This is a genomic window from Clostridium pacaense, assembly GCF_020709765.2.
GTDB lineage: Bacteria > Bacillota > Clostridia > Lachnospirales > Lachnospiraceae > Enterocloster > Enterocloster hominis.
Window position 1 is genome coordinate 230,685 of the sequence record NZ_JAJFEB020000005.1, and the last position, 85,492, is coordinate 316,176.

General features: G+C 50.5%; 89 protein-coding genes, 2 tRNA genes and 1 pseudogene. 18 read left to right on the top strand and 74 right to left on the bottom strand.

Annotation, left to right across the window (positions count from 1 at the left end; translation table 11 throughout):
- Positions 1-296: 296 nt before the first annotated feature.
- The 8 genes from LK536_RS40970 to LK536_RS41005 form a co-directional block, all read right to left on the bottom strand.
- A complete protein-coding gene (locus LK536_RS40970) occupies positions 297-533 on the bottom strand; it encodes a hypothetical protein (RefSeq protein WP_506092130.1) in 237 nt (78 codons plus the stop codon).
- Positions 534-628: 95 nt separating this feature from the next.
- Positions 629-790 (bottom strand): hypothetical protein, encoded by a 162-nt coding sequence (locus tag LK536_RS40975; protein ID WP_506092131.1) that lies wholly within the window; start codon positions 788-790, stop codon positions 629-631.
- Between the two features lie 111 nt (positions 791-901).
- Positions 902-988: transfer RNA gene (locus LK536_RS40980), tRNA-Ser, on the bottom strand.
- Positions 989-1,037: 49 nt separating this feature from the next.
- Positions 1,038-1,125, bottom strand: a tRNA-Tyr gene (locus LK536_RS40985).
- Between the two features lie 89 nt (positions 1,126-1,214).
- Complete coding sequence (locus LK536_RS40990) at positions 1,215-1,619, bottom strand: DUF2500 domain-containing protein (protein ID WP_331472178.1); 405 nt, start codon at positions 1,617-1,619, stop codon at positions 1,215-1,217.
- A gap of 112 nt (positions 1,620-1,731) precedes the next feature.
- Complete coding sequence (locus tag LK536_RS40995) at positions 1,732-2,226, bottom strand: NADH-quinone oxidoreductase subunit NuoE family protein (RefSeq protein WP_227795934.1); 495 nt, start codon at positions 2,224-2,226, stop codon at positions 1,732-1,734.
- A gap of 173 nt (positions 2,227-2,399) precedes the next feature.
- On the bottom strand, positions 2,400-3,308 hold the full coding sequence (locus LK536_RS41000; protein WP_040379555.1) for an Rpn family recombination-promoting nuclease/putative transposase: 909 nt from the start codon (positions 3,306-3,308) through the stop codon (positions 2,400-2,402).
- A gap of 472 nt (positions 3,309-3,780) precedes the next feature.
- Complete coding sequence (locus tag LK536_RS41005; RefSeq protein ID WP_506092132.1) at positions 3,781-4,344, bottom strand: hypothetical protein; 564 nt, start codon at positions 4,342-4,344, stop codon at positions 3,781-3,783.
- A gap of 7 nt (positions 4,345-4,351) precedes the next feature.
- Here LK536_RS41005 and LK536_RS41010 point away from each other — a divergent pair, with 7 nt between their 5' ends.
- Entirely contained in the window at positions 4,352-4,612 is a 261-nt protein-coding gene (locus LK536_RS41010) for a DUF4397 domain-containing protein (protein ID WP_506092133.1), read from the top strand.
- A gap of 71 nt (positions 4,613-4,683) precedes the next feature.
- Here LK536_RS41010 and LK536_RS41015 read toward each other — a convergent pair whose 3' ends face one another.
- From LK536_RS41015 to LK536_RS41050, 8 genes are all read right to left on the bottom strand, one after another.
- On the bottom strand, positions 4,684-6,273 hold the full coding sequence (locus LK536_RS41015) for a response regulator transcription factor (protein ID WP_008717028.1): 1,590 nt from the start codon (positions 6,271-6,273) through the stop codon (positions 4,684-4,686).
- Positions 6,274-6,314: 41 nt separating this feature from the next.
- The gene (locus LK536_RS41020; RefSeq protein ID WP_025486892.1) at positions 6,315-8,114 is read right to left on the bottom strand and encodes a sensor histidine kinase; all 1,800 of its coding nucleotides are present in this window, start codon (positions 8,112-8,114) and stop codon (positions 6,315-6,317) included.
- Between the two features lies 1 nt (position 8,115).
- Positions 8,116-9,279, bottom strand: coding sequence for an oligogalacturonate lyase family protein (locus LK536_RS41025; protein WP_227795932.1), 1,164 nt, complete (start codon positions 9,277-9,279; stop codon positions 8,116-8,118).
- Positions 9,280-9,306: 27 nt separating this feature from the next.
- Entirely contained in the window at positions 9,307-10,320 is a 1,014-nt protein-coding gene (locus LK536_RS41030) for an aldo/keto reductase (protein ID WP_227795931.1), read from the bottom strand.
- On the bottom strand, positions 10,307-11,494 hold the full coding sequence (locus tag LK536_RS41035) for an MGH1-like glycoside hydrolase domain-containing protein (protein ID WP_227795930.1): 1,188 nt from the start codon (positions 11,492-11,494) through the stop codon (positions 10,307-10,309). Before LK536_RS41035 ends, LK536_RS41030 begins: the two co-directional genes overlap by 14 nt.
- 75 nt (positions 11,495-11,569) lie before the next feature.
- Positions 11,570-12,973, bottom strand: coding sequence for an ABC transporter substrate-binding protein (locus tag LK536_RS41040; protein WP_227795929.1), 1,404 nt, complete (start codon positions 12,971-12,973; stop codon positions 11,570-11,572).
- Positions 12,974-12,984: 11 nt separating this feature from the next.
- Positions 12,985-13,821, bottom strand: coding sequence for a carbohydrate ABC transporter permease (locus LK536_RS41045; RefSeq protein ID WP_227795928.1), 837 nt, complete (start codon positions 13,819-13,821; stop codon positions 12,985-12,987).
- On the bottom strand, positions 13,818-14,711 hold the full coding sequence (locus tag LK536_RS41050; RefSeq protein ID WP_008717036.1) for a carbohydrate ABC transporter permease: 894 nt from the start codon (positions 14,709-14,711) through the stop codon (positions 13,818-13,820). The genes LK536_RS41045 and LK536_RS41050 overlap by 4 nt, the downstream gene beginning before the upstream one ends.
- 287 nt (positions 14,712-14,998) lie before the next feature.
- On the opposite strand from LK536_RS41050, the gene LK536_RS41055 reads away from it, so the two are divergent.
- Both LK536_RS41055 and LK536_RS41060 read left to right on the top strand, forming a co-directional pair.
- Positions 14,999-15,763 carry an alpha/beta fold hydrolase gene (locus LK536_RS41055; RefSeq protein WP_120057894.1) on the top strand — a complete coding sequence of 255 codons (765 nt, stop codon included), beginning with the start codon at positions 14,999-15,001 and terminating at the stop codon, positions 15,761-15,763.
- Positions 15,764-15,816: 53 nt separating this feature from the next.
- Entirely contained in the window at positions 15,817-15,921 is a 105-nt protein-coding gene (locus LK536_RS41060; RefSeq protein WP_506092136.1) for a DUF6783 domain-containing protein, read from the top strand.
- Here the strand turns inward: LK536_RS41060 and LK536_RS41065 are convergent.
- Positions 15,877-15,978 (bottom strand): annotated as a pseudogene (locus LK536_RS41065) (DUF6783 domain-containing protein); the annotation flags it as partial. The gene LK536_RS41060 and the pseudogene LK536_RS41065 sit on opposite strands and share 45 nt — an antisense overlap.
- Between LK536_RS41065 and LK536_RS41070 the strand changes: the two are divergent.
- On the top strand, positions 15,952-16,026 hold the full coding sequence (locus LK536_RS41070; RefSeq protein WP_506092137.1) for a hypothetical protein: 75 nt from the start codon (positions 15,952-15,954) through the stop codon (positions 16,024-16,026). The pseudogene LK536_RS41065 and the gene LK536_RS41070 overlap by 27 nt on opposite strands.
- 121 nt (positions 16,027-16,147) lie before the next feature.
- Here LK536_RS41070 and LK536_RS41075 read toward each other — a convergent pair whose 3' ends face one another.
- From LK536_RS41075 to LK536_RS41090, 4 genes are all read right to left on the bottom strand, one after another.
- Positions 16,148-17,758: a DUF4454 domain-containing protein gene (locus tag LK536_RS41075; protein WP_227795927.1), complete on the bottom strand. Its 1,611-nt coding sequence runs from the start codon at positions 17,756-17,758 to the stop codon at positions 16,148-16,150.
- 242 nt (positions 17,759-18,000) lie between these two features.
- A complete protein-coding gene (locus tag LK536_RS41080) occupies positions 18,001-18,510 on the bottom strand; it encodes a hypothetical protein (RefSeq protein ID WP_008717041.1) in 510 nt (169 codons plus the stop codon).
- Complete coding sequence (locus tag LK536_RS41085) at positions 18,503-19,984, bottom strand: DUF1700 domain-containing protein (RefSeq protein WP_227795926.1); 1,482 nt, start codon at positions 19,982-19,984, stop codon at positions 18,503-18,505. The genes LK536_RS41080 and LK536_RS41085 overlap by 8 nt, the downstream gene beginning before the upstream one ends.
- Entirely contained in the window at positions 19,977-20,297 is a 321-nt protein-coding gene (locus tag LK536_RS41090; RefSeq protein WP_008717044.1) for a PadR family transcriptional regulator, read from the bottom strand. The genes LK536_RS41085 and LK536_RS41090 overlap by 8 nt, the downstream gene beginning before the upstream one ends.
- Before the next feature lie 166 nt (positions 20,298-20,463).
- On the opposite strand from LK536_RS41090, the gene LK536_RS41095 reads away from it, so the two are divergent.
- Complete coding sequence (locus tag LK536_RS41095; RefSeq protein WP_227795925.1) at positions 20,464-20,925, top strand: GNAT family N-acetyltransferase; 462 nt, start codon at positions 20,464-20,466, stop codon at positions 20,923-20,925.
- 36 nt (positions 20,926-20,961) lie between these two features.
- Here LK536_RS41095 and LK536_RS41100 read toward each other — a convergent pair whose 3' ends face one another.
- The 7 genes from LK536_RS41100 to LK536_RS41130 form a co-directional block, all read right to left on the bottom strand.
- Positions 20,962-21,537, bottom strand: coding sequence for an NUDIX hydrolase (locus LK536_RS41100; RefSeq protein ID WP_334301445.1), 576 nt, complete (start codon positions 21,535-21,537; stop codon positions 20,962-20,964).
- Positions 21,537-22,793: a 3-isopropylmalate dehydratase large subunit gene (locus LK536_RS41105; RefSeq protein ID WP_008717050.1), complete on the bottom strand. Its 1,257-nt coding sequence runs from the start codon at positions 22,791-22,793 to the stop codon at positions 21,537-21,539. Before LK536_RS41105 ends, LK536_RS41100 begins: the two co-directional genes overlap by 1 nt.
- Before the next feature lie 19 nt (positions 22,794-22,812).
- A complete protein-coding gene (locus tag LK536_RS41110; protein ID WP_227795923.1) occupies positions 22,813-23,304 on the bottom strand; it encodes a LeuD/DmdB family oxidoreductase small subunit in 492 nt (163 codons plus the stop codon).
- A gap of 138 nt (positions 23,305-23,442) precedes the next feature.
- On the bottom strand, positions 23,443-24,690 hold the full coding sequence (locus tag LK536_RS41115) for a 3-isopropylmalate dehydratase large subunit (protein ID WP_227795922.1): 1,248 nt from the start codon (positions 24,688-24,690) through the stop codon (positions 23,443-23,445).
- Positions 24,691-24,692: 2 nt separating this feature from the next.
- The gene (locus tag LK536_RS41120) at positions 24,693-25,175 is read right to left on the bottom strand and encodes a LeuD/DmdB family oxidoreductase small subunit (RefSeq protein WP_008717055.1); all 483 of its coding nucleotides are present in this window, start codon (positions 25,173-25,175) and stop codon (positions 24,693-24,695) included.
- Positions 25,176-25,381: 206 nt separating this feature from the next.
- Positions 25,382-26,992 (bottom strand): sensor domain-containing diguanylate cyclase, encoded by a 1,611-nt coding sequence (locus LK536_RS41125; protein WP_227795921.1) that lies wholly within the window; start codon positions 26,990-26,992, stop codon positions 25,382-25,384.
- 45 nt (positions 26,993-27,037) lie between these two features.
- Entirely contained in the window at positions 27,038-28,696 is a 1,659-nt protein-coding gene (locus LK536_RS41130; RefSeq protein WP_025486877.1) for a bifunctional diguanylate cyclase/phosphodiesterase, read from the bottom strand.
- A gap of 169 nt (positions 28,697-28,865) precedes the next feature.
- On the opposite strand from LK536_RS41130, the gene LK536_RS41135 reads away from it, so the two are divergent.
- The 3 genes from LK536_RS41135 (at position 28,866) to LK536_RS41145 (ending at position 31,158) form a co-directional block, all read left to right on the top strand.
- Positions 28,866-29,171, top strand: coding sequence for a hypothetical protein (locus tag LK536_RS41135; protein WP_227795920.1), 306 nt, complete (start codon positions 28,866-28,868; stop codon positions 29,169-29,171).
- On the top strand, positions 29,168-30,646 hold the full coding sequence (locus LK536_RS41140; protein ID WP_227795919.1) for a DUF2079 domain-containing protein: 1,479 nt from the start codon (positions 29,168-29,170) through the stop codon (positions 30,644-30,646). Before LK536_RS41135 ends, LK536_RS41140 begins: the two co-directional genes overlap by 4 nt.
- A 356-nt stretch (positions 30,647-31,002) precedes the next feature.
- Complete coding sequence (locus LK536_RS41145; protein WP_227795918.1) at positions 31,003-31,158, top strand: hypothetical protein; 156 nt, start codon at positions 31,003-31,005, stop codon at positions 31,156-31,158.
- Positions 31,159-31,160: 2 nt separating this feature from the next.
- On the opposite strand, the gene LK536_RS41150 is transcribed toward LK536_RS41145, so the two are convergent.
- The 4 genes from LK536_RS41150 to LK536_RS41165 all read right to left on the bottom strand — a co-directional run bounded on the left by LK536_RS41150 (position 31,161) and on the right by LK536_RS41165 (position 34,315).
- Complete coding sequence (locus tag LK536_RS41150) at positions 31,161-31,490, bottom strand: YolD-like family protein (RefSeq protein ID WP_008717070.1); 330 nt, start codon at positions 31,488-31,490, stop codon at positions 31,161-31,163.
- Complete coding sequence (locus LK536_RS41155) at positions 31,480-32,745, bottom strand: Y-family DNA polymerase (protein WP_227795917.1); 1,266 nt, start codon at positions 32,743-32,745, stop codon at positions 31,480-31,482. The genes LK536_RS41150 and LK536_RS41155 overlap by 11 nt, the downstream gene beginning before the upstream one ends.
- A 105-nt stretch (positions 32,746-32,850) precedes the next feature.
- Positions 32,851-33,366, bottom strand: coding sequence for a DsbA family oxidoreductase (locus tag LK536_RS41160; protein WP_227795916.1), 516 nt, complete (start codon positions 33,364-33,366; stop codon positions 32,851-32,853).
- On the bottom strand, positions 33,344-34,315 hold the full coding sequence (locus tag LK536_RS41165; RefSeq protein ID WP_008717073.1) for a helix-turn-helix domain-containing protein: 972 nt from the start codon (positions 34,313-34,315) through the stop codon (positions 33,344-33,346). Before LK536_RS41165 ends, LK536_RS41160 begins: the two co-directional genes overlap by 23 nt.
- Before the next feature lie 268 nt (positions 34,316-34,583).
- On the opposite strand from LK536_RS41165, the gene LK536_RS41170 reads away from it, so the two are divergent.
- Positions 34,584-34,985 carry a VOC family protein gene (locus tag LK536_RS41170; RefSeq protein ID WP_506092134.1) on the top strand — a complete coding sequence of 134 codons (402 nt, stop codon included), beginning with the start codon at positions 34,584-34,586 and terminating at the stop codon, positions 34,983-34,985.
- A gap of 168 nt (positions 34,986-35,153) precedes the next feature.
- On the opposite strand, the gene LK536_RS41175 is transcribed toward LK536_RS41170, so the two are convergent.
- The 29 genes from LK536_RS41175 to LK536_RS41315 form a co-directional block, all read right to left on the bottom strand.
- Positions 35,154-35,837 (bottom strand): hypothetical protein, encoded by a 684-nt coding sequence (locus LK536_RS41175; protein WP_227795915.1) that lies wholly within the window; start codon positions 35,835-35,837, stop codon positions 35,154-35,156.
- 381 nt (positions 35,838-36,218) lie between these two features.
- On the bottom strand, positions 36,219-37,109 hold the full coding sequence (locus LK536_RS41180) for a MerR family transcriptional regulator (protein WP_227795914.1): 891 nt from the start codon (positions 37,107-37,109) through the stop codon (positions 36,219-36,221).
- Positions 37,110-37,181: 72 nt separating this feature from the next.
- Positions 37,182-38,567, bottom strand: a complete 1,386-nt coding sequence (locus tag LK536_RS41185; protein WP_227795913.1) for an MATE family efflux transporter — start codon at positions 38,565-38,567, stop codon at positions 37,182-37,184.
- 254 nt (positions 38,568-38,821) lie between these two features.
- On the bottom strand, positions 38,822-39,076 hold the full coding sequence (locus LK536_RS41190) for a hypothetical protein (RefSeq protein ID WP_227795912.1): 255 nt from the start codon (positions 39,074-39,076) through the stop codon (positions 38,822-38,824).
- A gap of 161 nt (positions 39,077-39,237) precedes the next feature.
- Positions 39,238-39,648, bottom strand: coding sequence for a DUF3788 domain-containing protein (locus LK536_RS41195; RefSeq protein ID WP_227795911.1), 411 nt, complete (start codon positions 39,646-39,648; stop codon positions 39,238-39,240).
- A 133-nt stretch (positions 39,649-39,781) separates the two neighbouring features.
- Positions 39,782-40,165, bottom strand: a complete 384-nt coding sequence (locus LK536_RS41200) for a DUF3795 domain-containing protein (protein WP_227795910.1) — start codon at positions 40,163-40,165, stop codon at positions 39,782-39,784.
- Positions 40,166-40,372: 207 nt separating this feature from the next.
- A complete protein-coding gene (gene eutM, locus LK536_RS41205) occupies positions 40,373-40,660 on the bottom strand; it encodes an ethanolamine utilization microcompartment protein EutM (protein WP_008717088.1) in 288 nt (95 codons plus the stop codon).
- A gap of 38 nt (positions 40,661-40,698) precedes the next feature.
- Positions 40,699-41,337: a phosphate propanoyltransferase gene (locus tag LK536_RS41210; RefSeq protein ID WP_227795909.1), complete on the bottom strand. Its 639-nt coding sequence runs from the start codon at positions 41,335-41,337 to the stop codon at positions 40,699-40,701.
- Positions 41,338-41,351: 14 nt separating this feature from the next.
- Complete coding sequence (locus LK536_RS41215; protein WP_227795908.1) at positions 41,352-42,974, bottom strand: acetaldehyde dehydrogenase (acetylating); 1,623 nt, start codon at positions 42,972-42,974, stop codon at positions 41,352-41,354.
- Positions 42,975-43,028: 54 nt separating this feature from the next.
- The gene (locus tag LK536_RS41220) at positions 43,029-43,667 is read right to left on the bottom strand and encodes a EutQ-related cupin domain-containing protein (RefSeq protein WP_227795907.1); all 639 of its coding nucleotides are present in this window, start codon (positions 43,665-43,667) and stop codon (positions 43,029-43,031) included.
- 4 nt (positions 43,668-43,671) lie between these two features.
- Positions 43,672-43,803: a hypothetical protein gene (locus tag LK536_RS41225; RefSeq protein ID WP_268886859.1), complete on the bottom strand. Its 132-nt coding sequence runs from the start codon at positions 43,801-43,803 to the stop codon at positions 43,672-43,674.
- Between the two features lie 22 nt (positions 43,804-43,825).
- Positions 43,826-44,101 (bottom strand): EutN/CcmL family microcompartment protein, encoded by a 276-nt coding sequence (locus LK536_RS41230; RefSeq protein WP_008717097.1) that lies wholly within the window; start codon positions 44,099-44,101, stop codon positions 43,826-43,828.
- Positions 44,095-44,400, bottom strand: coding sequence for a BMC domain-containing protein (locus tag LK536_RS41235; protein ID WP_008717099.1), 306 nt, complete (start codon positions 44,398-44,400; stop codon positions 44,095-44,097). Before LK536_RS41235 ends, LK536_RS41230 begins: the two co-directional genes overlap by 7 nt.
- A 64-nt stretch (positions 44,401-44,464) precedes the next feature.
- The gene (eutJ, locus tag LK536_RS41240) at positions 44,465-45,304 is read right to left on the bottom strand and encodes an ethanolamine utilization protein EutJ (protein WP_025486861.1); all 840 of its coding nucleotides are present in this window, start codon (positions 45,302-45,304) and stop codon (positions 44,465-44,467) included.
- The gene (locus LK536_RS41245) at positions 45,286-45,915 is read right to left on the bottom strand and encodes a hypothetical protein (protein ID WP_227795906.1); all 630 of its coding nucleotides are present in this window, start codon (positions 45,913-45,915) and stop codon (positions 45,286-45,288) included. The genes eutJ and LK536_RS41245 overlap by 19 nt, the downstream gene beginning before the upstream one ends.
- A complete protein-coding gene (locus LK536_RS41250) occupies positions 45,912-47,054 on the bottom strand; it encodes a 1-propanol dehydrogenase PduQ (RefSeq protein WP_227795905.1) in 1,143 nt (380 codons plus the stop codon). The genes LK536_RS41245 and LK536_RS41250 overlap by 4 nt, the downstream gene beginning before the upstream one ends.
- Positions 47,055-47,080: 26 nt before the next feature.
- Entirely contained in the window at positions 47,081-47,710 is a 630-nt protein-coding gene (locus tag LK536_RS41255; protein WP_227795904.1) for a EutP/PduV family microcompartment system protein, read from the bottom strand.
- On the bottom strand, positions 47,707-48,060 hold the full coding sequence (locus LK536_RS41260; protein WP_227795903.1) for a BMC domain-containing protein: 354 nt from the start codon (positions 48,058-48,060) through the stop codon (positions 47,707-47,709). The genes LK536_RS41255 and LK536_RS41260 overlap by 4 nt, the downstream gene beginning before the upstream one ends.
- 46 nt (positions 48,061-48,106) lie before the next feature.
- A complete protein-coding gene (gene cutD / locus LK536_RS41265; protein WP_040379571.1) occupies positions 48,107-49,060 on the bottom strand; it encodes a choline TMA-lyase-activating enzyme in 954 nt (317 codons plus the stop codon).
- A gap of 30 nt (positions 49,061-49,090) precedes the next feature.
- Entirely contained in the window at positions 49,091-51,664 is a 2,574-nt protein-coding gene (cutC, locus tag LK536_RS41270) for a choline trimethylamine-lyase (RefSeq protein ID WP_227795902.1), read from the bottom strand.
- Positions 51,665-51,752: 88 nt separating this feature from the next.
- On the bottom strand, positions 51,753-53,279 hold the full coding sequence (locus LK536_RS41275; protein WP_227795901.1) for an aldehyde dehydrogenase family protein: 1,527 nt from the start codon (positions 53,277-53,279) through the stop codon (positions 51,753-51,755).
- 18 nt (positions 53,280-53,297) lie between these two features.
- On the bottom strand, positions 53,298-53,606 hold the full coding sequence (locus tag LK536_RS41280) for a BMC domain-containing protein (RefSeq protein ID WP_025486853.1): 309 nt from the start codon (positions 53,604-53,606) through the stop codon (positions 53,298-53,300).
- A 257-nt stretch (positions 53,607-53,863) separates the two neighbouring features.
- Positions 53,864-54,160: a BMC domain-containing protein gene (locus LK536_RS41285; protein ID WP_008717115.1), complete on the bottom strand. Its 297-nt coding sequence runs from the start codon at positions 54,158-54,160 to the stop codon at positions 53,864-53,866.
- Between the two features lie 15 nt (positions 54,161-54,175).
- The gene (locus LK536_RS41290; RefSeq protein ID WP_025486851.1) at positions 54,176-54,463 is read right to left on the bottom strand and encodes a hypothetical protein; all 288 of its coding nucleotides are present in this window, start codon (positions 54,461-54,463) and stop codon (positions 54,176-54,178) included.
- A 4-nt stretch (positions 54,464-54,467) separates the two neighbouring features.
- A complete protein-coding gene (locus LK536_RS41295) occupies positions 54,468-55,487 on the bottom strand; it encodes a DMT family transporter (protein WP_120057874.1) in 1,020 nt (339 codons plus the stop codon).
- Positions 55,488-55,509: 22 nt separating this feature from the next.
- Positions 55,510-55,800 carry a BMC domain-containing protein gene (locus LK536_RS41300; protein ID WP_008717118.1) on the bottom strand — a complete coding sequence of 97 codons (291 nt, stop codon included), beginning with the start codon at positions 55,798-55,800 and terminating at the stop codon, positions 55,510-55,512.
- 465 nt (positions 55,801-56,265) lie between these two features.
- Positions 56,266-57,102, bottom strand: coding sequence for a MerR family transcriptional regulator (locus tag LK536_RS41305; RefSeq protein WP_227795900.1), 837 nt, complete (start codon positions 57,100-57,102; stop codon positions 56,266-56,268).
- A 286-nt stretch (positions 57,103-57,388) separates the two neighbouring features.
- Positions 57,389-58,228 (bottom strand): MerR family transcriptional regulator, encoded by an 840-nt coding sequence (locus tag LK536_RS41310; protein ID WP_025486849.1) that lies wholly within the window; start codon positions 58,226-58,228, stop codon positions 57,389-57,391.
- On the bottom strand, positions 58,218-58,964 hold the full coding sequence (locus LK536_RS41315; RefSeq protein WP_227795899.1) for an EFR1 family ferrodoxin: 747 nt from the start codon (positions 58,962-58,964) through the stop codon (positions 58,218-58,220). The genes LK536_RS41310 and LK536_RS41315 overlap by 11 nt, the downstream gene beginning before the upstream one ends.
- Before the next feature lie 314 nt (positions 58,965-59,278).
- Here LK536_RS41315 and LK536_RS41320 point away from each other — a divergent pair, with 314 nt between their 5' ends.
- Positions 59,279-60,655 carry an MATE family efflux transporter gene (locus LK536_RS41320; protein ID WP_227796031.1) on the top strand — a complete coding sequence of 459 codons (1,377 nt, stop codon included), beginning with the start codon at positions 59,279-59,281 and terminating at the stop codon, positions 60,653-60,655.
- Between the two features lie 115 nt (positions 60,656-60,770).
- Here the strand turns inward: LK536_RS41320 and LK536_RS41325 are convergent, their stop codons facing one another.
- The 4 genes from LK536_RS41325 to LK536_RS41340 form a co-directional block, all read right to left on the bottom strand.
- Positions 60,771-62,066 carry a hypothetical protein gene (locus tag LK536_RS41325; RefSeq protein ID WP_227795898.1) on the bottom strand — a complete coding sequence of 432 codons (1,296 nt, stop codon included), beginning with the start codon at positions 62,064-62,066 and terminating at the stop codon, positions 60,771-60,773.
- 115 nt (positions 62,067-62,181) lie between these two features.
- Entirely contained in the window at positions 62,182-62,775 is a 594-nt protein-coding gene (locus tag LK536_RS41330; protein WP_050927224.1) for a hypothetical protein, read from the bottom strand.
- A gap of 119 nt (positions 62,776-62,894) precedes the next feature.
- Complete coding sequence (locus tag LK536_RS41335; protein ID WP_227795897.1) at positions 62,895-65,153, bottom strand: bifunctional diguanylate cyclase/phosphodiesterase; 2,259 nt, start codon at positions 65,151-65,153, stop codon at positions 62,895-62,897.
- A gap of 65 nt (positions 65,154-65,218) precedes the next feature.
- Positions 65,219-65,557 carry a hypothetical protein gene (locus tag LK536_RS41340; RefSeq protein WP_227795896.1) on the bottom strand — a complete coding sequence of 113 codons (339 nt, stop codon included), beginning with the start codon at positions 65,555-65,557 and terminating at the stop codon, positions 65,219-65,221.
- Here LK536_RS41340 and LK536_RS41345 point away from each other — a divergent pair.
- The 3 genes from LK536_RS41345 (at position 65,546) to LK536_RS41355 (ending at position 68,167) form a co-directional block, all read left to right on the top strand.
- A complete protein-coding gene (locus LK536_RS41345; protein WP_227796030.1) occupies positions 65,546-65,686 on the top strand; it encodes a helix-turn-helix transcriptional regulator in 141 nt (46 codons plus the stop codon). The genes LK536_RS41340 and LK536_RS41345 overlap by 12 nt on opposite strands.
- Positions 65,687-65,890: 204 nt before the next feature.
- Complete coding sequence (gene tdh / locus LK536_RS41350) at positions 65,891-66,943, top strand: L-threonine 3-dehydrogenase (protein WP_008717142.1); 1,053 nt, start codon at positions 65,891-65,893, stop codon at positions 66,941-66,943.
- A 24-nt stretch (positions 66,944-66,967) separates the two neighbouring features.
- Positions 66,968-68,167 (top strand): glycine C-acetyltransferase, encoded by a 1,200-nt coding sequence (locus LK536_RS41355; protein WP_025486842.1) that lies wholly within the window; start codon positions 66,968-66,970, stop codon positions 68,165-68,167.
- A gap of 257 nt (positions 68,168-68,424) precedes the next feature.
- Here the strand turns inward: LK536_RS41355 and LK536_RS41360 are convergent, their stop codons facing one another.
- Positions 68,425-68,733, bottom strand: a complete 309-nt coding sequence (locus LK536_RS41360; RefSeq protein ID WP_227795895.1) for a hypothetical protein — start codon at positions 68,731-68,733, stop codon at positions 68,425-68,427.
- Positions 68,734-68,976: 243 nt separating this feature from the next.
- Here LK536_RS41360 and LK536_RS41365 point away from each other — a divergent pair, with 243 nt between their 5' ends.
- A complete protein-coding gene (locus tag LK536_RS41365; RefSeq protein WP_227795894.1) occupies positions 68,977-69,876 on the top strand; it encodes a LysR family transcriptional regulator in 900 nt (299 codons plus the stop codon).
- 24 nt (positions 69,877-69,900) lie between these two features.
- Here the strand turns inward: LK536_RS41365 and garD are convergent, their stop codons facing one another.
- From garD to LK536_RS41380, 3 genes are all read right to left on the bottom strand, one after another.
- Positions 69,901-71,418, bottom strand: a complete 1,518-nt coding sequence (garD, locus tag LK536_RS41370) for a galactarate dehydratase (protein ID WP_025486830.1) — start codon at positions 71,416-71,418, stop codon at positions 69,901-69,903.
- A gap of 117 nt (positions 71,419-71,535) precedes the next feature.
- Entirely contained in the window at positions 71,536-73,416 is a 1,881-nt protein-coding gene (locus tag LK536_RS41375) for a CE1 family esterase (RefSeq protein WP_227795893.1), read from the bottom strand.
- Positions 73,417-73,478: 62 nt separating this feature from the next.
- Positions 73,479-74,774: an SLC13 family permease gene (locus LK536_RS41380; RefSeq protein WP_051400707.1), complete on the bottom strand. Its 1,296-nt coding sequence runs from the start codon at positions 74,772-74,774 to the stop codon at positions 73,479-73,481.
- A 200-nt stretch (positions 74,775-74,974) separates the two neighbouring features.
- Here LK536_RS41380 and LK536_RS41385 point away from each other — a divergent pair, with 200 nt between their 5' ends.
- The 4 genes from LK536_RS41385 (at position 74,975) to LK536_RS41400 (ending at position 79,717) form a co-directional block, all read left to right on the top strand.
- On the top strand, positions 74,975-75,964 hold the full coding sequence (locus LK536_RS41385; protein WP_227795892.1) for a LysR family transcriptional regulator: 990 nt from the start codon (positions 74,975-74,977) through the stop codon (positions 75,962-75,964).
- A complete protein-coding gene (locus tag LK536_RS41390; RefSeq protein ID WP_227795891.1) occupies positions 75,945-76,856 on the top strand; it encodes a LysR family transcriptional regulator in 912 nt (303 codons plus the stop codon). Before LK536_RS41385 ends, LK536_RS41390 begins: the two co-directional genes overlap by 20 nt.
- 145 nt (positions 76,857-77,001) lie before the next feature.
- Positions 77,002-78,510, top strand: a complete 1,509-nt coding sequence (gene pdxR, locus LK536_RS41395; RefSeq protein ID WP_227795890.1) for a MocR-like pyridoxine biosynthesis transcription factor PdxR — start codon at positions 77,002-77,004, stop codon at positions 78,508-78,510.
- Positions 78,511-78,538: 28 nt separating this feature from the next.
- On the top strand, positions 78,539-79,717 hold the full coding sequence (locus LK536_RS41400) for an aminotransferase-like domain-containing protein (RefSeq protein ID WP_227795889.1): 1,179 nt from the start codon (positions 78,539-78,541) through the stop codon (positions 79,715-79,717).
- Positions 79,718-80,476: 759 nt separating this feature from the next.
- Here LK536_RS41400 and LK536_RS41405 read toward each other — a convergent pair.
- From LK536_RS41405 to LK536_RS41425, 5 genes are all read right to left on the bottom strand, one after another.
- Complete coding sequence (locus LK536_RS41405) at positions 80,477-82,471, bottom strand: AAA family ATPase (RefSeq protein WP_227795888.1); 1,995 nt, start codon at positions 82,469-82,471, stop codon at positions 80,477-80,479.
- A gap of 1 nt (position 82,472) precedes the next feature.
- Positions 82,473-83,177, bottom strand: a complete 705-nt coding sequence (locus LK536_RS41410; protein WP_227795887.1) for an RloB family protein — start codon at positions 83,175-83,177, stop codon at positions 82,473-82,475.
- Entirely contained in the window at positions 83,170-84,396 is a 1,227-nt protein-coding gene (locus LK536_RS41415; RefSeq protein ID WP_227795886.1) for an AAA family ATPase, read from the bottom strand. The genes LK536_RS41410 and LK536_RS41415 overlap by 8 nt, the downstream gene beginning before the upstream one ends.
- Positions 84,397-84,736: 340 nt before the next feature.
- A complete protein-coding gene (locus tag LK536_RS41420; RefSeq protein WP_227795885.1) occupies positions 84,737-85,099 on the bottom strand; it encodes a peptidoglycan binding domain-containing protein in 363 nt (120 codons plus the stop codon).
- Between the two features lie 35 nt (positions 85,100-85,134).
- On the bottom strand, positions 85,135-85,317 hold the full coding sequence (locus LK536_RS41425) for a hypothetical protein (protein WP_040379589.1): 183 nt from the start codon (positions 85,315-85,317) through the stop codon (positions 85,135-85,137).
- Positions 85,318-85,492: the final 175 nt, after the last annotated feature.

The window sequence follows — 85,492 nt, forward strand, 5'->3', positions numbered from 1 at the left end:
GTTAAAATTATAACAGGCTTTTTCCCATGGATATGTTGGAGCTCCAACACTTATGAAAATTTTATAATTTCTTACCATCTTTTTTATATAAGAAGGACATTAATACAGGTATCCGGCGGCATCGGTTCGTCAAACCAATGTCAATACTTCTATTATATGTTTTATTATCCAGTTCTAATTGTGCATAATTAACCACTGTTTTTCATAAGAAAAGGACTCCCCACATCCGGCCGGATGCCTGGGAGCCCTTCCTATATCACGTTCGCTTGTCTTTATATCATTTGATTGTCTATTTTTCAACGTTCCAGGCAGAACATCTTCTTGCCATCCGTCCCGCACTGCACCACATGGAAATTAAACAGATTCCCCTCTGTCCAGAACTCCATTGCATCCAGGATCCGCATGACAGTGGAACGGTTCACCACGTTATCCCTTTCCATTGCAAACGGGGCAAATTCCCGGTTAATGAAATCCGTAATTTCTGTGATGGTTAAGGGATGGTCCTTTGTGGCATGGTTTTCAAGTATATTCATTACTAATAATGGAAACATGGTCTGATGCACAATAATCTTCCTCTCTTTCTGCATCAAAAAGGGCCTGCTGTGAGGCCCCATATTTCCATTCTGTATTAATGGGCGCCCTGGCAGTCCTGGTTCTCTGTTACGCCAATACGTCCGCTGCCGTAGTGATACTGATAACTACTGACACCGGACTGCCCATAACTCAATTCCCTGTTGATGTTCCTGACTGCCATGATCCACTCATTTCCTTTCCACGATTCTTTATACACTTTGCCGGGGCGTATATAAAAATCCATTCCCTGTGCACGTTTAGCAACGCACGGTAAACCCCTACATTTCACAGTTACAGTATATACATAGTCCTTTTTCCATGTCAAGTACGCAAATGGAAGGATTCGAACCTTCGGGCCGGTTACCCGGCCAACTCCTTAGCGGGGAGCCGCATTCAGCCACTCTGCCACATTTGCCCGGACGGTGCATTTGAAAAAAAGGATACCCGATTCCCAAATACACGCATGCGCCGGGTTGGATTTGAACCAACAATGTTTACCACCAGGGTCACGGTTTTACAGACCGCTTGCTTCAGCCGTTTGCATACCGGCGCGTGTTATCGGTTACTTACGTTTCCGATGAATGTACTATAACACGGTAACCTGTGCAGATATGCATTATTTTGCTGTTTTATGCAGATTTTCATATCCCGGCCTTCACATTCAGCCTCTCAAACCCAAGATACCTGGTTCCCTGGAAGCTCAGCTTCCCTGTGTCCCCCTCTGAAAGCATCCCGTATTCCCTGCCTGTCACGGACAGTTCCATCCTGTCTCCGCTCTCCACCTGGAATGTCACATAATAACTGGTGGACGAGGTGGAGTGGAATCCATGTGCGCCGGTCATGTCCCCGGCATTGGCATGCCTATGATGGCTCACATTGGTACGCTTTGCAGTTACCGATGCGGGCACGGTCAGCCTTGGCGACTGGTTATTCTTATTCCACTGTCCAATCCCCTTTACTGCCACTACCACAAACATCCCAATTACAATTACAAACATCAGGGAAAAAATTACCTCAAAACCGCCTCCCCAGAAAAACGAATCCATAAACAAATGTACATCCCTCCTGTTCCGGTTTATTTCCAGAATTTTATATTTACATAGTAGCACATCGGCATGGGGGTCTGTTTTACATTTTGTTTAATATAATCTGACTATTTTATATATGCATGCCATGGCCCGTGACCATGGAAACAATCTCCTTTACACTCTTTCCACTGTATATCTTCCCATCTACCATGATATTAGGGGCTGTCCTGCACTGTTTCAGGCATGCCCTTGTTTTCATATATATCCTCCCATCCTGGGAGATACCGTCACCGCCTATCTTAAGCCGCTGCCTCAACTCCTGCAGCAGCTTAAGGTTATCCCTGGATGCACAGTTTTGGCCTGTGCAGACAATGATTTCATGGACATATGGTGATTTCTTCAGGCTGGGATACCGTTTCATTATGATTTCTATAAGGGATTCCTTTACCCCGGCCGTCTGTGCCGCCTCCTCCAGAACAGAGGGTCCAATCCATCCGCATACGTCCTGAAGTTCCCTCAGCATGCTTACAATGACCTCCTGCGAACCGCGTTCCGGAAGTTCTTTGTAATAATCCAGTATTTCCCTTACTTCTGTATCTGTCTTTTCATTATCACCTGACTGCATGTATACTCCTTCTCCATAATAATGTGTACCATGATATAATGCGTACCATAACACCGGAATTTCCCACCATATCCTTTTATTTCTCATCTATATCTTCTGATGTTCCGGATTGTTCTATTCATTGTATCATGAAGACAGGGGTTCGTGCATTCCAAAAAGCGTCTTTCCCCCCTTTATCTGGAAACTTTCAACGTCTCATATATCCTGGTGTCATCCCAGTCCGGGTTTGCTTTAATCATGTCATAAATTTTTTCAATAAGGTAAACTTCCTCTTCCAGCATATCCGCACACGCCTCTGCCGTAACGCCCTTTGCCGCCTTCTTCCTTACCTGTTTGATTAGCTTCACGGACTCACCGGCTGCCTCGCCTTCTGCCCTGGCTTCCTGTTGCAGATATATCCTCTCTTCCCACTCCTGCATATACTTCACTCCAATCTCTTCACTGGCTTTTAGCTGACTGACCCGTCCGTGCAGTTCTTTGATACGCTGGCTGGTGCTATGGGATGCCGACTGGTCTGTAGTATGCTCCATATAATGGAGCAACTCTATCAGTTCCGTGCCCACTCCCTCCCCATTCGTCCCATGGGTATTTAAAAATATCCTGCTTGCCCCATCCTCTAAAAGCAATCCTTCCTGCTCCTGACAGGTCATCCTGAAGGTATACTTATACCTCCCATATCCCCATAAATCAAAGGGCATGATGGATATCAGATACGAGGGCTGCATCTCATTAAAATCAATCTCCCCCGGCATTAGAAGGGAGCCGTCAATCAGCGCCTGGTAAAACCTGCTTCTCTTAACCAGGTTCCCCGTATTGATTTTCTGCACTTCGGTTGAATAGACGCGCCGTTCCTCATCCGTCGTATACACATCCAGTCGGATGGAGCGCAGCCAGGGCGCTGTCCTCAATTCCTTCTCCACCTGTGGCTGTCCTTTTAATTCCAGCTCTTTTCCCAGGATAATTGAAAGTATTAACTGAAGGTTCCTTTTGTCCTCCATGGTTTCCGCAAATAAAAAGCGGTCCAACAGGGTCAGTTCTTTAAGCCGCTTGACGGTCTGCCTGTTTTTCACAGCTATATCCATATGTATCTCCTTTTATTATAATCAATCTTTCCATCTGTTGCAAGAAAATACAGCTTTACACATCCATGAAACCACCACCTGACCATTGAACCATATTCTTTTATCACACATTGGGAATCACAGGGAGAATATCCCTTAAAGATTGTCATTAGCAGAACGCCATTGAGAACCATATCTATAAAATATCACTGAACCACCGTTACGTCAAGACTTGTAAAATAGTCCTGAAACTTATTTGAACCGCATAGCCAACTCACCAATCCAATTCCGCCGCATAAGATATGACAAAGCGTATTATGAAAGGTTACTGTATGTATTACGACGACTACTATCCTTCCGTGCCGGAAGACCTCTATCCTTACCCTGCAGCAGGTTCTGAATTACAGCCTGATGACCTGCAGATGGATGAATCCATGCCTGATGACCTGCAGGCGGATGAATTGCTGCCTGATGATTTGCAATCTGATATGGACTATTCAGAAGACTGGGTTAATTCACAGGAGTATGACCCAATCATCCCATATACAGACAGCCCGGAGGAGGACCAGGTTTTTGGCGCCCCTATGTCCGGACGCACTGCCCAGCCCATGCAGGCACAGCCTATGATGGCCCAACCCATGCAGACCCAGCCCATGATGGCACAGCCTGCAATGCCTATGCCGGACAGACCGGTTGCTCCTTTACCAGACCGGCCGGTTCCTCCTATTCCGGACAGACCGAATCCTCCGGTAAGACCTGACAGGCCCAACCCTCCGGCAAGGCCCGACAGGCCCAACCCTCCGGTAAGACCTGACAGGCCTAACCCTCCGGTAAGGCCCGACAGGCCCACACCACCGGTAAGACCCGACAGACCCACACCACCTAGGCCCATTCCTCCAAGACCTGTTCCCCCAAGGCCCATCCCCCCAAGGCCCATTCCTCCAAGGCCTGTTCCCCCAAGACCTGTTCCTCCAAGGCCTATTCCTCCTGTGGTGAACCCTGACTGGTCATGGAACTGGGGTGTGATCCTCCCAGGCACGGTTTTCCCGGTTTCCATTGCACGGGTGCGGTTTTACAATGCAGCGGTCCGAGGCCCAATCCAGATTTACGTGAATAACAGGCTGGTTGTATCTAACTTAAACTTCCTGGATTTCACCCGGTTCTATAATGTGGCACCAGGCCGCTACCGCATAACCATCTACAGGGGTAACAACATGCGTACGCCAATCGTGGATACCTGGATGTCTTTCCAGCGCAACACATCCACAACCGTTACCCTGGCCGGTTCAGGCTCTAACTTCTGGCTCCAGACAACGGTACAGTAATAGGCGCATCTGCCCTAAAAGGGACACCGGGCTAAGCCTGGTGTCCCTTGCAGTTTTAACTTCCATTCCCGTCATATAACCCCCTTCTGTTTCCTATACTCCGACACCGACACATGATACCGCCGTTTAAACAGGCAGGAGAAATAATTGGCATTGACATAGCCCACCCGTTCCCCAATCTCATATGTCTTAAGGCTGGTGTGCTCCACCAGTTCCCTGGCAGCTTCCATCCGGATTTCTGACAGGAAGTCGGAAAATGTAACCTGCTTTATCTTCTTAAACAGGATGGACAGGTAGACCGGGCTTACGTGGAGTTCTTCCGCCACATCATTCAGGGACAGCTCACTGTCCGGATAATTATTCCTTATATACGTTTCCGCCTTGTGGGCCAGGACTGTTTTGGAGTCTGCCTGTGTCTCGTTAACCCCTGCGCAGATATCCCGGATCAGGTCCGCCACAATCCCGAATATCCGGGACAGGTCTGAACTGGCGCATATCCTGTCACAGTATTCATAGTAATCATGGCTTCCTTCCAGGCGGCTCCAGTTCCCTGTTTCCTGCAGCAGATGGGCGATTAGGCCGATGCACCACATGCGGAGGTTCCCAAGGGTGATTCCCTCCTTCAGGACCCTGGCCCTGCACTGCTCTAAAAGCCCCAGGGCCTGCTCACGGCTGCCCAGCAGGACTTTCTGGATAAGCAGCTTATTTCCCTCGCCCAGCTCTGCCCTTTTCCCGGATTCCCAGGTCACGGCTTCATGAAATACGGAGTAACCCTCCCGCTCTGATAAATGTCTGTATTTTAAGGCTGTGAACGCTTCCTGTATGGAGTCCTCCAGCCGTTCCAGGCCAGAATACCGGTTTCCGATTCCCAGCGCCGTCTCCACGTCCAGCACCTCCAGTATGGTCCCACGGATTTTCCCTGCAAATCCTGTCCCTTGTTCCTCCAGGCCGCATCCCCCGTCCTGGCTGGACAGGATGATATACACATGGTCTGCATTTCCCTGAAAGACTTCTACCGCACAGCCATCCACGGACTGGCTCAGCTCCTGGACACAGTTATAGACCGCATATTTAAGAAGCTCCCCCCACAGATCCCTGGTCCTGTCATAATAGTCCACAATCAGCAGGTCCAGGGCAATCAGGTTCTCCTTGTATATCTTCAGCCCTAATTCCTGTATGGCTTCTTCTATCCTGGCCTTGCCATAATAACCCGCCATCAGGTCATTGATGAACTGGCGGCTTAAAAGCGGTATGCTTTTATTCTTCCGGTGGGTATCCCTCATACGGCTTTCAAACTGCTTCTTTGTGTTCAGGACCGATTCCAAAAGTTCCTCCCTGGCCAACGGCTTCAGGAGATAATCGCATGCCTTATGCTTAATTGCCTCCTTTGCATACTCAAAATCCTCATATGCAGTCAGAAGGATGACCTGGATATCCGGATAAAGAATGCGGGCCTCCTTCATAAGCTCAATCCCGGACATCTGAGGCATCTTAATATCAGTCAGCAGCAGATGGGGAGCAAGCTCCTTTAGCATGGAAAGGGCTTCCTGTCCGTCACATGCAACCCCCACGATTTCCATTCCATAGCTTTCCCAGTCAATTGTTTTTTTAAGTCCCCTGCGGATGATGGCGTCATCATCCGCAATCAATACACGGTACATAAAACCTCCTTTTTCAACAGCCGGAATCTGTTCCAGGGATTTCAGGTCACAGGGATATACACCTTTATGACCGTTCCCCGCCCCTGTACGCTCTCAATCTCCAGCCCGGCTTCCCCGTCATAATAAAGCATAAGCCTGGAATACACATTCCTCAGCCCAAAGCTTACCTGGCTGTATCCCTCTTCCTGATTCATGCTTTTTCGGACCTGCTCCAGCCGTTCACTGGCCATTCCAGCTCCTGTATCCCTTACCTCAAACAGGATACGCCCGCCCTCACGCTTCCCGGTAATGGTAATCATACCTTTTCCGGCCTGATTCTGTATGCCGTGGTGCAGCGCGTTCTCCACAAGGGGCTGCAGCGTCAGCTTCAGGATACGGCAGTCCCGTATATCCGGGGCTATCTCTATTTCATATTCAAATTTATCCCCATATTTCATGTGCTGAATCACAAGATAATTTTTTACATGGTTGATTTCCGTGTCTATGGTTATGACATCTTCCCCCCGGCTTAATCCGGTCCTGAAAAAATTGGACAGGGCCAGGACCATGGCGCTGGCCTCCTTTGATTCATCCAGTTCACAGAGCTGCTGTACGGAATACAGCGTATTATACAGAAAATGCGGGTTAATCTGTTCCTGCATCAGGGAGAGTTCTGCCTCCCGCTTTTTCTCCTGCTCCTCTTTTACCTGTTCAATCAGCTGCCTTACCCTGGACAGCAGTTCATTGATTTTGTCGCTGAGGATCTGTATCTCCCTGGCGCCGCCTGAGGAGACATTGGCGATTGAAGTGACGTCCTCAACGGATACGGTGTCGGTCAGCCGTTTGATGGGCAGCACGATCAGGCGGCTCAGCACCACACAGGCCAGCACGCTGCACACAATCACTGCAATCATGGTAAAATGAATGGAGTTCTGCATCGTGCGCACATCGTGGAACATTTCATTGGTTGGCAGTAATGCGGCCACAAGCCAGCCATTTGTCTTCAGATGCCTTGTATATACCATCATTTCCTGCCCGGAGACGCTCTTAACCTTGATTCCGGCGGATACATCCGCCATCTGCTGGAGACGGCGCAGGGACTGTGCCGACAGCGTATAAGACTCATCCACATCCTTATAGCGTATAAGGCTGCCGTCATGGATTAGTGCCACATATCCATTTTCACTGATATCCGGTATGGTCAGCATATCCCGGAACATGGATTCCCGGATATTAAACACAATCCCGCCCCGTCCGGGCTGCCCCGGCTTGCCGTACAGCCTGTACAGGGAGAACACCCGGTTGTTCTTACGGTTGTTTTCCGCATCCGTCACCTGGAAAATGGTATCGTCGTGAAGAAAGCTCCAGTTATAGATGGACTGGTTGCGTCCATACCATGCGTCGTAGTTAAAATCAATCTTTACCGGTATATCCTCACACCGGTACATCCGGAACCGGCTGTCATTAAAATCAATGATTACGGAATCCAGGAAGGAACCGGATGACACAAACTGGTCGTCAATGCTTTTCCTCAGGTTGATATAATACTGTCCCTTGGCCCTGTCCACATTTTCCTGTGACATCACAAGGGCAAGGGACAGCATGTCACTGCTGTTCTCAATGTACTGGAACCGCTCCATCAGATCCGCCATACGGCTGTCAAGCACGCTGGTTGACTGGGTCAGCGAATTAAGCATGTTGGCCCTTGAGCTTTCCGTCACCTGGTTATATGACATGCGCTGGAACGTAGTGCCCATAATAAGGATTGTCACCACCATCACGGGCACGAACACAATCACTAAAAGCCACATAACCGGTATATGCTTCATTGCCGTTTTCCGGCCGGTGTCAAATCCTTTCATCTCATTCCTGCTCCCAATCCTCAATTAAAAACAGATTACAGTGTCCTTCATCCGTATCAGCCGCATACAGGATCTTACGGCCGTCCCAGCTGAACGTCGGGTGGCAGTGGGAGTGCTGGTACAGCCATGTGGTATTATGGTTTGCCAGCACCCGGAGGGTTGGTTTCCCATCCGTCCCCATACGAATCAATACGATATCATCCGTTCCATCCCCCACGAACTCATCCTTTACCGGATTGGCCATATAATGGTTACAGTAAAAAGGCATGGGGACCGTCCTTTGTACCTGCCCGGTTTTATCCGCAATACCGAAATAGGGCTGCCTGCCTCCTGAGGAAGGCGGCGTGAATACCTGGGTCCTGTCCGAGGAAATGGTGCCGTCATGGCCGGCTCCCCGGTTGTCGAACACAATCATCCCATCCCCTGTCCAGAACTCATGTCCCACGCAGTCGTCCTCCCCCTGCCGGAAACAGGGCCACACATCCCCATTGTCCATGTTGATAAGCCATATCCTCTGGTTCACGCAGTTCCACGGCCCTTCATGGCAGAACATGGCAATGGAAGGATTGTCCGGGGAAAACTGGAAATGCGACAGCCAGTTGGTATCCCTCCACACATCATGGAAACCCGTGCCATCCATGTTGACCACGGAAATCCGGCTGTCCTTGATTGCATACATTTTATCCTTAAATCCCGAATAATTAGGGCCGCCGTCCTGCCTGGCCCCCACATCCTCATTGCGTATGAACCCAATCCGCTTCCTGTCGCTGCTGACCGAGAAATTCTGTACCAGCATGTCATGGTCCTCATATACCACCTTCACGGTCTTTTCCCGCGTATCCATCACCTTTAAACGGTATCCGGACCAGTACACAAGATACCGGCTGTCCCTTGTCTTGGTGGCCGTGCTCAGCCAGACCCCCTCCGGCTCATCCGTTACCTGGGTCATCACGCCTGTATCCAGCTCCATATGGAACAGGTTATAAATACCCCTGCCATTACAGCGGTCCGAGAAAAAGTATATGGAGTTACTATCCCCATCAAAGGAATTATCTGTAAAATACATATGGAAATTCACATGTCTGTCCGTCAGCTGTTTTATGCGCAGCCCGCTTTTTGGGTCCGTATACTCTTTTATTTCTGACGGAAACCTGTCTCCTGTCATGGCTGTCCCCTTTCTATACCATTTATATCACATTTTTTCCCTTACATCCAGAAGTTCCGGTATCTGCAGGTCCATGGATGCAAATGCATCCCGTATCCGCGCCGCCTTGCTGCACCCAAGGATCAGGAAGGTCTCAAATTCCCTGGTCAGCACATACTGTATGACCAGGGATGATACATCAATCCCTGTCCGCAGGCTGGCTTCCCTAATTCTCCTGGCCCTTGCCATATTTTCCTCTGTCAGATATTTTTTCCTTGTGTCTTCATTCAGTGCATCCTCCCCCTGTTCCAGATACAAGCTGAAAAAGCCCTGGGCCTGGGCGGAATAGGCGTACAGAGGAATGTCTGCCGTCCTGTACCATTCATAGGATACAGGATTCATGCAGATAACGGATTCATCCCCCCATGCCTCAGGTGTGCAGACGCCCAATCCAAACTGTATCTGGCTCATGGAGAACCCCTGTTTCCCCGCTGCCCCAGCATAGGCATTGGCTGCCTGGATCCGCTCCGTGATCCAGTTGGATGCGCCCACATAGCGGACCAGCCCCTGGCGGACCAATGCATCACAGGTATCCACAATCTCCTCTACCGGGCGCTCCCTCTCATCCCTGTGAAGCCAGAACACATCCACGTATCCTGTTCCCAGGGCATCCAGGCTTTTATGGAGTTCTTCCTCCAGATGGGAACAGGACAGACAGCCCCGGTCCCTGTTATATCCTCTTGGCATCAGTCCGCCTTTGGTTCCGATAAAAAGCGTTTCCCTCTTCCCGTGTTCCTTCAGCCACATGCCGATGGCCTGCTCGCTTGTACCGTCCCGGCCATCCAGCCAGCTGGCATAGCTCCTGGCCGTGTCAATCTGGTTCCCGCCCAGGGACGTATATACCTGGAGCAGCTTAGCTGACTCTGTCCTGCTTATCCTGCTGCCAAAATACATGGTCCCCAGCGCTATGGTGCTGACGGGGGAACCATCCGCACAGCAGAACCTGGAACTGTATCTCCGGTCATTGCCCGCCTGTCCGCGGATTCCTTTATCGCTTCGCATGCCTGCACTCCTCCCAAAGCCCGGCCATGTAATGCAATGGATTATGGCCCAGATAATCCCTGCAGGGCATGTTAAACCCGGTCTGCGGTTTCCTTTGTACCTGTTCCGGCCGTCCTCCAAGGGAATCATAGAATTCCCAGATGCAGCCGGTCTGGGAATAAATCCGGGAAGTCCCGTCAAGGGCGGCTTCCAGCAGGCGCCCTGCCTCCTCATATCTGCCATACCTCATACAGCCCCTGGCAGCCCACATGGTCATGGAATTCCAGGCAGGGCCTCTCCACATCCGTTTCTCATACAGGGAATCCTGCAGGGAGACGGTAGGGACAGGGTGCCGTGACAGGAATTCCTGTTCATTCATCATATGGCGCTCAATGATATATCCGGCCTGTTCAGGATCCGCGGCCCCCACAATCACCGGCCAGAAGCCTTCCAGGCACAGGTGCCTGTATTTGGGACAGTCCACGGACCAACTGTCATAAAAGAAACCTGTTTCCCTGTCATACAGGACATTCCTTATATACTGTCCCAGGCCATCCCTTTTTTCCTCAAGGGTCCTGTCCCTGATACCGTACAGTTCCTGCTGCCATGCCAGAAGGCGGTCATACATGAGATATACGTGGGAACAGGCATCCACACAGGACTTTTCCCCTTCCAGGACCTCCATGAACCGGATTCCCTCATCCACGCCGCTTTCCCAGAGATGGTTTTTAATATCCGTATAATAAAAGCCTCCGTCCATTGCCCTGCGGCTGTGTTCAAACCAGGACACCTGGCGTTCAAGGGCATCCGCACAGGTTTTCAGCCATGCCTTATCCCTGTTTCTCCCATATATCAGATCTGCCGCAGATACCCATACCGGGGGATGGGTCTGGTCCGGCGCCCAGTCCGCAGGGGCGTCCTCCCTCATCCATATGATACTTGGAATCATGCCGTCCTCCTGCTGAAGGCTTATCAGGTTGTCAATCTGATACCTGGCCTGGGCCGGATCATCCTCAAGAAGGTCCAGGGCGATGTGCACTGCATCCCAATGTCCAAATGCCGGGCCGTAGCAGTAGCCAGGGCCGATATCCTCCCATGGATAAGGCAGCACGCCCTGGGGCTGGAACTGGCTTTTTCCGTGAAGCATTTTCACATAGTCAAGCACTGGCCCCCATTCACTTTTACCGTAATTCATGACTTTCCTCCTCTTATCTTACATGGACAGGAAGGGATACGGATTCCTGTCATCCGTATCCCTTCCTGCCGCCTGTTATTTCTTAATCAGCTGCGTATATTCTGCCTCCGCACCTGTCATGGCATCTGCCCATTCTGTCAGGAACTCCTCCGAGGATTTCTGTCCTGCCAGCACTGCCTGGAATCCCGGCGCTGCAATGGAATCCTGGATGGACTGGTAATCCGGCAGATACAGAGGATACGGGAAAGCAATCGTATTGTCATCAGACTGCATCTTCATTGCCTCATTGATGTGCTGTGTGTTTACGACCCAGTCTTCATTGGTCAGGTCCGTGTGGGTAGGCACCTGGCCAATATTCTGGTTCCAGTAACTCTGTGGCTCCGCGGAGCACAGGAAGCTGATGAACCTCCACGCCTCATCCTTGACCTGGGACTGCTTGAACATGACATAGCCATTGACCGGATAGCCGCCGGAAATCACACGTTTCCCCGTGGCTGATACAGGCGGTGCGAATGCAAAGAATTTACCTTCTCCCAGGGTCTTGCTGTGCTCGCCGAAGGAACCCAGGTTATGCTGTATCATTGCCGCGCTTCCAGTGTCAAAGGCAGCTACCATTTCCTTATATCCGTTGGAAATATCGCTCTCCGGTGTGTACTTGTTATAGATATCCTTAAGCCGGTCCAGGGCCTCCACGTTCTTCGGGTCATTGAGCGTGGATTTCCCATCCTCCGTAAATGGCTGCGTGATGCCGGAATATGCGTACAGGTATTCCTGAAGCTGCATGGGGCCGCCTGCCCCGCCGCGGATGCTGAACCCGTAGGTGCCCGCATCGCTGTCCGTAAACAGTTCAACCAGATCATAGAAGTCATCCCAAGTCCCGGGCGCCTCCACCCCTTTCTCCTCAAACCAGTCCTTCCTTCCCCAGAACATCGGGTTAAAGGTGGATGTGTTAGGTATACAGTACAGTTTGTCATCCACGGACAAGGTGCGCAGGGATTGGACGATGGACTGGTTAATCTTGTCATGTTCCTCCCATGAATCAAAGTACGCATCAAGCGGCTCCAGGGCGTCATTTAAGATGAATCCCGCCTGCCACTGGGGCGGCATGCCGCACACGTCCGGGGCAGCGTTTCCGGTTACCGCAACCTCAATCTTGTTCTTCGCATCACTGTTGGGAAGGCCCACATACTCAATCTTGATATCCGGGTTCTGCTCCTCAAACCGTTTAATCAGCTCCTCATAATACGGCGTCCGGTTGGGACCTGCATTCTCATCCCAGAAAACAACGGTCTTAACCTCCCCGGAAGCAGCCTTTCCATTATCCGCTTTTCCGGTATCCCCCTTTCCATCCGCGCTTTCAAGAGCCTCCGTGGCCTGTCCGGCCGGGGCAGCCGGCGCATCCTCCTTGGAACCGCATCCGTACAGCATGGAACCTGCCATACACACCCCCAGTGTTACTGCTAATAATTTCTTCCTCATAATGAACCTCCTTATCCTTTTACAGCTCCGGCCGTCAAACCTCCGACCAGATACTTCTGCACATATATGAACATCAGAATCGCCGGGGCCAGCGCAATCATGCTTCCTGCTGCCAGCGCCCCATAGTTAATATCAAATTGTCCCTGCATGAACGAAAGACCTACCGGTATGGTGAATTTCTTTGTATTATTCACAAACATCAGTGCAAACAGGAATTCATTCCAACAGGATATAAAGGAAAATGACGCGCACGCCACCACTCCCGGCGTCAGCACGGGCAGCACCACCTTGACCAGGGCCTGGAACCTGGAGCATCCGTCCACATAGGCGGCTTCCTCCAGATGATATGGTATCTTCTCCACGAACCCCTTCATCATGATGGATGAAAATGGAATCTGGAATGTGGTGTAAACCAGGATCAGGGACCAGTGGTTGTTAATCAGGTGCAGCTTTGAGAATGTAATGAACAGCGGTATGATCAACATGGCACTGGGTATGAACTGGGTACATAAAAGCACCAGCATGAACGGCTGTTTCCCTTTAAACTTAAATCTGGACAGGGCATATCCCACCAGCAGCGCGCTGGCCACCGTCATGAGGCAGGCCACGGCAGATACCAGGAGGCTGTTAAGGAAATACTGGGAAAAGCCCACATCCCTCCAGGCCGTAACATAGTTCATGGCAGTCGCCGGGTCAGGCAGGTAGCGCACAGGCCGCTTGATGATGTCCCCCTCCACCTTCAGGGACGTGACCAATGTCCAGTAAAAGGGGAAACAGATGAAACCCACAAACGCGGTCAGCGGCACCAGACGGTATATGATTAAATCCTTCCATTTCCTGGCTTTCATGCCTTCTCCTCCTCTCCGAATCCTGTCAGCTTAATATAGGCTGCTGCGAACACCGCCAGGATGACAAATGAAATCACTGCAATGGCGGATCCGTATCCAAAGTTACTGTCCCTGATGGCTGTCTGGGTTATATACATGGTCAGGGTCATGGTACGGTTCACCGGCCCGCCTCCCGTCAGGTTGTAGATCACATCCACATTGTTGAACTCCCACACAGCCCTTAAAAGGGTGGACAATACAATGGTTTCCTTAAGATGCGGCAAGGTAATGTAGAGGAATTTGCTCCATCTGGTCCCTCCGTCAACCGAGCACGCTTCATACTCCTCATCCGGTATGCTCTGAAGGCCCGCCAGAAGCATGATGGCAAAAAACGGGATACCGCGCCACAGTTCCGCAACCGTCAAGGCTGCAAAGGATGTGCCGTAACCGGAAATCCATGCAATCCCCTTCTTAATGATACCCATTTTCATGAGAAGGTCATTGACCACGCCCATATTCTCATTGTACATTAACGACCACATCATGGATGTCAGCACGCCTGACACGGCCCACGGCGCGAACACAATGGCCCTTAAGATGCCACGGCCCCTAAACCTCTGGTTCAGGACCAGGGCAATCATAAGCCCGAATACCAGCTGAAGCCCCACCTGGACAACCACCCATTTAACAGAGACAAGGAGGCTGGCCCTGAAGGTCTTATCCTCTGTCAGGATTTTTATGATATTGCCAGGCCCCACAAATCCTCTCAGATAAGGCTTGTTGGTGGCATAGTTCTGAAGGCTGTAATAAAACACGTTCAGGATCGGGTATGCCATGAACAGCAGCAAAAACACGATTGCCGGCGTCAAAAAACAATATGGCAGGTACCTGCTTCCAATCTTCTTACTCATATCCTCATTCCCCTCTTCTGTTCCAGGTCATATCTGAACTGTAACATTATAGTACCGGATAAAAGGAAAATTTGATATGAAATAATTTATACAAAAATCTATAATATTTTTATGTGTGTGTTCCGCTATTGCTGCCGGGACTTCCGATTGTTTATCTGAATCCGGTATGCTAGAATATAATCAGATGAAACAGAAAGGGGTGGGAAGATGAGGATTGCAGCTTCCAGGTAACAGTGCAGGGTTCCTGTCAGGGGCCTTGCTGATTGACATCAGATTAGGAGGCCAATATGTCATATTTTAAATATCAGGGAAAAAATATCCATTACGAAGAAACAGGCAGCGGCAGGCCATTATTCCTGCTTCACGGCAACACGGCATCATCCAACATGTTTTATGAGATAGCCGGCAGATATGCAGGGCATCACAAAGTAGTCCTCATTGATTTCCTGGGACACGGAAAGTCGGACAGGCTGACAGAGTTCCCGGCAGACTTATGGTTTGATGAGGCCATGCAGGTCATCGGACTTATGAAGACCAGGCAGTATGGCAAAGCAGATATCATCGGCAGCAGCGGAGGCGCCCTGGCCGCAATCAACGTGGCCCTGGAGGCGCCGGAACTGGTTGGGAAAGTCATTGCCGACAGCTTTGAAGGCGAGACTCCGCTGAAGGCATTCACCCAGAACATCGAACAGGACCGCGAGGCATCCAAGAAGGATGAAAATGCCAGGATGTTCTACTATTATATGAACGGGGATGACTGGGAACATGTGGTGGATTGCGACACCTCCGCCATCCGCCGGCATGATAGTACCATCGGTAAATTCTTCCATAAACCCCTGGAGGGCTTCCAGCCGGATATCCTGCTGACCGGAAGCAGGGAGGATGAATTTATCTGTTCCCTTGAAACAGACTACTTTGAACGGGTCTATGGGGAGATGATCAGGAAAATCGGCCATGGGAAAATCCATCTGTTTGACACAGGCGGCCATCCGGCCATGCTGTCCAACCAGCAGGGATTCCTTGAGATAAGCCGCGGTTTCTTAGAGGAATAAACAGCAGGGGCCAGAGGAGCAATCCTCTGGCCCTGTCTGAATTTCCTTTATGATTGTTTCCTAGAGCGTGTTTGAAAATTGCTTTCCGTCGGCTGTGCGTCCCACTTTGTGGGAGATTTGGTCCCGATGATGGAGGCGTAGCGGGCTACGCTGACTGAATCGGGGCCAAATATACCGCGAAGTGGGGCGTGCAGACGGCGGGAATGAATTTTCAAACACGCTCTAGTGCTCCATCCAGCCAGAAACTGTACTGCCAGTGCTGAATATTTTGTCGGCCTGCAAGGCGGAGGAAGGAAGCGGAGTGGGTCCTCCGCTGACTAACGACAACGCGGCAGATGGCAAAATAGGCAGTGCTGGAAGTACAGTTTCTGGATGGATGGAGCACTAATCCCCCAAAGAATATACTGCTGTAAAATGCCCTCTCTGGTTATAGCTGAGACAGTTTCCCCCCAGCATATCCTGCACGCCGTCCATTCCCTGCCCCCTGTCAGAAGGCAGTATCTCCTGCTGGGATCTGGATGCCATGGCAACACCTGTATAAGAGCCTTCGACCGCGCCCTTCAGGATATAGATATCCCCCTCATAGATGGTCTTCATCACCGTATCCGCGCTTGTCTGCCACAGTTCATAGGTACCGGAACCGTAATCCAGGGTAAGTCCTGTCTCTTCTCCACTCCCGGACGGATTACCGCCTTCTTCATACAGTACATATCCGTAAGCGGTTTCCTGCCCTTTTGTTCCCGGGTCCAGCGCCAGCATCCTGTGCTCACCGGTCCGTTCATTCAGCACAACCTGAACTTCCCCTCCATCCGCCATAAGCTTTACCTGCTCCGCCGTAATGGCCGCAGGTATGGAAATGCTTCCCTGTACAACATAATACGCCCCCATATCCCTGGCGGTCGATAAATCCGCATACAGTCCCGTTTCAGGATGATTACCCAGCAGGGATAGATAAGGTGCAAAGGGAAGGTCTTCCAGTCCATACTGGTTCTGCCCGTCCAGACGGTTCCTGTCCGGATTCCCCTCCATCTCTTTTATGAAAGCAATATTATTCTTTTCCACATCGGATAGAAGGGATTCGGAAAATGCATCCGGCTCCATGATTCCCCTGTACCACATCTTACCGGAATAGTATTGGTTCAGTACATCGGATTTGAACTTCCTGCCATGGGCCGCATAAATCTCATTCCTGAGCAGCATCAGGTCCTCCGTAGGCCACAGGCATAAATCAGCTTTGCAGAGATTTCTGGTAAAGACATCCGGAAATGTGAAGCTTCCCTCCCATGGATAGTAATCCCCTGCAAAAGCGCCGTTTCCCTCCACAGAGATATGCCTGTCGGTCAGATCCGGGGTTAAGTGGAAGGTTACCGTATAGGATGGATTCCCTGCTTCCGTTTCCGCGCCTGCAAGATATTCCTGAGGCTGTACCTCATATGAAAGTCTCCCTTCCTCCGTCAGGAATTCCGTACTGTCCATAACAGAGAAAGCATCGGCATAATTCTCATCCTGAATCAAGAAACTGCATTCCAGCCATTCTGTTTCCATGCCGCCCTTTGCCGGACGGAGGGAAATGCGCCGCCGGATATCCCCTGCCTGAAAGAAAGTACCTGTAAATATGGTATTATCCGTCCCCAGGTTCTGGGCAGCTTTGCTGATGACATATTGATTTTGGGTGATTGGCCGGCCCTGGCCTGAATCTGCTTCCCGGCTGCCTGGCTGGCCCTGGCCTGCCTGCTGGTCATTGCCCCGGCTCTGGTCTATATTCCGGCCGCTTCCCTGGCTCTGGTCTGCATCCTTCCCGGCATGACCCGTGCCATCTTCCCATTCTTCCTGCCTTGGCTTCAGGGACTGTTCCGTCTGCTGTCCCCCACCCGCCGTAACATCCAAACCAGATTCTTTTCCCTGGCAGGAAACCAGTACCATACCGGCTGCCAGCATGTAACCCAATACAATCTTTCTTTTCATCCAATCAACACCTGCCTGTCTTTTCCCCATAGGAAAGCATCCTCTGTCTGCATCCCTTTCCACTGTTATGCACATATGAACGTCAAAACACACTTAAATCTTCCAGGAAGGCAGATTTTCAATTGCGTCAGCAGTCTTTCCGCTTTCCATCGTCACTTAAAAGTATACTACAGACATCAGAAAAGGACTATTAATTTTCCCTTGCAGAATTCTTAGGGTGTGTTTGAAAATTGCTTTCTGTCAGCCGTGCGTCCGCGTACCTGACAGCAGGGTTACCTTATAAACTCAACCCGGTCCACGGTTGCCGGATTAACCAGCACCTTAAACTCCTTAACCGTAGGCGTATGGTAAGAACTTATCTTCCTCTCCTTCAGCTCCTTCATGATCTGGTCCTTACAGTCCATGAACGTCACAAAATCATCGGAGATATAATAATAGTCAACCCAGGCAGTATCCCCCTCCCCGCATTCCAGATACGGTCTTATGGCCTTGGAATTATAGGTAAGCTGGAACCTCACTGTATTCTCCGGCACATCCGGGTCCTGGACCAGTTCCTTTTCGGATTGGGATTCCCCATAGTAATAGCCGATTCGAAACTTTTCTTCTTCCTTTGGTTCAAACGCATACTCAAAGGATTCCGTCTTCATCTCCACCGGACCTGCTTCCTTTTCCCCCATGTAAGCAAAGGTGGAGGCTTCATAGGCCGCGACTCCGGTTCCCAGTCCGGTAAGAAAAACACCACCGCAGAAAATACCTATCATGACTTTCTGTAAATTACGCATGCCTTACCTCCTTGGAAATCTTATTCATGCAGGTTTCTTCCTGATATCCACGCAATGATGCCTGCGGTCTATCTTCCGGCACGGGCGGTTCCTGCGGTCCTGCCTCCTCTTCCGGTTCAGGGTGCTCCTGCCGCCCGGCTTTTTCTTCCGAATCAGGGTGCTCCTGCCGCCCTGCTTTCCCTTCCGGCCCCAGGCGCTCCTGCGGTCCTGCCTTCCATTCCGGCTTAGGGCACTCCTGCCGCCCGGCCTTTTCTTCCGGCTCAGGGTGCTCCTGCCCGGCCTTTTCTTCCGGCCCCAAGCACTCCTGCCGCCCGGCCTTCTCTTCCAGTTCAGGCCACTCCCGCAGCCCGGCCTTCTTTTCCGGCTCAGGCCACTTCCGCAGCCCAACTTTCTCATCCGGCACCAGACGCTCCCGCCGCCTGGCCTCCTCTTCCGGTTCAGGCCGCTCTTGCCGCCCGTCTTTCCCTTCCGGCACCAGACGCCCCTTCCGCCCGGCCCTCTCTTCCGGTTCAGGCCACTCCCGCCGTCCGGCCTTTTTTTCCGCCCCAGTCCGCACCTGCTCCCCGTCCTGCATCCTTATCCGCCCTGGCCTGGCCTGTTCCCAACAGCATTCCCGCCCTGTCCTCAGCCGCAACAGGCTGAAACACAGATATGTAACTGAACCAAAACATAAGATCGTTCCCAGACTGATTAACGTAATACCCAGCAGCGGATAACCATGAAACAGCCATACCACGGATGCGCCAAAGATAAATATCATGCACAGGGTGAAGGAGCCTCCAAGAAGCCCCAGGAATATCATGCAGATATTAAAACACCAGCGGATACACCACAGCGCCATCCAGACCAGAAACCGGAAACAGTGTCCTATGAATGAACCAATGCCCTGTCCCACACCTCTGATACAGGTTCCGATTCCCGGCCTTAACAGGCCTCTGCCCCGGTCCGATCTGCAAACACCCATGTCCCTGTCAGCCTGTGTCCTTCTGACAAAACGTTTTATACCGCTCCCCTGGAGACGTCCGCCTTCCGGACGTGTATCCTCATCCTGTTTCCGGCTCCATATCCTGTTTCTCCATGGCGCGGACAGGAACATCCATATGCGTCCCGCGCCCTGCCTGACTGTTCCGGCACAGATGCAGAAAAACCTTTTTACCCTCGTGCCGGTCCTTCCAAAAAAGCCGGACGCTGCCGCCCATGCCTGTTTCCCTTTTGCAGCAGCTGCTTGCGTATCTACCTTCCTCTTAACAGACGTTTGGCCCTGATATTCCGGATTCACATGGTATGCCTCAAGTATCCCACATGCAAGTTCCCGGATATCGCCAAAGTCCCGGATTGCCTCTTCTTCACTTAATCCATTTTCAATCTTCATGTCAATATGCTGGGTGTATTCCTCCAATATATCCTGCTGTTCCTTATCTTCAAGAATGGCAAGATATGTCCCCAGTTCCTCTAAAAATCCCTTCTTATTCATCCTTCTGCTCCTTTAAAAACCTGCACACCTGTTTCTGAAATTCATCCCATTCCTGCTCCAGCCGGTCCCTGTACAAGATTCCTGCCGCCGTGATATGATAATACTTCCTGGGCGGACCCTCGGTTGATTCCCGCAGATATGTCTCAAAATACCGTTCATTGGTCAGACGCTTAAGCAGCGGGTAAATGGTACCCTCGTTCACATCAATGACCTTGGACACCTCCTCTACCAGCTCGTACCCATACATGTCCTTCTTCCTGACAGATTCCAGTACCACCAGCTCAAGGACTCCTTTTTTAAACTGTGGATTCATGGCCGTCCTCCTTTAGATACTATATTATACACACTACTATGTAATGTCAAGTACTATAAAAAACAAAATACTTAATTTTTCATTACGCCTGAGATAACTGCCATGGCTTGATTTCCATCCCTGCTTCTGTTATGATAAACCGCATGAAAGAATAGGTGATTACAATATGGATCTGCATTTTCAACCAATAACAGACAAGAACAGGGAAACCGCGCTTAAGCTGCGCATTTCCCCAAAACAGAAAGGCTATGTGGAGACGGTGGAGGAATGCCTGACGGAGGCCGCACATAACAGGAACTGGCGGCCTGTTGGGATATATGACGGCAACGTCATGGTAGGTTTTGCCATGTACGGATTCTTCTGGTGGCCATACCTCCCCTTTGGGCGCCTGTGGCTGGACCGCCTTCTCATTGATGAAACCTTCCAGGGAAAGGGGTATGGAAGTGCCGCCCTCTCCGGCCTCCTGAACCGCCTGAAGCAGGAATACCGATGCTCCAGGATCTATCTGAGCGTCATCAGGGAAAATACCACCGCCATCACCATGTATGAAAAGTCCGGCTTCCGTTTTAACGGCGAACGGGACATACACGGGGAACATGTGATGGTATACCAAGTAAAAAAACAATGAGCAGGCAGCCCGCCGGGTCACCTGCTCCATCTATAATCATAGATTGATTCTTTCATTCCGATTGATTTTTTCATTCAGCTTTCTGTAAACCCGTTCACGCATCCACGGTTCCGTTGAAGCGAGGACGGCATCCCCAGGTAAGAACCATGCGACGCCGCTGTTCTCATCCTCTTTTATATGCAGTCCTTCCCCCTCCTCCGCCTCCAGCAGATAGGTCACATTCAGATGCAGATGGGAGGGCACATAAGCTCCCTTTTTCACATGACCGTCCACCGTCAGGATTTCCAGCGAGTAAACCGCATCCGAAACAGGCCGCACCTGCTTAAGCCCGCTTTCCTCCTTCACTTCCCGGACAGCCACCTGTAAAAGGTCCTGCTCCCCGTCCGCATGGCCTCCCAGCCAGGACCAGGACTGATAGATATTATGGTATGCCATCAGCACCTTGGTGCGCTCACGGTTAACAACCCAGGCCGACGCGGTCATATGCGCCATGGCATTGTCCCGCGTGAAGATATCCTTTTCTTCCTTCAGGCATCTGATAATGATGTTCCTGTCCCTTTCCTCCTGCTCATTAAAAGGACGGTATTCCTCTAATTGCCTTAACAGATCCATCATAGTCCCTCCAGCGGACCCACGATTTTCCCGGCCGCTGCACAGGCCGCGGCGGTTCTGGGTGACGCCAGGTAAATCTCCACCTTGGAGGTCCCCATGCGCCCCAGGAAATTGCGGTTATTGGTGGCAATGACCCGCTCCCCATCGCTGAGGATACCTCCGGTCCGCCCGCAGCACAGACCGCAGCCAGGATGTGTGATGATTGCGCCTGCCTCCGCCAGGGTGTCGATTGCCCCGCAGGCAATGGCCTCGTTATAAACCTTCCTGCTGGCCGGCGTCACTATCAGCTTCACATAGTCCGCCACCTGCCTGCCCTTTAATACCTCAGCCGCAGCCACCAAATCCTCCAGGCGCCCATTGGTGCATGAACCGATGAACACCTGGTCGATGGGCGTGCCCATAAGCTCACTGACCGGCTTGATTTTGTCCACCTGGGACGGACATGCCATCACAGGAACAAAGTCCTCTGCCCGATACACCATTGTCTTCATGTACACGGCATCCGCATCGCCGGTCAGGCTCTTCTGGTAATCGTCCAGTTTCACTTCACAGTATTCTTCCGTCTTGGCATCCGGTGTGAACAATGCGCATTTGGCTCCGGCTTCAATGGCCATGTTGGCAATGGTCATACGGCTGGCAATGCTCATCTCCTCCACCGTTGTCCCGCTAAACTCCAGGGCACGGTAGGTTGCCCCGTCAGCCCCCAGGTCGCCGATCAGGCGCAGGATGATGTCCTTTGACATGACGCCCTCAGGCAGTTTTCCGTCTATGACCACCTTGATGGTCTCCGGAACCTTAATCCACATGGTACCGGTGCCCAGGATACTTGCCATCTCCGTATAACCGATACCAGAGGAAAATGCACCCACACATCCATAAGTGGTGGTATGGCTGTCCGTGCCGAACACCACGTCCCCCGGTTTCACATAACCGGCTTCCGTCATCAGCTGGTGGCAGATGCCATCGCTTCTATGCACATGCTTCATCCCGTATCTGGCCGCAAACGCATCCCCTACACGGAAATGCCTGGTATCATCCAGCTGGCTGGCCGGGACCAGATGGTCATAGATAAGGACCACCCTGTCCGGGTCCCAAAGCTTCTTAAATCCCATCTCTTCAAACTTATCCGCCACAAACGGAATGAAGATATCATGAATCATCACACGGTCCACATTCACCGTGACAATGTCCCCCGGCCTGACCTGGGCAGCGCCTGTATTATGTTTAATAATCTTTTCAATGATTGTATTTCCCATTGCAGTCTCCTTAATCCCCTTAATCCAGTCCGTTCAGTTTCCTCATGGCTTTCACCAGTCCGCCTGCATTGATGATATCCACCAGGTTCTGGGGCAGGGATGCAATCGGATACTGCCTTCCCTTATAGTCCACATGGTGATTCACTGTAACCGTTATGGGGTCCCCCTCCGTCATATCATCATACAGGTCCGGCTGCTCTATCAAAAGCAGGCCGTTATTAATGGAATTGCGGAAAAATATCCTTGCAAATGACTTGGCTATCACACACTTGATTCCTAGTGCCTTGATAATCTCCGGCGCCTGCTCCCGGGAGGAGCCGCAGCCAAAGTTCTTACCTGCCACGATGATGTCCCCTTCCTCAATCTGCCCAGCCAGTTCCGGGCGCAGGGGACTGAACCCGTACTGCTTCATATCGTCAATTGTCTTAAGCGCCAGATACTCGGTGGGGATGATGATGTCCGTGTCAATGTCATCCCCCAGCACCCAGACTTTGCCTGTAAATGTCTCCATTTTTCTATTTCCTTTCCTGTGTTGCTGCAATCACAAATCCGGTTCCGGTTTACATACCAAACAGCCGCCTGGTACTGGCCGTCTATCCGGCCTGGTATTGTTTGGTGATTCATTCCCGCCATCTGACGGAAAGCATTTTCAAACACATCCCAGGGCAATCTCCCCCGCAATGGCGGAAGCCGTCACTGTTGCCGCGGAACCGAGATACACCTTTGAGCTTGGATGGCCTGCGCGCCCTTTGAAGTTCCTGGTTCCGGTGCTGATCAGTACCTCATTTTCCCCAATCACGCCCTGGCAGCTTCCCCAGCACACACTGCAGTTGGGGTTCATCACAATGGCCCCTGACTCCATGAAAATGTCAATCAGGCCTTCCTTAAGCGCCTGCCTGTATACCTCAAGGCTTGCGGGGACCACCAGGAAACGAACGCTGTCAGCTACCCTTTTCCCCTTAAGTATAGCCGCGCCCACACGAAGCTCATCGATGCGCCCATTGTTGCAGGACCCTAAGAATGCCTCGTCAATCTTAACGCCGCAAACATCCTTTGCAGGCACCACATCATCCACAAAATCAGGCCTTGCAACCACTGGCTGGATTTGGGACAGGTCAAAGGTATACTCCCGTGCATAGACGGCATCCGGGTCACTGGTGTATACGGCCTTCGGTTCACGCCCCCGCTCCCTCAGATACTGGACAGCGGCTTCATCCGCCTCAAAAATCCCTGTCTTGGCCCCTGCTTCCACCGCCAGGTTGCAGAGTACCATACGGTCATTGATGCTCAGCGTCTTAGCGCCTTCCCCGGTGAACTCCATTACCTGGTAATTACATCCATTGGCCCCAATCTCCCCAATGATGGTCAGCATCAGGTCCCTTGGATAGACGCCTTCCTGCAGGCGGCCCACCAGATTGAACTTCACTGTCTCAGGCACCAGCACCCAGGAAGTGCCGGTAACCATGCCGTAGAGAAAATCCGTGCATCCCACCCCGGTTCCGAAGGCGCCCAGCGCGCCGTACGTGCAGGTGTGGCTGTCCGCCCCGAATATCAGCTCGCCGGAACATACGTAATGCTCCATCATGATCTGATGGCAGACCCCCTTTCCTTCCCAGAAATCAATCCGGTTCTCCCTGGCAAAATCCCTCATCTTTTTCTGTGAGGCAGCTGTTTTTGGATTATCCGCAGGCACATTGTGGTCCACGATAAAAACCAGTTTCTTATGGTCCGCAATCCTGGGATGTTTCAATTTATTGTTGTACATGTCAACGGTCAGGTGGGTGGTTCCGTCATTGCTCATAAGACGGTCCAGGTTCACGGTATGGATATCCCCCGGCTTCACACTGTCCACCCCTGCCGCTGCTGCGATGATCTTCTCTGCAATCGTCATTCCCATGTCTACGCTTCCTCCTTGTTCAATGATGCAATCAGCCCGCCCTGATTCAGGATATTCTGCATATACTCAGGAAGTCTGGTACATGCATACTCCTTTCCATTGGCCCTTGCCACACCCTCGGACATGGACAGTTCCATGGTATCCCCGGTCTTCACTTCATCCGGAAGTTCCTTGCATACAATCACGGGAAGCCCGATGTTGATGGAATTCCTATAAAATATCCTGGCAAAGGACTTGGCAATCACAGCCTTGACCCCCAAAGCCTTGAGGACGCTGGGCGCCTGTTCCCTGGAGGAACCGCATCCAAAATTCTCGCCCCCCACCACGTAGTCCCCTTCCTTTACCTTCCCAGGAAAATCAGGGTCCAATGATTCAAATGTATGTACCTTCATCTCATCGATATTTGGCAATAAGAGATATTGTGAAGCAATGATCTGGTCCGTGTCCAGATCGTCATGAAATTTAAAAACAGTTCCGCCCGGCATAAGGTAATCCCTCCTGTTAAAAGTTATACTTGTTACTCATCTGCTTATCTATTCTACCACAGACTTTGCTATAATAATAATACATGATAAGAATAGGTACTATAGATACAGATTATGAAAGGGGACATCCATCCCCATAAATCTGCAAAAGATAAGGCATATATAGGAACATCCTGTCCTTATATGCCTTATCCATATATTGGTCATCAGTTACAATCCCCCGTCACCGTCCCCTCCCGGTACACACAATACCTGGAGCGTCCCTCCTTCTTTGCCTGGTACAAAGCCTGGTCGCTGTGCTGGATGAGCAGGTCTATATCCATATCCCCGTCCTTTCCCTGGGCAATGCCTATGCTGGCTGATAAGGATTGCATTTCCCTGGATGCCTGGAACCGGGCATTAAGCTTTTCAAGGAATTCCCCTGCTTCTTTTTCAAGCTGTTCCATGCTGCACTCACCGAGCCTTGCCACCAGGAACTCATCCCCTCCAAGCCTTGCCACAAAATCATCCGGGAAGGATTCCACAAGCATCCTGGCTGTACCTGTCAGCACCGCATCCCCCACCTTATGCCCGTATGTATCGTTCACCGCCTTAAACCAGTCCAAATCAATGTAAAGCAGGCTTACGTCCCTGTCCCCGCGGTTAAGATTGATATACTGGTAAAAATACCTGCGGTTGTAAAGCCCTGTGAGGAAATCCGTATTGGAGCTGTGAAGGATCTGTTTTTCCAGGTTCCGCTCCACCGTCACATCCCGGAAGATGCAGAGCTTCCCCACTACATTGTGGAATATGTCATAGATGGAGCTTTCGTGGATTTCCAGCATTTTCCCAGTCCCGTCCGGCAGGGATACCCTGGCCTCCGCATATCCCTCGCCATTGACTGTGCGTGGTCCGTCAAAGGCATCCGCCAACCACTCCTCATAATCCTTTCCCAGGATCTGAATCTTACTTATCTGGAAATACTCCTCGAATTTTGCATTTGCATTCAGTATCCTGCCCCTGTTATTCCATAAGAGGATGGCATAAGGCATGCTTTGAAGCAGGATTTCGATTTCCGCGCTCATGTTGTGCAGGTCCGTCACGTCATGGCCGATTCCGACCGTCCCAAGGACCGTCACACCGTCCCGGTCCATGATAGGTGTCTTATAGGTGCGCAGCTGCCGCATTCCCCTGGAACATTTGACCTCCTCGGTAAACTGCAGGGTACGCCGCGCCAGGATGACAGCATCCTCCGACTTTTTACAGGATTCCTCCCCATTTTCAAAGTCATCCGGTGAAACGCCCCAGATATAACAGTGGTCCCGTCCAACCACATCCTCCCGGTCCTTTCCCACCACGGAACAGAAGGCACGGTTCACCTTGACATGTGTTCCGTCCATGGCCTTGAACCAGAGCATGTCCGGCAGGCTGTCAATGGCCGTGTCCAGGTATGTCCGGGTCATATACAGGTCATATTCAAGCTTAATCTGTTTCAGGATATGTTCCATCCGGATACGCACCCGCTCCTGCATGAGCGGGATGTCCCAGAACTCGTCCGCCGCCTCCATCTCGCTGGCGGCAAGACCGTCAATCATCCCCCGCTCCCCACAGTACACAAGAACCGCATCCTCCCTGCAATGTGAACGCAGCCCTGACGGAAGGATGCCGCTGCCCAGGTTCCAGACAACCACATGGCTGCCAGCAGCCCGCTCAGGCGAAAATTCCCCTGCTTGCGTAATTGTATGTGAAAAATGTTCCAGCGGGCAAAGACGGCGCATCACCCCGGCCAGCATTGAATCCCTGCTGAAAATCATGATTTGAAGCTTACATTGATACATTGTACCCCTCCCCCTGCAGACACCAGCCCCTGCTATAAGCCCCTGCTATAAATACAGCTTTTCAAACCCCGAAGCGCTGACCGGCCTTCCAAACAGATATCCCTGTATGTAATCCGGCTGTGTCTGCTTCACAATATCAAATTCTTCCTCTGTCTCCACACCTTCCACGCAGACCTTTAAACCGATGCTGTGGGCAAGCTTGATGATATACTCTAAAAAAATGTATTCATAGCTTCCCTGGTGGATACCTGTCACAAAACTGCGGTCCACCTTAAGCACGTTAGCCGGAAGTTCCTTGAGATGGCTCAGCGAGGAATATCCGGTGCCAAAATCATCAATTGCAATCCCATATCCCATGCCGCGCAGTTCCTCAAACTCCTGATTCAGGAAATGCAGGTTCGGCACCCAGCAGCTTTCCGTCAGTTCCAGAACCATCTGCCCCACAGGCAGGTCACCCCATTGTCCATCCTTCAGATATTCCAGCAGCGCATTGTCCTTTAACTGGATATATGAGACATTGACGCTCATGGAAAAGTCTTCTTTATACCTGCTCCATATCTGAAACTGCCTTGCACTCTCCTCCAGCACCCAGGCCCCTACCTGTGTTATGAGGCGGCTCTCCTCCAGCAGGGGGATGAACTCCGAAGGCGGAACCTCCCCATGTTCCGGGGAATGCCACCGCAGCAATGCCTCCGCGCCAGTGACCGCCCCCGTCACCGCATCCACCTGTGGCTGGTAGAACAGTTCAAACTGGCTGAACCCATCCTTCACACAGGCGTGCAGGCTCTCCTGCAGCTCCATGTTCCTCAGCTTTTGTTGATACATTTCCTCGGAAAAGAAAACCAGCTGGTTCTTTCCGTTCATCTTGGCAATCTCAACTGCATTTTCCGCATTCCTGAACAGCTTCTGGTAGGTACTGGCATCATCTGGGAAAAAGCAGGCGCCTGCGGATAAGGAAATCAGTATCTGATGGCCTTCCACCGTAAAATGGCTGCCGATGAACATCTGGATATTCTCATAAATCCCCCGTACGGTCTCCCTTGTGCCGTCCTTCACCAGAAACACGAACTCATCCCCATCCAGACGGTAAAGACGGCATCCCTTGGGAAGCATGGCCGATATCAGTGTGGATAGAAGGTTAAGTGCCCGGTCCCCAAATGCATAACCGTACTTTTCATTGACATTCTTGAAGTCATCAATGTCCAGGACCACGATTACACCGTTGGCAGCTGTCTCCGTTCCCACAAGGGCCTTAATATCCTGTTCAAACTGGCTTCGGTTCATCAGGCCCGTGACATTATCAAATTTATTCTGTTTTCCGATATTGGAAATCCGGCCAATCATGAACAGCGGCCTTCCTGACCCATCTTTCTTTACGGTTCCCCGGCATGACACCCATATGACCCGGCCGGATTTATTACAGACCCGGTACTCCATATCATGGTAGTCCTTAATACCGTCCTGAATCATCTGCATATCATTAAGCCACGGTTCCAGATCCTCCCTGACCATGATTCCCGACCATGAAGTGACAACATCCTGTTCAATCAGGCGGCTGATATCAAGGTCCTCATATGCATTATCCGATATGTAAAACGTCCCGTTCTGAATATCCCACATATAAAGATAGTCATCCGTGGTCTCGGAAAGCAGGTTCAGGAGGACATCCGCGGTAAACTTCTCATCTTTTATTATATCAGCCATGACAACCTCCGGAATAAGTATGGTTTATATTTTACCATGACCGGCTTTCAGTGTCCAGAAGCAGCAGATATTATTAAGGATTTTCTAATTTTTCTTACAGTTGGATCCACTATCTTTACTTTCATCCATGAAGTGGTTAAGATACAGCATTATAAGGAGGTATCCCTATATGATGTACTTTAAACATTTCCATTCATGGCTGACAGCATATGGGGGCGGCCTTGGGAAACTGGCCATTGCCAGCTGGCTGCTGACCAATACCATGTTCCTGCTGTGCAGCCGTGTCCCGTTCATGACCCTGGATTTTGTGAGACAGATATCCCTTGGGAGCTTTCTCGGCATCTGGCTTGGTATCTGCCTCTGCCTCACCATTCCCTGGCTGATATCGTCAGGCTCCGGAAAAATACGTTTATCCCTGACACCCAGTATGGCCATGTACCTTGCAGCCCTGATGATTAAGGAAATATTCATATGATGACTGAACGGATGGACAGATGGCTGACTTCCCGGCGGTTATGGATGATCCTGGGTGGAACGGCAGTGCTCTGGTTCCTGTTCACTGCCTCCATGACCATCCTGCGCTACCGCCTCAATTACTCGTCAGCTTATGATTTTGGAATATTTTCCCAGATGTATTATTACATGGACAAGGGCCTGACACCTCTGACCACCTGTGAGCGCGACGGGCTTCTGTCCCATTTTGCAGTGCACCTGTCCCCTGTCTTTTATGTGCTCCTGCCCTTATACAAGCTGGTGCCGCGTCCGGAGACACTGCTGGTCCTTCAGGCGCTCATGGTCATAAGCGGGGTCATTCCCCTGTGTCTGCTGACCAGGGCTTTGGGCCTTACCCGTCTTAAAACGCTGTGCTTCGGTCTGGTGTACTGCGCCTATCCGGCGTTCATGGGAGGCTGTTTTTATGATTTCCATGAAAATAAATTCCTGGCAGTCATCATACTCTGGACCATGTACTTTCTGGAAACCGGACATTATAAATCCATGGCCTGCTCTGCTGCCCTGCTGCTTCTGGTTAAGGAGGATGCCCCGGTCTATGCGGCCTGCATCGGCCTTTATCTCTTTCTATATAAAAAGCAGTATCGGTACGGATTCCTGGTCTTCGCCGGTTCCTGCCTATACTTCTGCATGGCCATCTGGTATATCAACCGGTTTGGGGACGGCGCCATGGTTAACCGGTTTGATAATTTCATATCTGACAAGCGGCTGGGCCTGGTCAGCATGTTCAAGACAATCCTGGTCAATCCGGCATATGTGCTGTCGCAGATAGCGGTAAGGGAAAAACTCATCTTCTTCCTTCAGATGCTGCTCCCCCTGGGATTCTTTCCGCTAATGACCAGGGACTGGCGGAAATGGACCCTCATCATCCCATTCGTGCTGATTAACCTGATGTCCAATTATAAATATCAGCATTCCATTTTCTTTCAGTATACATACGGTTCAGGCGCCTTGCTGATGTATCTGGCGGCAGTGAACTACCGTGACCTGTTGGACATCCCCCAGCCGGCATGTCCAACGCCAGCATCTTCCCAGTCCCTGCCCAAGCCCCACTCATCCCTGCCATCCTCCATCCTGTACTGCGGGCTGGCCTGCGCCCTGATGATTACCGCCGTTGTCGTGTACAAAAAAACGTATTACATCGGCAGCTACGCCCAGGACCGGGAAAAAGCAGCAGAAGCAAGACTCCTGCTGTCAACCATCCCAGAGGATGCATCCGTCAAATCAACCACCTTCTTCATTCCCCAGCTGTCCGGCAGGGATGAAATCTATCTTGCGGACAGCAGGCATCCGGCTGATTATATCGTGTTGGACCAACGGCCTGGATATGAAAAGGATTCCCAGGACCTGATGGCTGATTACCTTTTACAGGGATATGTGGTCCAGGGGGAGGTGGACGGGTATGTGGCCGTGCTTGGACCTGCCGTGTCCTCCCACTGAATCCATATTGACTGTAACCACAATCCGTGATATGATTTGTTCATCTTTTCAGGGCAACTCATTTGCCCCTTATCAATTCATATTTGTATCACATGCCGGCAGGGTCGCTGGCGGTTTCACAGGATTGGCAATGGATACAGGCAGCGGATTCTTGCATTTTACATGTATGCCCGGTATAATAATATCAGGTAAAAATGTCCCCATTCCATTGCATTCAGAACATATTCAAACAGGAAAGGCAGGAAAATGGGACAGAGGGATATCTCGCAGGTGCGGTATTTTGAGGACAACCAGCGCTATTCTGTATTTACTACGGCAGTGCGCCGTATGATGGCCCAAGGGAACTGTTTCAGATAATGGATGATGAAAATCTGCCTGAAAACATGAAGCTGATGCTGAACAATTACAGGATCCATGTGCTGGAAATCCGCAGCTTCCAGCATATCGACTGTTTCAGTGGACAAAGGATAGCGGGTGCCGTCATCTACGCATTATTTCTTCCATGGGAATGAAGTCAGATTTCCACATCCAGCACATCATCCAGATTTATCCTTGTGTTCACCACCTGCAGCATCCTGCTGTTCCTGTCAAACCGCGCAACCATTCCCGTCACCTTCAGATATTCGCCCTTATGGAAATACACCACGCTTATGATCCTGCCTGGTATGATTTCCCGCATCTTCTGATTCAGTTCCTCTGCCATGTCATCGGACAGCACAATCTTAGGCACAACCACCCGTTCCTTTTCCGCCAGGGCCTCCGGCAGGCCCTTTAGCGCCGCAAATGGAAGGAACTGTTTGGCCCTGTCAGCCACAGCCATCTTAGCCCTTGGTCTACTCGCCACTTTTATGACCTCCTATCTGGCGGTTCCTCTCCTTCATGGTAGATGCATCCTGCAGGTTCATGCCCTTAAGGATTGCATTCTTGCCAAACTTCTTCTTGATATCCAGCATGACCGTCTGCAGCTTCCTGTTGCGTTCCAGCTCCTCTGCATCAGCAAACAGGCTGTACTGACTGTATTCCTCTTCTACCACATGATTGACGGAAATGTTAATCCGGTGTACCGGCAGCCTTGGGTTTACAATCCGCTCATACAGAGCGGTCACGGCCGGTATCAAAACCATATCCGCATTGGTCTGCGCATCCAGGGAGGCGGTTCCCTTGGACGGCTCTGCTTCTGCGCGGTTGGAATATCCCACATACAGGGTCACGGAATTGGAAACCAGGTTCTTTTCCACCATCTCAAGACACAGCAGGTCCATCATCTCCTTGACAATCAGCTCCCCATCCTCAAAGCTGTAATCACAGCCCAGGACCTGCCCACAGGTAAGACAATTAGTCTTGGCTTTATAAGACTTGATATCCCCAATGGTCACAGGCTCCCTGCCCCATGCATGGTCAATCAGAAGTTCCGCATCCACGCCGAACAGCTTATATAAGAAGTCCTCATCCATGGCCGCCAGGCCGCCCATGGTATGGATGCCATAGCGTTCCAGCTTACCGGCAATGCCCTTGCCGATTCTCCAGAAATCCGTCAATGGCTTATGGTCCCACAATGTTTTCCTATATATCTCCTCATCCAGATAACCGATGCAGTCCGCTGCATGCTTGGCCGTGATATCCAGTGCAATCTTTGCCAGATACAGGTTGGTCCCGATGCCGCAGGTTGCAGGAATACCGAACTGCCTTGTGATGTCCGCCATGATGGACTGCCCCAATTCCCTGGCCGTGATATGGTAAAGGGGCAGGTAATTGGTCACATCCATGAATGCCTCATCAATGGAATACACATGGATATCCTCCTTGGAGATATACTTCAGGTAAATGCCGTAAATCTCCGCAGCATACTCAACATACAGCTTCATCCGCGGCTCTGCCATGATATAGTCCACACTCTTTGGAATCTCGAATACGCGGCACCTGTTATGGATTCCGAGGGCTTTCATGGCCGGGGATATGGCAAGGCAGATGGTCTTTTCCGTACGCTCAGGGTCAGCCACCACCAGTCTGGTTGTCATGGGGTCCAGCCCACGCTCCGCGCACTCCACAGAAGCATAAAAAGATTTTAAATCAATGACAAGATAGGTGTGCTGCTCCATCCCATCCCTCCTCTACCATGGAAATACATCCTTATTATAATTATACAGCGGCGCCACGAAAACTGCAATCCATTTACCGAACATCTGTTCTTTTTATATTTCATATCATCCCACAAGTCCATCCAAAAAAGCTTCCAGCCTTTCTGCAGGAACCAGCAGGCCATCCTTGGAGCCGATGAAATGTTTTCCGGACCGGTAACTGGGCACTGCATCCAGACGGTTGGTTTCCCAGGCATACCGGTTCCCTTCCACCAATTGTTTCCTGTAATGACCTGCACCAACCATCTTTTGGAAATCCACCGGATCAACCCGGCACCGGGAAGCCATCTGAGAAAGGATATCCATGGAGGAAATATCCAGACCCCTGTCAAAAACCGCCTCGTAAGCCAGGGCATGGTACCTCCAAAGGTCCCCCTGATGCTCCTGTATATAATACATGCCCTGTATGGCCTTATCACTGTGCACCGGTGATGGTTCCGGGCGCGGGTGGGACTCGCAGGGCCGCCATACCAGTTCAATCTGAGGATAACGTCCCAGCAGGTTTAAAAGATTTTTATGCCCACGGTAACAGTATGGACATGCATAATCAAAAAACAACTCAAGTTTTACCATTTCCATCATTTCTCAGACTCCCTTCAGCTTCCATTCCTTTATTCCCATCGTCTTCCCTGTCTTCCATTAAATGCTTCCTGTAATACAAGGGCGTACACCCCATATATCGACAGAATGTATTGGAAAAATGGCTGCTTCCCGAAAACCCCACGGCCAGCGCAATCTCCAGCACGCTTTTGTCAGAATGGGCCAGCATATACTCCCCCATCCGCACCCGGTAGGAAATAAGATAATCCACAGGCGACTGGGAAAGGACCTCCTTAAAATCACGGCAGCACTCGCTGACACTTACATTGGCTGCCCGGGCAATATCCTCCAGCCGCAGCCTGCCTGCATACTCCTTATGTATGTATTCCAGGCAGCAGCGGACACGCTGGTATCTGGAATCATGGACGGAAGGGCATGGCTCCTGTTTCATATCAAGATTCTCAAACAGTATAAGCCCTGCCTGCTGCACCAGGATCTGCAGTTTCCACAGATATCCCCTGGGACGGCTGCAATCACACTGGTACATCTCATGGATACAGGCCAGCACCCCTGCATGCCAGGGACTTGTCCCGTCCAGGAAGAAGAAATCTGTTTCCGGCCGGAACAGGGCGGATATGTATTGTTCCTCAATCAAACCGCCAGAAAGGCCATGGAGCAGATAACTGTCCGCCAATACCGCACAGTAGATACTTCCATGCTGGCGATGGTAAGGGGACACCATATGAAGCATATTGGAGGGGACAAGACCGCCCTGGCCGGAACCGATTACATACGTGCTGACGCCGGTCTGGAATTCTATGGTTCCCTCCAGGACATAGACAAATTCCAGTTCCTTATGCCAGTGCCATGGAATAAACCGGTTGGGATACAGGTCCAGATTGTCAAGGTACACTTCCATGGGAAATGCCGGAGAGCCGTGGCAGGTTATCTCCTCCAGATTGCCATTCACTTCAAGATAATTCAGCTGCATGGATATCCTCCTGTCCCTTCAGGGATTTCTTACATACCTTACATACTTAATATAACCGGATACCTTGTTTCCTGCAAGGCCGTATATCATCCTTCCAGGAAACCGGATGTTACATCCCCGAATCACATATTGACATGATTCTGTTATTTTTAGATACTATTATAATAGAATACGCCATCATATTCTATTATAATATAAAAAAGAGCAGAGTTACCAGAAAAATTCAGTAAAGATGAAATGACCATGCGATGATAATTTGAAAAGTGAGATGATGATTTTGAAAGTTGACTACATTACACTCCATACCCTGTATCCAGATAAGATGAAGGATTTCTATGTGAGGTATTTGGGGGCCGAAGCCAATGCAGACACCGTTGGCACTGACAGTTCAGACTTAATGTATATCCTCTCCTTTCGGGGCGGTTTTAAGATTAAGCTGGCCCCGGCAGGACAAACCTTATCCGCTCCCTCACCACAGTCAGCCCCATCCCAGCTTAATCCTATCTGCCTGGCCTTCAGGCTGGGAAGCAGGAAGCGGGTAAACACCCTGACCAGCCAGCTGATACTGGAAGGACACGAGATACTAAGTGAGCCCCAGCTATCGGCTCCCGCACATTACAGCAGCTGTATCTTTGACCCGGAAGGCAATATCGTGGAACTTATTTCCTAATTGTCTTCATTATGAGAGATACGCAATCAGCTGCCGCCGGCCATGAATACGCCGTGTGGCAGCTGATTCTGATTGTGTTGAAAAAGGGTGTTCTTTGCACTAAGCGGATACATCCGGCGGACTTTTTAAGGCAGATGGCAGAGTGGATTTCCCAACACAGCCCGGACATCATTCCGTCACCACCACATAACTGGCTGTCCCAAAACATCCATTCTCCTCCAGATGTTCCTCATCCCATTCAGCCACCAGTTCATACACCCTGCTGACTTTAAACTCCGGCATCAGTGCGTCCTCATAGACCGCGCTGGACAACGGGCTGGCGTCCGTCCCTTCCATATCCTCAATGGAATACTCGTAAACCGTCAGACGGTCAGGCTGTATTGTGAAGGAAACAGCGTAACTTACAGTATTCTGTCCATTATACCGGGGAAGCTTCAGGGTTTCCTTATCCTTTGCCTCGAACAGCGGATGGGCGCCACAGGCAACTGCCCCTGTCATCCCATCCCCGCCGGGATAATTCCACTGATAGTTGCCTGATGTGACCTCAAACTCATTCATGGTGCTGGAAAGGATATCGGAAAGCTTCATGGCAGGCGGTTCCTGCCCCACATTTCCCACTTGGACAGAAGGATTCCCGCCGTTTTCAGCCTTGCATCCCGCAGAGCCTGTAATGACAGCCAGTACGGCTATGGAGACATACAGTACCCTGATATATTTCCCATATCCTTCTTTGGAATATCTGTCTTTGGAATATCCTTCTTTGGAATATCTGTCTTTGAAGTGCCTGTCCTTGTAACACCTGTCCTTGAAATTCCTGCCTTTGAAATTCCTATCCTTGCAATATGCCCTCATATCCCCATCCTTTCCGCAAACCGATATATACATGTCAGCCCTGCAGTTTTTCCTGACCGCTTAAAGGTGTAATTGTTTTAATCCACGCTCGGTATATTGTCGAAGTGCGACTGCATCCTTCGTAGATGCGTGGTTGACCTCATGGCAGTGGGGATACCGATTACTCTCCGTCCACCACTGCCGTTAAGTTTGTTTTTGGCAATTCATCCCACCACCTTAGAGGATGGGAGAATCCTTGCTGATATTTGTTGAAAATAACCTTCCGTCAGCTGCATACTCCGGTATTGCTTCCTGGATTTACTATATCATATTTTTTATTTTAATACCTTAACCCTTGCTTAAGGATCTATGGTTTTTCTTTAACGTTTTCCTGTCTCCCCTTCAACGCCTGCCATCCCTGCCATCCCGGTTATCCAGGTAATGCTGCAGTGCTTCACCCATGAACCGGGAAGCCCCTGTCCCATAGCGTTTATCCATGCCCTCAATCAGCGTGGGATTATGAAGATACCCGTCTATCAGCACATTCCAGTAATTCTTCCCCATGTCCATATCGGGGCTGTCCTCCTTACTCAGAAGGTTCATCAACTGATCCACGACATCCTGCACTTCCCTGGACGCCACATCCCTGGACACATCCTTTAACAGTTCCTCCGTCAGTTCCTGATTCCGTTCCACATAGCCCTTTTCCTTGATTTTCTCCATCTTCTCCATATTTTCCGAAAAATGTTCCAGGCTGTGCTTCATGGCGTCCACATACGCTTCAACGCTTCCATAATATTTAATTGCATTCTGTGCAATGCCTGATTCATGGTCCCTGACCCGGTCCACCAGCTCCTCAAACTTCTCCACGCTGCCCCAGTGCCGTATTACCTCATCCATGTTCTCACTTTTAAAATGCTCCAGCGCCTCCACATACCCGCTTAAATCAAATTCCTCAAAGCTCATGCAAGTCTCTCCTTTTTCCAGTTTATCCAACAGTTCCAGCAGACGGTCCAGTCTGTCCCGCTTGGCCTTCAGCAGTTCTTTCTGCTTCCTGAAGGCTTCCAGCCTGTCATAGTCAGGATTTCCCATAATTATCCTGATATCCTTCAGCGGAAAATCCAATTCCCGGAAAAACAGGACCTGCTGCAGGGTGTTCAGGGATGCATCGTCATACAGCCGGTATCCGGCATCCGTGACCTTGGTTGGTTTGAACACCCCTATCTCATCATAATATTGTAGCGTGCGCACACTGACACCGGTCAGCGAGGCGACTTCCTTAACAGTCCTCATGGTATCAACTCCTATCTGGTTTATGATTTACCTTTATCTTATATTATCACGTAACGTGAGGGTCAAGGGTTTTTATGATAATTTCTGCCAAAAGGAATCCTTGTCATACCGCCTCCATCCTACCCGCGCCAGATAAAGCGCCAGCAATACGCCCCAGGAAAATGCCTCCGCATAAGCGATGATCATATTCCCGCAGACAGCCGCCATCCCATAAGAAGCCAGAATACGGGATATCAGAGAGACAATACCCGCAATGCTGGAATAAAGTACGTCCCCAATCCCTTCCAGATATCCGCGTACAGCTGTTGCAAGTCCAAAGACCACATAAAAGCTGGCAATCCTGCGAAAGAATTCCTGCCCGATTGCCACAGCTCCCGCACCCACGCCAAACAGTGCAATGACATGGCCGCCCGTGGGAATGACCAGGATTGTCAGGCACAGGGATACAACCACCATCATGACCGTCCCGACACCAAACACCTTCCTGGCGCGCATTTTATCCCCTGCCCCATGGTTTTGGGCCACAATGGTGGAAATCCCCGACCCCAGATTAATAACCGGCAGCAGGATGATTGTATCTACCCTGTATGCGGTGGTAATGGCCGCCACGGTCTGCGTTCCAAAGCCATTCATGAAATTCTGCAGGAGCAGGCTTCCGAATGCGCTGATACTGGATTGGATCATGGGCGGAAGGCCCATGCGCAGCCCCTGCAATAATGCGGTCCGGTCCAGCAGCCTGCCAGTCAGGCGAAACCGCAGCAGCGGATGTTTAACCACTGCATACAGAAGCAGGAATGCTGTCATGGACGCCTGGGAGACAACGGTTGCGGCTGCAGCTCCTTTAACGCCCCAGCGCATGCAGGCCACGAACAGGATGTCCAGGACCACATTCACGGCAGAAGAAAAAACAATGGCCAGAAACGGCGCCCGGCTATCCCCAATCCCGCGAAGTGCGGCTGAGTAAACATTGTACACTGCCAGAAATGGAATACCTGCAAATATGATCTGCAGATAATCCCCTGCCAGGCGGATTGTATCCCCGGTCGTATGTAACAGGCCCAGTATCGGGGATGCCAGCCAGATTCCGGCGGCCGCAAAGAATGAAAAACCCACGCCGAATATCAGGGAAAAGGTTGACAGGATGCCCGGTATGGCCCTGGTTTCCCCGCTGCCTGATTTATGAGCAAAGAGGATGGATAGTCCCAGTGTGAATCCGGTAATTGCCATAAGATAAAAGTTCGCAACCGTCCCGGTTGCCCCGATTGCCGCCAGGGCCAGCTCACCCTCCACATTGCCCACAATAAATGCATCCGCCCAGTTATATAGCTGCTGTAAGATACCGCTGAGAATAAGAGGAAGACTGAATTTAATCAGGATGTATGCAATATTTTCCTGTCCGTCACGTGTTTTGTCATAGCCTTTATCATAGTCTTCCTCATGTCCGCTCCTATTCACCATACCTATCCCCCTCCTCCTTCCATACAAAAAAACCGTATGCAGATTCAGCCTTGCATACGGTAGGTGCTCACCCGGTTCATATGGTTTGTTTTTGGCAATTCATCTCACCACCTTAGAGGATGGGAGAATCCTTGCTAATATTTGTTAAACATTTCATGCCTTCAATCATAGCATATCACGGATGGAAATGCAAATCCAGCTCCGCCCACAGTGTCCATTGGCTTCCCCGCAAGGGTAAGGACACCTCCAGCCAGTTACCCAATATAACCAATCAGGTTTTTCGCTTTTTCATACTGGCTTTCATCAATAAAAATCTTAAAATTTTGCCTGTGGTCATCCATAAGACCTGACGCCGGGCGGCCAAAAGCCAGGAGACTTCCTATCATCCGGCCTGTTCCCCCCGCTGATGTATTTTCCGTGTCATATCTTATGTTGTTTTTCTCCAATATGGACCTGATTTTTAAAAAGTCATCCAGGGAATCACCATTGTACAGCTGCATTTTCTTCATGCCATATTCCTCCTGTCCTGTTATCACTATAGCATAGATTCCCCATCATTGTTTTAAGTTCTTTTTACGCTTTTATTATTAATTCATTCCATGCAGGATGCAGCTGTCCCTTCATGGAACCAGGGTATGTCCGGGACTCCGGAATCCCAGCCCATGGATATTTATGAGCATTTTACAGCCAATATCCTTTGTATATCGTCATAATGGGCTTCGCAGGTGACGCGGTAGTGTATCCAGCCGCCGTCGCCGCAGGGATATTTATGGTCAATGTACTCCCGGGCATATGGCTGCAACTCTTCATATATGGATTCAAACTGTTTATCCGATAACCTGACCATGACCGTAAACCCGTTGTTTTCAGCGAATACATTGCATATGAGCTTCTTCCCTATCCTGTGGGCAATTCCCCAGCCGTATCGGTTGCCATAGGGAAATGTAACCTGCTGCACGGTTTTGTAGTTTTCGGACATCCAGCTGTTCAGGCGGGTAAACCGTCCGGCATTGCAGCCGCAGTATGATGTCATCATGGTCATGGTTGGTTTTTCCTGCTTATTGAGCATCCTTTCGTACATAGGGCCTCCTTTTTTCCGTCCATCCCTGGATCCGGCGGCGTCAGGCGTCCATAAACCGGGCGCCGCCATTCCACCAGGATGATTGATACATCTGAATTATCTTTATATAGTTGATTTATCTGCCTTTTTGTGATTACGGAGATTGCAGATTTCCCGTTTTTATAAAGTCAATGAGCATCTCCACATCCTCAAACCCATCATAATCACCGTTTAACCCATCGCGGTGATAAACCACCCCAGCCTTCTCATTTGCCTCCAGGCAGTCTAAAAGCCGTTCTTCACCATACCTTTTTACAAAGAGGTTAAATGCATATGGCTTAATCTTTGACAATATACCTTTACGGCAGTCTTCCCCACAGACATAGCAGTGGCTGATTCCCTTTTCCAATGAACAGTTCCTGCTTTCACACCAGTCCTTGTCCTGGCATTCTCCTGAATCACAGCCTGCGCAGTGTGTATTTTCCGAACATAAACAGCAGGCAAGCCCGCATCTTGCAATTCCCAGTCTTCTTATCATCCCGCACCTCCCCTATCGGTTTTTATTAAGTCCAGTTTACTACATTTATGCCATATCGTCCACAGTGCCGGCCTCCATATAACCCAAACCAGCCGGATAATCATTTCATGCCGGGTTCAAAAACACAAAAGGAAATGCCGTCCCTCTGCCAGGACAGCATTTCCCCATTCATCCATATCTTTTACATATCCTTTATATATCCCTATATTACTGTGCTTCCTTTACAGCCGGAAGGATTACCTCCACCTCTGCATGGGGACGTGGGATTACATGGACAGACACCAGTTCCCCAACCCTCTGGGCAGCTGCCGCGCCTGCGTCGGTTGCCGCCTTGACAGCGCCCACATCACCTCTGACCATCACCGTCACCAGGCCGCCGCCCACGAATTCCTTGCCAATCAGCGTAACATTGGCTGCCTTGACCATTGCGTCTGCTGCCTCGATGGAACCTACCAGTCCTTTTGTCTCAATCATTCCTAATGCATCATACTTCATTTGATTGTCCTCCTGACATTTCTGTTTTTATTGTTATTTTATTGAACTATCTTTACCCTGGATGAGGAGCTTAAGCCCAGGGCATTGGCTTCCTCCGTGTCAATGTGGCATTCCAGGCCGGACTGGCCGGTTACGCGCACAATGGTGTTCCTTAAGATGCCGCCCCGGATTCCATCCACTTCCAGGCTTACCACCTGTCCGTCATGGACACCCATCCTGGCCGCATCCTCCGGAAGCATATGGATATGACGCTGCGCCACCATCAGCCCCTCTTTTATCTGTACCGACCCTTTCGGCCCAATGATGGTGATTCCCGGGGTACCATCCAGGTCCCCGGACAGCCTGGCGGTTGATTTTATCCCCAGCTTAAAGCTGTCTCCTGCCAGGATTTCCACCTGTGTCCTGCTGCGGACCGGGCCAAGGATCCGGACCTTTTCAATGGCCCCCTTTGGCCCGCAGATGGTTACTGTTTCCTTGCAGGCGTATTGTCCGGGCTGGGATAAATCCTTCATCCTTGACAATTCATATCCGGGTCCGAACAGGGCTTCCAGATTCCCCTGGGACAGGTGTACATGACGGTTGGAAACGCCTACCGGGATTGTATTATCCCGGGCATCCGGAATGCTTTCCCTGGCTGCTTCCATAAGAAGTTTTATGATTGCCTCATACTGGTCCATGACTCTCCCCTTTCCTACGCATCCTTCTGGTCCTTCATGGTGGTAATCAGCTGGCGCACAAGGGCTGCCAGCTTTTCATTTTCACCGGGTATGGCCTTGGCAGCTTCAGTGGTATCCGCGGCCCTGTCCGTATTCCTTGCATCATAGGCAGCCACGATTGCCGCCGGGCTGAGATTGCCGCGGCATGGCCCGCAGGCAGACGCTGCCTGGGCAGGGATGCTGCCGGCCGGCTGATCCGTCACAGCCATTCCCGGGTGAAAGGTTTTGTCATCTTCCATCAGCGTGGTACAGTCTTTCAGCCCATAGGCCACCTTCTTGATATTAATCAGCTGCATGGGGCTGACATTTTCCGAAACAGAGCTTCCCCCGCAGGTTCCGCAGCCCAGGGTGAATGCGATGTTAAGGCCTGTGCTGATTCCTGTGCCGCCCTGGCTGCCTCCGGTGTTGACAAGAATCCTGGATGCCGGCTTGGCAGCGAATTTAAGTACCATTTCCCGGTCCTGGGTATGCAGGCTCATGGTGTGGCCGATACCGTTCTGGAGAAGGTCAATGCTCAGCTGGCAGGCTTCCTTCCAATCCTTCACCGTGTAGAATCCCAGCACGGTGGTCAGCTTTTCATAAGACAGGGGGTATCCCTCGCCCACGCCTTCCTGCTCACCAATCAGGACCCTTGTGCCTTCCGGGATTGTGATGCCTGCGCCCTTTGCAATTGCCTGGGGGGAGCGGCCCACGAACCTGGCGTTCATGGCATGGCCGTTCTTAAACAGCAGGCCGCATACCTTTTCGGTCTCTTCCTTTGTCATGAAATACCCGCCCTGGGCCTTTAACTCCGCCACCACCTCATCATGATTGCATTCCTCGCAGATTATGGACTGTTCGGAGGCGCAGATAGTCCCGTTGTCAAAGGTCTTGCTGGCCATGATGGTCCTCACCGCATGGCTGACATCCGCGGTCCTCTCGATGTAAGCAGGGGAATTACCGGCCCCTACCCCGATGGCGGGCTTTCCCGCGCTGTATGCCGCTTTTACCATGCCCGGACCTCCGGTGGCAATGATGACGGACACTTCCCTGCAATGCATCAGTTCATTGGTTGCACCCATGGTCGGCATGGAAATACATCCAATCACATCCGCGGGCGCCCCTGCTTCTACGGCTGCCTGGCACATCAGCTGTGCTGCCTTCAGGGTGCATTTTGCTGCGGAAGGATGGGGTGAGAATACAATTGCATTGCCTGATTTAATGGCAATCATGGACTTGTATATGGCGGTGGAGGTGGGGTTGGTGGATGGGACAATACCCATGATCAGTCCAACCGGCTCCGCAACGTCCATGGTACCCCTGACCGTGTCCTCGCTGATGATCCCAACGGTCTTCATGTCCTTGATATCCTGGTAGAGAAGGGTGGATGCGGCGTGGTTCTTGTAGGTTTTATCAAGCACCTTGCCGAATCCTGTCTCCTCCACCGCCATCCGGGCCAGACATGCCGCGTGCTCCTCTGCGGTCCTGACCATGTTCTGTAAAATCCTGTCTATCTGCTCACTGGTATATCCAGCCATCTTCTTTGCTGCCGCTTCCCCCCTGCGGGCCAGGTCCCTGGCTTCCTGTATGGAGCGCAGGTCGTAATCGAAATTTTCCATGTGAAAATTACCTCTCTTTGCTATTTAACTGCTTTATATGATTGAAGTTCCCTATCACAGGTCCGCACAGTTGGCTGGATACGTGGCGTAGAATATCCTGGCCTTATCCGGCGACCCCCAGATGACCTTTGAACCGGATGGGACAAACAGGACATCGCCTTCATGGGCAGTGTATGTGGTCCCGTCAATGGTCACGTTCAGCGTGCCCTCGATGACATAATCAATTTCCTCGTAGGTCAGTTCCCATTCAAAATCCGAGTGGTCAATCACAAGGAAACCTGCGCTGATATGGGATTCCTCCTTGCTTATAAGCTCCTGATAGTACGCTGTGGCCTTGGGATTCCCGGTGTCGAACATATCCATTTTCACCGAATCCCCCCTCACCACCTTAAGACCGTTTGGATGGCTCTGAGCATCATAGGGTTTTAAAAACCCGTCCAGCAGCCTCTTATCCAGAAGCCCCTTATCCAACAGGGCTTTCAGCACCATGTAAATCTGATTGGCATCCATGTCCTGGCCGCCCGAAGGTGCATTGCCATCGCCGCATTCCTTTTTATAGGTAAATGTCACCCCAAGGGAGTCAGCCGCATCCCTTGCCGAAGGGGTGACAATGGCGTCCTGGTCAATGCACAGTTCTGTCTTCCCTTCCCCCTTCAGGGTTTCCACGTCTTTTGCGCAAACCAGCTGTTTCATACCCTCACTTCCTCTCTGCTCTTCTCATTGCTCTTCCCACTGCCTTTCTCACTGCCCTTCCCACTGCTTTTCCCACTGCCCTTTCCACTGCTTTTCCCACTGCTTTTCCCACTGCCCTTCCCACTGCTTTTCCCACGGTCTGCCTTCCTGCCTGTCACTTAAACCGTCTCCTGGCCGAAGGTGCAGTCCTCGTCTATGATCCCAACCACAACCGCGTCTACCGGAATCCCGTCATCCTTAAGCATCCGGCGGGCGGAGGAACCAGTGGTAATGATGACCCGGTCACCGATGCCCGCGCTGATGGTATCAACCACCACCATCTGTTCCCCTGCCCTGGCGCCGCCGATTATCTGAGCCAGCATCAGCTTACAGCCATTTAATGTCTCTGCCTTCCTGGTGGCCCATATGTTGTCAATGAGTCTTGCGGTTACCATCCTTCCCCTGCCTCCGTTTCCTTTTTCCGGATTTCATCCATCGCCGCCTCCACCGAGGCCGTATCGCCGAAAATGGCCAGCAGTATCATGTTCTGGGGACAGCTGCCACGTATATCTTCCACCGTGACCCCCACTGCCTTTTCCGCCACATCGGCGGCGCATACCATTTCAATCATCCGGCCCTGTATGAGGCCGATGGCGTCCGCCTGCCCTATGGGCTTTGACGGCCCTGACCCTTTCCTGCGGCACAGTATGTCGATGGTGCCCTGGGTGGGCGATTTAATGATTCGGTATTCCATAGACACCTTCATCCTTTCTTATATCTTTCTTACCATGCCTGCGGCATGTTACCTTCCCGTCCCCTTACCAGGCTGCCCGGCAGTTCATTGCGATTCCAAGAGGCGTCACAAACATGGGGTTGCCCGGCTTATAGGTAGGAATCCCGGTTTTCTTTTCAATGATTCCTTCAATCCCTGTCAGACAGCAGGTGCCCCCTACCAGGTAAATCCCATCCACTTCCCTGCCCTCAATGTGGCGGCTGATAATGGATGAAACCTTTTCAATCACCGGCTTTAGCACTGGTAACAGCTCCTTGTGGTTCTTTTTATCCCGTTTGTAGCATTCCGCATCAGCAAAGGACATCTTATAGGCGCCGGATATCACCAGGGAAAAATGGGTCCCTCCGGTAGGTTCATCCGCCACATAGACCACCTTTCCATCCTTCAGTACAGAGATTCCCGTGGTGCCTCCTCCGATGTCAACCACAGCCCCATTGCGTATCTTTAAAACCGCATTGGCAGCAGTCGGTTCATCGGGCAGGGCCGTGATTTCAAATCCGGCTCCCTGCACCACATTTTTAATGGCCCCGGAGTCCAGGGCGTCCGTGCCCGGCGGAATGGCGGCCGCCGCATAAAACAGTCCGGTCCCCAGCTTTTCCTCCAGCTCCTCCTTCATTTCCCTGACAATGCGGATGGCGCCGATGTAATCCACCACCATGCCGTCCCGCACCACATCCGCATAGCGGAAGGTTCCGGCCACCGGGCGCAGGTGTTCATCCAGGACAGCCAGCACCACGCAGGCGGTCCCAAGGTCAACACCGGTATAGTAAACTGCCGACGGTTCCCGGACAGGTTTTGCCATCACGGCTTCAAACTCCCTGACCATACGGTCGCAGGCCTTAAATGTTAATTCTTCTTTTGACACGTCTTTCCTCCAAATGCCTGGCAGATCATCTGTGACAGCCGGTTGATGATACGGTTAACGGTTCCCTTCTTATCTTCAGGCAGTGTCCATGACAGGATACGCAGCTCACACCTCAGGCAGTGAAGGAGGGCAATCTCACGTCCTCTGGGGGATTGGACATGGAATCCGGTGACTTCAAAGCAGTCTTCTAGCTGGCTGTCCCTGTTTTCCTGTGTGATTCCTGTACAGCTGGCCCATGGCGGCCCTGAATCCGGCATTTCCTGTGTGATTCCGGCCAGACTCCGCTCCAGCTCGAATATTTCCCGGGCCGCCAGCACATCCATATCCAGCAGGCTGGCCCCGGCCTCCAGGAACCTGGCCCGGACAGAGCGGATAATGGCCTCTTCCAGCGGATATGAGGCACCGTGGATTGGGGATGCCTTATCCTGTGCCTGATGTGTTGTTCCATCCATGGGCTGGGCTGTCTCCACGGAATCCTTGATTTTGACACCGCGGTCATTTAAAAACTGCCTTCCCCCTGGTGTCAGCCGCTCTCCTGCTTTTGTCTCATAGGATGGGAACGGGTGCTTCTTATAGGCGGCCCGCAGGTCATCCTCTGTTATGAACCTCATCCCAGGCCCCCTTTGCACAGCCTTCCATATATATCTTCCAGATCTTTTAAAGCAGGCTTTCTTGGGTTGGCAGCCGTACAGCCGTCCTCCAGGGCTTTTGCGGCCATGCTTTTAACCGACTGCAAAAACTCTTCCCTGTCAATACCAAGCTCCGTAACCTGCTCCGGTATCCCAATGCGCTTCATAAGGTTGCGGATCTGCCGGATCAGTCCGTGGACCGTGGCTTTCCCGGTTCCGGCTGAGATGCCTAACAGATTGGCAATCTCCACATAACGGGAAAGCGCTTCCGTCTCACCGGCTTCCTCCAGACCTGCATTATATGTAATCACATGCGGCAGCAGGATGGCATTGCTTCTGCCATGAGGAATATGGAAGCGGGCCCCCAGGGCGTGCGCCAGGCTGTGGCAGATTCCCAGGGAAGCGCCGTTAAATGCAATGCCGGCCAGGCAGGATGCATTGTGCATATGGGTCCTTGCGTCCATATTGCTTCCGTCGGCAACCGCCTGCTCCAGATACTTCCATACCATACGGACCGCCTTCTCAGCACAGGCATCCGTAAAATCCCCTGACTGAGTGGAAACATAGGCTTCCAGCCCATGGGTCAGCACATCCATCCCCGTGTCCGCTGTAATCCCGGAAGGCACCGTGGCTGTCAGTACCGGGTCTAAAAATGCCACATCCGGCACCATGGCAGGGTCTTTTAGCGGGTACTTGGCCTGGGCCTCTGGGTCTGAGATGACTGCAAAGGATGTCACCTCACTTCCGGTCCCGCTTGTGGTGGGCACTGCCACAAGGCGGGGCCTCTGTTCCTGTTTCATTGCCGCATAAAGGTGGCAGACCGCCTTGGCCGTGTCCATGGCGGAACCGCCTCCCAGTGCAATCACGGTATCCGGGGCAAAGTCTTCCATCCCTTCAATTCCCTGTGTCACCGCCTCAATGGTGGGGTCCGGCACAACCTTGGCAAATATCCGGCTCTGCGCCCCTGTTTCCTCTAGAAGTCCTTCTATCTCTGAAGCCTTTCCTGATTTCTCCATAAACGGGTCGCATATAATATAGGCCCTCCTGATTCCCAGGCTGTTTAACTGTAAAAGGCAGGCTTCTCCCATATATATCTTTGTTTTCATGATAAACTGTTCCATGTCCTGTCCCTCCTTTCTGTCATTTTTTATTTCAACCACATTTTATTCCCATCCCATTCCGGCGTTCTGCAGCAGGCCCTGATTTCACGGCACAGGGCTTTAAGCCCATCTCCGTCCTTTGCACTGGTCATCAGATATGGTTTCTTTATCCCTGCCCTTGCAAGCTGCCAAAAGCAGGGCTCAGGCCCTCTGCGTCCCGCCTGTATCAGGTCACATTTTGTCACAATCCCAAGCACCGGCACACGGAATGCCATGGCAAATCCCGGCGGGTAAATCTCCCTGTTCCCCATAAGATCCACCAGCATCAGGACACAGGATGCATCCTGGGCCGCTGCTATCAGATGGTGGCGCATCCATGGACTTTCCAGATAAGCGCCCGGCGCTTCAATTATAGTTCCCCTGTACACAAGGACAGGAGTCCGGCGGGACCAGGGGTCTATTGCTGTCCCCGGCCTGGTTTGGCTGCCCGCAGTTGTCTCCAGCCCGTTTTCCCCGCCCACCGTCTCCTTCCGGTTTTTGCTGTCCGCCGTGGTTCCCGCCTGTTCCAGCCACCTTTCCGCCTGTTCCAGCTGCCTTCCCGCCTGTTCCAGCCGCCTTCCCAGCAGGCTTTTCCCGCTGCGTCCTGCCCCGATTATCATAATCCGTTTTCTTCTCACGTCCTTGTAATCTCCGCCGCAGTGAATCCCAGCCGCCGCTTCAGCGTGTCGTTCACCGCCTTCAGGGCAGTCCCCACGCTCTCCACATCCCCGGCAATCACAACCGAACCAGTGAAGCGGTCCAGGAATCCAATCTGCACATCCGATGCCTTGGCCGCAATGTCCGCCGCAATGACAGCCGTCTCAAAGGGACTCAGCGTAAGGATCCCAATGGCCCCCTTGTCATCGATGCCAAGGCATTCATAGACCTCCGGCACCGGGGATGCTATCACATGGGCAATGGTTACCTGCTTACCCGGCACGGATTCCTCAATTACCCGTCTGACCTCTTTACCTTCTGTCAGGCACATGCTTAAAACTCCTCTCTCTGGCGTTTGTCCATATGGTCTTCCCTTATTAATGCCTCACCACGTTCACAGGGAAATCATAGGCTTTTATCCATCCTTCAATCCGGTCCAGGTCCTCACTGCTAAGGCTCGGATCGCCCTCAATGGGATAGGGCTTATCCAGCTGGTTGTATTTATTTACACCCATCTTATGGTACGGCAGCAGGTCAATCCCTTTGAAGTTCCTGTTTTCACGGTAGGGAAGAAGGAATTTTATGATCTGGTCAATCTCCTCCCTGCTGTCATTGATTCCCTTTAACATGGGCATACGGACCTTAACATTGAATCTGCGACGCAGGAGTTCATTTAAGTTATGGAGGATAAGCTCATTGCTGATCCCGGTCAGTTCATTGTGCCGGACCGGGTCCATGTGTTTCATGTCATACAGGAACAGGTCCACATACTCAGCTATCTGAAGCAGCTTTTCCGTTTTCAGATGCCCGCAGGTTTCGATGGCAGTGTTGATGCCCTCCTCCTTGCACGCCATCAGAAGGCTTTTGGCTGCTTCCGGCTGGGAGGTGCACTCTCCGCCCCCCAGGGTCACGCCGCCCCCGGATGTCTCATAGAAGGCAGCGTCCTCTTCCACCAGCTTCAGCAGCTCAGAGATGGTTTTCATCTCCCCGGTTATCTCGATGGCTGACTGGGGGCAGCTGGCCTTGCATTTGCGGCAGCCCGTACAGTCAATGTCGCGCCGTATCATATGCTTTCCTGTTTCTTTTGACAATACATGGATTCCCACCGGGCAGGCATTTACGCATGCGCCGCAGTCCGTACAGGAGTTTTTCTTAAACATGACCTGTATCCTGCGCTCCATCCCTTCCGGGTTGGAGCACCACCTGCAGCGCAGGGGACAGCCTTTAAAGAAAACAATGGTGCGGATTCCGGGTCCGTCATACATGTTGTATTTCTGCACATTGAAAATCAGCGCCTTCCTCTCGATTCCGGCCGTATTTGCATGTTCCATTCTTCCATCTCCATTCATTCCTGCCTGCTTCTATAACTGGGTCAGCATGGTCCTGCTTATGATTTCATCCTGCACATCCCTGCACAGCTCCACGAAAAAGGCGCTGTAACCAGCCACGCGCACAATCAGGTCACGGTACTGTTCCGGATGTTTCTGCGCCTCAATCAGCGTGTTGTTGTCCAGGTAGTTGAACTGCATCTCGCCGTTGCCCAGCATGCAGGCCGTGCGCAGCAGCGTAATCAGGCTCTCCTCGCCCTGGGGCGTATCCAGAAGCCCTGCCATGATTTTAAAGTTATGTACCATTCCGATGTTCATACTGTCATTGGACATCTTGGACACGGACTTGATGATGGCGGTCGGCCCCTTGTAGTCAGCGCCCTGGGTCGGGCTGATTCCATCGCTGAGCGGCAGCCACGCATGGCGGCCATTGGCAGAAGCCCCTGTCATCTGTCCAAAGGGCGTATTATTGGAAATGGACAGGGTCCCGTGGCTCAGGACCGAATACAGGGTCTTGTATTTCCTGTGTTCCCGCTCCGTGAAATTCACAAGGTCGGCGGCAATCAGATCCGCGTAATCGTCATCATTTCCGTACTTCGGCGCATTTAAGCAGTCGGTACGGATCTGCCCATACCCCTTAAAGTCCGCTTTCAGGGCTTCATTTATCTGCTCCAGGGTGTATTTCCTATCGTCAAATACCAGTTTCTTTATGGCTGCCATGGAATCCGTATAAGTAGCCAGTCCGGACCAGACAACGCCCGGTCCAAAGTTATACATGGCGCCTCCTGCGGAAACATCCTTTGCCTTCTCCATACAGCCCTCGTACATGATGGACATCAGGGGCTTTGGCGCCAGGTCGCGGTGGACGCGCTGTGAAATCACCGTGGCCACATCGGTCCACTTTGTAATGAACCTGATTTCCTCCTTTACCGCTGCCTCGAATTCCTCATATGTCCGGAACCGGCTCAGGTCCCCCATGTCCGGGCACACCTGCTTGCCGTACCACAGAGGGACTCCGTGGTTTAACACCAGCTCGATGCAGATAGGCCACTGGGTATAGGCGGTGGAGGTCCACTGGTACAGACGGCCGGATTTCTGCGGTTCCACGCATCCCATAAGGCAGTAATCCCTTGCGTCCTCAATGGACACGCCCTTTGCCAGCATCATCTTTATGTGCGCGTCATCAAAATGGCAGGCCGGGAAGCCCATGCCGGAGCGCACCACATCCACGATTTTCTTCAGATACTTTTTCGGCGACTTGTTGTGGATGCGGCAGGCCAGGGACGGCTGGTAAATCTTCACATGGCGCACGGCATCCATCAAAAGGTAGGTCAGTTCATTGGTGGCATCGCGTCCCTCCCTGGTCACGCCGCCCACACACATGTTCACGAATGGCTGGTAGCCCGCAAAGAACTTGGAACCGCCTTCGCTTGTAATCCACATCATCTCGGACATCTTGATCAGCATGCATCCTGCCAGTTCGAATGCCTGGAAGTCATTCATACGTCCGCTTTCAATGTCCGCCTTATAGAAGGGATACATGTACTGGTCCACACGACCGATGGACATGCCGGTCTGGTTCTCTTCCACCACCAGAAGGGATTCAATGGTCCACACAGCCTGGATGGCCTCCCAGAATGTCTCTGGTTTATGGGCCGGCACCCGCGCATTGACCTCGGAAATCCTGAGAAGCTCTGCCTTGCGCTTGGGATTGGTTTCCTTTTCAGCCAGTTCCCTTGCATATCCTGACATCCTCCTGGCGTAAATCATCACGCCTTCCGTGGTATCGATGATGGATTTGTAGAAATAAATCTTCTCAATATCATCCGGGTTCTCATAATCCAGCTGCTCCAGATGGTCCATGGCTTCCTTCTGGATATCCAGCATTCCTTTTTTCATCAGGATCACATCGTACCCAGGATTGGAATCACCGCCCCCGTTCAGTGCATGGTAGGAACAGTCAGACACAAAGGATTCGCCGGACAGTTCCCAGACCCCTGCCTCGCGGTACTGGTCCTCGCAGTACTCATCCACGGATTTGCCCTTCCAGAACGGGAACAGCTCCTCCCTCATGATTTTCTTATCTTCTTCGGAAATATAGAATGGGTCCTGAGGTCTTGTTCCGATGGTGTCAATCTCATCCTCCATCCATCTCCATGCAATATCCGGTGAAAATGCACCTGCCCTGGGTGCGCCGCAGGGAGCGCCAACAATCAGCTCATTGTCCTGGATGACCAATGGCGCTGTCTCACAGCAGTAGCGGAAGCATTTGGCCCGCAGCATGATTTTTGGCATTCCAGGATTCTCCCTGGCAATCTTGGTGATGGCCCGCGCACGGTGCGTGGTGATGGTCGGCTTATGGGTCAGATAGTTCTCCTTCAGGGCCTGGAGACGGGCGGTGATGCCGTCCGGCAGGGAGGTTCCCTGTACAGCACCGCTTTCCTGCACGGATCCACCGCACTGCACAGCCCCATTTCCCTGGCCGCTCCCAACTTTCGTAATCTCATCGGCCACGGTTTCGAACATTTTCATCAGTGAGGCTTTCTCTTCCGGAGACATGCCCTTTGCGGCTTCCGCCAATTTATTTGAAAATTCACGAATATCCAATATATTCCCCTCGCTTTCAGCTTATTTATTTTCCTTGTGGGAATTGTTTCAGCATATTATCAGCACTTTATGCTATCGGCTGCTATATTCAATCCTCAAGCTGCCGCAGCACTGCCCTCAGCAGTCCTGCCACATCCAACGTATCCTCTTTCCGTTTTTCATCCCTGACTGCTGCTGCATTTTGGTCCGCAGGCATATCCGCACCGGCCCTCACAGCCTGCCCCCGGCCTGTACCGCCATCGTCAAAGGCTTCCGGTTCCGGTATCTCCCTTACGCCCCAGGCAGCATTTCTCATATACACCAGGTTCATGGGCGATACGTTGTCGCTGGTAATGCCCAGTCCTGCGGTCAGGCCGCCAAGGGTCATGGACGGGAACAGGTCCGTGGTGACGCCCATGGCGCCAAAGGCAGCCGGGGTATTGACCAGAATCCTTCCCACTGGTTTCTTAAGCATGAACTGCCGGATCACATCCTCGTTTTCTGAATGGATTACCAGCGTGTGTCCGCAGCTTTCATTGACCAGCAGCTCCATGCACTTTTCACAGGCATACATCCAGTCATCCTCAATATAGAATACCAGTACCGGGCATAACAGCGCGCCGGAATACGGATTAAAATCAGTTATGTACGTTTGCTGGGATACCAGCACCTTTGTATCTTCCGGAACTGGGAATCCGGCTTTTTGGGCCAGCCAGACAGCCGTCTTTCCCATGTATTCCGTCTCCCTGCCGCCGTTTGGCCCCAGCAGGCCGATCAGGCGCGCTTCCTCCTCCTCATTCATGAAGTATGCGCCCTGGCTGAGCATTTCCCTTTTGGCTTCTGCTGCAGCCTGCCGGTCAGCGACCACATACTGCTCCGCTGCCGCCAGGGTTCCGCAGTCAAAGGAACGGCTTGCGATAATGTATCCCACGGCCCGTTTCACATCCGCGGTCCGTTCAATGAATACAGGGCTTGGGCCGATTCCTCCGCAGATTAACGGTTTCCCGCTTTCCCGGCATGCCTTAAGGAGTCCGGGGACCCCGGTATTAATCACAAGTGAGGTCAGGGGATGGCCCATGAGGGCAGCCGTCCCTTCCTTGCCCACCGTACCCAGACATGAGACTGCGCCCTGGGGCAGGCCCGCTGCTTCTGCTGCCATTGCCAGCAGCTTCACGGTTTTCTGCACCGTCCGTCCCGCCCTTGGATGGGGAGCGAATACTACCGCATTGCCGGATTTAACGCTGATTGCTGCCAGGAACAAGGTGGTGGACACCGGGCTTGTGGCCGGAACCAGGGCCGCGATGATTCCCAGGGGCACGCCGATTTTGGCGGTCTTACTGCCGGGATTTTCTTCCACCAAGCCTACGCAGCGCATTCCTTTAAGGCTCTGTGACATCTGGTTCCACACCAGACAGTTCTTCCTGTATTTATCCTGCCAGTTCCCGTATCCTGTTTCCTCTGCTGATTCCACGGCCAGTTCCTTAAGACAGCCTTTGATGGCTTCCAGCATGGCCCAAAGGCAGCGGTCCAGCTTTTCCTGGGTGTACAGGGCCAGGGCCTTTTTTGCTTCTCCTGCATGTTCCATCAGGATTCTGGCTTCCTGGACAGAAAGCAGGTCCTTGTCAATAAATTTCATATCAATGCCTCCATTCCATTACCCCTGAGGCAGAAGACCCTCCAGTGAGTAGCGGATCATGATCTTCTCCAGATGGGGATGGGGCCTTGGGATCACAACGGAGCTGTAAACCCCGGCTCCCATGGCATCCACTGCCTTTATCCCTGCCTCAACAGCGGTCCTGCAGGCTCCTACATCCCCCTGCACCAGGACGGATATGTATCCCGAGGCCACGTTCTCATAGCCAATCAGCTCCACATCCGCCGCCTTTAGCATGGCATCCGCTGCTTCCAGAACAAATACCAGGCCAAATGTCTCTATCAGTCCAATGGCTTCATATCTTTCCATATGTTTAATTCCTCCCTGCTAGTACAGCATTGCGTAAATAACGGTGAAGTCAGTGCCTGATATCTGCGTCAGGAGTGCGTCTGTAAAGCGACGGCGTAGTGGGCGCTACGACTAGCTTTGCAGGCGTGCTCCTGGCGTAGATAGCGGGTGCTGGATTCACTGGTATTTATGCAAGGCTGTACTAGTTATTATGGGCGCCCTGCCGGATTGGACGGCTGCGCCGTTTCAGGTATGCCTGCACGGACATCCGCGCCGGTTCAGGCGTCTATATCATGAACCGACACAATATCCCCCACCCCGCGGATGGGCCTTGGCATTACATTTTTGGCCGTCAGCTTCCCGATGGCAGCTGCCGCTGCCGCGCCTGCTTCCACAGAGGAACGGACCGCCGCCACATCCCCTTTTACCATGATGGTAACAAGGGTGGAGCCTACATTTTCATAGGAAACCAGTTCCACATCCGCTGCCTTGAGCATCTTGTCGGCTGCTTCCAGGGCGGGAACCAGACCCACTGTCTCCACCAGCCCAAGGGCCTCCTCGCCATAATATCTCATATACGGTACCTCCTATCAGCCGCACATACGGTATTTTTCCGGTACATATTTCTCAACCGTTGATTTCCCGTCTCCGTTGATGGCATAGCGCAGGGAAAGTTCCCCTGCTTCGTCCAGTTTGTAGCTCTTAAGGTCCAACAGCCCATTGGCTTCCAAGGACATCACATGGTCCAGGAAACGCGCTTTTGTAAACTGGCGCTCATTGCCGTACCGTGGCTTTAATGCCTCCATTATTTCCTTTATGTCCGCGCTTTCCACGCCGTATAAATAATTTAACACCGCTGTCCTTGCCGGTAATAACATTTTCCTATTCTCCCTTCTTAAGCAGATCCAATGGGTTCATGGTCACAAGGATTGCCCCGGATACGATTACGATGGAACCGATTACAATGGTGGCTGTAAGCTGCTGTCCCAGGAACATGACACAGAACAGTACGCCCCAGAAAGCATAGGTTACATTCAGGGACATGCCGATGGCGCAGCCCACCGTGGAATTGCTCTTATACCAGCATACAAAAGACACGGCCGCGCTTAAACCGGAAAGGGCCAGCCAGATAAGGGGAAGCCCCGCTGCAAAGGTTCCGCCCAGAAGCGCCATACCTCCAACCAGGGGGACAATCACCGCCAGGTCCACGATGCCGGATATCAGTTCCCTCAGGTTCACCGCCACATCCGTGTCAATCATGGCTCCGCCGTAGCTGGAAAGCATTCCTTCCAGTCCCCAGCTGACTGCTGCAATCAGGGCGCAGATAATGCCCAATGTGAAATTGGGGCTGCCCTCAGGCTTAACCCAGTTGATTATGATGGCGCCCGCCACACAGATCACCATTCCTGCCACCACGCGCCTGGTAGGCTTCTGCTTTAAGAAAATCCATGCAAAAACCGCTCCGAACAGGCTGCAGGTGGCGGATATGGGGATGGCGTAGGCGCCTGCCATGGCCAGGCCCACCAGATAGGCCCCGTTGGCAATGGGTCCGCCAAGGAGGGAACCCAGCACGATCATCTTGCCGGGAAATGTATGTAAACTCCGCAAAAGCTCACTGAGCCTTCCGCATCTTGCATTGTATATGGTCAGCCAGATACCTGCGAACAGGTCATTCAGCCCTGAGCAGACATAGGGGGCCGCCAGCACCCCGGCCGCGCTCAGAAGAGGCTCGTAATATCCCGCCACCAGCACCAGGGTGGTGTAAATCCCATAGGTCAGGCCGGATAACAGGCCGGTTGTTATTCCTGTCACTCGGAATTTCTTGTTTACCTGTTTCATTTTGTCATCAGCTGTCATGGGGACTGCTGTCCCGTAATTTACTGCTGCACCTTCTCCGTTCATAGATGGAATCTCCTTTTAGTCACTATTCTGCTGTTCTGGTTGTTCCCGGAAGTATGGTTTCCACCTCGCTGTGGGGACGCGGGATCACATGGACGCTTACCAGCTCCCCTACCCTTCCTGCGGCAGCCGCCCCTGCGTCCGTAGCAGCCTTGACAGCGCCCACATCGCCTCTGACCATGACTGTCACCAGGCCGCCTCCAATCATTTCCTTGCCCAGCAGCGTGACATTTGCAGCCTTTACCATTGCGTCGGCTGCCTCAATGGAACCTACCAGCCCTTTTGTCTCAATCATTCCCAATGCATCATATTTCATTGTTCATTACTCCTTTTCTTTCACCTGACTGCACAGTGTCAATATGCACAAAAGCAGGATGTGTGATTTTGTTTTAATGGTTTTGTGTCTGGCCTTCACAAATTAGAAAACATTTTGAATCAGCAATATTACTAACTTTTAAAATGCACTCCATGTTTTTCTATGCATTTAGTATAGACCATGCCCTATGGTGGAATGTCAACCGTTTTTTTGAGATTTTTTTAACCAGCAGGAAAAATAAAGGATGAATGTAAATGGACAATTCTGGAAACCCTTGCAATATATGGATTTTTGGGCGGTGATATCCGGAATCCCGGACAAAAAAAGAAGCAGGCACCAAGGTACCTGCATGTCAAAAAACGACAGTTTTATGCTCCATCCATTTACCGGACGGAAAGGAAACCGACATTTCCCCTCTTTATGTCCATTACAAATCTTTCCCCTAAGGGGAAGCTTTTGAAGGGCTTAGGGCCCGTCCATGACAGGCACTATCACCTCGGTCACAAATTCTTCCGGGTTCCTGGTTGTCCAGTAGTCCACCACGTACCGCTCATAAGACTCAGGGCCGCACTTATATCCCCTGTCCCTTGCCCAGTCCCGTATCTTCTTATAAGATTCCCCAATCCGTTCCAATGCACCCAGATGATATACCGTCACCGCCATGATCCCGCCGAACACGGTCTTGTTGGTGCCAGCCGTACAGGGCCGGACGGGCCTCTGCATGATTCTGGCCCGGGTGATGGTCCCTTCCATCTTATCCGTCCAGGAGGGGAACCTTAAGATTACCTCCCCTGCAATCTCATTGTTCACACTTTCCAGATAATTCACCCATTCAATATTGATGATGGATTCCATGTAGCGGTAGGAAAAATCCTGGTCCATATAACAGTAGTCAGCCGTGTTTATGTATTTAATCCCAGCTTCCTGCACATTGCTCCTGGACACCAGCTGCGCCTCCTGGATCAGCTCATACCAGTCCTTTACAGCCATATAGCTGTTGTGGATTTCCTGCTCCTGGATCCTCAGTTCATCAATTTTACTGATGAAGTTCTGCTTCACGAAATAATAGGTGTTCCCCTCCACCAGGTCCTGCATTTCCTCCAGCTTAAACCCCATCTGCTTGTAATACTTAACGATAGGCACCGTCAGCAGTGTTTCCCTGTTATAATACCGGTAACCGTTCTCCTTACAGATCACATCCGGCGTGATGATCCCAATCTGGTCATAAAAACGAAGCGCCTTTTTTGAAATGTTGCATATCCTGCTCACTTCCCCAATTGAATATAACTTTTCCTTCTGCATGATCCCCGATGTTACCCCCTGTCAGTTTTTAGGAACCAGCCTTCCCGGCTGTTCCTGTCATTCAAACATGTCTATACACATAAGTATAAACCTTCCCGTTATGTGGAATGTCAATAACCATTGGCGGCGCTCAAAATCCCTAAAATCAGCGCAAAAATGAACACCCGGCGCCGCGCTGTGTCAGCCAGGCCGCAATACCGGGCCAGTAAACAGGGCAATCCTCCCCTGCTTTTCCATCCGCTCCTGTCTTGGTCCATTTCCCCCTTCCCCTATAGTGGAAGGTTTTTCATCCGGGCGGCGGGGTAACCATTACAATGATTTCCGTTACAAATTCTTTTGGGCTGCGGGTGGTCCAGTAATCAACCACATACCGCTCGCAGCACCCTTGGGCACAGGTATAGCCCTTAAGCCCTGCCCATCCAAGGATCCGCTCATAGGCCTGTCCAATGCTGTCATAATCCCCCACATGGTAAGTACAGGCAGCCATCTGTCCGCCGTACAGGATCTGGGATGGATCCTCCTGGTCCGGCCAGACCGCCTGCTGCATGATCCTTGCCCTGGTACAGTTCCCGGCCATCTTATCTGCCATGGACGGGAACTGGAGGATGACCGGTCCCGTAATCCGCTGCCCGGCCTGTTCCAGATAATTCGTCCAGCTGATGTTAATGACAGACTCCATATACTGATAGTCAAACTCCTGGTCCATATAACAGCAGGAAACCGGGGTTATGTAGCGCAGGGACACATCCCGGATATTGTGGCGGATTACCAGTTCCGCCTCCTTCACCAGTTCATACCAGTCCCTGACAGCCACATAACTGCCCTGGATTTCCCGCTCCATGTCCTTAAGTTCACTGATCTTACTGTGGAAATTCTGCTGCAGGAACTGATACGTGTTCCCGCCCAGCAGTTCCTGCATTTCCTCCAGCTTAAACCCCATCTGCTTATAGTATTTCACCACCGGTACCAGCAGCAGGGTCTTCTTGCTGTAATAGCGGTAGCCATTCTCCTCGCTGATATGGTCCGGGGAAATGATCCCGATTTTATCATAATAGCGCAGGGCTTTTGTGGATATGCCGCAGATGCGGCCCACCTCCCCTATGGTATACAGTTCCTTATCCTTCAAGATAATACCGTTCCTTTCCCTGGGTCTTCTTCCTGTACTCCACCGCTGTCACCGGGCAGCCGCAGATGCAGGCCATGCACTGGGTGCATTCGCTGCCCCAGACGGGCTGCTTCCCCTCCATCCTGATATTGTTAAGGGGGCAGAGGGATGCACATTTCCCGCAGCCGATGCAGGCAGATGTGGTGTGATACCCCTTTGCTGTCACGAACAGGGGATAGAACAGGTCATTGACAATACCGCTTTTAAGGGCATTGGCCACGGTCGGTCCCTGCTCCGGGAACTTCCTGCCCCCGCCCACCAGGGAGGCGGCAAGGAGGATCGGCTCCTTTGCCCTGCGGATGATTTCCTGTATCTCTTCCCTGCCAGGCGCCTGGTACATGGTGATATAGTTCTCCGGCATCCGGATTCCCATAAGCCCCTGATATGCCAGCCCCTTCCGTGCACACAGCTTTTTTGCATACTTCCCGGCCATTCCCACGTCCCCGCCGCAGGTCAGCACAAAATAGATATCCGCATTCCCCTCAAAGGCCGTTTCCAGGATAAACCGTTCCACCACCCTTGGAAGCCGCCACGCATAAACCGGGCTGACCACCACAAAGGGCGTCTTGGACACCAGCGCCTCACGGTTCCCTGTCTTAAGGCGGTCATTGATGGACACGGCCTCATCCTTCAGTTCCTCTCCCATCATCTTTGCCACATACCGGCTGTTGCCTGTTCCGCTGAAATACAGTATCATATTTTTCATCTCCTGTTATTATTTATACGCTGCAGTGTCTGCCAAAGCTTCCGTATCAGCTGTTTTCCCACACTGGTTGACGCCCTGGACCTACAGGATCCGTTTTATCAAGATTATACAGGAACAACGGAATTATTGCAAACTTGACAGCGCATGGGATTTCATGCTATACTGGCGTTACAAAAATTTCAGTGTGGATTTTTCTAGTTTTGACTCTTTTCGCCACACAATTGTCTTATAGGCAATTGTGTGGCTTTTTTGTTTCTCATATCTGGAAACGGAACTGCTGAACGGAATATGGAGGTTGTATTATGATGAACGATGATTTTATGAAGGAAAAGCCCATTCTGCCGCTGCTTACATCCATGGCATTCCCCATGGTCATTTCCATGCTTGTGGGTTCCCTGTATAATATTGTTGACAGCTTTTTCGTTGCACAGATCAGCGAAAAGGCTATGACTGCATTGTCCCTTGTTTTTCCGGTGCAGAATTTCATTAACGCTGTTTCAATCGGATACGGCATTGGTATCAATGCATTGATTGCATTCAGCCTGGGGGCCGGGAATAAAAGCAAAGCCAGCCTCACAGCCACCCAGGGGCTGTTATTCTCAGTCATACATGGAATCCTTGCAATGGCTGTGTGCATTCCCATCATGCCTGCATTCCTGCGGCTCTTCACATCGGATGGGACTGTCATAGCACTGGGGGTACGTTATTCTTCCATTGCATTCCTGTTTTCACCAATCATCATGGCAGGGCTTTCCTTTGAAAAGATTTTCCAGTCCGTGGGCAGGATGAAGATTGCCATGGCAAGCATGCTGTGCGGATGTATTTCCAATATCATCTTAGATCCGCTGCTGATTTTCGGGATTGGTTTTTTCCCGGAAATGGGGATTACAGGCGCTGCCATTGCCACCGGGATCGGGCAGATCATCACATTAGGAATCTACCTGATCATGTACGTGGCACACCCTATTCCCGTGCATTTCAGCCGCAGGTATCTGGCTTTTAACAAATCCGTGGATGTCCGGCTTTATGCCATCGGGATACCCGCCATGTTAAACCTGGCCCTTCCCTCCCTTTTAATATCATTCCTCAATGCCATCCTGGCCATGTATTCGCAAAGCTATGTTGTCATATTAGGGATTTATTATAAATTACAGACGTTCCTTTATCTTCCTGCCAATGGGATTGTACAGGGAATGCGCCCCCTTATAGGCTACAATTTGGGCGCGGGGGAACACGGAAGGGTTAAGAAAATATACGGTATGACCCTATGTATGAGCGGTATCATAATGCTTCTTGGGACCGTGGCATGCCTGACGTGGGCCAGACAGCTGATTGGACTGTTCACGGATAACCCGGAAACAATCCTGGCAGGACAGACAGCCCTGCGCATCATCAGCGCCGGGTTTATTGTATCCGCTGTCTCAGTCACATCCTCGGGAGCATTGGAGGGACTTGGGAAAGGAACCCAGTCCCTCATAATCTCACTGTTCCGGTATCTGTTCATCATCATCCCGGCAGCCTCCCTCTTATGCAGAATCATGGGACCTGTGGGGGTCTGGAATGCGTTCTGGATAACGGAGTTCATGACGGCCGTCATAGCAGCCATTGTCTACCACAGGTCAGTAAATATGGCGGGCGGTGTCCGTGACCATGCCTGCCTCCGCAAGAAGGAGTCCTGCTGACGGCGGAATCCCTTGGCGGATCCTTATGGCGGATTCTTATGGCGGATTCTCATGGTGAATCCTTATGGCAGATCCTTATGGCAGATTCTCATAGCGGATTCCGTTCAGGATGCAGTCACACACCTGCCGCCGATATGGCCTGTACCGCTTCCTCCCTGGAAAGCCACTGGCCCCATGTATACCCTCCCCTGGCCCTGGATGTATCATAGACCGCATTCAGGGCCTTGTCATATTCCTCCTTCGTCATCACGACGCCGTTCCATTGATACTGGTATACCGGGTTCTGGTTCTCATCATACTGCACCTTTGAGTTATCCCCTGCCCCATAATATCCGGCTGCGGCCTGTACCAGGCGTCCGTCTTCCAGCCGGTATACAATGTCATAGTAGCTGTCCATATTGCCGTCCGAATTACACAACAGGTTTTCCCTTTCAATATAAGAAAAGCCAAGCCTGTCCAGCCGGGATTCCCGGACCTGTCCCTGTGCGTAGCCGGCAATGCTGCAGCCGACCGCCTCGCTGTTACCAATCATCACCAGCTCCGGTATATCGTCATTGTCAATATAGATCAGATTGTACCCCTGCCACTGTTCCCCATCCAGCTCCATGATATAGTCGATGTATGCCTGTTTCCATTCAGGACCCGCACTGACGGCATCCCCTCTTCCCACGCCTAAAAATCCCAGGATTGACTTCACCGTCTTATCTGCAACCGCTGAGTTTGCCACATCCGAAAGATCCTTCTCAAGGACAAAGGAACCGTCCGCGCTGCCGCGGTAAATCCTTGCCTCCGAGTATCCTGTCCCCGCCTCAGGGCCGGATGCCGGGGAATAACTGCAGATGATGATGATATCACTGTAACCATCGCTGTTATAGTCTGGAAATGATACGGCTTCCACCTGATTGAAGGTCTCATTGGCACGGACATTGTCCCCGTATACGCCCTCCAGGGTATCCACAGCCCGCCCGTCCTTCTCCAGCCTGAACACCACATCCCCCAAAGGATTTTTAGCTGGATCAGGTCCGTAGGAAGCAAAGGTCACATCGCCCAGCGGAATCAGGCTGACCTGGAATGTCTGGTCCTTTATCAGCCTGGCCTGTATCCCGCCGTCCTGTTCCTGGGCGCCGCCCGCCCCACTTTCCTGTACCTCACTGTTCCCTGTCCCGTCCTGCAGACCGCTGTTCCCTATCCCGTCCTGCAGATTGCTGTTACCAGTCCCATTCAGCGTCCCGCTGTTTTCCTCCCCGTTCCCCGGCTTCCCGTCTATCCAGATTTCACTGTTTTCTTCTGTCTGCCCGGTACGGGATTCCTCTGTTTCCTTTGCCTTGCCGTCAGGACCGCAGGCGGTCAATGCCGCGCAAAGGGCCATCAGGCACAGGGCTGCCGTGCATTTTCTTACACTGATTTTCATGATTTTTTCCTCCCAATGTCCGTTATTGTAGGTCATTTCTCTGTAAAGCATTGCTATATCGGGGATTTCCCCACATGAAAAGAGCCGGGAGCTTCCTGTTCCCAGCCGCTTATCATTACGATTCCAGCCTGGCATATCCGGCGCAGGAGGATTCCCTCCCTTCCAAGGCCGCCTGTCTGGCTATCCTGCTAATGAGGCGCTCAGCCATGGCCGCCGATGTCAGTGTCACATATATCTCCAGCGCGCTGCTGATGATCCCGGCTGCTGCCAGAAGAAGCGCGGACCCGCCCACAATGGCCAGCCAGCCATAAAGGAACCCCCGGTAGACCTGGGGATATATCTGGTACTGGGACCATATGACCAAAAGCAGGTATAAAAGCACCAGTACCGCGGATAAAAATGCAAATATGATATGTAACACTGATTTCAGCGGAAGCTCCCCGGGAAGATAAGGCGTCGTGATGGCGCAGAACAACAGCACCAGGGCAGACGGGACCATCCTCCCGCAGGCAGGATGCAGGGTCAGACGGGATTTAAGTTTCCTGTGGACTATATGGAAAAAACCGCCCACCAGCACGCCCCACAGGAAAAAAGACCGCTTTTTATCAAAGAAGTTGCCAATAACAGAAAAATTGGTGGTAAACCAATTGTATCCTCTTGTAAATAAGACCGTATATACGGGAATTAAAAAGTAAGCCCAGAATTTCATCAATTGACCAGTCCGTTTCTTTTGTTTTATACAGTATAGCAGACAGTTGGAAATTTATATTTAAGAAAAAATGATTTCTTTCTGAACAATTGATAAAATATTCTTACGTCCTCCCTCCCCTATTCCATCCTTCTAAGTACCGTGCGCTCAAATTCATCCACCGGCATCGGTTTTGCAAAATAATATCCCTGTCCTATGTCGCAGCTGACCGATTGCAGGAATTCCAGCTGGACTTCATTTTCAATCCCTTCCGCAACCGTTGTGATGGAAAGCGCCTTGGCAAGATGGATGATGCTTTCAATCACCACCTGTCCCCGGGGGGAGGTGGACTGTTCCGACAGGAACTCCTTATCCAGCTTAAGCTCCGCAATATCCAGATCTTTCAGGGTGTTCAGGGAGGAATAGCCGCTGCCGAAATCATCCATGGATATGGAAAATCCCATATCATGGAGTTTATTGATTACCATCTTGACCTGGGCCAGATTGCTCATGGCCACGCTTTCCGTCACCTCAAGGATGATCATGTCCGGGTCAATGCTGTACCGGTCCACAATCTGGCGGAACTTGTCAAGGTACTCCTCGTCATAGAAAAATATCCTGGACTGGTTCACGGATATGGGCCGCACCTTGTATCCCTGTTTCATCCAATGGGAAACCCGGCGGCAGGCCTCCTCCAACATATACATGTCCAGTTCAGTGATAAATCCATTTTCCTCGAATATGGGGATGAACTCATCCGGATAATGTATGATTTCCCCATTTGAGCACCAGCGGACAAGGGCTTCCGCACTGTGAAGGGAACCATCCTCCAGATAATACTTCGGCTGGAGATACATGTGGAATTCCCCGTTGGCCAGCGCGGCCTGCATCTGGCTGGCAATCTCAATCTTCCTGCGCGCCTTTTCATGCATTGCCCCGTCATAAAATGCAATGGGGTTGGTGGTATTGCCATTGACGCTGTTAAGGGCCAGCAGGGCGCCGTTAATCACGGTATCCGGCGATGCAGGGTCCTGTCTGTCCGGATCCGGCGCCTGGATGATATAAACCCCGAAATTACAGTTAATGCGGTAGTCCTGATTGGGACTTATGGTATATTCATTGATGCCCTTCTGTATTTTTTTAATCCTGTCCGTCAGTTCTTCCCTGCCCTGGTAATAAACCAGCATCCCGAAACGGTCGGCATTATCCCGGTAATAGCGTTCCCCCTCCCTGATATCAGCGCGTAAGACCTTCGCAATATGCAGCAGGAAGAGATTACCTTTCTCAAAGCCGAAAAATTCATTCACAAACTTAAAACCGCTTATGTTCATCAGCACGATGGCCCGGTCCGCTGTCTCCTTTAACAGGACAGGCAGCTCCGATACAAACCGGTTCCTGTTATCAGCCCCTGTCAGGCTGTCCTTATATGCAAAGAGCCTGAGGGATTCATGCTCCCTTTTTAATAAGGTATAGATATACAGGAACAGGACTGCGAACAAAAGGAAGATACAGGCCATCACACCGGCAAACACAATGAATACGCTGTCAAAATTGTGATTCAGGAACGTCTGCGGCACCAGACAGAAAATCTGCCATCCATTAACCCCCACCGGAATAAAGGTTACCCAGTAGGCTTTCCCCTGATACTGGAAGACAGCAAACGAATCACCGCCCGTTCCAATGTCAGCCAATATGGAGGAACGGACCTCATCCGTGAAATCCCCGTCATCAAAAATGTTGCCCATCTGTTTATTTATGACCGCATGGCCGGAACGCAGGACGAAATTCCCCTTCTGGTCAATGATATGTACATAGGCAATGCCGTCAAAAATCTCCTGGCTGATGATATCCGAGAGGTTGGATGTGGTCCGGGTAGCCGTAACCGCGCCAATGACATTCCCCTTATGGGTAACCGGGACCCCGTAACAGACAACCGTGTTATCCGACATCTTGTCTTTCATGATCCCGGAGACAACGGACTCGCCTGATAAGGTCCTGGCAATGAAGTCTTCATCGCTGGTATCCACCCCATAGTGCCTTGTTCCGTCCGTATCTATAAAATATCCCTTGCAGTCAGGAAAAACAAATCCCATACGGATAAAGTCACTGCGGGTGCCCTCTTCCTCCAGATAAGCCAGTACCACATCCAGATTCACGGAACCATGCTGTCCTGTAATGGCAGCCACTGCGTCCAAGGTCTGGATATCCCCGTCAATCTGCTCCGTAATGATATTCTTATACTGGGATACAATCTCTTTCATATACTTCTGCGCTTCTTTTTCCTGGGTGCCTTTGATACTGAAATAGCTGACACCGCCTGCCATCACAAGAATGACGCTGACAATCGAAAACAGGGCAACCGCTATGGTAATCTGCTTTTTTACTTCCTCTCTGGCCAAGGTTTTTCCTCCTATGCATCGCAAGAACATCCTGATTTTTATCATACACCATAATTATAAGTTATTCAATCATCACAGATAATAAATGGAATTTGTTTTTTGATACCTGGCACGGGCGTATATATTACCATAAAACCGGCTGGCAGGCCATCCCGTTCTTCTTTAACCTGTGCAACGCCCTCTCCCAGACGCAGGCGGCGGTCCAGATAGATCTCACACTGGCTGGGAACCGCATTGAGGGAGGCGCCTCCCATCCCCGTCATTGACCTGCGCCGTATCCATGTGGGAATCAAAATGTATGACCTTGCCTCCGCTTCTGTCCTCATGGTACGGACACACAGGCCCAGGCGCGCATCCATGGCAGTGACTCCGTCCAGACCATACCGGCCTTCATCAGCGGACATTGCAGCGAACCCCTTACCATTGACAGGATTGCCAGGGAGATATCCCTAAGCTCCAGTGAATGCTGCCGCCTGTTTAAAAGGAAACTGGGGACAACGCCCCTGCAGTACAGGAAGTCCGCATTTTCATGAAACCGGCCCGGAAATGGCGGCAATGTTTCCCAACAGGAGACATCTGTTCGTGTTTACGGCACAAATACATTTTATTTAAAAATGTCCGTCTGATGCGGATATTTTCTCTTGATATTTGGTCTGTCTGCCCTTATAATGGAGATATAAGATACTTGGAAATGAGCTGTTTTTTCACACTCGCATATGTAGCAAGGGGGTTATATCATGCAGGATCATACCATGTGGGCTTTAACAAAAAAGAAGCCGGAAACCGGGCTTTGGATGGAGCGTGTCCCGGTTCCGGAAGTAGGACCAAATGATGTGAAGATCAAAATTCACAAAACAGCTATCTGCGGGACAGACGTACATATCTATCAATGGAATGAGTGGGCGCAGCACACAATTCCAATCGGCCTTACGGCCGGGCACGAATATGTGGGGGAGATTGTGGAAGTCGGTTCCGGGGTGGACGGACACACCGTAGGGGACCTGGTATCCGGGGAAGGCCATATCACCTGCGGCAAGTGCAGGAACTGCCTGGAAGGACACAAGGAAAACTGCAGGGATGCCAAGGGTGTCGGCGTGAACCGTAACGGCGCTTTCGCGGAATATCTGGTGATTCCCTCATCCAATGTATGGAGCTGCCGCCCGAATATACCGGAAGAGCTTTATGCAATATTCGATCCATTCGGCAATGCCACCCATACGGTCCGCTCCTATGACGTGCTGGGTGAGGATGTGCTGATTGCCGGCGCAGGACCCATCGGCATCATGGCCGCTGCCATTGCAAAGTTCAGCGGCGCCCGTCATGTGGTGGTTACGGATATGAATGAATACCGCCTGGACCTGGCAAGGAAACTGGGAGCCACCAGGACCGTGAACCTGAAGCAGGAAAAACTGAGGGATGTAATGAAGTCCATCGGGATGACAGAAGGCTTTGACGTGGGGCTTGAGATGTCCGGCAGCCCGGCGGCCCTCTCCGATATGATCCTCAATATGAAACACGGCGGCAACATTGCCCTTCTGGGACTTCAGGGACGTGAAACCATTGTCAATCTGGAAACCGTGATTTTCAACGGCCTGAATATCCGGGGCATTTACGGCAGGAAGGTTTGGGATACCTGGTATAAGATGACCACCATGATAGAGGCAGGCCTGGATATCTCCCAGATCATCACCCACCGTTTTGATATCCGCGACTATGAAAAGGGATTTGAAGCCATGATTTCCGGGCAGTCCGGCAAAGTAGTCCTGGACTGGTCCCACATTAACGAATAACCATATTGAAAAGGAGATGTAAAGATGGCCCGCAAGAATGATATTTTAAGTATTTATACAAAAGAAGTAGAGGAAATCAGGGAAGCCGGACTTTTTAAGGGTGAAGCGCCCATTGCCTCCGCCCAGGGCGCCCGGGTAAAACTGGAGGACGGCCGGGAGGTCATCAACATGTGCGCCAACAACTATCTTGGCCTTGGCGACAGCCAGAGACTGATTGACGCGGCCAAGAGGACCTACGATGAAAGAGGCTACGGCATGGCTTCGGTCCGCTTTATCTGCGGGACCCAGGACATACACAAACAGCTGGAAGAACGGATTTCCCATTTCCTTGGAACGGATGACACCATCCTCTATTCCTCCTGCTTTGATGCCAACGGAGGGCTGTTCGAGACAATCCTTGGCCAGGAGGACGCTGTAATCAGCGATGAGTTAAACCATGCCTCCATCATCGATGGGGTGCGCCTGTGCAAGGCCAAACGCTACCGCTACAAAAACAATGACATGGCTGACCTTGAAGAACGGCTGAAGGAAGCGGATGCCGCCGGAGCAAGGGTTAAACTGATTGCAACCGACGGTGTGTTCTCCATGGACGGCATCATCTGTAACCTGAAGGGCGTATGCGACCTGGCCGATAAGTACAACGCCCTGGTCATGGTTGACGACAGCCACGCGGTAGGCTTTGTGGGCAGACATGGCCGCGGCACAGCGGAATATAACGGCGTGGAAGGCCGGGTGGACATCATTACAGGCACCCTGGGCAAGGCCCTTGGCGGCGCTTCCGGCGGATATACATCCGGGCGCAGGGAAATCATTGACCTGCTCCGTCAGAGAAGCCGCCCCTACCTGTTTTCCAACACCCTGGCTCCCGCCATCGTGGGCGCCAGCCTGGAACTGTTCGACATGCTGGAGGAAAGCACCCAGTTACGTGACCATTTAGAGGAGACCACCGCTTACTACAGGAAGCAGCTGACTGACAACGGGTTCGATATCATTCCAGGAACCCATCCGTGCGTGCCTGTCATGCTTTATGATGAAAAGCTGGCAGGGGAATTTGCAAAAAGGATGATGGCAAAGGGCGTGTATGTAGTTGCCTTCTCCTTCCCCGTGGTGCCAAAAGGCAAAGCCAGGATCCGCACCCAGGTGTGCGCAAGCCATACCAGGGAAGATATTGATTTTATTGTGAAGTGCTTTAAGGAAGTGCGGGAAGAGATGGGGCTTAGCTAATATTTTATAATCAGCCGGGATGAAACAAGGGGGTACGGCGCAGACAGCGTATGCTGGCTGTACCGTACTCCCTTTCACTTGCCTACTTATACTTTCACTTGGCCGCTTTTGCTTTCACATGGCCGCTCATGCTTTGACTTGGTCGCTTATGCTTTCACTTGGCCGCTCATGCTTTTAATCAGCCGCTTTAGCTTTCTCCCAGCCACTAAAAACTGCCATATGGCATAGCCTGACAATGCATGTTTCCCTTGCGTTCCCTATACCAGCGCAATAAACTGGTCTATGGCCTGCCGTATGGTCCTGCACTGCAGTTCCTGCTTCTTAATGCCATTGTCTTCAATACTGACCACATGGAAGACAAAGTCGTTGATGGGGACGTAATCCATTTCAATCAGTACGTTTGCATCCAGGTCCTGAACCAGCACAACCGTATTCTGTGTACTGTTTATATACCCCTGCACCCTGGATAGATATCTCAAACAGTCCGTTTCATTCCCAAAAGCGTCTGCCAGTTCATTAAGCGTATCCGCCCTGTCCCCTGCCGTACATTTTGTGTATTTCCACATAGCGCCTCCTTGTCTGACTGGATTGAATCCGTTCCTTATGATTGTTGGTCCGTATCTTATTATAACAGTCCGGGCCTGATTATTCCATTTCTTTTTCGTATGATGGAGGAATCTGATAAAAAAATCCGGCCTTTTCCTTTTCCACGGCTGTTGAAAAAAAATAACTAAAACTGTATAATCAAATAGAACTGATATCCCACCCATTTAAAAAGGTTCGGATGTAATACGAAAGTGTGGTTTACCATGGACACCAAACAGATTGAATATATATTAAAAATAGCCGAAGAAGGCAATATCACCCATGCCGCCGAAAAACTGTTCCTCACACAGCCCGCGCTGAACCAGCAGCTCCTGCGTCTGGAAAAGGAACTTGGGACACGGCTTTTCATACGTTCCCGCACCGACTGGCGCCCCACCGAGGCAGGCAGGGTCTACTTGGAAAATGCACGGAAAATGCTGCAGCTCAAGCAGGACACCTACCGCATCATAAGCGACATGGTTTCCGACCAGAAGGGGCGCCTGTCCATCGGCTTTACACCCGGGCGGGGAATCCACATGTTCTCTGCGGTATACCCCGGATTCCACCGGAAGTTCCCGGATGTCATTGTAAGCCCCAACGAACTGAGCGTCCATAAACAGCAGGAATTAATCAGCCGCGGGGAACTGGATATCGGCTTTATGACGCTCAGTGAAGACCACAAGACAGGCGATACGTATATCCCCATTGCAACGGAGGAAATCTACCTGGTAATTCCCGGCAGCCACCCATTAAGCAGCCTGGCGCCCAAAAACGGTCATGCCGCCCTGGACATCTCAGCTGTCCAAAATGAACCATTTGTGCTGATGTATAAGGAATCCACCATCCGCTCCCTGGTGGATGGTATATTCGCCCAGGCCGGATTTAAGCCCACGGTCCTGTTTGAAACCTCCAACAATAACACAATCCTTACCATGATACAGTCCAACCTCTGCTGCGGGCTGCTTCCTGCATATTATATACAGGACAACCCCGGCGGTATCACCTGCTTCCAGCTTCCCACCAGGCCGGTCTGGGAGGTGGTGGCGTCCTACCGGAAAGGCAGCTATCTGACCCAGGCTGCCCGGTATTTCATTGAATTAACAAAGGAGCACTGGAATCCATGACTGATTCCAGATGCTCCTTTTCCATCAGGTGATTGGCGCTGGGTTGAAGATACATAAATCATTATGAAGCCTGTACTGTTCCGCAAAGCTTTTCCTGCGTCCGCTTGCCACATCGATGATTTCCATGAACAGCTGTGTCCCTATCTCAGGAATGTCAGCCTCCCCGGTTGCAACCGGGCCGGCGTTGATATCGATTAAATCCTGCCACTGTTCCTTCATCTCATTCCGTGAGCAGACCTTTATGACAGGAGCAATGGCCAGTCCATAAGGTGTTCCCCTTCCGGTCATGAATACCTGAAGCCCGATTCCCGAAGCCAGCTGGCAGGGACCGCAGACAATATCACTTGCCGGGGTTGCCGCGTATATCAGGCCCTTTTTGGAAGGCTTCTCAGCAGGTGAGAGCACTTCCACAATGGGGGAGGTTCCTGATTTGGCAATGGAACCCATTGCTTTTTCCACAATATTGGCCAAGCCTCCCTTTTTGTTGCCGGGGGTGGGGTTTGCGCTCCGGTCAACCTGGCCCGCGTCCAGGTAATTATCATACCACTTCATCTCTGCGGCCAGCTTCTTCCCCACTTCTTCATTGACGCACCGGTGTCCCAGCAGATATACGCCGTCCCTGACTTCCGTAACCTCTGAAAACAGGACCGTTGCACCGCCCTTTACCAGCATGTCCGCCGCATATCCGGCAGACGGATTGGCCGTGACCCCTGAAAATGCATCGCTGCCCCCGCACTGCATACCAATCAGCAGCTCCGAGAGAGGGAGTGTCTCACGCTTACGCCGGTTCAAAATTGCCAGCTTCTTTTCCGCCATCTCCATCAACGCGTCCACCATTGCATTGAAACCTTTTATCTCCTGGAGGATGATTACATTCTCAGGACATATATCCGCCTCATCCAGAAGCATTTCCACGGTGAATTTCTCACAGCCAAGGCCCACTACCATCAGCTGTCCGCCAAAATTGGGATGCTTTGCCAGGTTCCTGAGTGCCCGTATGGGCACCTTTGCTTCCGGCGCATTGATGGCTACCCCGCATCCATATGCATGGTTCAGGGGGACAATGTCATCTACATTGGGATACTTGGGGAGAAGTTCTTTCCTCATCCTCTCCACCGCCACGTTCAGCACACCGGTCACGCACTGCACCGTGGTGCTGATTCCCAGGATGTTCCTGGTGCCCGCAGGGCCTCCCCACGGGTTGCGGTAACCTTCCCAGACAGTAACCGGAGGCTCCGGCAGATCCGTTACCAGATTCGTGGCAAATTCCATATCATCCACGTCCGGGGGCGTGGGAAGCTCCAGCATGTGTTCGTTAATCCAATCGCCTTTTTTTATCCGGCTGACAGCATATCCCAGGACTACCCCGTAGCGGATGATCTCCCCTCCCTTTTCAATGTCGCACAGGGCAATCTTATGGGCCTGGGGGATGTCCTGGTGGGCAATGACCCCATCCATCACTTCTGTCCCCGCCTTGATGTCCTTCACGGCAATCGCAACATTATCCTGGTCTTTGATTTTTATGTACAGTGGCTCGTTCAAGGTGTTTCCTCCTATTATTTAGAATCTGACAGTTGGAAGCGGATGTCTCCGCCAATTGATTATCTTTATCATATATCATTCCAAACAATAAGTAAAATTGATAATTGTTTTGTATCTCTAATTATTTGTTAGAGTTCTCATGTTGTTACAGGGCCTTCCCTCATAATACAATTCCCCGGTCACCGGATTTTTGGAAAACTTTGTAAAATACCCATTCCAAACAGATTCACATTCACTTGGCCAGGTTGCATGGGCTTTGGTGTCCGTTTCCGTCAGATGCAGCATAGGCACCCCATCCTCTGTCTCAAACACATAGTGCGCCACAAGTCCGTCTTTATAGCTACAGTTCTTCCCCCCATCCATATAGGTGTAATCCGCCCACTTCTTAGTCAGGCCATATCTGCCGCACCAATAGTCCACCAGCTCCTGAGCCTGTGTAAACCCGCCTTTAAAAGCAGCGTCACAGCAGCCCAGGTTGGCTATGATGGGAATCATGGAACCTTCCACGGGCGGCCGCTCCTTCCCTCCGTGTTCCACTGCCTCAATATCAATATGCCTTGCGGAAAATGGAGCCACTGCCGCAAAATAGTCCGGGCGGTAAGCAGCGCAGGCCCAGCTCATCATTCCGCCAGAGGACTGTCCGCTGGCATAGATACGGCTCTTATCAACCGGATAATGCCCTGTCAGCCATTGGTACAGGAAGTCCAGGAACCTCATATCCTCCGGACGCTCCGGCTGCGGCTCCCCTGTATTCCACATGGCCCTGAAAATGTTGTTGGTGCGGATACCGCTGATGGAACGCACCTCATTCGGTTCGGATGCAGTTGGCATGATGATCATGAAACCATACTTATCAGCCACATAGCTCCAGCCGATACGGTCCGCAATCTCATCCCCGCTTCCTCCGGCGCCGTGGAACACGAACACGGCCGGCATCCCGCCCTCCTTTGGTGCGGACTTGGGAACATAAACATACCACTCCCTCCGGTAGGTATCACGCCTGTCCCCATAATATCCGCCCCACACATCGGCTGAGAACTTTTCAAAGCCTCTTTCATATATATTGCCCGCCCGCCTCAGGGCGCCATTGTTATTGCCCGGATAGCGGTAGATCCCGTCAAACAGCTCTGTCAGGACCGCCTCGCTGTACTTCCGGCCCACGCTCTTTTCCCATGGTCCGAAATCCGCCACCACATTGGCACACCAATGTTCATCCACGGTGCCGCCTTCCTGCGGGACCCAGGTAATCCTCATCCCATCCGCACCATCGGATACAGGATTGGATGAGGCGCCGAATCCGGCACTGGAACCAGCCCCGGATACAATACCGGAATCCCCGCTGTGATTCGCATGCCTGTAATAGCCAATCTCCCGCTCTGCCGCTTCATCCTTTCCTGCGGATAAAAGCCACACAGGACACTGCACCTGGCTGTAACAGACGCCTTCCACACGGGACTGCGTTGTCCTCAAAGCCTCTGCCTCTTCTGCTGTCATCCCGCTGGTTCCAAGCAAAGCCACAGCCGCGTAGGCCCTGGGCATCTTCCTGCTCTGCGCGCCCACCGCATCCGCCGCGTCCCCATAGGCAGCCGCATAGAAATTGGCCTGGAAGGAACAGAATAAAGGCCGCACCGCAAGGTCGTTGTTAAGGGCATTGAGATAATCCAGGTCAGCCCCGTCGTTTTTCCAGACGCCACCGTCCCCGGCTTCCATCAGCACCAGATAAAGCCCATAACGGTCTGAAAGCTCCTTCCAGCCGCTTTCCACCATGAACTCCCAGGGATTCCTTCCTCCCGGTATACCGATAAAGACCGTGGGCTGGTTGTAGATGGAACCCTCGGGTATGTAAAATTTTGCGGAACGGGTCACTGTCCCGCTGACAGCGCAGTCAAACTGGTAATACCCATGAAGGAACTGCCTGTAATAATTCTTTCTGTCTATTGTCACCAGGGAAGCGTCCGGTAAAACCTGGGCCACCGGTTCCTGTAAATATGATTTCATGGCTGATACCTCACCTTTCTATAATTATATATATTGCATGACAAGCCAAACACACCCTAATCCTACGCCGGATACACCGGGAAGAAGATGCTGGCTGAAATAACAAGGGTCACAACCGCAATCAGCAGATAGGGCAGCGTAAACTTAAGAAGCTTACCCGGCTCATGCTGTCCAATGGCAAACGCCAGGGCACACTCTGCTGAGCCGCTTGGGAAAGCGATGGCCATGATGGATGCAATATTGATGATCAGTACGATTCCCCTTGGATCCATACCCGCGACCATGGAAAGCGATGCGGCAATGGGGGTAAGGACAGCCGCTGTCCCTGTATTAGACATAAAGGTGGTCATCACAATGGAGGTAACTGCAAATACAAAAAGCACGAACACGCCGGAGGGCTTATCCCCAAGAAGCACAAGGAGGCCATTTCCAATCATATCACCCACACCGGATCTGCCGATGGCATCCGACATCACAAGGACGCCCGCAATCATCCACACCATGTCCCCGGTCAGGGAATTGACCGTTTCCTTGGTGGTCAGTGTCTTTGTGTAAAGCAGCACAAGCACGCCGGCAGCCGGAATCACATACATCAGATTGCCAATCCTTGCCCCAAAAATAAATCCTAAAAGAACACCGATAAATACAATATTGATAATTGTCTCGTCACGCCTTGATATGGCCGTGGTCTCCTTTATCTCCTTTACATCGGAGGTATTGACCCCATGCCTTGGAATGAATTTCCATGCAAATAAGGCGTAGATGGTAAGGGCTGTTGCAGGTATGAAGGAAACCTTAATAAAATCCCCGGGCAGAAGCATCAGGGCCGGGTTACTTATGATGCCCTCATAATATGCATTGGCCGTCGGGGACATGGTTGCTCCCAGTCCCACGGGGAATTTAAGGCTCCAGGCAGCCATGACGGCAAATGCAGCAAAAATCATACGCGAAGCACAGATTTCATCCTTATCATCCAGGGATACCAGGAACAGGGCGACAATGGAGACAATGGCCGTCCTTCCCATAAGCTGTGACAGCACAATGGTTACCAGGAATAGAAAGATGATGAACGCAAGCCCGCTTTTTCCCTTAATCCTCTCCATGCTGTTCCTGACCTTATTGATAAGGCTTGTCTTACCAAAGGCATAGGCAACCGTAAACATACAGGCAATCAGTATCGTGGTCTTGTTAGCCAGACCTGAAAACGCCGTTGAAATATCAAACACACCTGTTAAAGCAAGCATCACGCAGCAGGTCATGGTGGTCACACCATAAGGGACCTTGTGTGTAAAAAACATGGCAATCATAAAAACCAGCAAACCTAAAACAATATACATCTGCATAAATGTACCCCTCATACTTTCCTATCATTTAAGTAAAATTCATTAATTACATTCATACTCCAGATAACACTAACCTATCTTCCATCCTCTGCCGGCAATTGGATGTGGTTGTGCCATCCCTGTAAATCTTATGTTTTAAGTATAGTTTAAATATTCCTTATTGACAACCATATTAAATTCATGTTAACTTTAAGTAAAAGTTATGGAGGTTTGCTATGGACTTGAAGGACCAGAAATACATGGCGGCGCTGGCTGGCGAGGGTTCCCTTACCAGGGCGGCCAGACGTCTTAACCTGTCACAGCCAGCCCTTTCCAAGTGGCTCGGCGACCTGGAGCAGGAACTTGGCCTGTCACTGGTCATACGCTCCAGGCAGGGACTGATTTTCACGGAAGCCGGGCAGATTTACCTGGAAGGGTGCAGGGAATGTCTGGAAGCCGCCCTTGATATAAGAAGGAAGCTGGACACCCTGTCCCAGAAGACAAAACAGAGCATCATCCTGGGTGGAAGTCCCATCCGGGGCGCTCAGGCATTTGCCAAGATATATCCGGATTTCCGCCATCAATACCCGGATATTGACCTTCAGTTTGTAAGCGATAAAAACCCGGTGCTGAAAAAGCTGCTGCTGGAGGGCGAGATTACCATGTCCCTGCTGGGAGCCATGGAAACCAGCCTGCCAAGCCTTGAATATCTTAAATTCATGGATGAGGAGCTGCTGCTCATGCTCCCCAAAGGCCATCCTCTTTCCTACGATTACAAAGAACTTCCGCCAGGCCGTCCCTATCCGGTCATCGACCTGGCAAGCCTGGGTGACACCCCCATCCTCGGCAGCGCCCCCGAGACCTCCTACGGCAATATGGTCCTCTCGTTTTACCGCAATGCAGGCCTGGAACCCAATATCATATTCCGCTCCAACGTGGTACCCCTTCTCTACGAAATGGTGCTCAACGGCGTAGGCGCGGCCATGATTCCGGACTCCTATTATAATCCGGATGACGGCATCAGCGTGTATTCCCTTTCGCCGCGCATCATCGTATACCAGGGAATCGGCCTGCAGAGCGGATATCCCCTTTCAGAGGCAGAGGAATACCTGATCCATCTTGTGATGAACAACTGGGGTTCCCCCTATTACATGCACCAGTATGCCGACTATTATCTTGAACAAAGGAAATTAAGGATAGACGCCTATGAATACAACCAGATTTGAATACCTTTTGGCATTAGAAAGACTCGGCACCATGACCGGGGTCGCGAAGGCATATTTCATCTCCCCCTCCGCTGTCAGCCAGTGCCTTAAAAGTGAAGAAGCCCAGCTGGGCCATCAGCTGTTCAAAAGCGAGAATCACAGGATGGTCCCAACCGAGGCCGGGCAGATTTATCTGAACGGCGCCAGGAAAATCCTTCAGATACGGGAAGCAACCATGGACAGGCTTAACGTCATTCCAAAAAAGCACCATTCCATCCGGATTGCAGCGGCTCCCATGCTCTATGAAAAAGCAGCTTCCATCATCATCCCGGCACTGAACACATTGCTTCCCGGCACTGATTTTGAGCTGCTGCGGGCAGCTTCCATGGTAAGCGTTGCTTATCTGCTGAATGACCTGGCTGATTTTGCACTGCTCTGCTCCCCGCCCTTGAACCATACCCTGCTTTCAGAAGATATCCTGGGCCAGGACCAGCTGCTGCTGGCCGTCCCCAAGGCATATCTGCGCAGCCAGCTGACCGGGCCGCCAACCATAGAGGATTGCGGTTCCCTGCCCTTCATCCTTTTGAAAAACGGTTCCTATACCCGCGGCATTGAAAATGAAATCCTTGCACAGCACCACATTGCCCTGAACCGGATATATGAAGTGGACGACCATGTGATGGCCAGGAATTTTCTTGAAGAAGGACGGGGCGCCACCTTCCTGCCATCCTCCATGATCCCACCCCATGCAGGGCAGCACTTTTTCATCCTTCCCCTCCATCCGCCAAAACCGTTTAATTTCATACTGGCCTACCCCAATTTCAAAAAACCGGACAAGGATAAAAGGGATGTGCCAATGATAGTAAAAAAGGCGTGGGGAAAGATGGACTTTGATTTTTATGATCCGGTATGAAAGCCTGCTTTCCATTACCATTGGATTCTCACTATCACAGAAATAATCCGCACGATTGGATGTATAAAATCAATCCAAATTGGATGTTGTCATACCGGCATTTTCCATTTACAATCACATCATAACCAACCAATCGGAGGCAGGCATGAACATCCATATTGATAAATCCAGGAAAATCCCCCTATACAGACAGATAGCGGAACAGATACAGTCACAGATTACCTCCGGCGAAATCCCCCAGGGGTTCAGGTTCCCCTCGGAACGGCAGCTGGCGGATGCCCTTGGCGTCAACCGGACCACCATACTGAACGCCTACAAGGAATTAAAGGCCGACGGCCTGATGGATTCCCACGTGGGAAGGGGAACCATTGCCGTCAGGCCCGAACGCAGCAGGCCGGAGAAGCACCCTTATTCCAGGGAACCCATGTGGGAATATCTGTTCAGCGATTATATGAAGCATCATGATACGTTTGATGTGAATAAATATCTGGAGATAGCCAACCAGAAGGACGTCATATCATTTGCCGCCGGGATTGCATCCGTTGACACCATTCCGGCGCAGGCGTTTGAAGGAATCGAGAACGAACTGATGACCAGCAGGGAGCGGCTGCTTGTCTCGCCCGTGTCAGGCTTTTACTCCCTGCGCAAAGCGATAAGCTCCTTCATGCAGAAGCGCTCCTGTTTCTGCCAGCCATCGGAGGTCATGATACTGTCCGGCTCCCAGCAGGGCATTGACCTTATCACAAGGGCCTTCATCAATCCCGGGGACGTGGTGGTAATCGAAGAACCCTCATTCTTTCCTGCCATCCAGAGTTTCCGCCTGGCCGGGGCGAAAATCATGGCCGTACCCATGGACGGGGAGGGGATGGATGTGGGAATACTTGAACAGCTGCTGTCCCGTTACCAGCCCAAGCTTATCTACACCATGCCGGTCTTCCACAATCCCTGCGGCGTTTCAATGAGCATGGACAGGCGTATCCGCCTGCTGGAACTGGCCGGTCAGTACGGCATCCCCATATTGGAGGATGACCCCTACAGTGAACTGAGCTATGAAGCCCGGGCCATGTCCCCATTAAAATCAATGGACCAGAACGGACATGTCATCTATCTCAGCACCTTCTCCAAGACAATATCACCGGGACTGAGGCTGGGATGGATGTGCGCCAGCAAGAAACTGATATCCCAGCTGTCCGGCATACGCCAGCTCACAGACCTGCATTCCAGCTGCATTTCCCAGCAGATTGTAGAGCGTTTCATGAACAGTGGGGAAATGGAGCATCACCTCGCCTTCATCCGCAGGGAATATCAGGAACGGCGCGACATCATGATAGAGGCCCTGAACAGATACGCGCCTCCCGGACTGTCCTGGAACCGGCCCGAAGGCGGTTATTATCTGTGGTGCAGGCTGCCGGAAGGCGTCACGGCCTCTGAACTTACTGCAAAAGCAGCGGCAGGAGGGGTTGCCGTGCTGCCCGGCGTGCCGGCCTGTCTGTCCCCCCAAAAGGGCGAGGGCCATATCAGGCTTAACTACACCTATCCTCCAAAGGACAGGATTGCAGACGGTATAGGAATCCTGTGCAGCCTTATCCGCCAGCTCAGTTCCGCGCATAAGGATGAAGAGGCACTGACCGCCGAGATCAATCCAATCCTTTAACCAATTCAATAGCATAAGGAGAATCATCATGGACTACAACTACGCAAGAAGGATGGCAGATATGAAAGCATCCGAAATACGGGAACTGTTAAAGCTGACTGAAAAACCGGAAGTCATTTCCTTTGCCGGAGGGCTTCCGGCCCCGGAGCTGTTTCCCATAGAAGAGATTAAAAAGGCAAACAATCATGTCCTGGACCACAATGGCGGCCAGGCCCTGCAGTATTCCACCACGGAGGGATACGGACCCTTAAGGAAATGGATTGCACAGCGCATGAACGCCCAGCTGGGCACCTCATTCGACGGGGACGATATCATGATGACCAATGGTTCCCAGCAGGCCCTTGACCTTTCAGGAAAACTATTTTTAGACGAAGGGGATGTGGTACTGTGTGAAAGCCCCACCTACCTGGCTGCAATCAGCGCCTTCAAGGCATATGGGTGCAGGTTCGTGGAGGTCCCAACCGATGAGGAGGGAATGATGATTCCAGAACTGGAACATGCATTAAAGGCCGAACCGGATGCAAAGCTGATTTATGTAATCCCTAATTTCCAGAATCCAACGGGAAGGACATGGAGCCTTAACCGCAGGCAGAAGCTGGCCGAACTTTCAGCAGCATACAATGTTGCGGTAATCGAGGACAATCCATACGGGGAACTGCGGTATGAAGGCAGCTTCCTTCCCTCCATAAAATCCTTTGACCGTACCGGCAATATCATATGCACCGGGACATTCTCCAAAATCCTCTGCCCAGGCTACCGCATCGGCTGGATTGCCGGGGAAGCGGAGGTCATACGCAAGTATGTCCTTGTCAAACAGGGCGTGGACCTGCAGTGCAGTACCATTGCCCAGATGGTCATTTCCGCCTATCTGGAACAATATGATATTGACACGCATATCAGGACAATACGCGAGGTCTACAGAAAGCGCCGGGATGTGGCCCTTGACGCCGTAAACCGTTATTTCCCATCCGATATAAAATACACGAAACCGGAAGGCGGGCTTTTTCTTTGGATAGAATTAAATGATGCCGTTGATACGGTTGCGCTGCTTGAAAAGTGTCTTGAGTACAACGTTGCATTCGTACCCGGCAATTCCTTCTATCCCAACAGGAATAAACCGAACACCCTGAGGATTAATTTCTCCAATATGCCGGAGGACCGGATTGAGGAAGGGATTGCGCGGATAGGACAGGTGCTGGTTGTATAAGCCAGCCTGACGGCAGTCTTATTAATTCACCGGGCATTTAGGCCAAGGATGACCGTACGATGTTGAATTACATGGTCAGGATTGCCCGCAGCGGTGCTTCCTGGCGGGATCTGCCAGAATCAGACACATTTTAGCAAAGCGCTTATTAACTGATTTAAGGTAGAAATATTGTAAGCCAACTGATAATTTAGTGAAGGCTAATCTGGGTGCCTTCGACTGGAAATGAGGGCGTTTTTGATGGATATGGGATAAAAAACAGACGAACCGCTCTCACCGGCGTGGGATTTTGAGAGGGAATTTCTAAGAATCATTTGAAATTGTGGAATGGATTGATTATAATAGAGATGTAAAAAGAAAACACCCACTCCAAAAGTGGATGCTCCCAAGGTTTAAATGCTAAATGCCCTTACGGACACCGCCCATCCTGTGGATCAGACAGGGTGGGTATTTTATTTTCGCTTATTCCCCTTATCGAGAAAGGCGCTAATCGCTACAATCAAGCTTCCAAAGGACATCAGCAATGCTAATATACCTATAAAGATTGAAATAATCTCGTATGCTGTCATGGGCGCTGCCGTCTTCGCTCCGCTTCGGTCCTCGCTAAACGGATGCCCACCGGACATCCAGCGACCTTTCCTATGTATTTCGGCGAACCGGTTTTACTAAGACTGGGAGGTGCCACTCCTGTCGTAAGTGTTTTCCTAATATCCATTTTAGCATAAGACATCAAGTAGTTAAATTTATAGCTTAAAAATTTTGTTACTTTGCGTAAATAGTATTACACATATTTTCCAATTCGAAAATCAAATCTTTAATCTCGCTTATCTTCAATTCATCTACAGAATAACCTCCTACAATCTGTACCAAATATTCTTCTTTAGAAAGCTTTTTCTTATGCGTAAATTTATTTATTTCATTTCTTCCTTTAAAAAATTTATTCACATCACCATCACAAGCTTCGCATTTTTTAAATTCTTTCCATTTAGTTTCATATCTTTTTTTATGCTTTTCTCGTGCATCTTCCTCACTTGCTTTAAACTTATCTTCAAAATTTTCAAGCAGATGCTTAGGCTGATACCAATTTGCTATAGCCTGTCTATCTTTGTCTGATTTTGCAACGGAGTAGAAGTGATTATATTGGCACTCATAACATTTTATTGTCTCTCTAAGCAACTCACAATCTATTCCAGTATGCTTCAAAAACATTTCATCAATAAAATACCCTTCTACAGAGTATTTAGATACTATAAAAATAGATTTTTTTATTTTCTCAATTTGTTCTTCTGATAAATCACGTCCAAACTTTATTATATCGTTTAATAATCCATTTTTTCTTTCTTCTACACTCATTCCATCAGAATCTCTAATAATCAAAAATGGAACATCAAATTTATTGTTAATTAACAATTCAGCATTAGCAAAAAATTTTAAATTTTCACAGTTGCCTGTAACCAATATGTTGATTTCATCACTTGCCCCTGGATGTATTTTATTTAAAATACACTCGATAACCGCCTTGTCGTCTTTTCCCTCGACAAAAACAATTCCTTTATTGACCAATATATCATCTGCTCGAATTCCCAATTCTTCAATAACTTCCGAAACAGTAATATCAAAAAGTTTCGCTTCCCCAGATTCCCTTTTTACAAGTTTAATCTGATGTCTTTCCATTTTTCCCACAGTAATAGGTGAATGTGAAGAAAAAACAACTTGGTTATTTAAAGAAATCATCAGTAGCGTATCTATCATTTTTCTCTGAAGCGACGGGTGTAAATATACCTCTGGTTCCTCAATTATCAAAATGTATTCTGTTCTTTTTTGTGCAAGCTTAACATACGCTTCCAAAATGGAAAGAATAATCATACTTTGATACCCTGTTCCACAGTTTAAGATGTCACTTTCTATATTTGTACTCTTATCTAAAATTTTAGTGTAATATGTCGTACCTTTGGAAATATTTACATCTGAGCTTACAATAACCTCAAAATCATTGACGCCAATTGCTTCATTGTAATATTCGGTAATGCTACTGGAAATAGATTTGCAACGCTTAGCACTTTCTTCTGCAATAATATCATTAAGCTGCCTATATGATACCGTATCATTTCCTGCAATTGATATACTTGTTGCCATATCATCATCAAGCATCGAAATTAACTCTTTTAAATATGAATTAGCCCCTGCAGTACTCTCATTTTTAGGATCTCTAATGGCTGGAATAACTTTTAATATAGGTAGTATTTTTTTGAGTTCAATCTCTTTTATTTCCTTTACGGAATCAGCGTCAACATAGTATTTTGTCCCCATTTTATCGGCATTAGTAATAACTAACTTGATGCACATTGAATCATCTGCAATCTGATAAAGTTCTTTGGCTTCTGCGAGTTTCTGCTCTCGTGTTTCTTCGACTTTTTTCCATGCATTCTCTGCTTTAGTTTCATTATCATCTTCTAATTTCCGGGCTCTATCAACTAATTTGAAAATTGCATCTGAAAAAAGCTTATCTTCAATATAATCATCTGTTAATCCATTAAACCAAACAGTAATTTCAATATTATCATGTGTTCCTTTATGAAAATCACTTTTAGAAACCACCTTTTTAACCGAAGGAAATACGCACTGAATGGCATCTAAAATTGCTGATTTTCCTGCATTGTTTTGCCCAATGAATGCCATAATTCTATTATCAATTTCTATTTCTCCTGAATCTTTAATTGATTTATAATTCTTAATCTTTAGCTTAAATATATTCATTTTACCTCCTCCTAAAATTTTTCTCGTTTTCTTCCGGCAAATACTTCACCAGTTCCTCTACCAACTCATACACCTTCGTTCCTGGTGCAATATCTGCCGGCATTTTGCCTTGTCCATCTTTTATGATACGTTTCGCATATCGAATTGCTAATTTCGGATTCCCTTTTTCCATCAGAATATTGAAAATATCTTTCATGTTCTTCTGATATTTTCCTATCCCCAATTCTCTGAACTTATCATTCAGGAACGCAATATACTCTGTCCGGTGATTATTTGCTGTGTAATACGCAAAATGCAGAAGAAACCAGAACTCAATACACTCATTGCTCCATGCAGCATGGTACTGCACATCCGGATTTTCCTGATCCAATCGTTCCGCTCTCTGCACTACACCATTAAAATCTTTTGCCGGAAAGCTGTCTTTATCGTATACACACCAAATCTGCCCTTTCTCGATTTTGTTCTTCTTCACATACTTCTCAGCCATTCCAATTACACGCATCGTTTCCGCCTGACATGGCTCGATTTCAACAAGCACCATATCTCTATAAATTGGATTGTCTTCAATGCATCGCTTAAATCCCTCAAAATATAATGGCTCGGTCTGCTGACCTTCGCAGAAGATATAGTACCGGAATTCTTTTTTCTCCAAATGTTCCTGCCGACGCTTTTTCTTCCACGCCTCCATTCCAGCTTTCTTAGGCATTGACCTTCCCCCAATCTATAATTTTTCTGAGGTACGGGTCAGCCCCATACTTACCTTCCAGATACTGTTTATCAAATTTTGCATCTTTGCGGACAGATTCTCCTTTATCATTTTTGAACTCTACCAGAGAATACAGCTTTGAATTCTGCCTGTTTCCTTTTGCGACAAACCAGATTTCATCTCTTCGGAATACTTCGCTGTTCATGGTAGACAGGTCGTGGGATGTAAATATCAACTGTGCCCCATGCCGATTAATTTCCATATCATTGAACATCATAATAATGTGACGCAGTAAAACCGGATGGATTTTTGCATCTAATTCATCAATTACCAATGTAGTGCCGGAAGCCAAACCATCTGCAATAAATGGCAGCAATTCAAATAATTTTTTTGTACCGCTGGACTCATCGGACAAATTCAGCTCGGATTCATAACCATCCACAATATGTTTAGTATAAACCTCAATCCGTTCATTTTCCATTTCTTCTACACGGAAATTTACAATATCCAAATCCATTTCCTGAATCATGTCCAAAACAAGTGACTTCACATCATCAGAATTTGCTATTGCCATCCGTAATTCCTGAATCGGATTTCCATAATTCAAAAAGTCAATACCATATCCAAACCAATTCAGTATATCCTTTATCACTTCATTTTTTCTGTATGTGATTCCTAAGTAAGAAAGCAATGTCAGTGTCTCAGAAAGTTCATCACTAATTTTCAACTTTGCAAAAACACCTTTCAACTCAATGCCTTCGTCTGATCGTTCAAAAAGGGCCGATCGCCTTCCAGTATCTAACTTCACACGATCCATCCTCTCGTAAAGCACGATATCCTTTTTGACCGTTAAGACGTATCTATACTCCGCAGTTTTAGTACGAAAGAAAAGTTCAAATTCCGTAGGCGCTTCTTTCTCTTCTGCGCCAAACGCAAAAGGTTCAATCAAAATTTTCTTCATTTGAAAAGGATGATAGCTATTACCATCTGTTGCGTATAATGGGCGTAATACTTTTGCTGCCAATATATGAAGTGCTTCCAGCACATTTGATTTTCCGCCACCATTAGGGCCATAAATGGCAGATACCGGCAAATACAATTCCCCATCCTTGTCTTTGATTACCCTATCTTCGTGTTCTGATATAGCAGTAGCCTGCATATCAAAAGTCATTTCATCCCTAATACTTTTGAAATTTTTAACAGTAAATTGACATAGCATGATATCCACCTCCAATGTTTATATCCTTATTATACCGCTTTTTCTTTTTTTGTAAACATTATTCGAGATATTTTCTCAAATATATGCTTGTAATTTTTAAGACTAAATCAAAACGAATTTAGTCATAGTCCAAAAACATAAATCATAAAATAACCGGCTTTTTTACTCGTTAAAAGAGCCACTCAAATCGAATGGCTCTCACTCCCTGTACATGGCATCTTCCGTTCCACTGCTTCCTCCTGTAATATCCGTTCCATTTTGATTTTGTTCACTTCCACAAATATTTTTGCTATGTAATCGGCAGTTTCCTCCGCCGTATTCGGATTGTGAAAGCGGAAATTTACCGTTTTGGCCGCAGATAGAGGGAGATTAACGCAGCCATGAGAACCATTGGCTTTGTAAGTCCTTCCTGACTGGCCCCGGATTGTATGATTCCTATCAGCGCCTCTGTCTCTGATTTCTTATCAATCATCCAGCCATAATGTCCTTTTGTGATGGAAACAACCTGTCCATAAGAAGTTTCCAATTTTTTAGTGCAATAAGCCGTATTATTTTTTACCGATAATTCCCGGACATATTCTTCCACCTTGCTCCAATCAATCGTAACATCTCCCTTATGGTCCATATCCAGCCATTGGACAATGGTACTGCCGTCCAGGACTTCCCTTTTGCTCCCAAAACAACATGTTACCCTTATATCCATATACGGCTTCCATTTCTCCATCTGATTGGTCAGAATCACTGTTTTTTTACCATCCCCCACTTCTTCCAGGAATGTATGACCGCAAAGTACAACAAAACTGCATTTGGAACCCTTCTCCTCCTCTTTCGGCGCTTCAACCTGCCGGTCCTGCGCACCTTCCCTCTTCCTGGAATGCTCCGGCCTTCTGCCCTTTTATCCAGCCTGTCAGCCAATACCATCCGTTCCTCCTTTTTGCTTCAGATCATGCTCTCCGTGATTATAGCATCTGCTTTGTACCATTGAAACCGGATTATTGTATGGCAGACATTTTTTACCCAATAGAGTAGGGAAATAATTGCTAAGAATTATTTCCCTCTCGTTGAACCGTACGTACGGGTCTCGTATACGGCTCTA

Bases quoted from the DNA above. Each gene is read 5' to 3' on its own strand.
- LK536_RS40970 (WP_506092130.1), bottom strand. From the start codon at position 533: ATGAATATACTTGAAAACCATGCCACAAAGGACCATCCCTTAACCATC.
- LK536_RS40990 (WP_331472178.1), bottom strand. From the start codon at position 1,619: ATGGATTCGTTTTTCTGGGGAGGCGGTTTTGAGGTAATTTTTTCCCTG.
- LK536_RS40995 (WP_227795934.1), bottom strand. From the start codon at position 2,226: ATGCAGTCAGGTGATAATGAAAAGACAGATACAGAAGTAAGGGAAATA.
- LK536_RS41000 (WP_040379555.1), bottom strand. From the start codon at position 3,308: ATGGATATAGCTGTGAAAAACAGGCAGACCGTCAAGCGGCTTAAAGAA.
- LK536_RS41005 (WP_506092132.1), bottom strand. From the start codon at position 4,344: ATGGAAACCGGGAAAACCGTGCCTGGGAGGATCACACCCCAGTTCCAT.
- LK536_RS41015 (WP_008717028.1), bottom strand. From the start codon at position 6,273: ATGTACCGTGTATTGATTGCGGATGATGACGCCATCATCCGCAGGGGA.
- LK536_RS41020 (WP_025486892.1), bottom strand. From the start codon at position 8,114: ATGAAAGGATTTGACACCGGCCGGAAAACGGCAATGAAGCATATACCG.
- LK536_RS41025 (WP_227795932.1), bottom strand. From the start codon at position 9,279: ATGACAGGAGACAGGTTTCCGTCAGAAATAAAAGAGTATACGGACCCA.
- LK536_RS41030 (WP_227795931.1), bottom strand. From the start codon at position 10,320: ATGCGAAGCGATAAAGGAATCCGCGGACAGGCGGGCAATGACCGGAGA.
- LK536_RS41035 (WP_227795930.1), bottom strand. From the start codon at position 11,494: ATGAATTACGGTAAAAGTGAATGGGGGCCAGTGCTTGACTATGTGAAA.
- LK536_RS41040 (WP_227795929.1), bottom strand. From the start codon at position 12,973: ATGAGGAAGAAATTATTAGCAGTAACACTGGGGGTGTGTATGGCAGGT.
- LK536_RS41045 (WP_227795928.1), bottom strand. From the start codon at position 13,821: ATGAAAGCCAGGAAATGGAAGGATTTAATCATATACCGTCTGGTGCCG.
- LK536_RS41050 (WP_008717036.1), bottom strand. From the start codon at position 14,711: ATGAGTAAGAAGATTGGAAGCAGGTACCTGCCATATTGTTTTTTGACG.
- LK536_RS41055 (WP_120057894.1), top strand. From the start codon at position 14,999: ATGTCATATTTTAAATATCAGGGAAAAAATATCCATTACGAAGAAACA.
- LK536_RS41075 (WP_227795927.1), bottom strand. From the start codon at position 17,758: ATGGGGAAAAGACAGGCAGGTGTTGATTGGATGAAAAGAAAGATTGTA.
- LK536_RS41080 (WP_008717041.1), bottom strand. From the start codon at position 18,510: ATGCGTAATTTACAGAAAGTCATGATAGGTATTTTCTGCGGTGGTGTT.
- LK536_RS41085 (WP_227795926.1), bottom strand. From the start codon at position 19,984: ATGAATAAGAAGGGATTTTTAGAGGAACTGGGGACATATCTTGCCATT.
- LK536_RS41090 (WP_008717044.1), bottom strand. From the start codon at position 20,297: ATGAATCCACAGTTTAAAAAAGGAGTCCTTGAGCTGGTGGTACTGGAA.
- LK536_RS41095 (WP_227795925.1), top strand. From the start codon at position 20,464: ATGGATCTGCATTTTCAACCAATAACAGACAAGAACAGGGAAACCGCG.
- LK536_RS41100 (WP_334301445.1), bottom strand. From the start codon at position 21,537: ATGGATCTGTTAAGGCAATTAGAGGAATACCGTCCTTTTAATGAGCAG.
- LK536_RS41105 (WP_008717050.1), bottom strand. From the start codon at position 22,793: ATGGGAAATACAATCATTGAAAAGATTATTAAACATAATACAGGCGCT.
- LK536_RS41110 (WP_227795923.1), bottom strand. From the start codon at position 23,304: ATGGAGACATTTACAGGCAAAGTCTGGGTGCTGGGGGATGACATTGAC.
- LK536_RS41115 (WP_227795922.1), bottom strand. From the start codon at position 24,690: ATGGGAATGACGATTGCAGAGAAGATCATCGCAGCAGCGGCAGGGGTG.
- LK536_RS41120 (WP_008717055.1), bottom strand. From the start codon at position 25,175: ATGCCGGGCGGAACTGTTTTTAAATTTCATGACGATCTGGACACGGAC.
- LK536_RS41125 (WP_227795921.1), bottom strand. From the start codon at position 26,992: ATGTATCAATGTAAGCTTCAAATCATGATTTTCAGCAGGGATTCAATG.
- LK536_RS41130 (WP_025486877.1), bottom strand. From the start codon at position 28,696: ATGGCTGATATAATAAAAGATGAGAAGTTTACCGCGGATGTCCTCCTG.
- LK536_RS41135 (WP_227795920.1), top strand. From the start codon at position 28,866: ATGATGTACTTTAAACATTTCCATTCATGGCTGACAGCATATGGGGGC.
- LK536_RS41140 (WP_227795919.1), top strand. From the start codon at position 29,168: ATGATGACTGAACGGATGGACAGATGGCTGACTTCCCGGCGGTTATGG.
- LK536_RS41145 (WP_227795918.1), top strand. From the start codon at position 31,003: ATGGATGATGAAAATCTGCCTGAAAACATGAAGCTGATGCTGAACAAT.
- LK536_RS41155 (WP_227795917.1), bottom strand. From the start codon at position 32,745: ATGGAGCAGCACACCTATCTTGTCATTGATTTAAAATCTTTTTATGCT.
- LK536_RS41160 (WP_227795916.1), bottom strand. From the start codon at position 33,366: ATGATGGAAATGGTAAAACTTGAGTTGTTTTTTGATTATGCATGTCCA.
- LK536_RS41165 (WP_008717073.1), bottom strand. From the start codon at position 34,315: ATGCAGCTGAATTATCTTGAAGTGAATGGCAATCTGGAGGAGATAACC.
- LK536_RS41170 (WP_506092134.1), top strand. From the start codon at position 34,584: ATGATGATTTTGAAAGTTGACTACATTACACTCCATACCCTGTATCCA.
- LK536_RS41175 (WP_227795915.1), bottom strand. From the start codon at position 35,837: ATGAGGGCATATTGCAAGGATAGGAATTTCAAAGGCAGGAATTTCAAG.
- LK536_RS41180 (WP_227795914.1), bottom strand. From the start codon at position 37,109: ATGAGGACTGTTAAGGAAGTCGCCTCGCTGACCGGTGTCAGTGTGCGC.
- LK536_RS41185 (WP_227795913.1), bottom strand. From the start codon at position 38,567: ATGGTGAATAGGAGCGGACATGAGGAAGACTATGATAAAGGCTATGAC.
- LK536_RS41190 (WP_227795912.1), bottom strand. From the start codon at position 39,076: ATGAAGAAAATGCAGCTGTACAATGGTGATTCCCTGGATGACTTTTTA.
- LK536_RS41195 (WP_227795911.1), bottom strand. From the start codon at position 39,648: ATGTACGAAAGGATGCTCAATAAGCAGGAAAAACCAACCATGACCATG.
- LK536_RS41200 (WP_227795910.1), bottom strand. From the start codon at position 40,165: ATGATAAGAAGACTGGGAATTGCAAGATGCGGGCTTGCCTGCTGTTTA.
- eutM (WP_008717088.1), bottom strand. From the start codon at position 40,660: ATGAAGTATGATGCATTAGGAATGATTGAGACAAAAGGACTGGTAGGT.
- LK536_RS41210 (WP_227795909.1), bottom strand. From the start codon at position 41,337: ATGGACCAGTATGAGGCAATCATAAAACTTCTTATGGAAGCAGCCAGG.
- LK536_RS41215 (WP_227795908.1), bottom strand. From the start codon at position 42,974: ATGGAAAATTTCGATTACGACCTGCGCTCCATACAGGAAGCCAGGGAC.
- LK536_RS41220 (WP_227795907.1), bottom strand. From the start codon at position 43,667: ATGAAACAGCTGGTTTGCGCAAAAGACGTGGAAACCCTGAAGGGGGAA.
- LK536_RS41230 (WP_008717097.1), bottom strand. From the start codon at position 44,101: ATGGTAACCGCAAGACTCATTGACAACATATGGGCCACCAGGAAGGCA.
- LK536_RS41235 (WP_008717099.1), bottom strand. From the start codon at position 44,400: ATGGAATACCGAATCATTAAATCGCCCACCCAGGGCACCATCGACATA.
- LK536_RS41245 (WP_227795906.1), bottom strand. From the start codon at position 45,915: ATGAGGTTCATAACAGAGGATGACCTGCGGGCCGCCTATAAGAAGCAC.
- LK536_RS41250 (WP_227795905.1), bottom strand. From the start codon at position 47,054: ATGGAACAGTTTATCATGAAAACAAAGATATATATGGGAGAAGCCTGC.
- LK536_RS41260 (WP_227795903.1), bottom strand. From the start codon at position 48,060: ATGTGCCTGACAGAAGGTAAAGAGGTCAGACGGGTAATTGAGGAATCC.
- cutD (WP_040379571.1), bottom strand. From the start codon at position 49,060: ATGGAACATGCAAATACGGCCGGAATCGAGAGGAAGGCGCTGATTTTC.
- LK536_RS41275 (WP_227795901.1), bottom strand. From the start codon at position 53,279: ATGAAATTTATTGACAAGGACCTGCTTTCTGTCCAGGAAGCCAGAATC.
- LK536_RS41280 (WP_025486853.1), bottom strand. From the start codon at position 53,606: ATGGAAAGATATGAAGCCATTGGACTGATAGAGACATTTGGCCTGGTA.
- LK536_RS41285 (WP_008717115.1), bottom strand. From the start codon at position 54,160: ATGAGATATTATGGCGAGGAGGCCCTTGGGCTGGTGGAGACAGTGGGT.
- LK536_RS41290 (WP_025486851.1), bottom strand. From the start codon at position 54,463: ATGTTATTACCGGCAAGGACAGCGGTGTTAAATTATTTATACGGCGTG.
- LK536_RS41295 (WP_120057874.1), bottom strand. From the start codon at position 55,487: ATGAACGGAGAAGGTGCAGCAGTAAATTACGGGACAGCAGTCCCCATG.
- LK536_RS41300 (WP_008717118.1), bottom strand. From the start codon at position 55,800: ATGAAATATGATGCATTGGGAATGATTGAGACAAAAGGGCTGGTAGGT.
- LK536_RS41305 (WP_227795900.1), bottom strand. From the start codon at position 57,102: ATGCAGAAGGAAAAGTTATATTCAATTGGGGAAGTGAGCAGGATATGC.
- LK536_RS41315 (WP_227795899.1), bottom strand. From the start codon at position 58,964: ATGATACTGTATTTCAGCGGAACAGGCAACAGCCGGTATGTGGCAAAG.
- LK536_RS41320 (WP_227796031.1), top strand. From the start codon at position 59,279: ATGAACGATGATTTTATGAAGGAAAAGCCCATTCTGCCGCTGCTTACA.
- LK536_RS41325 (WP_227795898.1), bottom strand. From the start codon at position 62,066: ATGAAAATCAGTGTAAGAAAATGCACGGCAGCCCTGTGCCTGATGGCC.
- LK536_RS41330 (WP_050927224.1), bottom strand. From the start codon at position 62,775: ATGAAATTCTGGGCTTACTTTTTAATTCCCGTATATACGGTCTTATTT.
- LK536_RS41340 (WP_227795896.1), bottom strand. From the start codon at position 65,557: ATGTCCGCTGATGAAGGCCGGTATGGTCTGGACGGAGTCACTGCCATG.
- tdh (WP_008717142.1), top strand. From the start codon at position 65,891: ATGCAGGATCATACCATGTGGGCTTTAACAAAAAAGAAGCCGGAAACC.
- LK536_RS41355 (WP_025486842.1), top strand. From the start codon at position 66,968: ATGGCCCGCAAGAATGATATTTTAAGTATTTATACAAAAGAAGTAGAG.
- LK536_RS41360 (WP_227795895.1), bottom strand. From the start codon at position 68,733: ATGTGGAAATACACAAAATGTACGGCAGGGGACAGGGCGGATACGCTT.
- LK536_RS41365 (WP_227795894.1), top strand. From the start codon at position 68,977: ATGGACACCAAACAGATTGAATATATATTAAAAATAGCCGAAGAAGGC.
- LK536_RS41375 (WP_227795893.1), bottom strand. From the start codon at position 73,416: ATGAAATCATATTTACAGGAACCGGTGGCCCAGGTTTTACCGGACGCT.
- LK536_RS41380 (WP_051400707.1), bottom strand. From the start codon at position 74,774: ATGAGGGGTACATTTATGCAGATGTATATTGTTTTAGGTTTGCTGGTT.
- LK536_RS41385 (WP_227795892.1), top strand. From the start codon at position 74,975: ATGGACTTGAAGGACCAGAAATACATGGCGGCGCTGGCTGGCGAGGGT.
- LK536_RS41390 (WP_227795891.1), top strand. From the start codon at position 75,945: ATGAATACAACCAGATTTGAATACCTTTTGGCATTAGAAAGACTCGGC.
- pdxR (WP_227795890.1), top strand. From the start codon at position 77,002: ATGAACATCCATATTGATAAATCCAGGAAAATCCCCCTATACAGACAG.
- LK536_RS41400 (WP_227795889.1), top strand. From the start codon at position 78,539: ATGGACTACAACTACGCAAGAAGGATGGCAGATATGAAAGCATCCGAA.
- LK536_RS41405 (WP_227795888.1), bottom strand. From the start codon at position 82,471: ATGAATATATTTAAGCTAAAGATTAAGAATTATAAATCAATTAAAGAT.
- LK536_RS41410 (WP_227795887.1), bottom strand. From the start codon at position 83,177: ATGCCTAAGAAAGCTGGAATGGAGGCGTGGAAGAAAAAGCGTCGGCAG.
- LK536_RS41415 (WP_227795886.1), bottom strand. From the start codon at position 84,396: ATGCTATGTCAATTTACTGTTAAAAATTTCAAAAGTATTAGGGATGAA.
- LK536_RS41420 (WP_227795885.1), bottom strand. From the start codon at position 85,099: ATGGATATAAGGGTAACATGTTGTTTTGGGAGCAAAAGGGAAGTCCTG.
- LK536_RS41425 (WP_040379589.1), bottom strand. From the start codon at position 85,317: ATGGTATTGGCTGACAGGCTGGATAAAAGGGCAGAAGGCCGGAGCATT.